The 106,510-nt window shown below is 70.0% G+C and carries 99 protein-coding genes, 4 tRNA genes and 1 pseudogene; 53 read left to right on the forward strand and 51 right to left on the reverse strand.

All coding sequences use genetic code 11. The annotated features are described in order from the left end of the window. Nucleotides 1–378 precede the first annotated feature (378 nt). The 3 genes from ACWDVB_RS25065 to ACWDVB_RS25075 all read right to left on the reverse strand — a co-directional run bounded on the left by ACWDVB_RS25065 (nt 379) and on the right by ACWDVB_RS25075 (nt 2,701). On the reverse strand, nt 379–864 hold the full coding sequence (locus ACWDVB_RS25065) for an NUDIX domain-containing protein (protein ID WP_451517103.1): 486 nt from the start codon (nt 862–864) through the stop codon (nt 379–381). Between the two features lie 19 nt (nt 865–883). Then, nucleotides 884–2,098, reverse strand: a complete 1,215-nt coding sequence (locus ACWDVB_RS25070) for a helix-turn-helix domain-containing protein (RefSeq protein WP_451517102.1) — start codon at nt 2,096–2,098, stop codon at nt 884–886. Between the two features lie 234 nt (nt 2,099–2,332). After that, nucleotides 2,333–2,701: a winged helix-turn-helix domain-containing protein gene (locus tag ACWDVB_RS25075; RefSeq protein ID WP_451517101.1), complete on the reverse strand. Its 369-nt coding sequence runs from the start codon at nt 2,699–2,701 to the stop codon at nt 2,333–2,335. 149 nt (nt 2,702–2,850) lie between these two features. Between ACWDVB_RS25075 and ACWDVB_RS25080 the strand changes: the two genes are divergently transcribed. The 12 genes from ACWDVB_RS25080 (at nt 2,851) to ACWDVB_RS25135 (ending at nt 9,562) form a co-directional block, all read left to right on the forward strand. Beyond that, complete coding sequence (locus ACWDVB_RS25080; RefSeq protein WP_451517100.1) at nt 2,851–3,207, forward strand: SCO3933 family regulatory protein; 357 nt, start codon at nt 2,851–2,853, stop codon at nt 3,205–3,207. Nucleotides 3,208–3,209: 2 nt separating this feature from the next. Continuing rightward, a complete protein-coding gene (locus ACWDVB_RS25085; RefSeq protein WP_451517099.1) occupies nt 3,210–4,547 on the forward strand; it encodes an FtsK/SpoIIIE domain-containing protein in 1,338 nt (445 codons plus the stop codon). A gap of 82 nt (nt 4,548–4,629) precedes the next feature. Further along, complete coding sequence (locus tag ACWDVB_RS25090) at nt 4,630–4,827, forward strand: hypothetical protein (RefSeq protein WP_451517098.1); 198 nt, start codon at nt 4,630–4,632, stop codon at nt 4,825–4,827. A gap of 2 nt (nt 4,828–4,829) precedes the next feature. Continuing rightward, a complete protein-coding gene (locus ACWDVB_RS25095; RefSeq protein WP_451517097.1) occupies nt 4,830–5,009 on the forward strand; it encodes a hypothetical protein in 180 nt (59 codons plus the stop codon). A gap of 75 nt (nt 5,010–5,084) precedes the next feature. Next, nucleotides 5,085–5,717, forward strand: a complete 633-nt coding sequence (locus tag ACWDVB_RS25100; protein WP_451517096.1) for a DUF2637 domain-containing protein — start codon at nt 5,085–5,087, stop codon at nt 5,715–5,717. A 19-nt stretch (nt 5,718–5,736) separates the two neighbouring features. After that, the gene (locus ACWDVB_RS25105) at nt 5,737–5,928 is read left to right on the forward strand and encodes a mobile element transfer protein (protein WP_451517095.1); all 192 of its coding nucleotides are present in this window, start codon (nt 5,737–5,739) and stop codon (nt 5,926–5,928) included. A 19-nt stretch (nt 5,929–5,947) separates the two neighbouring features. Continuing rightward, nucleotides 5,948–6,109, forward strand: coding sequence for a hypothetical protein (locus ACWDVB_RS25110; protein WP_451517094.1), 162 nt, complete (start codon nt 5,948–5,950; stop codon nt 6,107–6,109). 14 nt (nt 6,110–6,123) lie between these two features. Then, nucleotides 6,124–6,462, forward strand: a complete 339-nt coding sequence (locus ACWDVB_RS25115) for a SpdD-like protein (RefSeq protein WP_451517093.1) — start codon at nt 6,124–6,126, stop codon at nt 6,460–6,462. 91 nt (nt 6,463–6,553) lie between these two features. After that, complete coding sequence (locus tag ACWDVB_RS25120) at nt 6,554–6,748, forward strand: hypothetical protein (protein ID WP_451517092.1); 195 nt, start codon at nt 6,554–6,556, stop codon at nt 6,746–6,748. Then, a complete protein-coding gene (gene repSA / locus ACWDVB_RS25125; RefSeq protein ID WP_451517091.1) occupies nt 6,745–8,136 on the forward strand; it encodes a replication initiator protein RepSA in 1,392 nt (463 codons plus the stop codon). The genes ACWDVB_RS25120 and repSA overlap by 4 nt, the downstream gene beginning before the upstream one ends. Further along, complete coding sequence (locus ACWDVB_RS25130; RefSeq protein ID WP_451517090.1) at nt 8,133–8,339, forward strand: helix-turn-helix domain-containing protein; 207 nt, start codon at nt 8,133–8,135, stop codon at nt 8,337–8,339. Before repSA ends, ACWDVB_RS25130 begins: the two co-directional genes overlap by 4 nt. Continuing rightward, the gene (locus ACWDVB_RS25135; protein WP_451517089.1) at nt 8,336–9,562 is read left to right on the forward strand and encodes a site-specific integrase; all 1,227 of its coding nucleotides are present in this window, start codon (nt 8,336–8,338) and stop codon (nt 9,560–9,562) included. Before ACWDVB_RS25130 ends, ACWDVB_RS25135 begins: the two co-directional genes overlap by 4 nt. A gap of 76 nt (nt 9,563–9,638) precedes the next feature. Here the strand turns inward: ACWDVB_RS25135 and ACWDVB_RS25140 are convergent. Continuing rightward, nucleotides 9,639–9,711 (reverse strand) — tRNA-Arg (locus tag ACWDVB_RS25140). Nucleotides 9,712–9,964: 253 nt separating this feature from the next. Then, a tRNA-Ser gene (locus ACWDVB_RS25145) sits at nt 9,965–10,055 on the reverse strand. Nucleotides 10,056–10,296: 241 nt separating this feature from the next. On the opposite strand from ACWDVB_RS25145, the gene ACWDVB_RS25150 reads away from it, so the two are divergent. Both ACWDVB_RS25150 and ACWDVB_RS25155 read left to right on the forward strand, forming a co-directional pair. Further along, nucleotides 10,297–10,752, forward strand: coding sequence for an SSI family serine proteinase inhibitor (locus tag ACWDVB_RS25150; protein ID WP_451517088.1), 456 nt, complete (start codon nt 10,297–10,299; stop codon nt 10,750–10,752). A 217-nt stretch (nt 10,753–10,969) separates the two neighbouring features. Further along, complete coding sequence (locus ACWDVB_RS25155) at nt 10,970–15,808, forward strand: PAS domain-containing protein (protein ID WP_451517087.1); 4,839 nt, start codon at nt 10,970–10,972, stop codon at nt 15,806–15,808. A gap of 55 nt (nt 15,809–15,863) precedes the next feature. Here the strand turns inward: ACWDVB_RS25155 and ACWDVB_RS25160 are convergent, their stop codons facing one another. Beyond that, nucleotides 15,864–16,439 (reverse strand): TetR family transcriptional regulator, encoded by a 576-nt coding sequence (locus ACWDVB_RS25160; RefSeq protein ID WP_451517086.1) that lies wholly within the window; start codon nt 16,437–16,439, stop codon nt 15,864–15,866. 169 nt (nt 16,440–16,608) lie between these two features. Between ACWDVB_RS25160 and ACWDVB_RS25165 the strand changes: the two genes are divergently transcribed. Further along, nucleotides 16,609–17,865, forward strand: coding sequence for an MFS transporter (locus ACWDVB_RS25165; protein ID WP_451517085.1), 1,257 nt, complete (start codon nt 16,609–16,611; stop codon nt 17,863–17,865). Here the strand turns inward: ACWDVB_RS25165 and ACWDVB_RS25170 are convergent. From ACWDVB_RS25170 to ACWDVB_RS25210, 9 genes are all read right to left on the reverse strand, one after another. Continuing rightward, nucleotides 17,852–19,522 (reverse strand): long-chain fatty acid--CoA ligase, encoded by a 1,671-nt coding sequence (locus ACWDVB_RS25170; RefSeq protein WP_451517084.1) that lies wholly within the window; start codon nt 19,520–19,522, stop codon nt 17,852–17,854. The two genes, ACWDVB_RS25165 and ACWDVB_RS25170, sit on opposite strands and share 14 nt — an antisense overlap. Nucleotides 19,523–19,669: 147 nt before the next feature. Beyond that, the gene (locus tag ACWDVB_RS25175) at nt 19,670–20,251 is read right to left on the reverse strand and encodes a SigE family RNA polymerase sigma factor (protein WP_451517083.1); all 582 of its coding nucleotides are present in this window, start codon (nt 20,249–20,251) and stop codon (nt 19,670–19,672) included. A gap of 190 nt (nt 20,252–20,441) precedes the next feature. Beyond that, nucleotides 20,442–21,317, reverse strand: coding sequence for a DUF1906 domain-containing protein (locus tag ACWDVB_RS25180; protein WP_451517082.1), 876 nt, complete (start codon nt 21,315–21,317; stop codon nt 20,442–20,444). A gap of 52 nt (nt 21,318–21,369) precedes the next feature. Beyond that, a complete protein-coding gene (locus ACWDVB_RS25185) occupies nt 21,370–22,536 on the reverse strand; it encodes a lipid-transfer protein (RefSeq protein WP_451517081.1) in 1,167 nt (388 codons plus the stop codon). Then, nucleotides 22,533–22,940 (reverse strand): MaoC family dehydratase, encoded by a 408-nt coding sequence (locus tag ACWDVB_RS25190; protein ID WP_451517080.1) that lies wholly within the window; start codon nt 22,938–22,940, stop codon nt 22,533–22,535. The genes ACWDVB_RS25185 and ACWDVB_RS25190 overlap by 4 nt, the downstream gene beginning before the upstream one ends. Then, complete coding sequence (locus ACWDVB_RS25195) at nt 22,927–24,213, reverse strand: acyl-CoA dehydrogenase family protein (RefSeq protein ID WP_451517079.1); 1,287 nt, start codon at nt 24,211–24,213, stop codon at nt 22,927–22,929. Before ACWDVB_RS25195 ends, ACWDVB_RS25190 begins: the two co-directional genes overlap by 14 nt. Nucleotide 24,214: 1 nt before the next feature. Beyond that, nucleotides 24,215–25,159: a bifunctional MaoC family dehydratase N-terminal/OB-fold nucleic acid binding domain-containing protein gene (locus tag ACWDVB_RS25200; RefSeq protein WP_451517078.1), complete on the reverse strand. Its 945-nt coding sequence runs from the start codon at nt 25,157–25,159 to the stop codon at nt 24,215–24,217. Then, nucleotides 25,156–26,319, reverse strand: coding sequence for an acyl-CoA dehydrogenase family protein (locus tag ACWDVB_RS25205; RefSeq protein WP_451517077.1), 1,164 nt, complete (start codon nt 26,317–26,319; stop codon nt 25,156–25,158). Before ACWDVB_RS25205 ends, ACWDVB_RS25200 begins: the two co-directional genes overlap by 4 nt. A 327-nt stretch (nt 26,320–26,646) precedes the next feature. Continuing rightward, on the reverse strand, nt 26,647–26,958 hold the full coding sequence (locus tag ACWDVB_RS25210; RefSeq protein ID WP_451517076.1) for a hypothetical protein: 312 nt from the start codon (nt 26,956–26,958) through the stop codon (nt 26,647–26,649). 417 nt (nt 26,959–27,375) lie between these two features. On the opposite strand from ACWDVB_RS25210, the gene ACWDVB_RS25215 reads away from it, so the two are divergent. Continuing rightward, nucleotides 27,376–28,332, forward strand: a complete 957-nt coding sequence (locus tag ACWDVB_RS25215; RefSeq protein ID WP_451517075.1) for a bifunctional DNA primase/polymerase — start codon at nt 27,376–27,378, stop codon at nt 28,330–28,332. Between the two features lie 135 nt (nt 28,333–28,467). Here the strand turns inward: ACWDVB_RS25215 and ACWDVB_RS25220 are convergent, their stop codons facing one another. The 3 genes from ACWDVB_RS25220 to ACWDVB_RS25230 form a co-directional block, all read right to left on the reverse strand. After that, complete coding sequence (locus tag ACWDVB_RS25220; protein ID WP_451517074.1) at nt 28,468–28,773, reverse strand: hypothetical protein; 306 nt, start codon at nt 28,771–28,773, stop codon at nt 28,468–28,470. A gap of 532 nt (nt 28,774–29,305) precedes the next feature. Beyond that, nucleotides 29,306–29,390 (reverse strand) — tRNA-Ser (locus ACWDVB_RS25225). 99 nt (nt 29,391–29,489) lie between these two features. Next, nucleotides 29,490–30,926, reverse strand: a complete 1,437-nt coding sequence (locus tag ACWDVB_RS25230) for a S1C family serine protease (RefSeq protein ID WP_451517073.1) — start codon at nt 30,924–30,926, stop codon at nt 29,490–29,492. A gap of 193 nt (nt 30,927–31,119) precedes the next feature. Here ACWDVB_RS25230 and ACWDVB_RS25235 point away from each other — a divergent pair, with 193 nt between their 5' ends. From ACWDVB_RS25235 to ACWDVB_RS25245, 3 genes are all read left to right on the forward strand, one after another. Further along, nucleotides 31,120–31,962, forward strand: coding sequence for a glycerophosphodiester phosphodiesterase (locus ACWDVB_RS25235; protein WP_451517072.1), 843 nt, complete (start codon nt 31,120–31,122; stop codon nt 31,960–31,962). 53 nt (nt 31,963–32,015) lie between these two features. Continuing rightward, nucleotides 32,016–32,633 (forward strand): ATP-binding protein, encoded by a 618-nt coding sequence (locus tag ACWDVB_RS25240; protein ID WP_451517071.1) that lies wholly within the window; start codon nt 32,016–32,018, stop codon nt 32,631–32,633. A 104-nt stretch (nt 32,634–32,737) separates the two neighbouring features. Then, nucleotides 32,738–33,715, forward strand: a complete 978-nt coding sequence (locus ACWDVB_RS25245) for a DUF5926 family protein (RefSeq protein WP_451517070.1) — start codon at nt 32,738–32,740, stop codon at nt 33,713–33,715. Between the two features lie 264 nt (nt 33,716–33,979). Here ACWDVB_RS25245 and ACWDVB_RS25250 read toward each other — a convergent pair whose 3' ends face one another. Continuing rightward, on the reverse strand, nt 33,980–34,522 hold the full coding sequence (locus ACWDVB_RS25250; RefSeq protein WP_451517069.1) for a hypothetical protein: 543 nt from the start codon (nt 34,520–34,522) through the stop codon (nt 33,980–33,982). Between the two features lie 55 nt (nt 34,523–34,577). Then, nucleotides 34,578–35,279, reverse strand: a complete 702-nt coding sequence (locus tag ACWDVB_RS25255; RefSeq protein WP_451517068.1) for a bifunctional DNA primase/polymerase — start codon at nt 35,277–35,279, stop codon at nt 34,578–34,580. 476 nt (nt 35,280–35,755) lie between these two features. On the opposite strand from ACWDVB_RS25255, the gene ACWDVB_RS25260 reads away from it, so the two are divergent. Together ACWDVB_RS25260 and ACWDVB_RS25265 are read left to right on the forward strand one after the other, a co-directional pair. Then, nucleotides 35,756–37,306, forward strand: coding sequence for a PP2C family protein-serine/threonine phosphatase (locus ACWDVB_RS25260; RefSeq protein ID WP_451517067.1), 1,551 nt, complete (start codon nt 35,756–35,758; stop codon nt 37,304–37,306). A gap of 100 nt (nt 37,307–37,406) precedes the next feature. Continuing rightward, nucleotides 37,407–38,891, forward strand: a complete 1,485-nt coding sequence (locus ACWDVB_RS25265; protein ID WP_451517066.1) for an aminopeptidase P family protein — start codon at nt 37,407–37,409, stop codon at nt 38,889–38,891. Between the two features lie 113 nt (nt 38,892–39,004). Here the strand turns inward: ACWDVB_RS25265 and ACWDVB_RS25270 are convergent, their stop codons facing one another. Further along, nucleotides 39,005–39,490, reverse strand: a complete 486-nt coding sequence (locus ACWDVB_RS25270; protein ID WP_451517065.1) for a carboxymuconolactone decarboxylase family protein — start codon at nt 39,488–39,490, stop codon at nt 39,005–39,007. Nucleotides 39,491–39,538: 48 nt separating this feature from the next. Between ACWDVB_RS25270 and pdxR the strand changes: the two genes are divergently transcribed. After that, on the forward strand, nt 39,539–41,065 hold the full coding sequence (gene pdxR / locus ACWDVB_RS25275; RefSeq protein ID WP_451517064.1) for a MocR-like pyridoxine biosynthesis transcription factor PdxR: 1,527 nt from the start codon (nt 39,539–39,541) through the stop codon (nt 41,063–41,065). A 52-nt stretch (nt 41,066–41,117) separates the two neighbouring features. On the opposite strand, the gene ACWDVB_RS25280 is transcribed toward pdxR, so the two are convergent. Beyond that, nucleotides 41,118–41,579, reverse strand: coding sequence for an ATP-binding protein (locus ACWDVB_RS25280; RefSeq protein ID WP_451517063.1), 462 nt, complete (start codon nt 41,577–41,579; stop codon nt 41,118–41,120). Between the two features lie 260 nt (nt 41,580–41,839). Between ACWDVB_RS25280 and ACWDVB_RS25285 the strand changes: the two genes are divergently transcribed. From ACWDVB_RS25285 to ACWDVB_RS25325, 9 genes are all read left to right on the forward strand, one after another. Then, entirely contained in the window at nt 41,840–42,733 is an 894-nt protein-coding gene (locus ACWDVB_RS25285; RefSeq protein ID WP_451517062.1) for a hypothetical protein, read from the forward strand. Nucleotides 42,734–42,925: 192 nt separating this feature from the next. Then, nucleotides 42,926–43,666, forward strand: a complete 741-nt coding sequence (locus ACWDVB_RS25290) for a YcnI family copper-binding membrane protein (RefSeq protein ID WP_451517061.1) — start codon at nt 42,926–42,928, stop codon at nt 43,664–43,666. Between the two features lie 91 nt (nt 43,667–43,757). Beyond that, nucleotides 43,758–44,456 carry an SCO family protein gene (locus tag ACWDVB_RS25295; RefSeq protein WP_451517060.1) on the forward strand — a complete coding sequence of 233 codons (699 nt, stop codon included), beginning with the start codon at nt 43,758–43,760 and terminating at the stop codon, nt 44,454–44,456. 65 nt (nt 44,457–44,521) lie between these two features. Further along, nucleotides 44,522–44,968 carry a copper chaperone PCu(A)C gene (locus ACWDVB_RS25300; protein WP_451517109.1) on the forward strand — a complete coding sequence of 149 codons (447 nt, stop codon included), beginning with the start codon at nt 44,522–44,524 and terminating at the stop codon, nt 44,966–44,968. A gap of 16 nt (nt 44,969–44,984) precedes the next feature. Next, nucleotides 44,985–46,940 (forward strand): copper resistance CopC/CopD family protein, encoded by a 1,956-nt coding sequence (locus tag ACWDVB_RS25305; protein ID WP_451517059.1) that lies wholly within the window; start codon nt 44,985–44,987, stop codon nt 46,938–46,940. Between the two features lie 6 nt (nt 46,941–46,946). Further along, complete coding sequence (efeB, locus tag ACWDVB_RS25310; protein ID WP_451517058.1) at nt 46,947–48,203, forward strand: iron uptake transporter deferrochelatase/peroxidase subunit; 1,257 nt, start codon at nt 46,947–46,949, stop codon at nt 48,201–48,203. A 111-nt stretch (nt 48,204–48,314) separates the two neighbouring features. Beyond that, nucleotides 48,315–49,250 (forward strand): prephenate dehydratase, encoded by a 936-nt coding sequence (gene pheA, locus ACWDVB_RS25315; RefSeq protein ID WP_451517057.1) that lies wholly within the window; start codon nt 48,315–48,317, stop codon nt 49,248–49,250. 636 nt (nt 49,251–49,886) lie between these two features. Further along, the gene (gene serS, locus ACWDVB_RS25320) at nt 49,887–51,176 is read left to right on the forward strand and encodes a serine--tRNA ligase (RefSeq protein ID WP_451517056.1); all 1,290 of its coding nucleotides are present in this window, start codon (nt 49,887–49,889) and stop codon (nt 51,174–51,176) included. Further along, entirely contained in the window at nt 51,173–51,997 is an 825-nt protein-coding gene (locus ACWDVB_RS25325; RefSeq protein WP_451517055.1) for an HAD family hydrolase, read from the forward strand. The genes serS and ACWDVB_RS25325 overlap by 4 nt, the downstream gene beginning before the upstream one ends. A 117-nt stretch (nt 51,998–52,114) precedes the next feature. Here ACWDVB_RS25325 and ACWDVB_RS25330 read toward each other — a convergent pair. The 5 genes from ACWDVB_RS25330 to ACWDVB_RS25350 all read right to left on the reverse strand — a co-directional run bounded on the left by ACWDVB_RS25330 (nt 52,115) and on the right by ACWDVB_RS25350 (nt 56,000). Next, nucleotides 52,115–52,202, reverse strand: a tRNA-Ser gene (locus ACWDVB_RS25330). 262 nt (nt 52,203–52,464) lie between these two features. Then, entirely contained in the window at nt 52,465–53,184 is a 720-nt protein-coding gene (locus ACWDVB_RS25335; protein WP_451517054.1) for an ABC transporter permease, read from the reverse strand. A gap of 11 nt (nt 53,185–53,195) precedes the next feature. Further along, on the reverse strand, nt 53,196–54,107 hold the full coding sequence (locus tag ACWDVB_RS25340) for an ABC transporter ATP-binding protein (protein ID WP_451517053.1): 912 nt from the start codon (nt 54,105–54,107) through the stop codon (nt 53,196–53,198). Next, nucleotides 54,107–54,988: an ABC transporter permease gene (locus ACWDVB_RS25345; protein ID WP_451517052.1), complete on the reverse strand. Its 882-nt coding sequence runs from the start codon at nt 54,986–54,988 to the stop codon at nt 54,107–54,109. Before ACWDVB_RS25345 ends, ACWDVB_RS25340 begins: the two co-directional genes overlap by 1 nt. Then, a complete protein-coding gene (locus ACWDVB_RS25350; protein ID WP_451517108.1) occupies nt 54,978–56,000 on the reverse strand; it encodes an ABC transporter ATP-binding protein in 1,023 nt (340 codons plus the stop codon). Before ACWDVB_RS25350 ends, ACWDVB_RS25345 begins: the two co-directional genes overlap by 11 nt. Nucleotides 56,001–56,261: 261 nt before the next feature. Between ACWDVB_RS25350 and ACWDVB_RS25355 the strand changes: the two genes are divergently transcribed. The 4 genes from ACWDVB_RS25355 (at nt 56,262) to ACWDVB_RS25370 (ending at nt 60,815) form a co-directional block, all read left to right on the forward strand. After that, nucleotides 56,262–57,113, forward strand: coding sequence for a M24 family metallopeptidase (locus tag ACWDVB_RS25355; RefSeq protein ID WP_451517051.1), 852 nt, complete (start codon nt 56,262–56,264; stop codon nt 57,111–57,113). Next, complete coding sequence (locus ACWDVB_RS25360; protein ID WP_451517050.1) at nt 57,110–58,891, forward strand: SDR family oxidoreductase; 1,782 nt, start codon at nt 57,110–57,112, stop codon at nt 58,889–58,891. Before ACWDVB_RS25355 ends, ACWDVB_RS25360 begins: the two co-directional genes overlap by 4 nt. A gap of 80 nt (nt 58,892–58,971) precedes the next feature. Further along, nucleotides 58,972–59,856, forward strand: a complete 885-nt coding sequence (locus tag ACWDVB_RS25365; protein ID WP_451517107.1) for a metal-dependent hydrolase — start codon at nt 58,972–58,974, stop codon at nt 59,854–59,856. A gap of 8 nt (nt 59,857–59,864) precedes the next feature. After that, complete coding sequence (locus ACWDVB_RS25370; protein WP_451517106.1) at nt 59,865–60,815, forward strand: MerR family transcriptional regulator; 951 nt, start codon at nt 59,865–59,867, stop codon at nt 60,813–60,815. 154 nt (nt 60,816–60,969) lie between these two features. On the opposite strand, the gene ACWDVB_RS25375 is transcribed toward ACWDVB_RS25370, so the two are convergent. Continuing rightward, nucleotides 60,970–61,881, reverse strand: coding sequence for an LLM class flavin-dependent oxidoreductase (locus ACWDVB_RS25375; RefSeq protein WP_451517049.1), 912 nt, complete (start codon nt 61,879–61,881; stop codon nt 60,970–60,972). A 177-nt stretch (nt 61,882–62,058) separates the two neighbouring features. Here ACWDVB_RS25375 and ACWDVB_RS25380 point away from each other — a divergent pair, with 177 nt between their 5' ends. Beyond that, complete coding sequence (locus ACWDVB_RS25380; protein WP_451517048.1) at nt 62,059–63,072, forward strand: HAD hydrolase family protein; 1,014 nt, start codon at nt 62,059–62,061, stop codon at nt 63,070–63,072. On the opposite strand, the gene ACWDVB_RS25385 is transcribed toward ACWDVB_RS25380, so the two are convergent. From ACWDVB_RS25385 to hisC, 6 genes are all read right to left on the reverse strand, one after another. Next, entirely contained in the window at nt 63,069–64,130 is a 1,062-nt protein-coding gene (locus ACWDVB_RS25385; protein WP_451517047.1) for a M23 family metallopeptidase, read from the reverse strand. The genes ACWDVB_RS25380 and ACWDVB_RS25385 overlap by 4 nt on opposite strands. Before the next feature lie 113 nt (nt 64,131–64,243). After that, nucleotides 64,244–65,980 (reverse strand): GAF domain-containing sensor histidine kinase, encoded by a 1,737-nt coding sequence (locus tag ACWDVB_RS25390; protein ID WP_451517046.1) that lies wholly within the window; start codon nt 65,978–65,980, stop codon nt 64,244–64,246. A gap of 321 nt (nt 65,981–66,301) precedes the next feature. Next, nucleotides 66,302–69,931: a thiol reductant ABC exporter subunit CydD gene (gene cydD, locus ACWDVB_RS25395; RefSeq protein WP_451517045.1), complete on the reverse strand. Its 3,630-nt coding sequence runs from the start codon at nt 69,929–69,931 to the stop codon at nt 66,302–66,304. 56 nt (nt 69,932–69,987) lie between these two features. Next, the gene (gene cydB / locus ACWDVB_RS25400) at nt 69,988–70,995 is read right to left on the reverse strand and encodes a cytochrome d ubiquinol oxidase subunit II (protein WP_451517044.1); all 1,008 of its coding nucleotides are present in this window, start codon (nt 70,993–70,995) and stop codon (nt 69,988–69,990) included. A gap of 19 nt (nt 70,996–71,014) precedes the next feature. Beyond that, nucleotides 71,015–72,589: a cytochrome ubiquinol oxidase subunit I gene (locus tag ACWDVB_RS25405; protein WP_451517043.1), complete on the reverse strand. Its 1,575-nt coding sequence runs from the start codon at nt 72,587–72,589 to the stop codon at nt 71,015–71,017. A gap of 294 nt (nt 72,590–72,883) precedes the next feature. Next, complete coding sequence (gene hisC, locus ACWDVB_RS25410; protein WP_451517042.1) at nt 72,884–73,963, reverse strand: histidinol-phosphate transaminase; 1,080 nt, start codon at nt 73,961–73,963, stop codon at nt 72,884–72,886. A 430-nt stretch (nt 73,964–74,393) separates the two neighbouring features. Here hisC and ACWDVB_RS25415 point away from each other — a divergent pair, with 430 nt between their 5' ends. The 3 genes from ACWDVB_RS25415 (at nt 74,394) to ACWDVB_RS25425 (ending at nt 77,868) form a co-directional block, all read left to right on the forward strand. After that, on the forward strand, nt 74,394–75,515 hold the full coding sequence (locus ACWDVB_RS25415; RefSeq protein WP_451517041.1) for a LacI family DNA-binding transcriptional regulator: 1,122 nt from the start codon (nt 74,394–74,396) through the stop codon (nt 75,513–75,515). A gap of 229 nt (nt 75,516–75,744) precedes the next feature. Continuing rightward, nucleotides 75,745–76,800, forward strand: a complete 1,056-nt coding sequence (locus ACWDVB_RS25420; protein ID WP_451517040.1) for a metallophosphoesterase — start codon at nt 75,745–75,747, stop codon at nt 76,798–76,800. Nucleotides 76,801–76,980: 180 nt separating this feature from the next. After that, nucleotides 76,981–77,868: a hypothetical protein gene (locus ACWDVB_RS25425; RefSeq protein WP_451517039.1), complete on the forward strand. Its 888-nt coding sequence runs from the start codon at nt 76,981–76,983 to the stop codon at nt 77,866–77,868. 64 nt (nt 77,869–77,932) lie between these two features. Here ACWDVB_RS25425 and thiC read toward each other — a convergent pair whose 3' ends face one another. Then, the gene (gene thiC / locus ACWDVB_RS25430; RefSeq protein WP_451517038.1) at nt 77,933–79,744 is read right to left on the reverse strand and encodes a phosphomethylpyrimidine synthase ThiC; all 1,812 of its coding nucleotides are present in this window, start codon (nt 79,742–79,744) and stop codon (nt 77,933–77,935) included. Nucleotides 79,745–79,963: 219 nt separating this feature from the next. On the opposite strand from thiC, the gene ACWDVB_RS25435 reads away from it, so the two are divergent. Further along, nucleotides 79,964–81,436: a YibE/F family protein gene (locus tag ACWDVB_RS25435; RefSeq protein ID WP_451517037.1), complete on the forward strand. Its 1,473-nt coding sequence runs from the start codon at nt 79,964–79,966 to the stop codon at nt 81,434–81,436. A gap of 113 nt (nt 81,437–81,549) precedes the next feature. Here ACWDVB_RS25435 and ACWDVB_RS25440 read toward each other — a convergent pair whose 3' ends face one another. From ACWDVB_RS25440 to ACWDVB_RS25455, 4 genes are all read right to left on the reverse strand, one after another. Beyond that, entirely contained in the window at nt 81,550–81,987 is a 438-nt protein-coding gene (locus ACWDVB_RS25440; protein WP_451517036.1) for an SsgA family sporulation/cell division regulator, read from the reverse strand. A gap of 103 nt (nt 81,988–82,090) precedes the next feature. After that, nucleotides 82,091–82,816 (reverse strand): IclR family transcriptional regulator, encoded by a 726-nt coding sequence (locus ACWDVB_RS25445; protein ID WP_451517105.1) that lies wholly within the window; start codon nt 82,814–82,816, stop codon nt 82,091–82,093. A gap of 394 nt (nt 82,817–83,210) precedes the next feature. Then, nucleotides 83,211–83,432, reverse strand: a complete 222-nt coding sequence (locus ACWDVB_RS25450) for a DUF5326 family protein (RefSeq protein WP_392140964.1) — start codon at nt 83,430–83,432, stop codon at nt 83,211–83,213. Between the two features lie 234 nt (nt 83,433–83,666). Then, nucleotides 83,667–83,984 (reverse strand): cupin domain-containing protein, encoded by a 318-nt coding sequence (locus ACWDVB_RS25455; protein WP_451517035.1) that lies wholly within the window; start codon nt 83,982–83,984, stop codon nt 83,667–83,669. 96 nt (nt 83,985–84,080) lie between these two features. Here ACWDVB_RS25455 and ACWDVB_RS25460 point away from each other — a divergent pair, with 96 nt between their 5' ends. The 4 genes from ACWDVB_RS25460 (at nt 84,081) to ACWDVB_RS25475 (ending at nt 87,367) form a co-directional block, all read left to right on the forward strand. Continuing rightward, on the forward strand, nt 84,081–84,461 hold the full coding sequence (locus tag ACWDVB_RS25460; RefSeq protein ID WP_451517034.1) for a phage holin family protein: 381 nt from the start codon (nt 84,081–84,083) through the stop codon (nt 84,459–84,461). 5 nt (nt 84,462–84,466) lie between these two features. Next, entirely contained in the window at nt 84,467–85,669 is a 1,203-nt protein-coding gene (locus tag ACWDVB_RS25465; RefSeq protein WP_451517033.1) for a cystathionine gamma-lyase, read from the forward strand. A 250-nt stretch (nt 85,670–85,919) separates the two neighbouring features. After that, the gene (locus tag ACWDVB_RS25470; RefSeq protein ID WP_451517032.1) at nt 85,920–86,825 is read left to right on the forward strand and encodes a LysR family transcriptional regulator; all 906 of its coding nucleotides are present in this window, start codon (nt 85,920–85,922) and stop codon (nt 86,823–86,825) included. A 59-nt stretch (nt 86,826–86,884) separates the two neighbouring features. After that, nucleotides 86,885–87,367, forward strand: a complete 483-nt coding sequence (locus tag ACWDVB_RS25475; protein WP_451517031.1) for an NUDIX domain-containing protein — start codon at nt 86,885–86,887, stop codon at nt 87,365–87,367. Nucleotides 87,368–87,397: 30 nt separating this feature from the next. Here ACWDVB_RS25475 and ACWDVB_RS25480 read toward each other — a convergent pair whose 3' ends face one another. Next, a complete protein-coding gene (locus ACWDVB_RS25480) occupies nt 87,398–89,065 on the reverse strand; it encodes a globin domain-containing protein (protein ID WP_451517030.1) in 1,668 nt (555 codons plus the stop codon). Nucleotides 89,066–89,452: 387 nt separating this feature from the next. Next, nucleotides 89,453–90,085, reverse strand: a complete 633-nt coding sequence (locus ACWDVB_RS25485) for an HAD family hydrolase (protein ID WP_451517029.1) — start codon at nt 90,083–90,085, stop codon at nt 89,453–89,455. A 76-nt stretch (nt 90,086–90,161) separates the two neighbouring features. Here ACWDVB_RS25485 and ACWDVB_RS25490 point away from each other — a divergent pair, with 76 nt between their 5' ends. Both ACWDVB_RS25490 and ACWDVB_RS25495 read left to right on the forward strand, forming a co-directional pair. Continuing rightward, on the forward strand, nt 90,162–90,713 hold the full coding sequence (locus ACWDVB_RS25490; protein WP_451517028.1) for a DUF2269 domain-containing protein: 552 nt from the start codon (nt 90,162–90,164) through the stop codon (nt 90,711–90,713). 5 nt (nt 90,714–90,718) lie between these two features. Beyond that, on the forward strand, nt 90,719–91,588 hold the full coding sequence (locus ACWDVB_RS25495; RefSeq protein ID WP_451517027.1) for a GNAT family N-acetyltransferase: 870 nt from the start codon (nt 90,719–90,721) through the stop codon (nt 91,586–91,588). Between the two features lie 22 nt (nt 91,589–91,610). Here ACWDVB_RS25495 and ACWDVB_RS25500 read toward each other — a convergent pair whose 3' ends face one another. Both ACWDVB_RS25500 and ACWDVB_RS25505 read right to left on the reverse strand, forming a co-directional pair. Then, nucleotides 91,611–92,030: a GlcG/HbpS family heme-binding protein gene (locus ACWDVB_RS25500; protein ID WP_451517026.1), complete on the reverse strand. Its 420-nt coding sequence runs from the start codon at nt 92,028–92,030 to the stop codon at nt 91,611–91,613. 51 nt (nt 92,031–92,081) lie between these two features. Further along, the gene (locus tag ACWDVB_RS25505; protein WP_451517025.1) at nt 92,082–93,296 is read right to left on the reverse strand and encodes an MFS transporter; all 1,215 of its coding nucleotides are present in this window, start codon (nt 93,294–93,296) and stop codon (nt 92,082–92,084) included. Between the two features lie 141 nt (nt 93,297–93,437). Between ACWDVB_RS25505 and ACWDVB_RS25510 the strand changes: the two genes are divergently transcribed. Together ACWDVB_RS25510 and ACWDVB_RS25515 are read left to right on the forward strand one after the other, a co-directional pair. Then, entirely contained in the window at nt 93,438–93,896 is a 459-nt protein-coding gene (locus ACWDVB_RS25510) for a MarR family winged helix-turn-helix transcriptional regulator (protein ID WP_451517024.1), read from the forward strand. A gap of 77 nt (nt 93,897–93,973) precedes the next feature. Then, entirely contained in the window at nt 93,974–94,426 is a 453-nt protein-coding gene (locus ACWDVB_RS25515; RefSeq protein ID WP_451517023.1) for an N-acetyltransferase family protein, read from the forward strand. Between the two features lie 94 nt (nt 94,427–94,520). Here ACWDVB_RS25515 and ACWDVB_RS25520 read toward each other — a convergent pair whose 3' ends face one another. Both ACWDVB_RS25520 and ACWDVB_RS25525 read right to left on the reverse strand, forming a co-directional pair. Beyond that, entirely contained in the window at nt 94,521–95,897 is a 1,377-nt protein-coding gene (locus ACWDVB_RS25520) for a serine hydrolase domain-containing protein (protein WP_451517104.1), read from the reverse strand. Between the two features lie 309 nt (nt 95,898–96,206). Then, a pseudogene (locus tag ACWDVB_RS25525) lies at nt 96,207–96,308 on the reverse strand (MerR family transcriptional regulator); the annotation flags it as partial. A 41-nt stretch (nt 96,309–96,349) separates the two neighbouring features. On the opposite strand from ACWDVB_RS25525, the gene ACWDVB_RS25530 reads away from it, so the two are divergent. Further along, nucleotides 96,350–96,847 (forward strand): hypothetical protein, encoded by a 498-nt coding sequence (locus ACWDVB_RS25530; RefSeq protein ID WP_451611997.1) that lies wholly within the window; start codon nt 96,350–96,352, stop codon nt 96,845–96,847. Nucleotides 96,848–96,946: 99 nt separating this feature from the next. On the opposite strand, the gene ACWDVB_RS25535 is transcribed toward ACWDVB_RS25530, so the two are convergent. Further along, nucleotides 96,947–98,101: a N(5)-(carboxyethyl)ornithine synthase gene (locus tag ACWDVB_RS25535; RefSeq protein ID WP_451517021.1), complete on the reverse strand. Its 1,155-nt coding sequence runs from the start codon at nt 98,099–98,101 to the stop codon at nt 96,947–96,949. 170 nt (nt 98,102–98,271) lie between these two features. Next, nucleotides 98,272–99,747 (reverse strand): replicative DNA helicase, encoded by a 1,476-nt coding sequence (gene dnaB, locus ACWDVB_RS25540; RefSeq protein ID WP_451517020.1) that lies wholly within the window; start codon nt 99,745–99,747, stop codon nt 98,272–98,274. A 460-nt stretch (nt 99,748–100,207) separates the two neighbouring features. Between dnaB and ACWDVB_RS25545 the strand changes: the two genes are divergently transcribed. Beyond that, on the forward strand, nt 100,208–101,545 hold the full coding sequence (locus ACWDVB_RS25545) for an MATE family efflux transporter (protein WP_451517019.1): 1,338 nt from the start codon (nt 100,208–100,210) through the stop codon (nt 101,543–101,545). 121 nt (nt 101,546–101,666) lie between these two features. Here the strand turns inward: ACWDVB_RS25545 and rplI are convergent, their stop codons facing one another. The 4 genes from rplI to rpsF form a co-directional block, all read right to left on the reverse strand. Further along, nucleotides 101,667–102,113, reverse strand: a complete 447-nt coding sequence (gene rplI, locus ACWDVB_RS25550; protein ID WP_451517018.1) for a 50S ribosomal protein L9 — start codon at nt 102,111–102,113, stop codon at nt 101,667–101,669. Nucleotides 102,114–102,131: 18 nt separating this feature from the next. Continuing rightward, entirely contained in the window at nt 102,132–102,368 is a 237-nt protein-coding gene (gene rpsR / locus ACWDVB_RS25555; RefSeq protein ID WP_003949403.1) for a 30S ribosomal protein S18, read from the reverse strand. Between the two features lie 73 nt (nt 102,369–102,441). After that, nucleotides 102,442–103,047 (reverse strand): single-stranded DNA-binding protein, encoded by a 606-nt coding sequence (locus tag ACWDVB_RS25560; protein WP_451517017.1) that lies wholly within the window; start codon nt 103,045–103,047, stop codon nt 102,442–102,444. A gap of 78 nt (nt 103,048–103,125) precedes the next feature. Further along, the gene (gene rpsF / locus ACWDVB_RS25565; RefSeq protein WP_016644628.1) at nt 103,126–103,416 is read right to left on the reverse strand and encodes a 30S ribosomal protein S6; all 291 of its coding nucleotides are present in this window, start codon (nt 103,414–103,416) and stop codon (nt 103,126–103,128) included. A gap of 266 nt (nt 103,417–103,682) precedes the next feature. Here rpsF and ACWDVB_RS25570 point away from each other — a divergent pair, with 266 nt between their 5' ends. From ACWDVB_RS25570 to ACWDVB_RS25580, 3 genes are all read left to right on the forward strand, one after another. Beyond that, nucleotides 103,683–104,000 (forward strand): hypothetical protein, encoded by a 318-nt coding sequence (locus tag ACWDVB_RS25570; protein ID WP_451517016.1) that lies wholly within the window; start codon nt 103,683–103,685, stop codon nt 103,998–104,000. Nucleotides 104,001–104,147: 147 nt separating this feature from the next. Further along, nucleotides 104,148–105,269 (forward strand): lipid II:glycine glycyltransferase FemX, encoded by a 1,122-nt coding sequence (locus ACWDVB_RS25575; protein ID WP_451517015.1) that lies wholly within the window; start codon nt 104,148–104,150, stop codon nt 105,267–105,269. 66 nt (nt 105,270–105,335) lie between these two features. Beyond that, nucleotides 105,336–106,367, forward strand: a complete 1,032-nt coding sequence (locus ACWDVB_RS25580) for an alanine racemase (RefSeq protein WP_451517014.1) — start codon at nt 105,336–105,338, stop codon at nt 106,365–106,367. Nucleotides 106,368–106,510 lie beyond the last annotated feature (143 nt).

The raw sequence follows: 106,510 nt of genomic DNA on the forward strand, positions 1-106,510 counted from the left end.
GGCGCCCCCGCGGGCGGGGGTCCTTTCGGGGCGGGGGGGGGGGGGGGGGGCGCCCCCCCCCCCCCCCCGCCGCGCTGTGTGCGGCCCTCGGTCCTTGGGTTGATCCCCTTCGGGGGCGGCTCGGGTCTGGTGGCCTTGATGGGGTGTGTGTGCCGTGCGTGCGCTTGTGGTCCTACGGCTTTTGAGGTCTTCCCCCTCCAAGGCCGGATCGCGGCGGCGGTACGCGGCGGGCTCACCCGCGTCACCAAAGGCCGAAGCCCCGGGCAGGGGATGGGTGGCGCTCGCGGCTGACACGAGCGGCCGCGAGCGCAGCGAGCCTTGATGAAGTAGGGAAAGTTCTACCGCGCGGCGTCTCAGGGCTATGGCTCTCGGGTAGGACTACGCGCTCACGCCCTTGGGCTGCTGTCCATGTTCGAGGTAGATCGGTGCGGCCCCTGATCGGGCTTCAATGGCTGCCAAGATCCGTCGGCCTAGCCTCGGGATCGTCCGTTCCTTGATCTCTCGGGGCGATAGGAACTCAAGCCCTTTGATCTCCTCCACCTGCAAGGCCACTCCTGCAAGACTCTCCGGCGGTAGCTGACCGCCATCGAAGAGGTACAGGACCTTGTCCCCCTCGGTTTCGCTGGGCGCCCAATCGACGGCTAGCAAACGCCCCAGAGAAGTAGTGATCCCTAGCTCTTCTCGCACCTCTCGGACGGCTGCTTGAAGGGGTGACTCACCCGTCTCGACGTACCCGCCGGGGATGTCCCAGTAGTCCTTGTACGTGGGCTCAACCATGAGGACTCGCCCCGCGGCATCAAAGAAGAGCGCACCCGCGGCCATTCGCGGATGCGCCATCTTCGCTTCGTGTTCGTTCAAGGCCATGTAGCCGAGCGTACCTATGTCAGACGACATGGAGCCGGTTGGCCAGCTCTGCCATGGGGCGGCTCGGTCGACCGCGCTGGTTCCGCACCCAGGTGAGCACAAGCTCTCGCGCAAGGTAGTGGTTCCGCACCTGCTCCGGCGCCCACCCCTCCGCTTCGAGAATCTTTGACAGGGCGTCGTCGACCCGGTTGTGTGCGCTGAGGGCGCGGGCTACTTCGAGGTTGTGCCGCGTTCGTCGCTCGGTCGGCAAAGCACTCGTATCGATCTGCGGCCCAAGGTCGACGGCGACTTGCATGTCTCCGAGTTCCGCCGACGTAGCCACACGGTGAATCGCGACGTTGGTCGGCCCGAATGCCGTCCATACGTGGTTGGCGTCGCGTCCGAGTTGCTGCGCCGCTCGGTCGGCCTCGGCAAGAAACTCACGGGTCTTGGCCCGATCTTCCGCGCGGGCTGCTGCCATCGATCCGGCAAGAAAAAGTGTTCCGTAGATCGACAGGAACTCGGGGCCAGCATCGTTGAGCCCCGGCCGGAGGTAGTCGGATGCATCGCCGACAAGCTGCACTGCGGCGTCGAACCGACCGTTGGACAGTAGGCAGTGCGCCACTGATCGGAAGAGCGATCCCGTTACGACCCCGTTGCCTGACTGCTGCGCCGCAGCCAGGCCCCTATCCGCCGCGATCCATGCAAGGTCCGTTTCGCCAACCTTGGTCAGCACCATTGCAGCGCCCTGGTAGGTCATTGCCATCAACTCGTGTGCCCGCTCACGGTCTTGGCCCTCGTACGCCTGGGCAGCAATCAGCACATCGGCAAGCAGGAGTGGCAGACGGCGAGTCGCGAATCCGTACCGCGAATCCTGGTAGGCGTCCCACACTTCTGCCACGTTGGCCCGTAGCTCGTCGAGCGGAGTCGGTTCTCCTTCTGTCACCACTCCCAAGAGCGGCGTGAGCTGCCGATAGTTCATTAGCGCGGATCGCAGCGCGGGGACGGTTCGAGTTCCGCTGTCCGTCGTCCAGTCCATGAGAGTGGGTTCGGCGAGCAAGTCACCAAGGGTCACGTCTAGCGCGTCGGCTAGTGACTTGATGACCGACAGCCGGTCCAACTCCAGCCGGTTGTTCTCGGCCTTGCTCAGCCAGTCGACCGTACGGCCGACGAGTCCGGCCAGAACTTCTTGGGAGATGCCACGGCGGCGGCGGTACCAAGCGACTCGTTCGCCGATCGTCAGGTTCGTCGTCATTCCTCGCATGGCAAGAGCGTCTCCCCATCTCCTCACGGGACCCCGGAGAGTTTTTCCGGGGTGGTGTTTCGCTCCGGTCCTAGCGTTGCTGACTACCCGAGGGGCTGTCAGCTCGAACGTGCGACGAGGGGGACACGATGGCACTGACCCCGCAGGAACAGATGGAACTGATCAAGCAGATTAAGGGCCTTGGCGACGAGGTGGCCGCGCTGACGTGCCGCGCTGACGCGGTAATCACTTCGCTTGCGTCTGCTGCTTCACGAGATCTTCGAGCTGCTCCATCCGCTCGGCGAGACGGCGCACATCCCGGCGAACCTCCGACAGGTACTCGGTGATCTGCTCGAACTCCGGGCTTCGCTTTGTCTCGCCACCCTCACCGGGCATCGCGGCAAAACTGCCTTTGCCCTGATGAGAGATCGCGTATCCGTCCTCACGCAGACGAGAGATCGCCTGCCGGGCAACGGTGCGCGAGACGCTGTGACGAGTCATCAGCTCGGACTCTGAGGGCAGCTTGTCCCCCGGGGTCAGTTCCCCGTCTCGAATTTTGCCCTTGAACTCGTCGGCGATCTGCAAGTACGCCGCACGTCCGGTGAACTCGGTCATAGCCCCTCTCCACGGTTGTTGTACCAAGTGCAGCACATCGCACCGACACGAGTCGAGACCAACCACTTGACACACCAAGTAGGACAGGTGCATCCTCGATACAGGTTGACGTACCAAGTACGTCAAGTAGCTCAAATCTAGGAGGACTCATGCGTCAGATTCCCGTCGACACGTCCGCCGCCACTGTGATGGTGGCCAAGCCTCCGCAGCCCAAAGTCAAAGACCGCCGTACCGGTGAGGTCGCCACCGACGCCGACACGGGCGCGACACTGATGACCGTTGAGGTCATGTTCTCCGTCAACGACGACGTCGAGCTTCTGTCCGTCACCGTTCCCGAGCCGGGCGTCACTGGTGAGCTGGTGATGGGCACGCTCGTCGCGCTGACCGGGCTGACTGCCCGCCCGTGGGAAAACGACTTCGGCAACGGCAAGCGGCACGGCATCTCCTTCCGCGCGGTCGCGGTTACCTCGCTGGCCGCGGGTGTCTCGAAGCCGAAGGCTGCCTGATCATGTGGTGGCTGTTCGCTTCCGTGCTGCTGGTCGTCGCTGCCGCGGGTCTTCTGCGGTGGCGGCGCCCCGCCTGGTACTGGATGAGCTTCGGGATCGTCTTCACGGTGGTGCGTATCCGGCTGCGATACGCGGATGTGATGGAGGCCTGTCACCTGACGATGCCTGCGTCCCGGTTCCGGCTGGCCATGGCGCGGATGTTCAAGCGGGAGGTTCCCCGTCAGAGGGTGCCGCGGCTGCTGTGGCTGCGTCCGACCCGTACAGGGGTGAAACTGCGGATCGGGATGTGGCCGGGGCAGGATGCGTTCGAGTTCTCGGCCGCTGCCGACCGGTTACGGCACTCCTTCGCGGTCCATCAGGTCATCTCGCGGGAGATCAAGCCGGGCGTCATCGAACTCACACTGACCGGCTTCGATGTCCTCAAGCACGTGCACATGCCGATCAAGACGGACCGCGCCCTGTTGAAGATCCCGGTGGCGCTGGTCGAGGACGGCTCGGTGCACTACCGCGACTACCGCGAGACGCCGCACTCGGTGACCGCTGGCGCTACGCAGTCGGGCAAGTCTGTCTTCCAGCGCACCGTGATCAAAGAACTCGCCTCGCAGCCGGTGGCCCTGGTCGGTATCGACTGCAAGAAGATCGAGCTGGGCCCGTTCGCGCGCCGCTTCTCCGCGCTGGCCGACAACCGCGACGACGCCGCCGATCTCCTTCAAGCGCTCGTGGGGCGGATGGAGAACATCTACGAACTCATCCGCTGTGAGCAGCGGATCAGCGCCGATACTCCGGATGCGGAGATCGCCGCGAACATCTGGGACCTCCCCGAAACCCTGCGCCCGGTCCCCGTCGTGATCACTATCGACGAGATCGCCGAACTCGCCATGAGTACCAAGCGCAATGATCCGCGACGGGACCGGATCATCACTGCTCTGGTCCGCCTGGCACAGCTCGGCCGCGCGGCGGGCATGTTCCTCGACATCTACGGGCAGCGCTTCGGTTCCGAACTCGGTGACGGCATCACCATGCTCCGCGCTCAGCTCACGGGCCGGATCGTGCACCGGGTCAACGACGAGTCGACCGCCAAGATGACGTTCGGGGACATTTCCCCGCATGCGGTGTTCGCCGCCACGCAGATTCCCAACACGCGCCGTGGCATGGCCATCGTCGGCTACTCCACCGGTGAGTGGAACCGCATCCGCACCCCGCACACCTCGATGCGCGCGGCCGTGTCTGCATGCAACAAGTACGCGCATCTCACCCCGGATCTTCCGGAACTGGACCGCTTCCGGCCGCTCGTTGACGCCGATCTCAAGGTGCCCGCAGCCGTCGTAGAAGCTGCCTGATCTCTTCCCGCTCCACCGGTCGGCGTGACCGCCTCGCGCCATGTCCCTATCCCGCCCATGCCCAGAGCTGAAGGAGCGAGCCATGTGTGAGCACACGGAGGACCTCCGCCGCACGCTGGCGCTACTCACCGCCCTGATCCGCTACGTGCATCGTCCCGGCGCTGATGAGGAGTTCCGGGCGGTGGTCGGCCCCGCTTTGGCGGCTTCGCTGCCCCCCGGTCTCCTGCCGCCCGGCTATGACCCCACGGAGGGCCCCCACTACCCCGACCAGGAGTGGTGACCGTGGCTGCCAAGAGGACCACCGCCCGTAAGCCGATACCGCCCAAGTGCCCGGACTGCAAGGGCAAGGGCGAGATCACCGAAACCGTCCGCGTCGGCGCCCGCAAGGGACGCGCGACCGCCGATCAACAGGCCGCCCTGTGCCTCACGTGCTGGGGCAGCGGCGAAGCCCCCACCAACTGATCACCGCCGGGACGGGGCGGCCGGACACGCATCCCCGCCCCGTCCCGGCTCCAATCCCGCGAAGGAGGTGAAGACATGGCCCGCTCGATCCGCCCGGATGCCGTACTGATCCAAGCCGTGATTGCTGGTGCGCTGTCCTTCGCCCACCTGCACGACCTGGCAGCCGCGGCCGGACAGACCGGCTGGAAGGCATGGGCCTACCCCATCTCCGTGGATCTGCTCCTGGTGGCCGCGTGGCGACGTCTGCGCCATGACGGCTCATCCCGCCTCGCCTGGTGCTGGTTTTTGATCGCCCTGGTTGCCTCGCTGGGCGCCAACGTCGCCACCGCCGGATTCCTCGACCTGGGACACCCGCCCGCCTGGCTGCGCTTCACGGTCGCCGGATGGCCTGCGCTCGCATTCCTTGGCGGCACGTTCCTCGCGCACTCGCCGCCTGCTGCTGAGGACCGGGTGCCGGTTCCGCCTGTACCCCAACCCGACCCCGCCCCGGAGCCGGAACCTGTCCCGGCCCCCGCTGCCGAGAAGGCCCCGATCCTGCCCGCCATCGCCCCTGCGCCGCCGGTCCCGGCCGCGCTGGTCGACCACGCCCGCAAGGTCGCCGACGACCACCAGATCCGTACCGGCACCCGGATCGACACCGACACCCTGCGTGCCCGCCTCGGCGTCCCGGCTCCCATGGCCGACGCCATCGCCGCCCAACTCACCTGACCTGAAAGGAGCACCACTCATGGGCCTCTACCGGATCTTCCGCGAACTGCGCCGCGTCGGCAACGTCACCGTCGGCACCGCGCACGGCAAGCGCGGCCACATCGCCTACGTCGCCGCCTGCGCCACCGAGGACTGCGGCTGGTCGGCCGAATACGAGAACTCCGCCGCCGCCATGGTCGCTGCCCAGGGCCACCGCTGCCGCGTCCGCTGACCCCAAAGGAGACAGCCTCATGTCTGTTCCGCTGTGGTTCTTCATCGCCTGCCTGGGCCTGGTCGGCATCAAGCTCGTCCGCCCGCCCTGGTGGCTCGTGATCGTCCTGCTGCTGGGCGGCTACCTCCTGGCCGACAGCCTCCTTGCCCCCGCCATCGACACCGCCACCACCACCAAGTGAAAGGAGACCAGCCCATGTTCGAGCCCCGCATCCCGATCAACCCGACCCCGACCGGCGAGATCATCCCGGTCATCACCACCGCGGCACTGCCCGACCACCGACACGCCCCCACCGCGTGCTTCTGCCGCAACCAGACCCCCGCCCCGGACCCGGTCGCGGTGTCCTCCCGCCCGACCGTGCAGATCACCCCCGGCAGCGCCCTCGCCCTCGTCGGCGCCGGTACCGCGGTCGTCCTGGTCGTCGGCGCGGTGCTGGTCTCCCTGCTCCTGGCGGTCGCCATCACCGCCGCCTCGCTCGCCGTGTGCGCCCTGGTGATCCGCTCCCTGCTCACCCCCGACCGCAAGAGCCGCTGACACGGCCCCCGGGCGGCCTCGATACCGCCAAGCATCCGCCGCCCGGGAGCCGTGCCCCTACCCGATCTCGCAACCGGAAGGAACCTCCATCATGACCGACCGCACCCGCCCCGCGCCGCGGATCTGCCCGGCCTGCGACGGCTTCGCCACCGTCGCCATCACCTGTGGTGGACGTGACCGGCACGGCCACCTGCACACGGTCACCGCCCACTGCACGGCGTGCCGCGGCACCGGCACCGCTCGCATCCGCCCCGTCCGCGTCCTGGACCGGGAGGCCGCGGCATGACCGCCACCACCGCCCTGGAGAAACTAGACCCGATCACCCTTGGCGATCTGCTGAGGGTGGCTTCGGCCGAAGACTTCGACCGCTGGCAAGACCAGATCCGCCGCACCGGCGGCTGCTCCGACCCGATCCACCTCACCGGCTGGACGCTGGCCAAGGACAAGACGACCGGCGAAACCCTGCACCACTACTCCACCGACGCAGAGCCCGGCGGGCGGCTCCGTCTCGCCTGCGGCAACCGCCGTGCCTCCCGCTGTCCCTCCTGCGCCTTCACCTACGCCGGGGACACCTACCACCTCATCCGAGCCGGACTCGCCGGAGACGACCGCCGCGACATCCCCGCCACCGTCCGCGACCACCCCCGCGTCTTCGCCACCCTCACCGCCCCCTCCTTCGGCCCCGTCCACAACCGGCCCGACCGCGGCACCTGCCGCTGCGGCACCCGCCACCCCACCGACGACCCCGCCCTCGGCACTGCCCTGGACCCGGCCACCTACGACTACACGGGCGCGGTCCTCTTCAACAACCATGCGGGCAACCTGTGGATGCGCTTCACCACGCGCCTGCGCCGTGAGATCGCTGCCCGGGCCGGACTCACCCAACGCGACCTGAAGGAGTGCGCTCGCCTCTCCTACGGCAAGGTCGCAGAGTTCCAAAAACGCGGCGCTATCCACTTCCATGCCGTGATCCGCCTCGACGGACCCGACGGACCCGACACCCCACCCCCGTCATGGGCCAGCGTCGCCCTGCTCACCGACGCCATCCATGCCGCCGCCACACACCCGTACACCTCAATCTCCGTGCCCGCCGCCGACGACCAACCCGCGCGCACCTTCCGATGGGGCCGACAACTCGACGTACGCCCGGTCAAGGCCTTCGGGAACGGCTCCGACATCACGGAGCAGGCCGTGGCCTCCTACGTCGCCAAGTACGCCACCAAAGCCGCGGAGAACACCGGCACCCTGGACCGCCGCATCGGCGAACTCGCCGAACTCGACCACCACGGCGTCCCGGACCATGCCCGCCGCCTGATCGAAGCGTGCAGGCTGCTTGATCCCCTCTACCCGGACCGCCGCCTCTGGGCCTGGGCCCACATGCTCGGCTTCCGCGGCCACTTCTCCTCAAAGTCCCGCCGCTACTCCACCACCCTGGGCGAACTCCGACAGGCACGCGCCGACTACCGCGCCACCCAAGAACGCCAAGCCCTCGGCCTCGACGACCGCGAACCGGACACCGTCCTCGTCCTCGCCGACTGGCAGTACGCCGGACACGGCCACACCCCCGGCGAATCCGCCCTCGCCGCCACCATCGCCCGGGATCTCCAGCACAACCGCGACACCGCACGCGAAGCACTGCACGACCAACGCGCCTCGGAAGGAGCCGCAGCATGACCACGGCAGTAATACAGCGGAAGTGGCACACCACGGCAGAGGTCGCCAAGATGCTCGGCTACGGCCTCTCCAAGACGAAGATGCTTGTGTTGACCGGCGAGATCCGTTCCATCAAGGACGGCCGCAACCGCCGCATCCTCCCCCGCTACGTAGACGAATACGTCGAACGCCGTGCCCGCGAGGCCGAAGGAGTGATGGCATGAGCGGCAAGCGCGGCAACGGTGAGGGTTCGATCTATCCGTACAAGAACGGCTTCGCCGCCTACGTCTGGGTGACCAAGCCTGATGGCAAGCGGGCCCGGAAGTACGCATACGGCAAGACACGCGAAGAGGTTCATGAGAAGTGGTTGAACCTCCACGCGGAAGCCAAGAGGGGGCCTGTCTCCACTCGGCACCGCACCGTGTCCGCCTTCCTGACCTACTGGCTCGACTCGATCGTTAAGCCGAACCTCGCCCCGCTCTCCTACGTCTCGTACGAGGGCTGCGTACGCCTCTACATCGCTCCCTACCTTGGGGCGAAGCGACTGGACCGGTTGACCGTCCGGGACGTGCGGGAGTGGCTGACCAAGCTGGCCACCGTCTGTCAGTGCTGCGCTCAGGGCAAGGACGCTAAGCGGGCCCCGGCTCGCCGTAAGTGCTGCGCGGTCGGGGAGTGCTGCGAGGCCTACCCGTCCCGTCGGGTTATCCAGGCTTCCCGCGACGCCCTGAGGGCGGCCCTGACGCACGCGGTATCCGAGGAAGAGATCAGTAAGAACGTCGCCTCCCTGGTGAAGGTGCCCAAGCCGCGCCGCCGCCGCATCAAGCCGTGGTCCGTCGCGGAAGCCGGTCAGTTCCTCACCGACGCTGCGGCACGGGATGATCACTTGTTCGCCGCATGGATGCTGGTGCTCTGCCTCGGCCTGCGCCGCGGTGAGGTCTTGGGCCTGACATGGAAGTCCGTCGACTTCGAGAACGGTGAGCTGTACGTCGACCACCAAATCCAGCGCGCCGGGCGCCAGATCCTGCACCGTGAGACCAAGACGGAGGACTCGGACGACTTCCTGCCCCTGCCCGCGCTGTGCCTGAAGGCTCTCCGGATGCGCCGCGCCCAGCAGGAAGGGGACCGCCGCGCCGCTGGCGACGCTTGGCAGGACGGTCACGGCCTGATCTTCACGACGAAGTACGGCACCCCGATCGAACCGGGCAACATGACCCGGATGTTCGCGCTCCGGGCTCGCCGCGCCGGTCTGCGTGTGATCCCGCTGCGGAACACCCGGCACACATGCAGCTCGCTCCTGGTCGCCCTGAAGGTGCACCCGAAGGTGGCGCAACGCATCCTTCGGCACTCACAGATCGCTATGACGATGGAGGTCTACGCGGAGGCGAGCGAGGAAGAGGTGCGCTCGGCACTCGATCAACTGTCCGGCGCGATGGACGGCAGCGGTTAACGCGGTTGCGGTACTTCGCTGCTGTATGGGTAACGCAAGAGGCCCCCGGATGATCTCCGGGGGCCTCTTACCTGTGTGCACTCGGCAGGATTCGAACCTGCAACCTTCTGATCCGTAGTCAGATGCTCTATCCGTTAAGCTACGAGTGCTTGTGCCTTGCGCTTCTGGGGTTTTTTCTGCCCCGTCGGCGTTGCGAGAACAACATTACATGACCTGCGCCGTGAGGCGAAATCCGTTTCCCATACCTGCTCTGAGCTGGGCAAACGCGCTCCGGACCGCCGGTCGGCCGACCTCAACCCCGGGCCTGACCCAGGTCTGATCCAGACCTGACCCCGCCCCCTGGCCGCCCCCAGAACGACCGAAGCCCCGGTCGAGGACGACCAGGGCTTCGGGCTCACAGCGCGGAGGCGGAGGGATTTGAACCCTCGATGGGCTTGAAGGCCCAAACCGCATTAGCAGTGCGGCGCCATAGACCGGACTAGGCGACGCCTCCAGCTTTCACACCCTGCGCGAGCGCGGGGGTGCGTGCAGATGATGACACAGCCGGGCGGCGTGCCACCAATCGCGTCCTCCACGGTACTAGTCCCGCGGCCCCCAGAGCAAAGCGTTGCCCCGCCCCCGCAACGTCACGCCGCGGACAGCGTTAAAGGCTGTGGATCCACCCGTGGGTCCGCCCCGTATGGGTCCCCCCATACCGCCGCTATCGCCGCTACCGCCGATCCCGTGGAGCCCACATGCTGCGCCGCCTCATCCTCACCGCCGCCGCCTCCGCCGCCGCGCTCTCCGCCGCGCCCCTCACCGCGCACGCTGACACGCACACCGTCCCGCCAGCCGTCACGCCGGCCGTCACGCCCGCCGAAGCCCCGACCGACCGGCTCACGATCACCGTGACCGACTCGGGAGGCGACGGCGAGGGAACGTACGAACTGAGGTGCCACCCCACGGGCGGCACGCACCCGGCCGCGAAGGCCGCGTGCGCGCGCCTCGACGAGGTGACGGTCTACGGGACCGACCCCTTCGCTCCCGTGCCGGCCGGCGCGATGTGCACGCGGCAGTACGGCGGTCCCGCCACCGCGCACATCAAGGGGACCTGGCAGGGACGGCCCGTCGACGCGACGTACACCCGCGGCGACGGCTGCGAGATCTCGCGCTGGGACCGCCTCGCTCCGGTGCTTCCCCGCACCTCGTGATGACCGGTGGGGCCGCCGTCTCCTATGCGGTGGCCTCCACCCGCCCGTGACCAGGCGGTACTGAAAACTCACATCTTCTGCGTGCGACCTCCCTCTCATCCGGCGTCGCGCGGGTAACCACTCCCCGTAGACTCCCTCCCGTGACACGCCACGGGCCGAGGGGCAAGATGGTCTGAGCGAGTCGGCAAGCAGCGGTAACCAGGGAGGAAGCGTCGTCGTGAGCAGCAGGCCATCCCGAGGCGCTGCTCGCCTCGCAGCCATACTCGACGCGCTCCCGGACGCGCTGGTGCTGGTCAACGCCAACGGCACCGTCGTGAACGCCAACGCGATCGCGCTGGAGGCGTTCGAGACACCGGGCACCGCACTGGTCGGGCGTGGTCTGCTCGATCTCCTGCCGGAGTTCGACTCCCGGCTCATTCCCGGGTCCATGCGGCGCCCGGACACCATCGACGAGCGCGGGCGGACCAAACCCACGCGCATGACCGCGCGGCGCACGGACGGCACCGAGTTCCCCGTCGAGGTCACCAGCTCCCCGCTGGAGGACGGCAGGCACGCGTACGACAACCACGGCTACACCGGCGACGAACTGCTGATGCTCGTCGTACGGGACCTTTCGGGCACCGTGGACACCGAGGCCGAACTCGCGCGCTCCCAGCGGCAGACCGAGATGATCCTGCGGGCCGCGGCCGAGGGCGTCGTCGGTACGGACACCGACGGACGGGTCGTACTCGTCAACCCGGCCGCCGCGCAGATACTGGGCTTCCGGGCGAGCGACCTCGGCGGGCAGGAACTGCACCCGCTGGTCCTCCACTCGCGCGCCGACGGCGAACCCTTCCCCTACGAAGAGTCGCCGCTCGCCGACACACTCCGCTCCGGGCGCAAGCACCGGGTGCGCGGCCAGGTCCTGTGGTCCAAGAGTGGCGCCAAGGTGCCGGTCGACCTGACGACGTCACCGGTGCGTGACGGGGACCAATTGGTCGGCGCGGTGATGACGTTCACCGACCGCAGGCCCTACGACGAGCTGGCCGAGAAGCACGAGGCCGCCCTCGCGCGGCACGCGGAGGAGCTCCGCGCCGTCGCCGAGCAGCGCGCCGAGGAGATCAAGGCCGCCGAGGAGCAGCGCGCCGAGGAACTAGCCGCCGAACAGGAGCGGTACGCGGCACTCGCCGAGCGCGAGAAGGACCGCTTCGAAGAGCTGGCCGAGCGCGAGAAGGCGCGTTACGACGCGCTGGCGACGCGGCACGAGCAGCTGCTCGCCGTCCTCGGCTCGTCCCTGCGCGGGCCCCTCGACGAGTTGCGCCGCGAGCTGGCCGCGCTCGCCGCGGACGACGCGGGCCAGTTGTGGCCCGAGGCCAACCAGGTCCTTCACCACCTGTCCGCCGGGTACGCCCGGATGACGACGCTCGTCGACAACGTCCTCGGCTTCCAGCGGCTCGACGCGGGCGACGAACAGCTGTCCCTCACGACGGTCCCGCTCGACGCGGTCGTCGCCACGGGCGTGGAGGGCGCGGTCGAGCTGATCGGGCCCGGGCGGGCCCAGTTCGCGGTGCACGCGCCGCCGATCGAGGTCGTGGTCGACGCGGAGCGGCTCGCCACGGCGGTGGCTCATCTCGTCGCGGACGTGGCGGGGATCGACGCGACGGGCAACACGCGCGCGGGCGCCGGCGCCGGTGTCGGCGCGGCGGGGGGTTACGTCGACTCGACCATCGTGGTGGCCGCGGCACAGCGCGGCGAGGTCATCCGCATCGAGGTGCGCGGGCCCTACGCCGGCGGGGACCCGGTGCACGAACCGATCGTGCGGGGCATCGTGCGGGCGCATGGAGGTGTGCTCCAGACGCATGAGGTGCCGGGCATGAGCGGCAGTGCGTACGTTCTTGAAGTACCGATCGGGGCGGGCTCTATCGGGGCAGGCTCTACGGAGAGCCGCGGTCCGGGAGCGGGCTCTACGGAGAGGGCCGTTTCGCGGGCGGCCGCGGCCCCCGCTGCGGGTGGTTCCGTCATGGTGCCCGAGCAGGCGTCGGCCACCATGGGCGGCGGACGTCGACGGGCTCGGCGTCCCTCTGTGGACTCCTTCCTGGAGAGCGGTGTTCCGGGGGCCACGGACTCCTCCGGTGGTACGGAGACCGGGGCGCCCCCCGCGCCGACCGGCACGGGACGACGCAGGGGACGGCGCGCTACGGAGGCGACGGCGGCTACGGAGGCGACGGCGGCTGCTGCTGCGGCTCCCGGCAGCGTGGACACCCTGGACACCTTGGGTGGTGGCTCCAAGGCGGAGGCGGGCTCTTCGGAGACGGTCGGTGGCGCTCCCGGGGTCACCTCGGGTGGCGCTTCGGGCGGTACCGGGCGGCGGCGCGGGCGGCCGAGTGCCGCCGAGGGCGCCGTGGTGACGGCGGCCGAACACGCGGCCGGGTCCGCAGCGTTGGGCCAGACGGTGCCCCCGCAGGGCGTACCGGTGCCCGCGGACGGGACGGGGCGTCGCGCACGGCGGGCCGGTGAGCAGCACGCGCTGCCCGCGCTGGCTTCGGGGCCGTCGGAGACGTCCGGCGCCATGCCGGGCACGGAGCTCGCCACGGGGGGCACTGAACTCGCTGCGGTGGAGGCCGCCCATGGCGACGCCGCACGGCCCACGGGACGGCGAGCGCGACGCGCGCTGGCCGCGGCCAAGGAGCGAGCCGCCGCCGAAGAGGCGAACAGCGGACGCGTCTTCGCGCTGCCCCCGGCCATGGCCGACCGCGGCACGCCTGGCGGCACGCCGGACCAGGAGACCGCTGCCCCGGAAGCCGAGAGCACAGTGGGCCATGCCGTGGTGAATCAGCGTGCGGTGGCCGTGGACCGGGGTGTTGTGGACCGGGGCATTGTGAACAGGGGCGTCGCGGGGACGGGAGCTGCGGGGCAGGGTGTCGTCAGCCCCGGTGGCGCGGGCCAGGGAGCCGCAGGCCAAGGAGGTGGGGGCAGTCATGCCGTCGCCGGGCCGGGCACTGCCGGTCAAGGTGTCGTCAGCCCAGGTGGCGTGGGCCAAACGAGCGTAGAACAGACGGGCGTAGACCAGACAGGCGTAAACCAGACAGGCGTAAACCAGACAGGCGTAAACCAGACGGGCGTACGCCAGGGGACCGCAAGCCAGGCCGGTGTCGGCCGGCGCGTCGCCGGGCCGGGCGCTGCCGGGCAGGGCGTTGTCAGCCCGGGTGGCCTCGGCCGGACGGGCGTAGATCAAGAGGCCGCAGGCCAAGGCCCGGCCGGACATGCCGTGGTGAACCAGGGTGCTGTACGCCAGGGCTCCGTCAACGCGGGCACCCCCGGAGGGACGTACCCGGCCGCTCAGGGTGACACCGGGCAGCACGCCACGGCCCCGCACAGCTCGGCCACGCACGGCACGGCCCCGCACAACGCGGGCGAGGACCACACTCCGCCGCAGCCGCACCCCGCTCAGGCTCCGACAGGCCGCCGCCGCTCCCGCCGACCGGTCACCGCCAACCCGGCGGCTCCGGAGAGCCCCGCGGCTACCTCGACTGGCCCGGCGGCCCCGCAGACCCCCGGCGTCCCGCAGACTCCGGCTGGCCCGGCAGTGCCAGGCCGAGGAACACCCGCCCAAGGGACCCCGGCCGCACCTCGCGCCCAACAGAGCCGCCAGTCCGCCGAGCCCGGACCACTGCCTGGGCCACTGCCCGCGCCGCAGCCCTGGCCCGACGGCACCACGCCGGCCGGCGGCACTCCCGCACAGGGCGTTCCGACGCCCCCCGGGGGCTCCGCGCTCCCGCCCGAGCGCGCCGCGCAGGCACGGGCGCGAGCGGCCCAGCCGCTGCCCGCGGAGGCCGCAGCCGGCGACCCCAACTCGACGCAGGGACGCGCGTTCAGCGTGCGTACGCTCGGGCAGGGCGTACCGTTCGGCCAGCAGCTCACCGAGCAGCAGAAGCAGCAGCAGCAAGTCCAGTCGTCCCCACAGCGCTCACAGCCTCCCCAGGCCCCGCTGCCGCCCCAGGCCTCGACGGGCCCGATGCCGCAGGACGGCGCCCCCGAGCCACAGCAGGCCCAGGCCGCCGCCCCGCAGTCGCAGACCCTCGGCGGCTCCGGGCGTCGGCGCAGGCTGGCCACGCCTCCCCAGCCCGCGGGCGACGAACGTCCCGAGAACTCGGCGCGCCCGCACCCGCAGTCCCAAGCACACCCCCAGTCCCGTCTCGGGTCCGCGTCCGCGTCCACGACCGAGGGCGCCGGACGTTCGTACGCAATAGGCGCACCGGACAAGAACGCGGACGAGGGCCCGGAGCCGTTGGACGGCCCCGGTGGCGCCGTCGAGGTCGCGAACCGGCCCCAGCCCCAGCCGATGGACGACGAGCTGCCGCCCGAGCCGCTGGACAACCCGCGCCGCCTCCTGGTGTGGCCCGCGCCCGACGTCACCACCCAGCAGGCGCTCAGCGACCGCGGCTACCGTCCGGTGATCGTGCACTCGCGCGAGGAGGTCGACGCCCAGATCGCGGCGTTCCCTGCGGCCCTCTTCGTGGACCCGCTGACCGGACCGATCACGCGCACGGCGCTGCAGTCGCTGCGGCAGGCCGCCGTGGCCGCCGAGGTGCCCGTGCTGGTGACGGCGGGCCTCGGCCAGGCGACACGCGAGGCGGCGTACGGCGCCGATCCCGCCGTACTCCTGAAGGCCCTCGCGCCCCGCGACAGCGAGCAGCATCCGCCACGCGTCCTGCTCATCGAGGAGCACGAGGAGATCGCGCTCGCCCTGACCGCGACGCTGGAACGGCGCGGCATGCAGGTCGCGCGGGCCGCGAGCGACGCGGACGCGGTGACGCTGGCGGCGCAGATGCGGCCGAACCTCGTGGTGATGGACCTGCTCCAGGTGCGCCGCCGCAGGGCCGGAATCGTCGACTGGCTGCGCGCGAACGGGCAGTTGAACCGCACCCCGTTGGTCGTCTACACCGCCGCCGTCGACGAGACGGAACTGCCGCGCCTCGCGGCCGGCGAGACGGTCCTGTTCCTCGCGGAGCGCTCCACGAGCACCGACGTGCAGAGCCGCATCGTGGACCTGCTGGCGAAGATCGGTACCAGCTAAGAAGATCGGTACCAACTCATAGGTGCACCGATACGTGCTGTGAGCCGGGCGTACGTCAGGCGGTGAGGCGGCGGACCGCCGCCTTGACGGAGGCGCGCAGCCGTTCCCTGTCGTCGTCCTCGTCACCGACGAGGATCCGCCGCATCTGCGGCACCGCCGTGGACCAGCCGGCCAGCGCGACCACCATGAAGAGCAGATGGGGCGCGGGGATCTCGTCGCTGATCACGCCCCGGGCCTGCGCGTCGGCGAGCACGGCGACCTTGCGCTCGTAGTGATCGTGGCGCTCCCGCTCGTCGGGAAGCTCCTCCGTGCCGTACTCGATGCCTTCCCAGAACAGCAGGCGCAGCAGTTCGGGGTGGGCGGTGTGGTAGTCCATCAGCCGGTCCATCCAGGCGTCCATGTCGTCCGCGTCGACGGGGTTGGAGACGGCCATCTCCAACATGCGTTTCTCCAGGACCTGGGTGAACAGCTCTGCCTTGTTGCCGAAATAGGCGTAGATGAGCTGCTTGTTGGCCTTCGCCTCGCTCGCGATGCGGTCGATGCGGGCGCCCGCGATGCCGTACCGGGCGAACTCGGCGACCGCCGCCTCAAAAATCCGCGCCTTGGTGGCCTCGGGGTCTCTCACTGCCATGGGCACAGGGTAGGAGAACCCGTTCGGGTAACCAACCGGTTGGTTGCTTGACAGGGCGGCCGTACCGAGCGCAGACTTTTTCCAACCAACCAGTTGGTTGTCAATTTCTCACCGCTGCTCGAAGGCCCAAAGGTCAAAGGTCAAACGTCACGAAGGAGATCCACACCTCATGCCCACAGCCAGTCCGCCCCCAAGGGTCTCTACGGCCCCAGTCACCCGGCAGCCGACCCCGCTCCCCGTCCCGCAGGGCCTCTTCCTCGTCCTCATCGCCACCTGCACGGCCGTGACGGCCGCCAATATCTATATCGCCGCGCCCCTTCTCCCGCTGATAGCCCGCGACTTCGGGTCGACACCGTCGGCCATCGCGTGGATCGCCTCGGTCGCCCAGTTCGGATACGCCGCCGGGCTGCTGTTCTTCGCCCCGCTCGGGGACAGCGTGAACCGCCGCAGGCTCGTCGCGGTGCTCTCCCTCGTCACCGCGGGGGCGCTCGCCCTGGGCGCGGCGGCCTCGGGGGTCACCGCGCTCGCCGCCGCCGTCCTGGTGGCGTCCGCCGCGACGGTCGTGCCACAGCTGCTCGTGCCGCTGGTCGCCGAGCGGGCGCCCGCGCACCGGCGGGCCAGCCATGTCGCGGCCCTCATCGCCGGGCTCTTCACGGGCATCGTCGCGGCCCGCGTGCTGGGCGGTCTCGTCGGCCAGGCCTTCGGATGGCGTTACGTCTTCGTGGGCGCCGCCGCGCTCACGGTGCTGCTCGGCCTCGCCTCGGCGGCCGTACTGCCCGCCGAGAGCCGCCGCAGGTCAGGGCCGCTCTTCGCGGGCCTCGCCCAACTGCCCGGCGTGGTGCGCGGCTCCGCCGAGCTGCGCCGCGCGTGCATACGCCAGGGCGGGATGTACGGCGCGTGGAGCGCGCTGTGGACCTCGTTGGCGCTGCTCCTCACCGGCCAGGGCGGCGACGGTTATGGGATGACGACCGCGACGGCGGGGCTGTTCGGGCTCTTCGGCCTCGCGGCGAGCCTGGTCGCGCCGCTCGCGGGCGGCCTCGTGGACCGCTTCGGCGCGGCGAAGGTCGTGGCGTACGGATATGCCCTCGCGGCGGTGTCGGTGCCCCTGTTCTGGCTGGGCGAGGGGGCGCTCTGGGCCCTGTGCGCGGCGGCGGTCGCCGTCCACATGGCGCTGGTCGCCAACCACATCGCCAACCAGACCCTGGCGCTGACGACCACTTCCACCCCGGCGGTCGCCAACACCGCCTATGTGGTGGCCGGTTTCGCGGGCGGAGCGCTGGCCTCGGCTCTCGCGGGCAGCGCGTTCACGCACTGGGGCTGGACGGGCGTGTGCGCGGTCGCCGCACTGTGGCTGGCGCTCGGGTGGGCGACGACCGCGATACCGGGCCGTGAGGGCCGCGGGGCCCGGGGCGTCAGAGCTGAGTGACGTCCAGTTCCCCGTCGGCGTACTGCCGGCGCAGGACCTTCTTGTCGAACTTGCCGACGCTGGTCTTCGGGACCGCCGGGATGACCGCCCATCGCTCGGGGAGCTGCCATTTGGCGATGCTGTCCGCGAGGAAGGCGCGCAGGGCCGCGTAGTCGACGGTCGCGTTCTCCTTCAGCACGACCGTGGCGAGCGGGCGTTCGCCCCACTTCTCGTCGGGCACGGCCACGACGGCGGCCTCGGCGACATCGGGGTGGGACATCAGGGCGTTCTCCAGCTCGACCGACGAGATCCACTCGCCGCCCGACTTGATGACGTCCTTGGCCCGGTCGGTGAGGGTCAGGAAGCCGTCGGGGCTGATCACACCGACGTCTCCGGTCTTCAGCCAGCCGTCCTCGCTGAACTTGTCCTCGGGCCTGAGCAGCTCACCGCCCGCGCCGCCGTAGTAGGCGCCCGCGATCCAGGGGCCGCGCACCTCCAGCTCACCTGCCGACTCGCCGTCGCAGGGCAGGTGTTCGCCACCGGGGCCGACCAGGCGGGCCTCGACAGCGGCGGGGAAGCGGCCCTGCGTGAGCCGGTAGCGGAACTCCTCGTCCGTGCCGATCGCGTGGGCCGGCGGATGGGCGACCGTGCCGAGCGGGGAGGTCTCCGTCATGCCCCAGGCGTGACAGACCCGCATGCCGAGGCGGTCGAACGCCTCCATCAGCGACGGCGGACAGGCCGCGCCGCCGATGGTGACCTGCGTGAGCGAGCCGACGTCACGCGGTTTCGCGGTGAGCTCGGCGAGCAGGCCCTGCCAGATGGTGGGGACGGCGGCCGCGTGGGTGGGCCGCTCCGCCTCGATCATCTCGGCGAGCGGCGCGGGCTGCAGAAAACGGTCCGGCATCAGCATGTTCACGCCGGTCATGAGGGTGGCGTGCGGCAGCCCCCACGCGTTCACGTGAAACTGCGGGACGACCACCAGGGTGGTGTCCGCGTCGGTCAGCCCCATCGACTGGGCCATGTTGACCTGCATGGAGTGGAGGTAGATGGAGCGGTGGGAGTAGACGACGCCCTTGGGGTCGCCGGTGGTGCCGGAGGTGTAGCACATGGCGGCCGCGGCGCGCTCGTCCAGCTCGGGCCAGTCGTAGACCGTGGGCTTGCCGGCGAGCAGCTCCTCGTACTCGTGCACGCGCACCTGCGCGCCTGCCAGGAGTGAGCGGTCGCCGGGGCCCGAGACGACGATGTGCTCGACGGTCGTCATCTGGGGGAGCAGTGGCGCGAGCAGGCCGAGGACGGAGCCGTTGACGATGATGACGCGGTCGGCGGCGTGGTTGACGATCCACGTCAGCTGGTCGGCGGGCAGCCGCAGATTGAGGGTGTGGAGGATGGCGCCCATGCAGGGCACCGCGTAGTAGGCCTCGACATGTTCCGCGTTGTTCCACATGAACGTGGCGACCCGCTCGTCGTCCGTGACGCCGAGGTCCTCGCGCAGGGCGTGGGCGAGCTGGGCCACGCGCTCACCGATCTCGCGGTAGCTGCGGCGCTGCGGGGCGCCCTCTCCGGTCCAGGTGATGACCTGCGAGGTCCCGTGCACGGTCGAGCCGTGCCGGAGGATGCGGGTGACGGTCAGCGGTACGTCCTGCATCGTGCTCAGCACGGCGTCCTCCTGGGGCGACATCGCCTACGCGGCAGTATTCGCCTACGCGGCAGTAAGGGTTGCGGCTGATTCTGCGCGCATACCGCTTGGTATGTCACTACTCCAGGGGATGATCGATCATCGGCTGCGCAGAGGTGGTCGCCACGGCGCCCCGGTCTCCGCGCGTGCTCAGCGGACCGGCGTGAGCTCCGGGTCCTCGCGCAGCTTGCCGAGCGCGCGCGACACCGCGCTCTTCACCGTCCCGATCGAGACTCCGAGCACCTCGGCGGTCTGGGCCTCGCTGAGGTCCTCGTAATACCTCAGGACGACCATCGCCCGCTGCCGGTCCGGCAGCTTCATGATCGCGCGCCACATCGCGTCGCGGAGCACCTGCTGCTCGGCCGGGTCCCCGACCGGCGTCACCTCGGGCTCCGGCAGCTCGTCGCACGCGAACTCGTCGACCTTGCGCTTGCGCCACTGCGACGTACGCGTGTTCAGCAGGGCGCGGCGCACATAGCCGTCGAGCGCGCGATGGTCCTCGATCCGGTCCCACGCGACATACGTCTTGGTCAGCGCGGTCTGCAGCAGGTCCTCGGCATCGCTCGGATTCGCGGTCAGCGAGCGGGCGGTGCGCAGCAGTACGGGCTGGCGTGCCCGTACGTAGGACGCGAACGACGGGTACGCGAAGGGACCGGTGGCCCTCGTCGGGCCCGTGCCCCGCGTCGCGGCCTTCGATGCGCTGGTGCACACGGACACCATGGATGCGGTCATGGCTCCACGCTAGAAGCACCCCCTACTTCGCGGATCGGCCCCAAGTCCCGAAGCGGTGTCCGCCTCAGGTTGTACGAGTGGTGCCGGCTCCACCTCCTACAGGTGGAGGAGGTGGAGCACACCCCTGAGGGTTCACCCCTGAGAGCACCGCGGACACACGGGCACAACGGGCACCGGCAGGCGGTGCCGTCTAGCGGATGCGCGCCACGGGAGCGTGCATCAGATTGCGGTCGATCAGCATCGTGCGCCCGGCGTGCCGCTCCCTCACATTCCCCGCGTACTGGTGGATGCGCCGCCCCGGGTTCCAGGCGTTCCGGCGCAGCGAGGGCTCGCGGTACAGGTGCGGCCGGGTGTTCCAGCGCGCGAACCACATCACCGACGGCAGATCCCGCACGCCCGCCCGCCGCGACAGCTCCATGTGCCGTACTCCGGAGCCGGCGCTGCTGTAGAAGCCGGGGATGTAACCGAGCCTGCGCACCTCACGGTCCCAGGACCGTACGAACGAGAGCGTGGTGCGGGCGCACGCTTTCTGCCGGTAGGAGTACGCCTCCATGTCCAGGTAGAGCGGGCTGCCCCTGCGGATGCTGACGGCCTTGGCGCTGCGGACCGCGTCGCGTGCCTCCCGCTTCCCCTGGCTCCAGGGATGCCGTCCGATACGTACTCCCTTCTTGTGCTTGGCGATGACACAGGGCGACTGCGAACCCACGTACAGCGGAAGCACCCGCCACCCCATCCGGTCCACCGCGCGTGTCCAGCCTCGGTTCAGGTTCGGCTGGCGCTTGCACGCCCGGCCGCGCCCTCCGTAGTAGACGCCGACGGCGCCGTACGGGGAGTACTGCCAGCGCCGCATGGTGTCGAGGGACGGGGCGATGCAGGTGTCGAAGGCCCGCCCCCGGTAGGTCGGTGCCTTGGCCAGCAGTTCGGCGGATTCCGTGGTGTCGGGCCCGGCGGCGTCCGCGCGCGCGTCGGCGGGGGCCGCTTTGGCGCTTGGCGGGGACGCGGTCAGATCGAGGGTCAGGACCGCCAGCGCGAGGACAAGTCCAATGATCAGTTTTTGGAGACGCATACGGCGAGTGAACGGCCCCGCGCTTCATCCGAGCCGGGGACACGCGCCGCGTTCAGCCGTCCGACCCCAGAATCAGCCCCGATGTGGGGACTCCCGTGCCCGCGGTGACCAGCGTGCGCGCGGCGCCTGGTATCTGGTTCACGGACGTGCCTCGTATCTGTCGGACGGCTTCCGCCACGCCGTTCATCCCGTGCAGATACGCCTCCCCGAGCTGGCCGCCGTGCGTGTTCAGCGGCAGCCGCTCCTCGGCGACGTACCCCGAGGCCTCCCCCGGCGCGCAGAACCCGAACTCCTCCAGCTGCATCAGCACGAACGGCGTGAAGTGGTCATAGAGGATGCCGACGTCGATATCGGCCGGGGCCAGCCCCGACGTGCGCCACAGCTGTCGGGCCACGACGCTCATCTCGGGCAGGCCACTCAGATCGTCACGGTAGAAGCTGGTCATCTGCTCCTGCGCCCGGCCCGCTCCCTGGGCCGCCGCCGTGATCACGGCAGGAGGGTGCGGGAGATCGCGGGCCCGCTCCACGCTCGTGACGACGATCGCCTGGCCGCCGTCCGTCTCCTGGCAGCAGTCGAGCAGCCGCAGGGGCTCGACGATCCAGCGTGACGCGGCGTGCTCCGCGAGCGTGATCGGCTTGCCGTGGAAGTACGCGGCGGGGTTGGTGGCCGCGTACTTCCGGTCCGTCACGGCCACATGGCCGAAGACGTCCGGCGTCAGCCCGTACGTATGGAGGTAGCGCTGGGCCGCCATCGCCACCCAGGAGGCGGGGGTCAGCAGTCCGAACGGCAGGGCCCAGCCGAGCGCCGCGCCCTCGGCGGACAGTTCACGCTGCTGCACCCCTGAGCCGAATCTTCGCCCCGATCGTTCGTTGAACGCGCGGTAGCAGACGACGACTTCGGCCACTCCGGTCGCCACCGCGAGCGCCGCCTGCTGCACGGTGGCGCAGGCCGCTCCGCCGCCGTAGTGGACGCGGGAGAAGAAGGACAGCTCTCCTATACCGGCCGCCTGGGCGACCGTGATCTCCGGGTTGGTGTCCATGGTGAAGGTGACCATGCCGTCGACGTCGGCGGGGGAGAGCCCGGCATCGTCGAGCGCCGCCCGCACCGCCTCCACGGCCAGCTTGAGTTCGCTGCGCCCGGAGTCCTTGGAGAACTCCGTCGCCCCGATACCGACGATCGCGGCCTGGCCTCCGAGACCGTCGCGCGTACGGACACTCATGCGGCGCCTCCTGCGGGAAGGGTCACGGTCACTGTGCCGGTGACGTGCTTGCCGATGCCGTTGGCCCCGACGACCTTGACGGTGGCCGTCTCGCCTTCGGGAGCGGTGTCGACCTTTTCGACCGTGCCCGTCAGCACCATCGTGTCCCCGGGGTAGTTGGGCGCGCCGAGCCGTATCGCCACCTTGCGCAGGATGGCCGTGGGGCCGAAGTGGTCCGTGATGTACCGGCCGACCAGGCCGTTGGTCGTCAGGATGTTCATGAAGATGTCGGGGGAGCCCTTGGCCCGGGCCAGCTCCGCGTCGTGGTGCACGTCCTGGTAGTCGCGGGACGCGATGGCACCGGCGACGATCAGGGTGCGGGTGATCGGCACCTCCAGCGACGGCAGCGCCTCACCTGTCCTCATACCGGCTCCCCCTTCGTACGCTGTCCGACTCTCCGACTCTCCGACTCCCCGACTCCTCGATTCGCGACCTCCCGGCCTCCGGACTCCCCGACTCCCGGCTCCCGACTCCCGGACTCCCCAGCTCTCCTGCCTCCTGCGCCGCCAATGCCGCTTGCTCCGCCTCTGTGGCCAGCAATTCCCCCAGTTCCTCCAGGACTTCGCTCCCGCACCCCAAGTACGCGTCCAACTGCCGCCCCCACAGAAAATGCCGGTGCACGGGATGGTCGAGGTCGGCGCCCATGCCGCCGTGCAGATGCTGGCCCGCGTGCACGACGCGCTTGCCCGCCTCCGACGCCCACCAGGCCGCGGTCAGCGCGTGCGTGCCGTACGGGAGGCCCGTGTCGCGGCGCCAGGCCGCCTCGTAGGCCGTGACCCGTATCGTCTCGGTGTCCATGTGGGCGTCGGCGGCCCGGAGTTGGACGGCCTGCTTGGCGGCGAGCGGACGGCCGAACTGCTCCCGTTCGTTCGTGTGGGCCACGGCGCGGGCCAGCGACCCCGCGCACACCCCGGCCTGCAACCCGGCGAAGGCCGTCCGCGCGCTCGCCCGCACGTCCTCGTACGCCTCCGCCCCGCCGATCCGCTCCCCGGGTGTCCGGTCGAGGACCAACCGCCCCGCCGACCAGGGCGCGGTCAACTCGACGGGCTCCACGCGCGCGCCCGCCACCGGCACCATCCACAGGCTGCGGTCGGCCGCGGCCACCAGCACATGTGTGGCGTCCCTCACCCACGGCACCCACGGCACAACGCCCCGGAGCACACCGCCGGACTCCCCAGCGAGCTCCTTGCCAAGTGCTCGTCCCTGCTCCCCAACGAAGACCCCTCTAAGCACTCCTCCGTGCTCCGCGCCGGGCTCCCCGGACGTGGCCACCTCCACACCGCTCCGCGCCGGAAAGGCCCCCGTGACCACCGCCGTGCCCTGCCGCAGAGCGGGCAGCAGCCGGCCCCGCTGCTCCTCCGTGCCGTGCGCGGCCACCGCGAGGAGGCCATAGACACAGCTCACCGCGAACGGCACCTGCGCCGTCGTCCGGCCCTGCTCCTCCAGAAGGAGAACGAGCCCCAGCAGCCCGATGTCCTCCACCGCGCCCGGCAGTCCCGCCGCGCACAGCGCCTTCCACAGCTCGGTGTCGGAACCGGTCCCGACCGCCGCGAGCCGCTCCGGTGTGGCCAGATCACCGAAGATCTCCCTGGCCAGGTCCCGTGCGGCCGCCTGCTCCTCCGTGGGCGTGAAGTCCATGTCAGTCCCCGCCCCCCGCGCCGTCGGCCAGAGCGCGGAACATCGGGAGCTCCAACTCCTCGTCCACCCGCTGGTATTCGAGCCGCACCGGCAACCCGATCCGCACCTTGTCGTACGGCACCCCGATGACATTGCTGACGATCCGCACGCCCTCCGCCAACTCCACGAGCCCCACGGCGTAAGGGGGATCGAAAGCCGGGAAGGGCGGGTGGTGCATCACCACGTACGAATAGACCGTGCCCTCGCCGCTCGCCTCGACCGTGTCCCACTCGGGCGAACCACAGGCGTTGCAGCCGGGCAACCACGGAAAGCGCAGCTCGCCGCAGCCGCCGCAGCGCTGGATCAGCAGGCGGTGCGCGGCGACACCCTCCCAGAAGCCCGCGTTGTCGCGGTTGATCACCGGGCGGGGGCGCTTGCCCTTCGGCTTCCGCCTTGTCGGCGCGTACTTCAGGATGCGGAAGCGGTGCGTCCCCGCGAGCTCGCCACCTGACCTGATGTCCATCCGCGTGGTGACGAAGTGGCCCGTGCCCAGCTTGGTCGTCTTGCGCTCCGACACCGACTCGATCACCGCGTCGAAGGTGATCTCGTCACCGGGACGCAACGCCCGTACGTACTCCTGCTCGCAGTCGGTGGCGACCACCGAGGTGTACCCCGCGCCGTCGAGCAGCGCCCACAGTTCGTCGTACGCGTCGGAACGTCCCTCGTGCCCAGAGAGGCCGCCCATCGTCCACGCCTGCAGCATCGTGGGAGGCGCTATCGGGTCCGCGCCCCCGTAAACGGGGTTGGTGTCGCCCATCACCTCGCACCAGTGCCTGATCATCGGTTCGTTGACCGGGTCCTTGCCGAGGCCGGCCTCCACCGCGGCCTTGCCCTCGAACGCCTTCAACTCCTCGTACGCCACCTTCTCGCACGCGCTGCCCTGCGGAGTGCCTACCGTGCCGCTCACCGACGCCCCCTCCGCATACCGAGCCGCATCGTCGCGACGATCTCCCGCTGCACCTCGCTCACCCCGCCCCCGAATGTGTTGATCTGCGCGGCCCTGTTCATCCGCTCCAGCTCACCGTCCCCGATCCCGCCCGGCGAGCCCGCCCGCACAAGCCCCGGCTCGCCCGCGATCTCCTGACACATTCGGTACACCTCGACGGCCGATTCGGTTCCCACGAACTTCACGCCGCTCGCGTCGCCGGGCGTCAGCCGGCCCGCCCCCACATCCCCCACCAAACGCCAGTTGAGCAGGCGCGTTGCCGCGAGGCGGGCATGCGCCTCGGCCAGTCTCGACCGGACCCACGGCGCGTCAATCCGGCGCTCACCCGTCACCGGATCGGGTGTACGCGCGAGAGTCAGCGCCGCCGCGTAGAAGTCCTCGGCCTGCATACCGATGGCGGCGAGCGCCACCCGCTCGTGGTTGAGCTGGTTGGTGATGAGGCCCCAGCCGCCGTTCTCCTCACCGACGAGGTTCGCGGCGGGCACCCGGATTCCGTCGTAGTAGGTCGCCGTCGTCGTCAGGCCGCCCACGGTGGCGATCGGCGTCCAGGAGAAACCGGACGCGTCGGTCGGCACGAGGATGATCGAGATGCCCTGGTGCTTGGGTGCCTCGGGGTCGGTGCGGCAGGCCAGCCAGATCCAGTCGGCGTTCTGCGCGTTCGAGGTGAAGACCTTCTGGCCGTCGATCAGCCAGCCGTCCTCCTCCCGCACGGCCCTGGTCCGCAGCGAGGCCAGGTCCGTGCCCGCCGACGGCTCGCTGTAACCGATGGCGAAGACGAGCTCGCCGCTGAGGATGCGCGGCAGGAAGGCGGCCTTCTGCTCCTGAGTGCCGTACTTCATGAGCGTCGGCCCGACGGTGTTCAGGGTGACCATCGATACGGGTGCGCCCGCGCGGTACGCCTCGTCGAAGAACACGAACTGCTCGTCGGCGCCGCGCCCTTGCCCGCCGTACTCGACGGGCCAGCCGAGCCCGAGCATGCCGTCCGCGCCGATGCGCCGCAGCAGGCCGCGCAGCCCCGCCGGGTCTGCACTGTCGGGCGGGCCGTCGGGCATCACGTCCCGGAAGTAGGCGCGCAGTTCGCCACGGAGTCTTCGCTGGCGTTCGGTGGGGGCGAGGTGCACGGTGGCGGCCTCTCCATCTCGTACCGGCAAGGGGTTCTGACCGTCGGAAAACCTCGACGACTCCGACCGCTCAAACAGCTCCGACCGCTCCGGCACTCCGACAGCTCCGAGCGCGCTGCGGACGCTACGAATGCTGCAGGCATCGGCTCGCGCATCTGACTGTCCGTCAGCAAACGCGCTCATGTCAATAGAGCGCACCCGCGCCCTGCCACCGGACACACCTGTGCGGCGACACCGAAGCGCCGCCGCACAGGTCCCGGCACACCCCTCATCTCGAACCCCGAGGAGCCGTCCCGAGCGGCTCCAGGGGTTGTCGCCTCAGTCGCCTCACCAGAGCTTCGTGAAGTTCACCGTGATGTTGTCGTTCGACTGACTGATCGCCGCGAACCCCGGACCGTTCACCTGGACAGTGTTGTTCTGGTTCGAGGCGCCGTCACCGACGGCCTGCTGCTGCGTGGTGGTCGAGTTGCCGTGGTTGTCGCCACCGACGCCGCTGCCATCCACGGTCGCCACACCCGCGTTCGATTCATCGTTCGCGAAAGCGCCGTTGTCGGCCATCGCCGTACCCGAGAAGAGCACGGCCGTCAGAGGCAGGGCGGCTGCGGCAGCGATGACGCGAGCGGTACGGATGCTTGCCATGTCTATTCCTCCAGAACAGGAGATACGCGCCGGCGGTGAGCCGGGAGCACCAAGAGAAAAAGCGGCTGGTCCAAGGGAGTCGGCTGACCACCTCGGAGTGCTGCACGACGTCGCGGCATCAGGGTCGCCCAGCGAATCCCCGGCGAACCACCCTGGAAGCCCCAATTCCCTCGCAAGCGTGAGGACATGACGATAAACATGCTTCCTACCTCGAACCCCGGCTCGGCACCGCGTCGGCCGCCCGCACGCCACACGCCGCCCGAGCCGGACCCAGGCGCCCCCTGAGGAGAAGCGTTCCTCCAGAAGTCGTCGGCATCCTTAAGAAGTGGGCGCTCCCCGCTGCGACCCTCACCGTCCGAGCCGTTCCAGGCCCGCACCCCCCTTCCCTTCTTCGAACATACGTACGAAACTAAAGCCATGGCCACCATCGACCGCCATGCCACTACCCTCGCGCTCGCCCACGCCCTGTCCGCCGCCGAGCGCGGCCTCGCGGTGATCCCGCTCTCCCGTACCAAACTCCCGGCCCTTCGCTCGCCCCACCACGAAGCCGCCCACCACGAAGCCACCCATCAGGAGGCCGCCCACCACGAAGCCACCCACCGGGCAGCTCCCTGCCACGAAGCCACCCACCAGGCAGCCCCCTGCCACGGCGAGTGCGGCCGCCCGGGCCACGGCGTGTACGACGCGACGACCGACCCGCGGCGCATCCGCGAGCTCTTCGCTGCTGCCCCCTGGGCCACCGGTTACGGCATCGCCTGCGGGCTGCCTCCGCACTACCTGATCGGCGTCGACCTCGACACGAAATCCGGCGCGGACGCCCCCGCGGCCCTCCGGGAACTGGCGCTGCGCCACCTCTTCACGATCCCCGAGACCGTCGTCGTGACCACGCCGAGCGGTGGCCGCCACATCTGGCTGGCGGGACCGCCCGACACCGTGGTCCCCAACTCGGCGGGCCGGCTCGCCCCCGGCATCGACATCCGCGGCGCGGGCGGCTACCTCGTCGGCCCTGGCTCCCGTACCGAACACGGCGTCTACAGCACCGTGCCCGGCACCGCCCAGCTACCGCCCGCACCCTGCCCGCCCGAGCTGCTGCGCCTGCTGACACCACCGCCCCGCGCGCACCACCCGACGGCGCCCCCGCGGACCGGTGCGGCGGCGGCCCAGCAAGGCCAGGGGCTCGTACAGTTCGTCCTCGCGGCGCACGAGGGGCAGCGCAACACCCGCCTCTTCTGGGCCGCCTGCCGCGCCTACGAGAACGGCATCGGCGAGTCCCTCACCCCGCAGCTCACGGACGCCGCTCTCCGCGTCGGCCTCACACACCACGAGGCCCACTCGACGATCGCCTCTGCGGCACGTCTGACAGGGCGCGGGTAAGGGGCGCCCGCAATTGCCGACGCCCCTTACAGACAAGCGGTGAGTGCGGGATGTGCCGACCTGCACGAGCGCACCTGTGCACCTGTGCACGAGCCCACCTGTGCACCTGTGCACCGACACCGCAGGACCGCAGGACTACGGCTTACCTGCCGTTTCCCTGTCCGAGGACTCGCCGCGCCCCACCCTGTGGATCAGGGGAACGAGAACGGCGACCACGCCGGCGGCGGTCCCGATCGGGGCCGCGAGACGCGGGAAGGCCAGCACCAGGGCCACGACCCCGAACCCGACCGCGACAACACCACCGATCAGCAGCCCCCGCCGCCGCGGCAGCACGGCGGCACGGACGCGCGGGACGAGTGGGACGAGCGGGACGGGTTCCGCACTACAGGGCTGACAGGACTTCCTGAAGTGCGCGCTTTCAGCGTTAGTGGGTACCGTCATGACTGACCTCTCTGAAGTGGGGTCAGGGCGGCTCCCGTGCCAGCGGGGGCCGCCTTTTTGCGACCACGCCACCCGTCAGCGGCAATAGTGACAGCGCGTGAGCCCGTCGCCAATCTGCTTATCGACAGGGCTTGTGGATAACCCGCCTATCACTGTGTGAAACTAGCGGAAAACTGTGTACGACTCGGTGGACAAGGCAGTGCGAGGGCCCACAAGGTAATCCACAGAAGCCGTCTGAGCTGGCGTTTCGCTGTCCCCAGACTGTGGATCAGAAGTTTTTTCCGATGCAGGGCGATATCACTGCCAGTGAGCGCGGAAGGCTTGATTCCGTTCTTATTCTATACGCGTAGACAGAGAAAATAAGGGTGCCCATAGTGTCGGACGCAGATAATCACCCTTTCGGTCCCCCGCCCATCGCCCATGCGCGGCCTCACGAACGGAAAGGGCGCGAACCCCGACGGGGTTCGCGCCCTTTGACCTGCCACTTCTCTGGCGTGCTACTTCTCTGGCCTGCCACTTGTCCGGCCTGCTGCGGTGGGTGTGGGATTTGAACCCACGGTGACTCGCGCCACGACGGTTTTCAAGACCGTTCCCTTAGGCCGCTCGGGCAACCCACCCCGCGCCGGTCACCGGAGACCCGGGACGGCGCGGGGACAAGACTAGCGGGTTGGTCCGCCGTCGGAGCAGCGGCTCAGCAGCCCAACGGCTCCAGCGGCTCAGCTGTCGCCCTTGCGCTGGCCCAGCGTCACGTCGACCGTGTGCTCCTTGCCGCCGCGCTCGTAGGTGATCTTGACCGTGTCGCCCGGCTTGTGGGTCCAGATCTGGCCGATCAGGGTCGGGCCGCTGTCGATCACCGTGTCGTCCAGCTTCTTGATGACGTCACCGGGCTTGAGGCCCGCCTTGTCCGCCGGGCCGTTCGGGGTGACCGCCTGGGAGCCGTTCGCGCCCTCCTGGGAGATCGTGGCGCCGTCCGAGGCGTCCTGCCGCAGCGAGACCGAGGCCCCGATCACGGGGTAGACCGGCTGGCCGGTCTTGATCAGCTGCTGGGCGACGTTCTTCGCCTGGTTCACCGGGATCGCGAAGCCCAGGCCGATGGAGCCCGACTGGCCGGAGCCGCCGAGGCCACCGCTGTCGGCGGGCTTGATCGCGGAGTTGATGCCGATGACAGCGCCGCGCCCGTCCAGGAGCGGGCCGCCGGAGTTGCCGGGGTTGATGGAGGCGTCGGTCTGCAGGGCGCTCATGTACGAGCTCTTGCCGCTCTGCCCGCCGTCGCTGGAGGTCACCGGGCGGTTCTTGGCGCTGATGATGCCCGTGGTGACGGTGTTCGAGAGGCCGAAGGGGGCGCCGATCGCGATCGTCGAGTCGCCGACGGCCACGCGGTCGGAGTTGCCGAGGGGGAGCGGCTTCAGGTCTCCCGGGGTGTTCTTGAGCTTCACGACCGCCACGTCGTACCCCTCGGCGCGGCCGATGACCTCGGCGGCGTACTTCTTGCCGTTGGAGAACGTCGCCTGGAGCTTTCCGCCCTCGGCGGCCGAGGCCACCACGTGGTTGTTGGTGAGGATGTGGCCCTGCTTGTCGTAGACGAAGCCGGTGCCCGTGCCGCCCTCGCCGCTGCCGCTCTGCGCCTCGATGGTGACGACGCTCGGCAGCGCGTCGTTCGCGATCTTGGCCACCGAGCCCGGCTCGCGCTTCAGGTCGGCGGGCGTGTCCGCGGCGGAGACCGTGGTCGAACCGGTGTCGTTGTCGTCCCGCTCGGCCGCCCAGTAACCGACGCCGCCGCCGACGCCGCCCGCGATCAGGGCGGCCGCGAGCACCCCGGCGACCAGGCCGCCGCGCCGACGGCCGGGCTTCGGCTCCTGCGGCTGGTACGAGGCGCCCCAGCCGTAACCAGAGCCGGAGCCGTCACCGGAGGCGTACGACGGCACAGCGGGCGGCGGCGGAGGCGGCCACGCACCACCACCGGCCGGACCTGCGGGACCCGCAGCACCGGCAGGGCTCGCAGGGCCCCCAGGACCTCCAGGACCGGCCGCAGCACCAGCCCCCTCAGGAACACCCGCACCAGGAGAGCCGGCGGAAACAGCGGGAGCGTCCACCGGCACAGGAGGTGCGGACGGGGCCTGAGGTACCGCGTTGCCCTCGTTCTCGGTGTTCACAGCTCTTCTCCTCGGTCCATGCTGTCGTGGCTGGCGTTCTCGGTCACGGCCTTGCTGTGCCAACTGTGCATGTGTCTGCGGTCAGCTTTTCCCATGGGCCGTCAGGGCACCATAAGCCGAGCCTGTGTGTCCGGCCCCCGGGACGCGACCCTCCGGCGAGCCGACGGGTACCCCGTGATGGCACCATGACGCGGTGACCCTCGCACGACAGCACCAGATCCAGGTCGTCGCCCACCGCGGAGCCTCCGAGGACGCCCCCGAGCACACGCTGGCCGCCTACAAGAAGGCGGTCGAGGACGGGGCCGACGCCCTTGAATGCGATGTGCGGCTCACCGCGGACGGCCACCTCGTCTGCGTCCACGACCGCCGCGTCAACCGCACATCGAACGGCCGCGGAGCCGTCTCGGCCCTCGAACTGGCCGACCTGGCCGCCCTCGACTTCGGCTCCTGGAAGCGGCACCACGACGAGGCCGAGGAGGGTGAGGGCCCGGACTGGGAGGGCTCCGCGGGCGCGGACACCTCCGTACTGACCCTGGAGCGGCTCCTTGAGCTCGTGGCCGAAAGCAATGCCTCGGGGCGCCGGGTGCGGCTGGCCATCGAGACCAAGCACCCCACGCGCTGGGCGGGGCAGGTGGAGGAGCGCCTGCTGATGCTCCTCAAGCGCTTCGGCCTCGACGCGCCGCCCTCCGAGGCGCTCTCGCCCGTGCGTGTCATGAGCTTCTCGGCGCGTTCCCTGCTCCGCGTACGGGCCGCGTCCCCGACGCTGCCGACCGTCTATCTGATGCAGTTCGTCTCGCCCCGCCACCGGGACGGGCGTCTTCCCGCGGGCGTCCGCATCGCGGGCCCAGCGCTGCGGATCGTGCGCAATCACCCCGGCTACGTGGCCAAACTGAAGCGCGCGGGCCATCAGGTGCACGTCTGGACCGTGAACGAGCCCGAGGACGTCGAGCTCTGTGCCGAGCTCGGTGTCGACGCGATCATCACCAACCGCCCCAAGCAGGTTCTGACCCAACTGGATCGGCTGGGGCTCCGATAACTCCCGTTACAGGGAGTGCACCGGCGCGTTCGGTACGTATTCGATCGTTACGAGTGCGTCACCGGAGGGCGATTGGCCGGTTTCCGGTCCAGTCCATTGGGGCATCCACACCGTGGCGTGGGGCAAAGGAGGTCTCGGGGGTGGCGTTGGTGGTGGCACGGGAGGTGCCCACGTCGTCGAGCATGGCCGTACCCCATGGCCCTGCGGGCGTGGGGGAAGCAAGACACCGGATGCGTGATCAACTGCGTATCGGCGGAGTGTCCGAATCGGTCATCGACGATGCCGTACTGATCCTGTCGGAACTGCTCAGCAATGCCTGCCGGCACGGCAGGCCGCTGGGCCGCGGGATGGTCGGCGACGGTGACGTGCGGGCGGCATGGCACGTCGACAAGACAGGACGGCTGACGGTCGAGGTGACGGACGGCGGCGGCCCGACCCGCCCGGTTCCGGCCACGCCCTCGGTCACGGCGCACGGCGGCCGGGGGCTCAACATCATCTCGGCGCTCGCCGACACGTGGGGCGTACGCGACGACGTGCACGGCGAGGTCACGGTCTGGGTCGTCGTCCAAGCGGGGCACCGCCACGAGGATTTCGCTACGCGCGTCGCCGCCCCGTCGGCGGCCGCGCTCACCGACCTCGCCTTCGCGGACCCTTTTGACGACATGGACTGAGCCGCGGCCGGGCCCCGAGCGAATCCCGGCGGGCTCCGTACCAACGGCTAGGCTCCCGCCCGTACGCAAGTGAGCAAGAGAGCCGCAGCCGGGAGACACCCAAGATGGCCAAGAAGCGCCCCCAGACCAAGGGCAAGCAGCAGCAGCCGCTCAAGGGCGGAGCCAGTGAGAGCTATCCGGCCGTCGGCGCCCGCGAACCCTGCCCCTGCGGTTCGGGCCGCCGCTACAAGGCCTGTCACGGCCGGGCCGCCGCGCACGCGGTGGCCGAGCTGGTGCAGCGCCCCTTCGAGGGGCTGCCGGGCGAGTGCGACTGGGTCGCGCTGCGCGAGCTGGTGCCCGCCGCCACCGTCGAGCTGACGCTCAAGGACGGCCTCCCCGAGGGCGTCCCCTCGGTCACCCTGGCCACCGTGCTGCCGATGGCGTGGCCCGCGCTGCGCCGCGACGACGGCGCGGTCCTGCTCGGGCTGCAGAACGACACCTCGTCCGGCGACATCAGCCGCGACCTGGCCGACACGCTGCTGCGCGCCCTGAAGGCCGAGCCGGGCACGCCGGTGCAGGGCCGCCGCGCTCCCGCGGACGGGCCGCGGCTGCAGGATCTGCTCGCCGCCGAGGCACCGTTCGAGCCGGCGGTGCACGCCGGGTTCGAGTTCTGGGTGCCGGACCCGGAGAACGCGACGCCGGAGGTCACCGCCTCCCTGGAGCGGGCGAACGACGCCGCCATCCCGACCGTGAAGCTCACCGGTGTGGACGCCGCCTACTGGTGCGAGACGCCGGAGAAGAACCACCTGCGCTGGGTCATGCCGCACCCCGAGGAGCAGCTCCTCGACGCGCTGGCCCGGCTGCACGCGGCCGGCACGTCGAGCCTCGGTGAGGGCACCCGGCTCGTGGGCTCCTTCCGTGCGCACGGTGTCATCGTGCCGGTGTGGGACCTGCCGAGCGGCGTCGGCGCCGACGACATCGAGAAGCCGGCCGCCGAGTTCGCCGAGCGGCTGGCGGTGGCGCTCGCCTCGGACGCCCCGCTGACCTCGGACGAGCGCCGGGCGCGCGGTGGTCTCACCAACCGCCAGGTCACGCTCAGCTGACGCGTCGAGCCGGGGCGAGCCGACGCGGTCGGGTCGCGCTCAGCCGACGTGATCGGGTCACGCGGGGCTGACCCACCAGTCAGTCGGTGAGGAATGCGTGACTCCTGTCACAACTCCCCGTCGTCGCAGGTAAATCCCTGTCCGGATAACTGAGATCGAATTTGCCAGGAGCCGATCTCTTGTTACCGTTCAGATAGCCCGGTTGCTGGTGCATCCCCCGTCGCCAGCAACCGGGCCCTTCCATGTCCGGGTTCGGTTCAGCGCTCAACTGCCGCGAGGCGGCATGGAGTTGCTTCCCGAGCGCAGCAGCAGCGCGCCCGACTCCCCCGCCGCGTACTCCGCCACCGCCGAGTACGCCGCCGCCTCGCCCACCGACCGCTCGCGCGGCGTCTCGCATGCTCCCGGCTCGTCCTCCGCACCCACCTCGCAGTGCGTCTGTACGGTGCGCGCGTCCGGTCCCATGACGGTCAGTACGGCGGTCAGGTCGTCGCCCGTGGCGTTGCGGTAGTAGGTGCGGGCCCACGTGTCGTGGCCCCGTGTGAGGACACAGGTCTGGGCCTCAAGGCCGTCGGGGGTGGAGACTTCGGGCCCGCATCGGGCGGCGGTGCTCGCACCGGGGCCGTCGGGCGGCGAAGGTTCCGGATTCTTCGCCGCTGGGTCGGGGGCGGTGTGCGAAGGGGCGGTCGAGGGGCCGGGCAGGGGCGACTTCGCGTCACCGTCGCCGACCGGCCCGGCGGACGCGCCGGCGAGCGGCAGGAGAACCATGACGGCCACGACGCCCAGGAGCGCGATCAGGCGGGGTTGCATGGGCCGAACATAACGACAGTTGGCGCGCGGCCGGTCCGCCGCGCGCCCATTTCCCCTACAACTCGGGTGCGCTCACACCCGTACGAGTGAGGGCGTCGACGACCGCGTCCACGACGGCCTCGACGTCGGGCACCCAGGGGGCGGCCGAGCCGGGCAGCGGGGCGCGCTCCCAGCGGACCGGCCCCCGGTCCGTGTCGTGGCCCGTGTCGTGGCTCGTCCCGGAGGGGGGCAGCGCGAGATAGCCGCCCTCTCCGTGGAAGCGCAGTGAGCCGGGGACGTAGTCCTTGGCGTAGAGCAGCTCTCCCAACTGGGCCATGGAGTAGGGCGCGACGAGCAGATAGAGGCGGTTCCCGGTGGCGACCACCGGGCCGAGCCTGATGCCCGCCTCGTCGAGCGCGGCCAGCGCGCGCACGCCCGCGTCGACGGGGAGGCTGACGGCGCACGGGGCGCGGCCTCCGGTGGCGAGCACGATGGGGGCGCCCGGGCGGTTGGTCCACCACCAGCGCACCATGCGCTCGTCGGTGGTCGCGGCGAGCAGCCCGGGGTCGAGGGGGTGCGCGCCGGGCACCACGCAGTCGGGGTCGGGGCAGGAGCACCGGCTGCCGTCGCGCCGGTCGAGGCCGACTCCCGGCAGTACGGGCCACCGCCATGCGGTCGCGAAGGTCAGGGCCGCACCGATCTGTCCGGTACTCCGGCCGGGCTTTCTTCCCATTCGCCAGGACAGGAGCCTGCGTCGCCTTCCGAGGATCTCGCGCATGAGCGCTCGTTCCTTTCCGTTGCACGCCGGCGTTTGACGCCGGGGAGACTGCGGGCCACATCACAACATGTGTGGATCACTACACCCATGTGTGGATCACTTCGCTGTACGTACGAGCTGGCACATCCGACCCCAGCCTGCGGCATGGGGAACCACTCTGAACCGAGCGTTGACGTGGCGTGGGGTGGCGGCGCCTGGCGTTTGCCGTCCCGCGATATTGCTTGCCGCCTCCCCCACGGGAGGATGGGGCACGGTCGTCGTGAGTTAAGACGCCCGGGTCCTCCGCGAGGTTCCGGGCGGGCCCCAACTGCCCCTGGTCATCACTGAGTACGTACCCAGCCCGACCGCTGCAACGCTCTACCGAACAACGTCAGTCGACCGCAATATGCTCTAACCCGTCGCGGTTTTCGGCCAAGTTTTCAAGATCGATAAGACTGCTCGGAAAGCACACGGACACCAGGAATCCCGGCTGGACAATGCTGGACATCCCCTCACCAGGGCGTGTACATCTGGAGGCATTGCTAGCGGCGCAGAATGACATGGGGGTTTGCGATGCTATTGAGCATTACGCACCGGCCGGAAAGCCGTCAGCCATGAACGCCCCGCACCTTCCGAAAGTGGCCGGAATCGATTCCACTGTTCCGCCACCGGCCCACACTGTCGCGCCCACCGCGCCTGCCACGCCCACCACGCCCGCACCGGCGGGTTCCCCCGTCCCCGGCACACCCGGCACCGGCACCCCCGGCGCCATGATCCAGGACCGCCTCGCGGGCTGGGTCTCCGACCTCACCACGCTGCACGAACTCACCGAGCGGCTGACCCGCACCCAGACCCTCGACGAGGCCCTGCGCGAGCTTCTGCGGGCCGGTGCCGCCCTCGTCGGCGCCCGGCGCGGCCTCGCCGTCCTGGAGCCCGCCGACGGGCTCGGCCCCGACAGCACGACCGGCCTGGGACTCACCCGCGCCGAGCTGGGGCACATCGAGACGGTGCCGCGCGGCGCGACGTCGCACGGCCAGATCCTGGACGCGCCGACGGCCTGCCTCCCCGGCGCCGGGAGCGAGATCGTCCGCCCCGACCTGCTCGCCGACGACGGCCTCGACCCGCGCCACCGCGAGGTCGCCGTCCGCATCGGTTACGCCGCGAGCTACGCCCTGCCCCTGGCCACCGAGGCGGCGGGCCGGATCGGCGCCGCGGTCTGGCTGTACGACGAGCCCGCCGAGCCGGCCGAGCGCAGACGCCACCTCGCCGGGCTCTACGCGGGCTACGCCACCGAGCATGTGGCGCGGCTGCTCGAACTGGACCGCGCCCGCACCACCACCGCGACCCTGCGCGAGGAGCTCATGCCCTCACGGCTGCCGCGGGTCGCCGGGGTGCAGCTCGCCGCACGGCACCGCACCGGGCCGCGCGGCGGCGGCGACTGGCACGACGCGCTGCCGCTGCCGGACGCGGCGCTCGGGCTCGCGGTCGGGTCGGTCACCGGGTCGGGCCCCAGCGCCGTGGCGGCGATGGGGCGGCTGCGGGCCTCCTTGCGGGCGTACGCCGTGATGGAGGGCGAGGACCCCGTCGCCGTACTCTCCGATCTGGAGCTGCTGCTGCGGCTCACCGAACCCGCGCGGTCCGCCACGGCCCTCTTCGCGTACTGCGAGCCCGCCCTGCGCAAGGTCGTGCTCGCCGGTGCGGGGCACAGCCCGCCGCTGATCATCGGGGAGCGGCGCACGGAGTACGTGGAGACCTCCCTGTCCGCGCCGCTCGGCATGCTCGCCTGCTGGGAGGCGCCGAGCGTGGAGATCTCCCCGGAGCCCGGAGAAACGGTGCTTCTTTATACGGACGGCCTGCTGCACCGCACCGGAGACGCGATGGACCGGGCGTTCGCGCGCCTGCACGCGGCGGCGGCGAGCGTGCCCAAGGCCATCAAGGACGACCCCGGGGCGATCGCCGACCACGTACTGCGGACCGTGCTTCCGGACGGGCTCGACACGGTGGACAGCGAAGAAGACGTGGTGCTGCTGGCGGCCCGCTTCGAGTGAGACGGCAGGCACACGCGGTAAGTGGTCTTACGGCCCTGTGCCCCCTTCCGTACGCCCGTACGATGGAGGGTGGCCCAGTGTCGTACATAGGAGGCAGACCGTGTCGGACGCTCTCAACCCGGCGGAACCCAATGCTGCTACCGCAGCGGGCCCGGAAGAGACCGAAGAAGAGCCGATCGAGCAGCGTAAGAACGGCCTGTACCCGGGCGTTTCCGATGAGCTCGCCGAGAACATGAAGTCCGGCTGGGCCGACACCGAGCTGCACGACCTGCAGCCGATCGCGCAGGCCGGGAACACCGCGGCCCGCCGCGCCGCGCTCTCCGCCCGCTTCCCCGGCGAGCGCCTGGTGATCCCCGCGGGCAATCTCAAGACCCGCTCGAACGACACCGAGTACGCGTTCCGTGCCTCCGTGGAGTACGCGTACCTCACGGGCAACCAGACCGAGGACGGCGTCCTCGTCCTGGAGCCGACCGCTGACGGGCACCAGGCCACCATCTACCTCCTGCCGCGCTCCAACCGCGAGAACGGCGAGTTCTGGCTCGACGGCCAGGGCGAGCTCTGGGTCGGCCGCCGCCACTCCCTCGTCGAGGCCGAACAGCTGTACGGCATCCCCGCCTCCGACGTACGCGAGCTGTGCGGGGCGCTGCGCGAGGCGACCGGGCCCGTCCGTGTCGTGCGCGGCTACGACGCCGGTGTCGAGGCCGCGCTGACCGACAAGGTCACCGCCGAGCGCGACGAGGAGCTGCGCGTCTTCCTCTCCGAGGCCCGCCTGGTCAAGGACGAGTTCGAGATCGGCGAGCTCCAGAAGGCCTGCGACTCGACGGCGCGCGGCTTCGAGGACGTCGTGAAGGTCCTCGACAAGGCCGAGGCGACGAGCGAGCGCTACATCGAGGGCACGTTCTTCCTGCGCGCCCGCGTCGACGGCAACGACATCGGCTACGGCTCCATCTGCGCCGCGGGCCCGCACGCCACCACCCTGCACTGGGTGCGCAACGACGGCGCCGTGCGCTCCGGAGAGCTGCTCCTGCTCGACGCGGGCGTGGAGACGCACACGTACTACACCGCGGACGTCACCCGCACGCTGCCGATCAACGGCCGCTTCAACGAGTTGCAGAAGAAGATCTACGACGCGGTGTACGAGGCTCAGGAGGCCGGCATCGCGGCCGTGAAGCCGGGCGCCAAGTACCGCGACTTCCACGACGCCGCGCAGCGCGTGCTCGCCGAGAAGCTGGTGGAGTGGGGCCTCGTCGACGGCCCCGTCGAGCGCGTCCTGGAGCTGGGTCTCCAGCGCCGCTGGACGCTGCACGGCACCGGTCACATGCTCGGCATGGACGTCCACGACTGCGCCGCCGCGCGCCGCGAGTCGTACGTGGACGGCACGCTGGAGCCGGGCATGTGCCTGACCGTCGAGCCGGGCCTGTACTTCCAGGCGGACGACCTGACCGTGCCGGAGGAGTACCGCGGCATCGGCGTCCGGATCGAGGACGACATCCTCGTGACGGAGGACGGCAACAGGAACCTCTCGGACTCGCTGCCGCGGCGTTCGGACGAGGTCGAGGCGTGGATGACGGGGCTCAAGGGCTGAGGTTCCGGTTCCGGTTTCACTTTTGGTTCCGGTTTCGGTTTCGCTTTTGGTGGGTGGCCGGGTGCCGCGGGTTTCCGCGGGGCCCGGCCATCGGCCGCTCTGTGGGCCACTCGTCAGTGGGCCGCCCGCTCGTCCTCGCCCGCGATCTTGCTGGTGCTCAGGGCGATGCGGTTCCAGGTGTTGATGGTGAAGATCAGGGCCAGGACGCGGGCCAGCTCCGCCTCGTCGAAGTGCTCGGCGGCGCGGGCGTAGACGTCGTCGGGGACGCCTCCCTGGGAGACCAGCGTGACCGCCTCGGTCAGGGCGAGGGCCGCCTGCTCCTTCTCCGTGAAGAAGTTCCTGGCCTCGCGCCATACGCCGATCATGTGCAGCCGCGCCTCGTCCTCGCCGGCCTTGCGGGCGTCGGAGGTGTGCATGTGGAGGCAGTAGGCGCAGCCGTTGAGGAGCGAGGCGCGGATCTGGACCAGTTCGACCAGGGCCGGGTCCAGGCCGTCGCGGGCGGCGGCGTCGAAGCCGATGAGGGCCTTGAAGGCCTTGGGGGCGGCCTTGGCGAAGTTGAGGCGCGGGGTCTGCGAGGGGGGCTCCGTGGTGTTCGTCATGGCTGCGAATCTAGGCGTGGGAAACGACCTCCGTTAAGGTGCATTCCCATGCCTGAGTCATGGGTCAATTCGGCGGAGCGCATCGGCAGTGACCTGCATCTGGAGTTGTCCGGTCAGGGCAGCCGCCGTGCCGTCCTCATCCGTGCGCTGCGGGACGCGGTGCGCGAGGGCCGACTCGCTCCGGGCACCCGGCTGCCGCCCTACCGCTCACTCGCCGCCGACCTCGGCCTCGCCCGCAACACGGTCGCCGACGCCTACGCCGAGCTGGTCGCCGAGGGGTGGCTGACGGCCCGGCAGGGCTCGGGGACGCGGGTCGCCGAGCGGGCGGCGCCGCCCAAGCGTCCGCGCACGCCGAAGCCCGCTCCCGCGCGGCCCGCCGCCCCCGCGTACAACCTCCGCCAGGGCCAGCCGGACCCCGGCTCCTTCCCCCGCACGGCCTGGCTCGCGGCCGCCCGGCGCGCCGTCAACGCCGCGCCGGGTGACGCCTTCGGGCCCGGGGACCCGCGCGGCCGCGTCGAGCTGCGGCGGGCGCTCGGTGACTATCTGACGCGCGCCCGCGGGGTGCGTGTCGACCCCGAGCGGATCATCGTGTGCTCCGGCTTCGCGCACGCGCTGCGGCTGCTGTTCGCGGGCTCCGCCGGCGCGGGCGGCGCCGTGCTGCGCGGCCCCTTCGCCGTGGAGTCGTACGGGCTCGGCTTCCACCGCCAGGTCCTGGAGGGTTCGGGCGTACGGACGGTCCCACTGGGGTTGGACGAACAGGGCGCCCGAGTCGAGGAGTTGACCGAGGGGCCACGCGCGCGTGGCGTGCTGCTCACACCCGCGCACCAGTTCCCGACGGGCGGTCCGCTGCACCCCACCCGGCGCGCCGCCGTCATCGACTGGGCCCGCACCAGCGGCGGCCTGATCCTGGAGGACGACTACGACGGGGAGTTCCGCTACGACCGCGAACCCGTCGGCGCCCTCCAGGGCCTCGATCCCGAACGGGTCGTCTACCTGGGCTCGGTCAGCAAGAGCCTGTCCCCCGCGGTGCGCCTGGGCTGGATGGTGCTGCCGGAACAGCTCGTCGACGGCGTGCTCGCGGCGAAGGGGGAGCGGGAGGCGTGGGCGAGCGTCCTCGACCAGCTCACGCTCGCCGACTTCATCGCCTCCGGGCAGTACGACCGCCACATCCGCCGGATGCGCCAGCGCTACCGGCGCCGCCGTGACCGGCTCGTCGCCGCCCTCGCCGAACACGCCCCGGACATCACGGCCACCGGCATCGCGGCGGGACTGCACGCGGTGCTGCGGCTGCCGCCGGGGACGGAGGCCTCCGTGACCAAGGCGGCGGCCTGGCAGGGGGTGGCGCTGGACGGCCTCGCGGAGTTCCGCCATCCGCGGGCCACGATGCGGGGCGTGGACGGCCTCGTGGTCGGGTACTCCACGCCTACGGAGCATGCGTACGGGGTGGCGGTGGAGGCGCTGCTGCGGGCGTTGCCGCCGGGTGATGCTGATGCGGGGTCTGGTTCTGTGTCTGGGCTTGGGCTTGGGCTTGCGCTTGGGCCCGGGTCTGGCCCTGGGCCTGGCCTGGACGCCTAGCGGTGGCGGTGGCGGTGGCGGTGGCGGTGGCGGTGGCGGTGGCGTGAGCGGATCATGCCGTCATGAGCGGCGCGCCCTCCCGCCACTTGAGCATCTTGTCGAAGCTGATCACCGCTCCGCCCCTGCCCGGCTCGTTGCCCAGGTGGACGTGGTCGGCGAGTTCTCTGATGAGGCACAGGCCCCGGCCGTCCTCGTCCGTCTCCGCGGCGGGCGGCCGGGGCGTCGGACAGCCGCGTGACGCCCCTGGGAAGCCCGGCCCCGAGTCGGCCACCTCGATGCGGCACTTCTCACCGTCCAGATAGGCCGTCACCCGGTACGCTCCGGCCGGGCCGCCGGGGGCGGTCGCGCCGCCGTGCTCGACGGCGTTGGCACAGGCTTCGCTGAGGGCGATCGACAGGTCGTAGGAGACGTCGGGATCCACGCCCGCCGTCTCCATCGTGCCGATCAGGAGGCGGCGGGCGAGCGGAACGCTCGCAGCTTCGCGCCGCAAATGGAGAGACCACCAGATGCTCATGCTCCAGCCTCCTGGCCGCGGCTCGACATACCGATACGTATTGCCGCAAGGGCGCGTGGATAAGCGCTCGGTGGACGTGATGCCGCCCATACGGCGGACGCGCGTACCGCGGTGGCTCGTGTAGGACGACGGGGCGGGCACGACATCCTTCACGCCTCCCTCGCCCCCTTGAGGGGACACAGCCGTGCCCATCGGCTGGAACGGGACCTTCCGGACCTGCCGTGTGCGTTGGGCAAGTGCAGTGCGATGATGGCCCCGCCATGTCTGCCCCCCACCCGCGCCAGCCGCGTGACGGAGTCGATCTCCGGCTGCTCAGGGCCGCGATGTTCGCCGCGGTCTGCGTCGTGCTGTCCGCCGGGGGCCATGTGCTCGCTTCCTGCGTCGCCGTCCCGCTGTGGACGCTCGGCGCGGGCTTCCTCGCCGTCCTCGCGGTCGCGCTGCCGCTCGCGGGGCGGGCGCGTTCGCTGCCCGGCATCGCGGCGCTCCTCGCGGTGGGCCAGCTCGGGCTGCACGCCCTGTTCGGCCTCGGCCAGCACGGTACGGCGGCCGCCGTCGCTCCGGTGAACGGCGACGCCTCCCTGGTGGAGCGTGCCGCACGCCTGGTCTGCGGGGCGGGCGCCGCGACGATCACTCCCGCGCAGGCCCACCGGATCCTCACGACGGCCGGGCTCGGGCCGGGCGGGGGCGCGGATCACTCGGCCGCGCACCACCACGGTCAGTCCGCCGCGGCGTCGGCGGACTCCGCACTGGACTCCATGGGCTCCATGGACTGGACAGGCTCTATGGGCTCGACGGGTTCCATGGGCGCCATGGCGCTCCTGCCGTCCCTGCCCATGCTCGTCGCCCACCTCCTCGCGGCCGTCGCCGCGGGATGGCTGCTGCGCCGCGGCGACCTCGCGCTGCTCCGGCTCGTCCGGCTCGCGCAGGGGGCGCACGGGGTCGCCGAAGGGGCGCTCGTACGTTCCTTGCGCTCGGCCCTCACTCTCGTACGCGCCCTGAGGGCCGGTCTGCCCGGAGCGCCCGAGACGACGGGGCCGCCTGCTCCGCGCACCGCGCTGCTCGTGCCGCCGAAGCCGCGCACGGTCGCCCTGGAAGACGCGGTGATCCGGCGGGGCCCACCGGCCGGCGCCCGCGATGTCGAACTCGCTGCCTGACGCGACGCACTCCACCCAGCGGTACGGATACGTACTGCACTGAGCGGTACGGAGGGGTCGCGCGGCACGCACGCGCGCGTGGCCGTCAGCTCGGCCGCGCGCATCCCCTCGTACGTACTGAGCACCGCGCAGCACCGCGCAGCACCGCGCATGCGCACCGCTCATCACTGCCAAAAGTGGAGTGTTTCCGTCATGAAGATGTCCCGTATCGCCGCCGTCGGCACCATCGGCACCGTCGCCGCCTCCGCCGTCCTCGTCCTCTCCGCGCCCGCCTTCGCGCACGTCAGCGTCTCGCCGGAGGGCGAGGCCGCCAAGGGCGGGTACGCGACGGTCAACTTCAAGGTGCCGAACGAGATGGACGACGCCGCGACCAACAAGGTCGAGGTCTCCTTCCCCGGCGACCACCCGCTCGCCTCGGTGATGACGCAGCCCGTCCCGGGCTGGACCGCCAAGGTCACCAAGGACAAGCTCGACAAGCCGCTCGAGATCCACGGCAAGAAGATCGACGAGGCCGTCACCAAGGTGACCTGGACCGCCGACGGCAAGGGCATCCAGCCCGGCACCTTCCAGAAGTTCCCGGTCTCCATGGGGCAGCTGCCCGAGGACGCCGACGAACTCGTCTTCAAGGCGATCCAGACGTACGACAACAAGGAAGTCGTCCGCTGGATCGAGCCGCAGCAGAAGGGCCAGGAGGAGCCGGAGCACCCCGCGCCCACGCTCCAGCTGACCGCCGCGTCCGACGACCACCACGGCGGCGGCGCGTCCGACGACGACAAGTCGGACGACAAGGCCGAGAGCGCCTCCTCGGACTCCTCCGACAGCAGCGACAGCAGTGACACCACCGCCCGCGTCCTCGGCGTCGTCGGCATCGTCGTGGGCGCCGCGGGCGTCGCGTTCGGCGTCGTCGCCTCGCGGCGCCGCGCCACCAGCTGAGCCGTCGGCCCAGCCATCCTTCGGGGTGCGCCGACGCGGCGAACGCCTGCCCCGGTGCACCCCGGCCCCCTCACATCTGGGACATTTTCGTATGCGCACGAAGAGCATGAAGAGCTCGAAGAGCACCAACTCGAAGAGCACCAAGAAGAAGCTTGCCGCCGCCGCCCTGCTGGCCGCGGCCGCACTCACGCTGACCGCCTGCGGCGGCGGGGGCGACGCCAGGACGCCGGTCGCCGACGTCTCCACCGAGGCCGACTCGGGCAAGGTGGCGACGGTCCTCGACAAGGAGTTCGAGAAGCCGGACCTCGTCCTGACCGACACCCGTGGCAAGAAGTACGACCTGCGCGAGGAGACCAAGGGCGAGCCGACGCTGCTCTACTTCGGCTACACGCACTGCCCCGACGTCTGCCCGCTGACGATGAACAACATCGCGGTCGCCAAGAAGGCGCTGCCCAAGGCCGACCAGGACAAGCTGAAGGTCGTCTTCGTCACCACCGACCCCAAGCGCGACACCCCGGCCGAGCTGGGCAAGTGGCTCAAGGGCGTGGACACCGACTTCGTCGGCCTGACCGGCGACTTCGCGACCATCCAGGCCGGCGCCCGCCAGGTCGGCATCAGCATCGTGCCGCCCAAGAAGGACAAGAACGGCAAGATCGTCTCGATGCACGGCACGAAGGTCATCACCTTCTCGCCGAAGACCGACGGCGGATACGTCCTGTACGGCGAGGACGCCACCGCCGCCGACTACACCAGGGACCTCCCCAAGCTCATCAAGGGAGAGACCCCGTGAACGCCCGCACCACCGCCCGCCGCACCACCGCCCGCCGCCGTTCTCTCGTCGGCGGAGCCATAGCGATGGCCGCGGCGCTCACCCTGGCGGGCTGCAACGACGACTCGGGGTCCGGTACCAAGGACTCCGCGAAGAAGCCCGAACTCAAGGTCGCCGGGGCGTACATCCCGGAGCCGACCATGGACGACATGGCGGCCGGCTTCCTCACGCTCGCGAACAAGGGCGGAGCCGACAAGTTCACCTCCGCCACCAGCGACATCGCGGGCGCCGTCACGCTGCACAGCACCAAGGGCGGCGTGATGAAGGAGCAGAAGTCCTTCGACGTGCCCGCGGGTGGCGAGCTCGAACTCGCCAGCGGCGGCAACCACCTGATGTTCGAAAAGCTCACGCGCAAGCCGAAGCGGGGCGAGAAGGTCACCCTGACGCTGCGCTTCCGGAAGTCGGACCCGATCACGATCGAGGTGCCGGTCAAGGAAGCGACGTACAGCCCCAAGCAGCACTCGTCGCACTGAGGGACGGATCGGACCGTTGACGCAGACCATCGCTCCCCGCCTCTGGCGGCTTCTTCTCGTGCTCGTCGCCGCGACCGGCGCCTTCCTCGCCGGCGCCGCGCCGGCCTCCGCGCACGCCGCGCTGACCGGCAGCGACCCGAAGCAGGGAGCGGTGGTCGACAAGGCCCCCGCCCAGGTGAAGCTCACCTTCTCGGAGAAGGTCGCCATGTCGGACGGCTCGGTACGGGTGCTCGACCCGTCCGGCAAGCGCGCCGACACCAACAAGACGACTGACCTGGGCGCCAACACGTACGGCGTGAAGCTGCGCCCCGGCCTGCCCGACGGCACCTTCACCGTCGCCTACCAAGTCGTCTCCGCGGACAGCCACCCGGTCGCCGGCGCCTTCACCTTCTCCATCGGCGCGCCCTCCGACACCAAGGCCGTCCTGCCCGACCAGGAGGCGGGCGGCGGCCTCGTCGGCGTGCTCTACGACATCGCGCGCTACCTCTCCTACGCCGGGTTCATCGTGGTCGTCGGCGGCGCCGCGTTCGTGCTCGGCTGCTGGCCGCGCGGCGCGGGCGTGCGGGCCGTACAGCGGCTCGTGACGTACGGCTGGGTCACGCTCACCGGCTCCACGCTCGCCCTGCTCCTGCTCCGCGCCCCCTACACCGGCTCGGGGAAGCTCGCCGACGTCTTCGACATGGGCAAGCTCGGCGACGTACTCAACACCAAGACGGGCGCGGCCCTGGTCTCCCGGCTGCTGCTGCTCGCCGCCGCCGCGCTGTTCATCGCGGTGCTCTTCGGGGCGTACGAGAAGCGTGACGACCCCAAGGAGAAGAAGGACCTCACCTTCGGCCTCGCGATCGGCGGCACGGTCGTCGCCATCGGCATCGCGGCGACCTGGGCGATGGCGGAGCACGCATCGACCGGCGTCCAGGCGGGCATCGCGATGCCCGTCGACGTGCTGCACCTGCTGGCCGTCGCCGCCTGGCTGGGCGGGCTCGCGGCGCTCGTCGTCGCGCTGTACCGCACCTCTTCAGTAGAAGCCGTGGCCGTACGGCGCTTCTCGCGCGTGGCGTTCATCAGTGTCGTCGTGCTGGCCGCGACCGGGCTCTACCAGTCGTGGCGGCAGGTCGGCTCGTGGTCGGCGCTGACCGGTACGTCGTACGGGCAGCTGCTCCTCGTCAAGATCGGCCTGGTCGTCGTCCTCGTGGGCGTCGCCTCCATCTCGCGGCGCTGGACCGGACGCATCGCCTCCGAGGGCAGCGGTGCCGCGCCGGAGACCGCGGCCGCCGTGGTCGTCGAACAGCGCACGCAGAAGGAGTCGACGAAAACAAAGAACTTGCTCAAGCCCGCGAGCAAGTCCGCGAAGAAACCGGTCACGGTGCCCGCCCCCGCCGCCGGCGACGCGGACGACTCCGAGCGCTCCGCCCAGCTCGCGCGCCAGCGTGCCGCCGTGGCCACCGCGCGCGAGAAGCGCATCCGCGACGCCGACCCGCACCGCTCCGGACTGCGCCGCTCGGTGCTCACCGAGGCGGGCGTCGCCGTCGTGCTGCTCGCCGTCACGACGGTCCTGACGACCACCGAGCCCGGCCGCACCGAGGAGGAGGCCGCCAAGGCCACCTCCGCGGCGGCGGCCGCACAGCGCTCGGGCCCGCTCACCCTCAAGGTGCCCTTCGACACGGGCGACGAGGACGGCAAGGGCACCGTGCGCCTCGAACTGGACCCGGGCCGTACCGGCAGCAACGACCTGCACGTGTACGTGAAACGGCCCAACGGCAGCGCCTTCGACATCCCCGAGGTGAAGGTCTCCTTCACTCTCAAGTCGAAGGACGTGGGCCCGCTGCCCGTCACCCCCGACCACATCGCCACCGGACACTGGAGTGCGAGCGGGGTGCAGATTCCCATGGCGGGCAACTGGAAGATCGCGGTGACGGTGCGGACCTCCGACATCGACCAGGTGACCGTGAACAAGAACGCGCAGATCGGCTGAGCCAGCATGACGGACAACGGGATTTCCAGGCGGCGGCTGCTCGGCACCGCCGGCGCGACCGGCCTCGCGCTCGGTGCGGCGGGCGGCGCGGTCGGGTACGCCGCGGCGCCCTCGTCCGGCGCCTCCGACGCGCCCGGCGTGTCCGGCTCGTCGAAGGCCGCCCTGGCGTCTCTCGGCACGGACGAGGTGATGTTTCACGGGAAACATCAGTCCGGCATCACCACGCCCATGCAGTCCCGCGGCCATCTGATCGCCTTCGACCTGGCGGCGGGCGCGGGCCGCAAGGAGGCGGCGGCCCTGCTGCGCCGCTGGTCGGCGACGGCCGAGCGGCTGATGGCGGGCGAGCCGGTCGGCGGTGACGACACGGCGGTCGCGCGGGACGCGGGCCCCTCCTCGCTCTCCGTCACCTTCGGCTTCGGCGCCTCCTTCTTCTCCCGGGCAGGCCTGGAGAAGCAGCGCCCGGCAGCGCTGGACCCGCTGCCCGACTTCTCCTCGGACCATCTCGACAAGGCGCGCAGCAACGGCGATCTGTGGGTGCAGATCGGCGCGAACGACCCGCTCGTCGCCTTCCACGCGCTCCGCGCGCTCCAGAAGGAGGCGGCGGGGGCCGCGCGCGTGCGCTGGCAGATGAACGGCTTCAACCGGTCGCCGGGCGCCACCGCGCAGCCGATGACGACCCGGAATCTGATGGGCCAGATCGACGGCACGAACAACCCGAAGCCGTCGGAGAAGGACTTCGACGAGCGGATCTTCGTACCCGCCGACGGCGACCCGGCGTGGATGGCGGGCGGTTCCTACGCCGTCGTACGCCGTATCCGGATGCTCCTCGACGACTGGGAGAAGCTCGGTGTGAAGGCACAGGAGGCGGTGATCGGGCGGCACAAGTCGGACGGTTCGCCGCTGACCGGTGGCACGGAGACGACCGAGCCGCAGCTGGAGAAGACGGGCCAGGACGGCAAGGTCGTCATCCCCCTCAACGCGCATGCCCGCATCACGCGGCCCGACCAGAACGGCGGCGCCGCGATGCTGCGCCGGCCGTTCTCGTACCACGACGGCTTCGACGCGCACGGCGAGCCGGACGCGGGGCTGCTCTTCGTCTGCTGGCAGGCGGACCCGATGCGCGGCTTCGTGCCGGTGCAGCGCAAGCTCGACCGGGGCGACGCCCTGTCGGAGTTCATCCGGCACGAGGCGAGCGGGCTCTACGCGGTGCCGGGCGGGGCGGCGAAGGGCGAGTACGTGGGGCAGCCGCTGCTGGAGGCGTAGCCGGGCCGCCCCGGGCGCGTGGGGGAGCGTGAGCCCCGGGTACGGGTGAGGCGGGTGCCGCTCCATGAGACGCGTGAGACGCGCCACGCCGGGCCCCATTAGGGTGACCGTATGTCGGCGACGCGCTACACCTATCTCGGCCCCGAAGGCACCTTCACCGAGGCCGCCCTCCGTACGCTGCCCGAAGCGGCCGCCCGGGAACTCGTCCCGATGGTGTCCGTCCCGGCCACGCTGGACGCGGTCCGCAACGGCCAGGCGGCGGCCGCGCTCGTGCCGATCGAGAACTCGGTCGAGGGCGGCGTCACGACCACGGTCGACGAGCTCGCCAAGGGTGAGCCCCTGATGATCTACCGCGAGGTCGTCCTGCCGATCGCCTTCGCGCTGCTCGTGCGCCCCGGCACGGAGTTCAAGGACATCAAGACGGTGACCGGCCACCCCGTGGCCCAGCCCCAGGTGCGCAACTGGCTGGCCGCCCACCTCCCGGACGCCCTGTGGGAGTCGGCGGCCTCGAACGCCGACGGCGCGCGGCTCGTCCAGGAGGGCCGTTTCGACGCGGCCTTCGCGGGGGAGTTCGCGGCGGCCACGTACGGCCTGGAACCGCTGGTCAGCGAGATCCACGACGCGGCCAACGCCGCGACCCGCTTCGTCCTGGTCGGCCGTCCTGCCCGCCCGGCGGCGCCGACCGGCGCCGACCGGACCTCCGTCGTCATCTGGCTGGGCGACGACCACCCCGGCGCCCTGCTCGAACTGCTCCAGGAGTTCGCCGTACGTGGCGTCAACCTGATGCGCATCGAGTCGCGCCCGACCGGCCAGGGCATCGGCAACTACTGCTTCTCGGTGGACGCCGAGGGACACATCACGGACCGCCGGGTCGGCGAGGCCCTGATGGGGCTCAAGCGGATCTGCCCGCAGGTGCGCTTCCTCGGCTCGTATCCGCGGGCCGGGGTGTCCCCGGCGGATGTGCGGGTGCTGCGGCCCGGCACGTCGGACGGCGAGTTCGCGGCGGCCTCGGACTGGCTGACGCGCTGCCAGGACGGCCGTTTCTAGCCACTGATGGCCTTGAGGCGCTCGGGGAGACGCTCCGGGCGCCATTCCTACCTGCAGATTTACGTTGCCCACAGAAGTTATCCACAGGCTCGCATCTCGACCTGGGGACAAGTCGACAACGAAGTGCGACATGGTCGACAAATCTGCCCACAGCTCTCATCTCCGTCCACGGCCCCTCACGTCACCCCTCGTCCACTCTTTTCCATTGATCAACTCTTTAGAGGGAACCATTTCCACTCGAAAGTGGAGGCGGGGCCGGTTTGGGAAACGAATCGTTCGTCACGCTTGTGGCTTTCGGAACGACCACTTCCGGCATCCACAGATCTTTCGCACACCCTGTGGATAACTCTTCGGAGGTCGCCATTCCTGTGGACAACCGGAGTGGGCAGAGGCCCCAAGTCCCGCTCGCGGCAAGGAGTTCACGTCAAGGCGGCGAGTGCGCTCTGCCCCATTTCGGGGAGGGCGCCCCATTTATTGACCGGGTGCCCGCGTGGACCCGAAGGGGCCTTTTCGGCCGGGCCGATCGCGTTTGATCTCCGTTTCGATCTCCGCGAATTCATTCCGGCAAAACGGGCATAACGTACACAATGGAATATCGAGTCGTGGGCCGGAACCGCACAACGGTAGCCTTGAGGGGTGATTGACCTTCGCCTGCTCCGTGAGGACCCCGACCGTGTTCGCGCCTCCCAGCGCGCCCGTGGAGAGGACGTCGCGCTCGTCGACGCCCTGCTCTCCGCCGACGAGCGGCGCAGGTCGTCCGGCGTCCGCTTCGATGAGCTGCGCTCCGAGCAGAAGGCGCTCGGCAAGCTGATCCCGAAGGCCTCGCCCGAGGAGAAGCAGGAGCTCCTGAAGAAGGCGGGCGAGCTCTCCGCCGCCGTCAAGGCGGCCGACGCCGCGCAGGACGAGGCCGACGACGAGGCCAAGCGGCTCCTGCGGCAGCTGGGCAACATCGTCCACCCGGACGTCCCGGTCGGCGGCGAGGAGGACTTCGTCGTCCTCGACACGATCGGCACCCCGCGCGACTTCGCGGCCGAGGGCTTCGAGCCGAAGGACCACCTGGAGCTCGGCGAGGCGCTCGGCGCCATCGACGTCGAGCGCGGCGCGAAGGTCTCCGGATCGCGCTTCTACTACCTCACCGGTGTCGGCGCCCTCCTTGAGCTCGCCCTGGTCAACGCGGCGATCGCGCAGGCGACGGAGGCCGGGTTCATCCCGATGCTGACGCCGTCGCTGGTCCGCCCGCGCGCCATGGAGGGCACGGGCTTCCTCGGCCAGGCCGCGGAGAACGTGTACCACCTGGAGAAGGACGACTACTACCTGGTCGGCACCTCCGAGGTCGCGCTCGCGGCGTACCACATGGACGAGATCATCGACGCCGACAAGCTGCCCCTGCGGTACGCGGGCTTCTCGCCCTGCTACCGCCGCGAGGCCGGCACATACGGCAAGGACACCCGCGGCATCTTCCGCGTGCACCAGTTCGACAAGGTCGAGATGTTCTCGTACGTCGACCCGGCCGACGCCGAGAACGAGCACAAGCGCCTCCTGGAGTGGGAGAAGCAGTGGCTGACCGGCCTCGGCCTGCCCTTCCAGGTGATCGACGTGGCCACCGGTGACCTCGGTGCCTCGGCCTCGCGCAAGTTCGACTGCGAGGCGTGGATCCCCACCCAGGGCAAGTACCGCGAGCTGACGTCCGCGTCGAACTGCGACGGCTTCCAGGCCCGCCGCCTGTCCGTGCGCATGCGCGACAGCCGTGACGGCAAGAAGGTCCTCCAGCCGCTCGCGACGCTGAACGGCACGCTGTGCGCCGTGCCCCGCACGATCGTGGCGATCCTGGAGAACCACCAGCAGGCCGACGGCTCCGTGGTGGTGCCCGAGGTGCTGCGTCCCTACCTCGGGGGACGAGAGATTCTGGAGCCCATCGCCAAGTGAGCCACCCAGCTCAGGCCACGCCGTCCTTCCCTTACAAGCTGGTCGCCACCGACCTCGACGGGACGCTGCTGCGGCCCGACGACACGGTTTCGGAACGTACGCGCGAGGCGCTCACCGCGGCCACCGCGGCGGGCGCCGCGCACATCGTCGTCACCGGCAGGGCCGTGCCGTGGACCCGGCACATCCTCGACGACCTCGGCTATAACGGCATAGCGGTGTGCGGGCAGGGCGCGCAGGTCTACCACGCGGGGGAGCACCGGCTGCTCACCTCGGTGACGCTCGACCGGCAGCTCGCCGGTCTGGCCCTGGCGAAGATCGAGGCGGAGATCGGCCCGCTCGCCCTGGCGGCGAGCCGTGACGGCATCGACGGCGAGATCCTGGTCGGCCCGGGGTACGCCGTCCAGGGCGGCCCGCTGCCGAGCATCCCCTTCACGGACGTCACCGATCTGTGGGCCGCCCCGCTGAACAAGGTGTACATCCAGCATCCCGGCCTCGGCGACGACGCGCTGACGGACGTGGCGCGGCAGGTGGCGGGCGATCTGGTCGGCGTGACCATGGCGGGCGAGGGCGTCGTCGAACTCCTCCCGCTCGGTCTCTCCAAGGCCACGGGCCTCTCCCTCGCGGCCCGCCGCCTGGGTGCGAAGGCCATGGACACGATCGCCTTCGGCGACATGCCCAACGACATCCCGATGTTCGGCTGGGCGGCCCACGGCGTGGCCATGGCCAACGCGCACGAGGAGCTGAAGGCGGTCGCGGACGAGGTGACGACGTCGAACGAGGCGGACGGCATCGCGGTGGTGCTTGAGCGACTGCTGGGCTGATGAGGACGGCGATCTCCGGCCCGTCCGGCGTCTGAGCACGGACTCGGCGAAGCCTGCGACAGACGCTTGCCCCAGTGCCGGGCGTCGATACCCGCTCAAGCTCGGTGCGACGTCTCGCGGAGGATGCGCGGATCGAACGCGCGCGGGGCTTTCGGCCCCGACGACGGCTTAGCAAGCCGCTGCCTTACCACTCGGCCAATCCTCCGGGTGGGCGGCCCGCGCAGCGATGTGTACTGCGCGCTCGAAGCGGCCGCCCCGGGCAATCCCCCGCGGGTGGGGCCGTACGGAGTGAGTAACTACTCCGGAGCCTGCCGCGGACTGCCCTGTCGGGAACTCGACGGGCTACTGACGGACACGTCGGCTCCTCTCCCGGAAGGTGAGCGCCGGTTACCGGCGCGGTGACAGCAACTACTTTGCCCGCGCCGGGTGTTCACCGCCACCGAATAAAACTCTGCCCGGGTGCGTCCCTACTCCTCCCCGGCCAGCTTCAGCGACCGCAGCTTCTGTCCCGCGTACCAGGTGGTGGCCACCGTGACGGCGACCAGCAGGCACGTCGCCGTGGGAAGGCCGACGTCGGAGGTGATCAGATCGCCGTCGCCGACCTTCTGGGCCACGGCGAGGGACCACTGCTGGACGCTGAGCGTGCGCGCGCCCAGGACCAGCGACCCGAAGAGGGCCTCCCACACCAGGGCGTAGACGAGCCCGAAGACCACGGCGTGCCGGGTGATCGTGCCGAGGAACAGGAAGATCGCGGCGTATGTGATGGAGGCGACCAGTGCGGCGATCGTGTACGCCACGGCGATCTGCTGGCCGTTGCCGTTGAGGATCATCCCCGCGATGAAGGTGGGTATCGCGGAGAAGGCCATGGTCACGGCGATGGCGACGATCAGCTTGGTGAAGATGATGGTGGGCCGCTTGACCGGCTTGGAGAGGAGGTAGACGACGGAGCCGTCGTCGATCTCCGGGCCGATGGCGCCCGTGCCCGCGATGACACCGATGATCGGCACCATCGTGGCGAGCGCGAAGCCTCCCAGGACGTCGACGGCCACTTGGTCGTCGGCGCCACTGAATCCGCGTACCGCACCGGAGATGACGATCAGCAGGACGGGCAGGGTGAAGAGGATGAGCGCCCGGCGGCGGCCGAGCAGGGCCCGGTAGGTGAGCCGGGCCACAGTGGGGTCGTACACAATGGCTCCCTTCAGGCCGCGACGAGGTAGGAGAAGACCGACTCGAGGGACTCGTCCGAGGGCGAGACCGTCAGGAGCCGGATGCCGTGCTCACGGGCGACGCGGGGCAGCAGCGTCGTGAACCGGCCGAAGTCGACCGCCTGAATGCGCAACGCGCCCTCCTTGAGGTCGACTTCGATGCCGGCCGTCGAGGGGTCGGCGATCAGCGCGGCGGCCAGGGCGCGGTCGTCGCTGGAACGGATCAGATAGCGGTGGGGCCGGTCGGTCATCAGGCGTCGGATTTTGCGGAAGTCACCGCTCGCCGCGTGCCGTCCGGCGACGATCACCTCGATGTGCGAGGCCAGTTGCTCGACCTCTTCGAGGATGTGCGAGGAGAACAGAACCGTGCGGCCCTGTTCACCCATGTTCCTCAGGAGGTCCATCAGCTGCATGCGCTGGCGCGGGTCCATGCCGTTGAAGGGCTCGTCGAGCAGCAGTACGGACGGGTCGTGGACCAGGGCGGAGGCCATCTTCACGCGCTGGCGCATGCCCTTGCTGTACGTGGAGATCTTCCGGTCCTGCGCGTACTCCATCTGCACCGTCGCGAGCGCCTGCTTGGCGGCCCGCTCGTCCAGACCGTGCAACTCGGCGTTGGCGACGACGAATTCCTGGCCGGTGAGGAAGTCGTACATCGCCTCGCGCTCGGGGACGATGCCGATGTCCTTGTAGATCTGTTCGTTGCGCCAGATCGGCTTGCCGTCGAGTGTGACGCTGCCCGTGGAGGGGGCGAGGAATCCGCCCATCATGTTGATGAGAGTCGACTTGCCCGCGCCGTTCGGACCGAGGAGCCCCGTGACTCCCGGGCCGATGTTCATGGTGATGTCGTTGACCGCCACCACGTTGCCGAACCAGCGGGACGTGTGGTCGATGGTGATCGTGGGCATCAGAGGCCGACCTTTCGGTAGCGGCGCATCATCGCGCCGTAGCAGCCGGCGATGAGGCCGAGGACGACGAGTACGTAGACGACGCCCATGCCGGACGAGGGTCCTTCCCCGCCGGGGAAGGCGGAGGTCGCGCCGAGGAAGGCGGTCTGCACGCCGTCGATGAGCGTGATCGGTGAGAAGAGGCCCAGCCAGGCGATGGCTCCGGTGCTGCCCTGTTCGTAGGCGATCGCCTGGACCGTGGACACCGCGCCGTAGGTGATGGTCAGGACGGCGATGACGGCGGCGATGCCGAAGCCCCGGCGGGGTGTGATCGCCGAGATGACCAGCGCGATGCCGGCGAAGAGGAGGGACAGCAGCGCCACGGAGACCAGGCCCTGGCCGAAGCCCTTCGTCTGGTCCGCGAAGTCGAGCTTGGCGAGCAACGCCCCTACGTAGAGGACGAGGAGCGGCGCGGCCGTGAGGACGAAGAGGGCCGAGGCCATCGCGGTGAACTTCGCGAGGACGTAGTCACCGCGCTCGATGGGCCGCGAGAAGTAGAGCGGCACGGTCTTGAAGCGCAGGTCGCGGGAGACGGTCTGCGGGGCCTGGGCGGCCAGGAAGAGGCTGATGACGGCCTGCAGGAGGATCGCGTATCGCGTGTAGTCGACGGGGAGGTCCTTGACCTTGGTGGCCACGGCGACCGCCACCATGATCGCGGCGGGTACGCACATGACCGCGAAGAGGATCATCGGCAGGACCTTGGACTTGGCCGAGCGTCCGAGGCCGTACGCGCCGCGCAGGCTCTGGGAGAAGAGCGAGCGGCGGGCGTAGGCACGGCCCAGGCGGGCGCCGTCGTAGTTCCTGTAGCCGATGTTGTGGATCTGGGTGGACTCAGTGCTCATCGCGTCCGCCTCCTGTCTGCTGTGCGGCGACCGCGGTGGCCGTCCCGGCGGCCGCGTGCTCGGGGACGGGCTCCTGCCGTGCGTCGTCGTGGTCCTTGAAGACCTCCGCGATGTGGTGCCTGCGCTGTTCCATCCGGACCAGGCCGATGCCCAGGTCGGCGACGAGGTCCCGCACGAGGTCGTACGTCTCCTCGCCCTCGGCGGTGAGCAGGATCGTGTGGCCCGCGCCGGGCAGCTCGCCGCCGGCCTCCGTACCTATGCCGTGCCCGCGCAGCGCGTCGCGCAGCGCCCGGGTGCCGTCCGGGTGTGCGTCGGAGTCGGTGACCTCGACGGCCAGGGTCGTGGTGGTCTGCGTGAAGTCGGTGGTGGAACTGGACCGCAGCAGCTTGCCGCCGTCGATGACGACGACGTGGTCGCAGGTGCGCTCCAGCTCGCCCAGCAGGTGCGAGGTGACGAGGACCGAGATGCCGAAGTCGGTGTGGACTCGGCGGATCAGGCCGAGCATCTCGTCGCGCCCGACCGGGTCGAGGCCGTTCGTCGGCTCGTCCAGGAAGACCAGTTGCGGGTCGTGGACGAGGGCTTGGGCGAGCTTGACGCGCTGCTTCATGCCCGTCGAATAGCCGCCGATGGGGCGGTAGCGCTCCTCGTAGAGCCCGACGTGCCGCAGGGTGTCCGCCGTGCGCTCACGGGCCGCGGTGGGCGGGAGCCCGGACATGCGCGCCATGTGGACGACGAACTCGGTGGCCGAGACGTCGGGTGGCAGGCAGTCGTGCTCGGGCATGTACCCGACGCGCTCGCGGATCTGGCCGCCGCTGGTGGCGACGTCGAGGCCGAGCACGGCGGCGCGGCCCTCCGTAGCGGGGGACAGACCCAGCAGAATCTTGATCAGTGTGGACTTGCCGGCTCCATTGGACCCGACGAGTCCGGTCACACCGGGCCCGATATCCATGGAGAGCCGGTCAAGCGCGGTCACCCTCGGGAACCGCTTGCTCAGGCTTTCGGTCGCGATCACAGTCACGTTTCGACGGTAGTGGCGCAGACCACACGAGTCGTCAGACCACGGGCTTGCCCTGCTCTCACTCTGGAGTATTACGGGCCCGTAGGGGTCCCCCGGAAGTCGACCCCTCGGGGATCTTCCGGACCTGTCCCCCAGGCTCGGGCAGAACTATTGACGCAGCCGCCGAGCATTGTCACATTCATCAGTGTCAAGTTACGGCCGCGTACGGCGACGAGCCGGACACGGGCATGGACCGGACTCGGGACGGACGGTGGCATGGCCTCAGCAGGTACAGACGGACTCTCCGCGGAACTGCGGGGGTTCAGGGAAGTGCAGACCCTCGCGTATGAATGCGCGGAGGCGGTCGCGGCTCAGCTCAGGCCGGGTGTGACGGAGCGCGAGGCCGCGCGGATGCAGCGCGAGTGGCTGCGGGAGCGGGGTGTGCGGGACTGGTTCCACCTGCCCTTCGCCTGGTTCGGCGACCGCACGGCGTTCGCCGACTTCCGTATACCGCTGCAGTTCTTCCCCACCAACCGCGAGCTGGAGCCGGGGATGCCCTTCATCCTCGACATGGCTCCGGTCCACAAGGGCTTCACGGCCGACATCGGCTACTCAGGCTGTCTGGGCCTCAACCCCGTGCACGACAAGCTGCTGGCCGATCTCGAGGCGCACCGCGAGCTGATCCTGCGCGAGGTGCGCGAGCGCCGCCCGCTGCGCGAGATATACGAGGACGTGGACCGGCTCATGGTCCGCCAGGGCTACGCCAACCGCCATCGGGCGTATCCCTTCGGCGTCATCGCGCACAAGGTCGGCCGGGTCAAGGAGCGCCGTCTGTCACCGCACCTCTTCGGGTTCGGCACACAGTCGCTCAAGGGCCTGGCGAGCGACGCGCTCCACGGTCACCGGGACGGCTGGTCACCGCTGTGGTCCCCGTACAAGTTCTCCGACCACCCGCCGCAGAACGGGCTCTGGGCGGTCGAGCCGCACCTCGGGTTCAGGGGTACGGGCGCGAAGTTCGAGGAGCTCCTGGTCGTCACCGACTCCAGGGATCCCGAACAGAGCGCGTTCTGGCTGGACGACGATCTGCCGCATGTGCGGCGCTGGGCTGAGGAGAGGGCCGCCGCATGACGACCGGAGCAGTCGCCGAGAAGATGAAGGACGCGCGCGAGCGCCGGGTGCGTACGGGCGGGGTGGAGCTGTGCGTCGCCGAGCTGGGCGACCCGGAGCGCCCGACGGTCCTGCTCGTGCACGGCTATCCCGACTCCAAGGAGGTGTGGACCGAGGTCGCCGAGCGTCTCGCGGACCGCTTCCACGTCGTGCTGTACGACGTGCGGGGACACGGCGGGTCGACGGCCCCGCAGCCACTGCGCGGCGGCTTCACCCTGGAGAAGCTGACCGACGACTTCATGGCGGTCATCGACGCGGTGAGCCCGGACAGGCCGGTGCATGTGGTGGGGCACGACTGGGGCTCGGTGCAGTCCTGGGAGTTCGTGACGGTCAAGCGGACCGAGGGGCGGATCGCGTCCTTCACCTCGATGTCGGGTCCGTCGCTCGACCATTTCGGGCACTGGATAAAGAAGCGTATGTCCCGGCCCACCCCGCGCAGGATCGGCCAGTTGCTCGGCCAGGGCGCCAAGTCCTGGTACGTGTACATGCTGCATACCCCCGTCCTCCCGGAGCTCGCCTGGCGCGGTCCGCTCGGCAAGCGCTGGCCGAAGATCCTCCAGCGCGTGGAGAAGGTCCCCGCGGGGGACTACCCGACACCGTCGCTGCCCCAGGACGCGGCGCATGGAGCCTGGCTCTACCGCGACAACGTCCGCGCGAGGCTGCGCAGGCCCCGCGCCGACGCGTACGCGCACGCGCCCGTGCAGCTCATCACGCCCTCAGGTGACATCTTCCTGTCCGAGCGGCTCTACGACGAGCTGGAGCAGTGGGCGCCGGGCCTGGTCCGCCGCACGCTGCCGGCCAAGCACTGGGTGCCGCGCACGCGGCCCGACCAACTGGCGGCGTGGATCGGTGACTTCGTGACGGCCCACGAGGACGGCCTGCCCGCCAAGGTCAGCACGGCCACGGGGAAGTACGCCGACCGGTTCGGCGGGCGGCTGGTCCTGGTCACCGGCGCGGGCAGCGGCATCGGGCGGGCCATCGCCTTCGCGTTCGCCGAGGCGGGGGCGCGTGTGGTGGCCGTCGACCGGGACGCGGAGAGCACTGCCCGCACGGCGGAGCTGTCCCGCCTCATAGGCGCCCCCGAGGCGTGGGGGGAGACGGTCGACGTCTCGGACGAGCAGGCCATGGAGAAGCTCGCCGAGAAGGTCGCCAGGGAGTACGGCGTTGTGGACGTCCTGGTGAACAACGCGGGCATCGGCCTCTCCGGCTCCTTCCTCGACACCAGCGCCGAGGACTGGAAGAAGGTCCTGGACGTCAATCTGTGGGGTGTCATCCACGGATGCCGTCTCTTCGGCAGGCAGATGGCCGAGCGCGGCCAGGGCGGCCATATCGTCAACACCGCGTCGGCGGCGGCGTTCCAGCCCTCCAAGGTGCTGCCCGCCTACAGCACCTCCAAGGCCGCGGTCCTCATGCTCAGCGAGTGCCTGCGCGCGGAGCTGGCGGGCCAGGACATCGGGGTCTCCGCGATATGCCCGGGTTTCGTGAACACGAACATCACGTCGACGTCCCGTTTCGTCGGTGTGGACGCCGACGAGGAGAAGCGCCGCCAGAAGCGCACCTCCCGGCTCTACGGCCTGCGCAACTATCCGCCGGAGAAGGTCGCCGACGCGGTGCTGCGCGCCGTCGTCAGGAATCAGGCGGTCGTCCCGGTCACCCCCGAGGCCCGCGGCGCCCACCTCATGTCCCGCTTCACCCCCAAGGTCCTGCGCGCCATAGCCCGATTGGAGCCGCCGCTGTGAGCGAGGAGAGGAACCCCGACACGAACGCCGCGGAGCACAGAGCGGCAGCGGAAGAGCAGGCGCCAGAGGCGCATTACGCGATCGTTCCGCGCCGGGTCTCGTTCGACTGGGACGAGACGCCACTGCACTGGATACCGGACGAGCCGACCGCCACGCACGTCATCAACGTCCTGCATCTGCTTCTCCCCGCGGGGGAGCGGTGGTTCGTGAAGGTCTTCAAGGAAGGCCTGCCGCTCGTCACCGATCCCGTGCTGCTCAGGGACGTCAAGGGGTTCATGGGGCAGGAGGCCACGCACAGCGTGCAGCATGCGCATGTGCTCGACCACCTGGCGGCGCAGCGGCTCGACACCGCCGCGTTCACCAAGTACGTCGACTTGCTCTTCGAGAGACTCCTCGGGGAGAGACCCCCGTTGGGGGCGCCGGTGCCGACCCAGGAGTGGTTGCGCTTCCGCCTGTCGATCGTCGCCGCGATCGAGCAGTTCACGGCGGTCCTGGGGAACTGGGTCCTGCACGCCGATGGTCTAGACCGCGCCGGTGCGGACGAGGTCATGCTCGACCTGCTGCGCTGGCATGGTGCGGAGGAGGTCGAACACCGCTCGGTCGCCTTCGACATGTACCAGCACTGCGGCGGCAAGGGCCTGCCCCGGTACGCCCGCCGGATCGCCGGCATGACGGTGACGGCGCCCGTGATGCTGTACCTGTGGATATGGGGCACGGCCTATCTGATCCGCCACGACCCTCAACTGGCGGGCCGCTTCCGGTACTCACTGGCCGAGCACAACAGGGCGGTCGCGAAGGGACTGCTGCCCATCTGGCGGGAGATCGGCACGGCGATACCCCGCTATCTGCGGCGGTCGTACCATCCCTCGCAGGAGGGCTCGCTGCGCAAGGCCGTCGAGTATCTGGCACAGTCGCCCGCGGCACGGGCGGCGGCGGGTGCGGTGGGCCGGGCGGCCATCGCCTAGTACGAGGCATCACGGAGGACGTCAGCGTGGAGTACCGCATCGAGGACCTGGCGCACCACAGCGGTGCGACGGTGCGCACGATCCGTGCCTATCAGGACCGCGGGCTGCTCCCCCGCCCGGAGCGGCGTGGCCGGTCCAATGTGTATGGGGAGGCGCATCTGGCACGGCTGCGGCAGATCGCCGACCTGCTCGACCGCGGCTACACCCTGGCTTCCATCAAGGAGCTCCTGGAGGCCTGGGACGCCGGCCGGGGCCTCGGCGGGGTGCTCGGCCTGGCGGTGGAGGTCGATGGTCCCTGGACGGACGAGAAGGCCGACCGGATCACCCGCGCGGAGCTCGACGAGGCATTCGGTGGTGTACCGGACGAGGCGGCGGTGGCCGACGCGATCGCCCTCGGTGTGCTCGAACCGATGCCGGGGCGCGAGGACGAATTCCTGGTGCCGAGCCCGCAAGAGCTGGCCGTGGCGGTGGAGTTGCACGCAGCTGGGGTTCCGCTATCGGCGATATCGGGTCATTTGCGGGAGTTGAGGGGGCAGGTCGAGCACATAGCTTCCCGTTTCCTGGAATTCACCACGGAGCACGTCTTCGGCCGTTATCTCGGCAATCATCCGCCGACCGAGGCGGACGCGGCCGAGGCCGCCTCTCTCGTACGTCGGCTCAGGCCGCTCGCGCAGCAGTCGGTCGATGCCGAACTGGCGCGGGCGATGCGGTTGTTCGCGACCAGGCACCTTCGTCGGCACTTGGACCCGGAGCAGACACCGCGGAGCGCGGATGAGCCACAAAGTGTGGTGCTGCCCGCATCCACAATGAGTGCTGTTCGGGAGCTGGTTGGCGACGCGAACGCGGCGGCGTTTATCGCTGCCGCCACCGAACGCGAGGTACGGGCGAGAACTTTGGACGCACTTGCCGCAACCCGGCGCCAAACAGCAGAAGTTGCCCAAATGCCGCATGGCGCCTAGGGGTTGTCCACAGAATCGCCAACCAGCCTGTGGATAACAGGACTTGTCTGTGGATCAAACATGTAACCCTAAATTCGTCGATGAAAAGTCGGTGGACGAAAGTCGAGTGGGCGGAGAACGGGCCGTTCCGGGACGAGCGTGGTCCAGTCCTCGGTCAGCGGAGCTGCGAGAGCGCTTCGGTCGCGATCTTCTCGAAGACGCCTTGGTCGGTGGCGAAGTCCGAGTCCGGGATGGGGGCGTGGATGACGATCTCAGTGAAGCCGAGATCCGCGTGCTTGCCCGCGAAATCCACGAAGGCGTCGACGGACTCCAGCGGCTGATTGCGGTCCGGAGTGAAGCCGGTCAGCAGGATCTTGTCCAGCTCGGCGACGTCCCGGCCGACGTCCGCGCACGCCTTGCCCAGTTTCTCGACCTGGCCCCGGATCGCCTCGCGTGACTCCTCGGGCGTGCCCGACCCGAAGAGCTTCGGGTCGCCCGTCGTCACCCACGCCTGCCCGTGCCGGGCCGCGAGCCGCAGACCGCGCGGGCCGGTCGCGGCCACCGCGAAGGGCAGCCTCGGCCGCTGCACACATCCGGGGATGTCACGCGCCTCGGTCGCCGAGTAGAAGGCCCCCTCGTACGTCACCGAGTCCTCGGTCAGCAGCCGGTCGAGCAGCGGTACGAACTCGCCGAACCGGTCGGCGCGCTCGCGCGGCGTCCAGGGCTCCTGGTCCGCCTTGAGGAGCGTCGTGGCGTCGAAGCCGCTGCCGCCGGCACCGATGCCGAGCGTGATCCGCCCGCCGGATATGTCGTCGAGCGATATGAGTTCCTTGGCGAGCGTCACCGGGTGGCGGAAGTTGGGCGACGTCACCAGCGTGCCCAGACGCAGCCGGTCGGTGGCGGCCGCGGCCGCGGTCAGCGTGGGCACCGCGCCGAACCACGGGCCGTCACGGAAGGAGCGCCAGGCCAGGTGGTCGTACGTGTACGCGGTGTGGAAGCCCAGCTCCTCGGCGCGCAGCCACTGGTCGCGGCCGCCTTCGTGCCAGCGGCGTACGGGAAGGATCACGGTGCTCAGGCGCAGGCTCATGTCGCAGAGCTTACGGCGACGCGCTGGGGCCCCGACCGGCGCTTACGTCACAGAGGTAGCCAGCTGCCACAGGGCTTTCGCGCGCCCCGGCCGGATCCACTCGGAGAGCACTCACCGAGCACTCAGATGTGCGCCCCCGCGCACGGCCGTGCGGGCATATGCGGGACAATCGACGGCGTGACCTCAGCTACCCCTGGGCCCCAGACCCCGGCCGCCACCGCCCCGGCCGCCACCGCCCCGTCGGGGCCCCGGCCGCGGCCCCGGTTGATCGCCACGGATCTGGACGGCACGCTGCTGCGCGACGACAAGTCGGTCTCCGACCGCACGGTCGCCGCCCTCGCCGCCGCCGAGGAGGCCGGGATCGAGGTCTTCTTCGTGACCGGCCGCCCGGCCCGCTGGATGGACGTCGTCAGCGCCCACGTCCACGGCCACGGCCTCGCCATCTGCGGCAACGGCGCGGCGGTGGTCGACCTGCACGGCGGCCCCGGCACGCACCGCTTCGTCAAAGTCCGCGAGTTCGAGCGGGCGAAGGCCCTCGACGTCGTCCGCAGGCTGCGCGCCGCGTCACCGGGCACGTCGTTCGCGGTCGAGCGGACCGGGGGACTGCACCACGAGGAGACGTATCCGCCGCTCCACATGGAGCCCGCCGAGAGCGTCGCGCCCGCCGAGAAGCTCCTGGCCGAGAAACCCGGGAGTCCCGAGGAACCCGGAAGCCCCGAGAGCCCCGGGAGCCTTGAGAGCCCCGGTGAACCCGACAGTCCCGGTGACCCCGAGAACACTGCCGCCGCCGAACAGCCCGTCCTGAAGATCCTCGCCTTCCACCCCGAACTCCAGCCCGACGACTTCCTGGTGCTGGCCCGCGCGGCCATCGGCGACCGGGCGACGGTCACCCGCTCCAGCCCCAGCGCGCTCCTGGAGATCAGCGGCCCCGGCGTCTCCAAGGCCAGCACGCTGGAGCTGTGCTGCGCCGAGCGCGGCATCGCCCCCGAGGAAGTCGTCGCCTTCGGAGACATGCCGAACGACATCGAGATGCTGACCTGGGCAGGTACGTCGTACGCGATGGGCAACGCCCACCCGGACGTCATCGCCGCCGCCTCCGGACGCACGGTCGCCAACAACGACGACGGCGTCGCGGTCGTGATCGAACGGATTCTGGCGGAACGGACGCCACGACCGGCCGAGCACGGCTAAAGCTTGACGCCCCTCTCGGCCAGCCACTTCCGCGGGTCGACCCCCGATCCGAGATACGGCGTGAGCCGCGTCTCGAAGTGCAGATGCGGCCCCGTCGAGTTGCCGGTCGTGCCGGCCTGTCCGACCCACTGGCCGGTGCGCACCTTGTCCCCCTGCTCGACGGTGACGGCCGCGAGATGCGCGTACTGCGTGTAGTACCCGCCGCGATGCCGCACCACGACCTCGATGCCGAAGGCCCCACCGCACGAGACGCTGTGCACGCGGCCCGCGCCGACCGACCGCACGGGTGTCCCGATGTCGACCGCGAAGTCCTGCCCGGTGTGCCGACGCGCCCAGCGCTCGCCGGTGCTGTCGAAGCCCGCGGAGAGTTCATACGTCTTCACAGGCGTGACCCACGCGCGCGTGGAGGCCCTTTTCGGCTGGCGCAGGCGTACGGCACCCCGGCACTTCCCCGCGGCGACCGCCCGGTCGGCCTCGCCCTGCAGGATCCACCGCGCCGACTCCAGCTTCCGTTCGATGCCGCGCTTCAGCTCGGCCAGGCGTGCGGTGTGCCGGTCCAGGCCCTGCCTGGCCCGGTCCGCCACGCGCTTGGCGGCCACGAGCCGGTCCCCGGCCCGCTGCGTCTTGACGATGGTGCTGTTGACGGCCAGGTCGGCCCGCCACAGGGCCTGCCGGCCGCGCATCAGCGCGTCGGGGCTTTCGGCCAGGAGCAGCTGCGCGGTGTAGGGCAGGCCGCCACCGGTGCGGTACTGGGCCCTGGCCATCCGGCCCAGGTCCTCGTGCAGCACCGCGACGTGGTGCCGCTCCTCGAAGAGTAGTCGGTCCAGTTCCCGGACCTTCTCCTTCTGGAGGCGCACCGCCCGACGGCCCTCTTCGTAGCGGGCGGTCGCGAGCGAGGCCTCTTCGTAGAGACGCGCCACATCGGCGCTCGCGCTCGGCCCCTCGGAGGCCGCGGCGGGAGGCGTGAGCCCGAGCAGCGCGCACAGCAGTACCGACACGCTGAAGAGCGGCGCGCACAGGCGCGGGCGCGGACGCGGACGACGGTGGCTCAGGTGCATGCCACGGATCGTTGCCCGGCGCGACGGCACGCTTCCTGCGGGACTCCTGCACTCGGGGGGCGCGGTGCCCCGTACGGCTCAGCCGCGTACCTCCGAACAGGGCTGCCGGTGTGTCAGTAAGGCGCCTGCCACACCACCGTCGTGCCGCCACCGTCCTCGCCGATCCCGGGCCCGTACCAACTGTCGCCGCCCAGTGACTCGGCCCGCCTCTTGAGGTTCTTCAGGCCACTGCGCCGACCGCCCTCCGGGATGCCCACGCCGTCGTCGGCGACCGTCAGGCGTACGCCCTGCCGCCCGTCGGGAAGCGGCACCGTCGAGTCGACGACGACGTCGATGCGGGCGGCGTGCGCGTGCCTGAAGGCGTTGGACAGGGCCTCCCGCAGGGCCGCGATGAGGTTCTTTCCGGTCAGCTCGCCCACCACGGTGTCGACGGGCCCCACGAAGCGGTGCGTGGGCTTGAAGCCGAGCGGGACGGCGGCCATGTTGATCTCCCGGAGCACGCGCGTGCGCAACCCCGACGGTGCCTCGGCCGGGCCCTGCTGGAGCGCGAAGATCGCCGTGCGGATCTCCTGGATCGTCACGTCCAGCTCGTCGACGGCCCTGCCGACACCGACCTGCACCTCCGGCACGACGGACCTGCGCTGGGCGCTCTCCAGCATCATCCCGGTGGCGAAGAGGCGCTGGATGACGAGGTCGTGCAGGTCCCTGGCGATCCGGTCGCGGTCCTCGTACACCGCGAGCCGCTCGCGGTCCCGCTGCGCGTCGGCCATCATCAGCGCGAGCGCGGCCTGCGAGGCGAACTGGGCGGCGAGCGTCCGCTCCGCCTCGCTGAAAGGACGTGCCCCACGCGCGCGTGGCGTCACGAGCGTCCCGAGGACCCTGCCGTCGCTGTGCAGCGGCAGCATCATGACGGGGCCGTAGCGGTGGGCGAGGTGGGTCACGGCGCGGGGGTCGGTGGCCGCGTCGTCGATGAACACGGCCTCCCCTGCGAGGAGTCGCACGATGATGCGGCTCTCCGGAGGGATGACCAGACCGAGCGCCCCGGTGGGCTCGTCCGAGGAGACGGCGACGATCTCCATGCCGCCCTCCTCGTCGGGCAGCAGCACCATCCCGGCGGCCGAGTCCGCGAGGCGCCTGGCCTGCTCGGCGACGACGGCGAGGGCGTCCTCCGCGTCGCTGCCGGAGAGCAGCGCCGTGGTGACCGCCACGGAGCCGTCGATCCAGCGCTCGCGCTGCTTGGCGGCTTCGTAGAGGCGAGCGTTGCCGATGGCGATGCCGGCCTCCGTGGCGAGGACGCGCACCATGTGCACGTCGTAGTCGTTGAAGTCGGCCCCGTCCCGCTTCTCGGTCAGATAGAGGTTGCCGAAGATCTCGCCCTGGACGCGGATGGGGACGCCCAGGAAGGACCGCATCGGCGGATGGTGGGCCGGGAACCCGCAGGAGCGCGGATCGACGGAGAGATCGGCGAGGCGCAGCGTCCTGGGCTGGTGGATGAGGGCGCCGAGCAGCCCCTTGTGGCCGTCGGGCAGCCGCCCGATCCGCTCGGCGGTCTCCGCGTCCATGCCGTGGTAGACGAACTCGGAGAGCCCTTTGCCGTCCTCGGCGACGACGCCGATCGCGGCGTAGTGGGCGTCGGCCAGTTCGGCGGCGGTCTCGCAGATGCGGTCCAGGGTGGTGTGGAGTTCGAGCCCGGTGCCGACCGACCGCATGGCTTCGAGCAGCTGCGGCACCCGCGACGCCAGCTCGGGCGAGAGCCCCTGGAGACTGCGGGTCGCCCGCGCCGCCGAGTCCGCCGGGTCCGGAGTGCCGTCGGGGAGCGGGGAGTCGGCGGAAGCCGAGGGTGCTGGCATGCCTTTGAGCCTAGTAAGTCCTATTTACTGGGGAAAGTCGAAACCTCCGCGACGGCCGACGCGACTGGCGTACGACACCGTCCACCAGGCCCGGCCCAAGGACGACGCGGCAGCGGCGCTCCCCAACAGCCTCAGCCCAAGGACGACGAGGCAGACGCACGGCGCTCCCCACCGGCCTCAGCCCACAGTCGACACGGCAGACACACGGTCCTCCCCACCGGCCTCAGCCCAAGGACGACACGGCAGCCGCACGGCGCTCCCCACCGGCCCCAACCCACAGTCGACACGGCAGACGCACGGCGCCGGCGCCGTCCACCAGCCTCAGCCCACGGTCAGCAGATCCGCCGCCCGCTCCGCCTCCAGCATCCGCCGCAGCGGTCCGTCCACCGCGGCGAGTTCCTCGTACGTACCGCGCTGCGCCACCCGGCCCGCGTCGAGGACGATCACCTCGTCGACCGCGTCGAGTCCGGCGAGCCGGTGCGTGATGAGCAGCGTCGTACGTCCCTCCGTGGCGGCCAGGAGGTCGGCGGTGAGGGCGTCGGCGGTCGGCAGGTCGAGATGCTCGGCGGGCTCGTCGAGGACCAGGACGGGGAAGTCCGCGAGCAGCGCGCGGGCCAGCGCGAGACGCTGTCGCTGCCCTCCGGAGAGCCGCGCTCCGTGCTCGCCGACGAGCGTGTCGAGCCCGGCGGGCAGCGAGTCGGCCCAGCCGTCGAGGCGCGCCCGCTCCAGGGCACCGTGCAACTCCTCCTCGGTGGCGTCCTTCTTGGCGAGCAGCAGGTTCTCGCGGACCGAGCTGTCGAAGATGTGCGCGTCCTGGGCGCACAGCCCGACCATGCCGCGCACGGCGTCGCCATCCAGCGTGGCCGCGTCCGTGCCACCGAGCGTGTACGTCCCTTCGTACGCCCCCACGAAACGCAGCAGCACCTGCGCGAGCGTCGTCTTGCCGGAACCGGAGGCGCCGACCACGGCGATCCGCCGCCCCCGCTCCAGCGTCAGGTCGACACCGGCGAGCGCGTCACCGGCCTGCCCTTCGTGGCGCGCGCGCAGCCCCTCGACGCGCAGCGGGAAGGGTGACCGCGGCGCCCGGGCGGGCACGGACGGCTCCGGCATCGGCTCGGCCGCGTCGAGGACTTCGTAGACGCGCTCCGCGCTCTTCCTGACCCGCTGGCGGTACTGCACGGCGAGCGGCAGCCCCAGCACCGCCTCGAAGGCGGCGAGCGGCGTGAGCACCACCACGGCGAGGGCGATCCCGCTGAGCCGCCCGTCCTGCACCGCCTGCACCCCGACGAGCGCGGCGGCGGCCACGGTGAGCCCGGTGGCGAGCGCGCCGAGCCCGTTGCCGAGCGCCGTGGCGGTGGCCCCTCGTGAGGTGATCCGCGTCAGCTCGGCGTCGGCCTCCCCCGCCTTGGCCGTACGACGCTTCAGCGCGCCTGCGACGGTCAACTCGGCGGTGCCGGTGAGCAGATCGGCCACGCGCGTGGCGAGCGCCCCGCGCGCGGGAGCCAGCTTCCGCTCCGCACGGCGGGCCACGGCACCGCTCAGCAGCGGCACCCCGACGCCCGCGGCGAGCAGCCCGGCGGCGAGCACCGCGCCCGCCTCGGGCAGCAGCCAGGCGGTGAAGCCGACGGCTCCCACGCTCACCACGGCCGCGGCGGAGGCGGGCAGCAGCCAACGCAGCCAGTAGTCCTGGAGGGCGTCGACGTCGGCGACCAGGCGGGAGAGGAGGTCACCGCGGCGGGTCGTACGCAGGCCCGCCGGGGCGAGCCGCTCCAGGCGCCGGTAGACGGCGACGCGGGTGTCGGCGAGCATCCGCAGCACGGCGTCGTGCGAGACGAGGCGCTCGGCGTAGCGGAAGACGGCGCGGCCGATGCCGAAGGCGCGGGTCGCCGTCACGGCGATCATCAGGTACATCACCGGAGGCTGCTCGGAAGCCCGGGATATCAGCCACCCGGACGTGGCCATGAGCCCCACGGCGCTGCCGAGCGCGAGGCCGCCGAGCAGCAGCGCGAGCCCGAGCTGCCCTCGCCGGGCCCGCGCGGCGTCCCGTACGCGGGCCAGCACCCGGCTCTGCGGACGGGACTTCTCCCACCCGCCCGTCTGTCCGCTCGGCGCCGCCGGGTCAAGGGAGGATCCATCGAACCCGGCGTCAAGAGAGGGTCCATCGAACCCTGTGTCACCGGAGCGTCCACCAAACCCCGTGTCACCGAAGCGTCCACCAAACCCCGTGTCACCGAAGCGTCCACCAAATCCCGCATCACCCGCCGCAGCCCCGCCGCCCGACCGGCGCTGTGCGGGGAACCTCCCCGCCTCGGAGGGGCGGCGGACGGCCTCAAGCCGCACCACCCGATCCGCCACAGCCAACAACGCGGGCCGATGCACCACCAACAGCACCGTCCGCCCGACGGCCAGCCGCCGGACCGCCTCCACGACGCCCGCCTCGGTCCCCCCGTCGAGCGCCGCCGTCGGCTCGTCGAGGAGCACCACGGGCCGGTCCGCGAGGAACGCCCGCGCCAGCGCGAGCCGTTGCCGCTGTCCGGCGGAGAGCCCGGCCCCGTCCTCCCCGAGCGGGGTCTCGGCCCCGGCGGGCAGCGCGTCCACGAACTCCAGGGCCCCCGCGTCCCGAAGGGCCTCCCGCAGCTGCGCCTCGGACGCGTCGGGCCGCGCGAGCCGTACGTTCTCCGCGATGGTCCCGGCGAAGAGGTGCGGCCGCTGCGGCACCCACGCGATCCGCTCGCGCCACCGCTCGGGGGAGACCTCCGCGAGGTCGACACCCCCGACGCGCACCCGCCCCTCGGTGGGCCGTACGAACCCGAGCACCACGTTCAGGAGGGTCGACTTGCCCACCCCGCTGGGCCCGACGAGCGCCACGGTCTCCCCGGGCGCCACCTCGAAGGCCGCCCCGGAGACCGCGTCCGAACTCCGCCCCGGGTAGCGGACGGTCACGCCCTCCACGCTCAGCACACCCGAGGGCGCCGCGCCCGTGCCGGTGGCCGGCACCGGGGTCTCCAGCACTTCGAAGATCTCCTCGGCGGCGGCAAGACCCTCCGCCGCCGCGTGGTACTGCGCTCCGACCTGGCGCAGCGGCAGATAGGCCTCGGGCGCGAGGACGAGGATGACGAGACCGACGTACAGGTCCATCTCGCCGTGAACGAGCCGCATGCCGATGGTCACCGCGACCAGCGCGACCGAGATCGTGGCGAGCAGCTCCAGGGCGAAGGAGGACAGGAAGGCGATGCGCAGCGTCCGCATGGTCGCCTGCCGGTACTCACCGGTGATCTTCCGTATCGACTCGGCCTGCGCCTTGGCGCGGCCGAACACCTTCAGGGTGGGCAGACCCGCCACGACGTCGAGGAAGTGCCCCGAGAGCCGTGAGAGCAGCCGCCACTGACGGTCCATGCGGTTCTGCGTCGCCCAGCCGATCAGGATCATGAAGATCGGGATCAGCGGCAGCGTGACGACGATGATCGCCGCCGAGACCCAGTCCTCGGTGACGATGCGGGCGAGCACCGCCACCGGCACCACCACTGCGAGCCCCAGCTGCGGCAGATAGCGCGAGAAGTAGTCGTCCAGCGCGTCCACGCCCCGCGTCGCGAGCGCGACCAGGGAGCCGGTCCGCCGGCCGCTGAGCCACCCCGGCCCGAGCTGCCCCGCCCGCTCCAGGAGCCGCCCCCGCAGCTCGGACTTGACCGCCGCGCTCGCCCGGTGCGCGGCCAGCTCAGTCAGCCAGGAGACCAGCCCCCGGCCCGCCGCGACCAGGGCGAGCAGCAGCAGCGGCGTACCCAGGTCGGCAGCGGAGAGGCCCTTCTGGAAGGCGCCCACCACGATCTCGGCGATGAGCATCGCCTGACCGATGACCAGACCGGCCCCGACCAGCCCCAGGGCCACGACCGCGACAAGGAAGAAGCGCGTGGCACGGGCATACCGAAGCAGGCGCGGGTCGATTGGTTTCACGTGAAACACACCTTCCGGGAAACCACGGGGAGGCTCAATGGAGGCACAACGGAGGCTCAATGGGCGGGGTCGGGCGCGATGTGCTGCGTACCGATCCGCTTGCGGAACACCCAGTACGTCCACGCCTGGTAGAGCATCACCACAGGGGCCGCGATGACCGCGCACCAGGTCATGATCTTCAGGGTGTACGGGCTGGACGAGGCATTGGTGACCGTGAGGCTCCACTCGTCGTTCAGCGACGACGGCATGACGTTCGGGAAGAGCGTCAGGAAGAGCATGGCGACGGCCGCCGCGATCGTGATGCCCGACAGCGCGAACGACCAGCCCTCGCGTCCGGCCTTGATCGCCACGATGGCACCGACCAGCGCGAGGACCGCCACGACCATGGCGACCAGGCTCTTGCCGTCACCCTTGTCCGCCTGGGTCCACACGAGGAACCCGAGCGCCAGCACGGCGGTGACGAGCCCGAGGCCGAGGGCCAGCTTCCGCGCGCGCACCCGGATGTCGCCCACCGTCTTCAGCGAGGCGAACACCGCCCCGTGGAAGGTGAACAGCGTCAGCGTGACGAGGCCGCCGAGGATCGCGTACGGGTTGAGCAGGTCCCCGAAGGAACCCACGTACTCCTTGTGCGCGTCGATCTTGACGCCGCGCGTGATGTTCGCGAAAGCCACGCCCCACATCACCGCCGGGATCAGCGAGGTCCAGAAGATCGCGTGCTCCCAGTTGGTCTGCCACCGCTCCTCGGGCCGCTTGGCGCGGTACTCGAAGGCGACACCGCGCACGATCAGGCAGATCAGGATGAGCAGCAGCGGCAGATAGAAGCCGGAGAAGAGCGTCGCGTACCACTCGGGGAAGGCGGCGAAGGTCGCGCCGCCCGCCGTGAGCAGCCATACCTCGTTGCCGTCCCAGACGGGGCCGATGGTGTTGATGAGGACCCGCTTCTCGACCCGGTTCCGGGCGAGCAGCTTGGTGAGGACGCCCACTCCGAAGTCGAAGCCCTCCAGGAAGAAGTAGCCGATCCACAGAACGGCGATCAGTACGAACCAGATGTCGTGAAGTTCCATGTCCTGAGCGCTCCTTCCTTCAGTACGAGAAGGCCATGGGCCGGTCGGCATCGGAGTCGGAGTCGGTGTCGGAGTCCGAGCCCTTGCCGGAACCCGGACCCGGACCCGGACCCGGACCCGGACCGCCGATCTTGGTGGGCGGGTTGAGATCCGCCTCGGTCAGCTCGGGCGGCCCCTGCCTGACGTACTTGAGCAGAAGCTTCACCTCGATCACGGCGAGGACCGCGTAGATGAGCGTGAACCCGATCAGCGAGGTGAGCACCTCGCCCTGCGAGACGCCGGGCGAGACCGCGTCCCTGGTGCGCAGCACTCCGTAGACCACCCAGGGCTGACGCCCCGTCTCGGTGAAGATCCAGCCCCAGGCGGTGCCGATGAGGGGGAAGATCAGCGTCCACTGCGAGAGCCGCCACCACCATGCGCCGAGCTTCGGCGCCAGCTCCCTGTTCTTGGTGATCATGAGCTTGGGCACGTCATCGGCGCCGGTGCGGTGCTCCGGAGCGAGCCAGAACTTCTTCCGCGTCAGCCACAGGCCCGCCGTGCACAGGGCCATCGAGACGCCACCGAAGCCGATCATCCAGCGGTACGACCAGTAGGCGGTGGGGATGTTGGGCCGGTAGTCGCCGGGCCCGAACTTCTCCCGCGCCTCCTTGTTGAGGTCGTTGATGCCGGGGATCTCGGCGCTGAAGTTGTTCTTGGCGAGGAAGGACAGGACTCCGGGGACCTCGATGGCGACCTTGTTGTGGCCCTCGGAGACATCGCCGTACGCGAAGATCGAGAACGGCGCGGGCTTCTCGCTGTCCCACAGCGCCTCGGCGGCCGACATCTTCATCGGCTGCTGCTCGTACATGACCTTGCCGAGGGTGTCGGCACTGACCACGGTGAGCAGGGTGCCGACGAAGGCGGTGACCAGGCCGAGCCGCATCGACATGCGCATGGTGCGGATGTGCCGCTTCTTGCGCAGGTGGAAGATGGCGATGCCGGTCATGAAGGCGCCGCCGACCAGGATGGCCGCCGAGATGACGTGGAAGAAGTTGACGAGCGCCGTCTCCTGGAAGAGCACCTTCGCGAAGTCGGTGAGCTCCGCGCGCTTGGTGCCGTCCCGCTCCACGATCTTGTAGCCGACCGGGTGCTGCATAAATGCGTTCGCGGCGATGATGAAGTACGCCGACAGGACGGTGCCGATGGAGACGATCCAGATCGTCGCGCAGTGCAGCTTCTTCGGCAGCTTGTCCCAGCCGAAGATCCACAGGCCGATGAAGGTCGACTCGAAGAAGAAGGCGATCAGGGCCTCGAAGGCCAGCGGCGCCCCGAAGACGTCACCGACGAAGCGCGAGTAGTCGGACCAGTTCATGCCGAACTGGAACTCCTGGACGATGCCGGTGACGACACCCATCGCGATGTTGATCAGGAACAGCTTTCCCCAGAACTTGGTCGCTCTGAGGTAGTGCTCCTTGCCCGTCCGCACCCACGCCGTCTCAAGGATCGCCGTCAGGGCGGCCAGAGAGATCGTCAGGGGGACGAACAGGAAGTGGTAGACGGTCGTGATGCCGAACTGCCATCGCGCCAGAGTCTCCGGCGCCAGAGCCAGGTCCACTGCGTCTCTCCTTACTCGCCGTGGTCATCGCGGCGTTTTGCCCCTGCTTGCCCCGCTGATCTCCGGAGGAACCGGGGCACGCTTGTGAACGCGTTCACATTCACAAGCATTATGTCGTACAGGCTGTCGGCCCCCGAACGGGGGGTCCCCTTTCATGAAGGAAACGCGGGAAGGCCCCGGAGACGCGCCTCCGGGGCCTTCGACACCGCTAACGGCTGACGGCTGACCGCTGGCCGTTGACCGCTGGCCCCGCTGACCGCTGGCCGCTGACCGCTGACCGCTGACCGCTGACCGCTAAAGCTCCTTGCGGAACGCCTCCGCCGCCGCCAGGAAGACATCATTGGCCTCGGTCTCCCCGATCGTGGCCCGCATCCCCTCGCCCGCGAACGGCCGGACGACCACGCCGGCCCGCTCGCACGCCGCCGCGAAGTCGGTCGCACGGTCGCCGAGCCGCAGCCACACGAAGTTCGCCTGCGTCTCGGGCACCGTCCAGCCCTGCCCGCGCAGCGCCTCGACCACCCGCGTGCGCTCGGCGACCAGCGAGCCGACGCGGCCCATCAGCTCGTCCTCGGCCCGCAGCGAAGCCACCGCGGCGTCCTGCGCGAGCTGGCTCACACCGAAGGGCACCGCCGTCTTGCGCAGCGCGGCGGCCACCGGCTCGTGGGCGACCGCGAAGCCGACACGCAGCCCGGCGAGGCCGTACGCCTTGGAGAACGTACGCAGGACGCAGACGTTCGGGCGCTCGCGGTAGATCTCGATGCCGTCCGGGACCTCGGGGTCACGGATGAACTCGCGGTACGCCTCGTCGAGCACGACCAGGACGTCGCTCGGCACGCGGTCGAGGAAGCGCTCCAGCTCGGCCCTGCGCACGGCGGTGCCGGTGGGGTTGTTGGGGTTGCAGACAAAGATGAGGCGGGTGCGGTCGGTGATGGCGTCGGCCATCGCGTCAAGGTCGTGGACCTCGCCCTCCGTCAGCGGAACCCGCACCGACGTCGCACCGCTGACCTGCGTGATGATCGGGTACGCCTCGAAGGACCGCCACGCGTAGATCACCTCGTCGCCCGGGCCCGACGTGGCCTGCACAAGCTGCTGGGCGACGCCGACCGAGCCGGTCCCGGTGGCGATGTGCGAGACGGGCACCCCGAAGCGGTCCGCCAGCTCGCTCATCAGGACCGTGCACGCCATGTCGGGGTAGCGGTTGAATGACCCGGCCGCGGCGAGCGCGCTCTCCATGACGCCGGGGAGCGGCGGGTAGGGGTTCTCGTTGGAGGACAGCTTGTAGGCCACCGGTCCGTCGGCCGCGGCGGGCTTGCCCGGCTTGTAGGTGGGGATACCCTCCAGCTCGGCGCGCAGCCTCGGGCTCGTCTCGCTCACCGCAGTCCTCCTCGTACCAGTGCCAGAACAGTTCGAATACTGCTCACCTTATGAGGATTGGGCTCCGCTGCGAATGGCCTCCGGGGATCCGCGTACGAAGGATCGGGCCGTTCGCCCCGGAATCCTCGTACGAAGGACCCGACCGCCGCCCGGTGGAGCCGCCCGCGGAGGGGGAGCGCCCGTTCTCCGCCGTGCGCCGGTGGCTCGCTCCGTGGCGCGCGTCACCCGTGAAGGTGAGTTGAGACCTCTTCGAGACCTCGCACATTTGGCAGGCCCGTACCCGACGATCAGCGGCAGCTAACGCCAAGACCCCCAAGCACCCTGGTTTTCCAAGGTCATTGGCGCACGACGGCCATGCAGAAACGTGCCTGTCAACGAGTGAATATGCGTCCGCGCTACCCACCCCGATGAGCCCTACTATCGGCTCGCCATGACAGCAGCAGGGAAGCACCAGGTGAGCCGAGCGGAGACCGCCCGCCGGGGCAACCGGCAGAGCAGAGCGGGCATCAGAGACGTCGCAGCCGCCGCCGGTGTCTCCATCACGACGGTCTCCGACGCCCTCAACGGCAAGGGACGGCTGCCCGACGCCACCCGACGCCACGTCCGAGAAGTCGCCGAGCGGCTGGGCTATCGCCCGTCCGCGGCGGCCCGAACCCTCCGTACCGGCAAGTCCGGCCTCATCGGCCTGACCGTGACGACGTACGGGGATGAACCTTTCACCTTCACCGAGTTCGCCTACTTCGCGGAGATGGCCAGAGCCGCCACCTCCGCCGCCCTCGCCCGGGGCTACGCCCTGGTGATCCTCCCCGCCACCTCGCGCCGCAGCCCGGTCGACGTGTGGTCCAACGTCGCGCTCGACGGCACCGTAGTCGTCGACCCCTCCGACCACGACCCGGTCGTGAGCGAGCTGGTCAGACAGGGCCTCCCGGTGGTCTCCGACGGCCGCCCGGCGGGCTCGCTGCCCGTCACCGCCTGGGTCGACAACGACCACGAGGCCGCGGTCCTGGAGATCCTCGACCACCTCGCGGCCGCCGGCGCCCGCCGCATCGGCCTGCTCACCGGCACCACCACCGACACCTACACCCATCTGTCCACGACCGCGTATCTGCGCTGGTGCGAGCGGATCGGCCAGGACCCGGTCTACGAGTCCTATCCGGCGCACGACCCGTGCGCGGGCGCCGTCGCCGCCGACCGGCTGCTCGCCAGGCCCGACCGCCCCGACGCCGTCTACGGCCTCTTCGACCCCAACGGCACCGACCTGCTCGCCGCCGCCCGGCGGTACGGCCTGCGCGTCCCCGACGACCTGCTGCTCGTCTGCTGCAGCGAGTCCACGGTGTACGCGACCACGGAACCGCCCATCACCACGCTCTCCCTCAAGCCGCGCCGCATCGGCACGGCCGTCGTACAGCTCCTCATCGACGCCATCGAGGGCCTCGATTCGGGCCGGCCCGTCGAGCAGGTAATACCGACCGAACTGATCGTGCGCACCTCGTCCGAGCGACGTCCGCCGCGCACGACGGTCAGCCCGCCACGCTCATCGGGTACCGGCTGATCCCGGCGATCTCGGGCAGAGGTGCCCCAACAGTCCGCCACCAGCGGGGAAACCTCTGCCCAATTCGGGAGAAAACCTCAGTGAACCGGTGCATGGGACCGATTCACCACCCCTGGTGCACCACACAGCGGGAGCCGCATTCCTATGATGGGCGGACGACACCGCGGGCCGCTGCGACCAGGCAGTCCGTTCTCGGTGCAGATGCGGCGCGATGGTGGTGGAGGGGTCGATGACTCAGGGGGCCGGTCAGGGACCCGATGTGCGGACGGCGACACTGCGCGACTTCCGCGTACCCGCGTACGTCCATGAGACGACCGGCCCCGCCGAGGTGAGCCCTCCGGCTCCCGGCGAACCGCCGGTCGACGGCTACACCCCCACCCAGCGCGACCTGCCCGTCATCAACCGCGGCGACACGGTCCAGGTGCAGGTCATGCCGGAGCCGCCGCAGCCGCGGGGGGGCGACGAGCACGGCCCGCTGTTCGTCGTCGGGGACGTCCACGGCTATCTGGACGAGCTGTTCGCGGCCCTCCAGGAGCAGGGCCTCCTGGACGCCGAGGGCAACTGGTCCGCGGGCAACGCGCGCCTGTGGTTCCTCGGCGACTTCACCGACCGCGGGCCCGACGGCATCGGTGTCATCGACCTCGTGATGCGCCTGTCCGCGGAGGCCGCGGCCGCCGGCGGCTACTGCAAGGCGCTCATGGGCAACCACGAGCTGCTCCTGCTCGGCGCCAAGCGCTTCGGCGACACCCCCGTCAACTCCGGCGCGGGCACCGCCACCTTCCAGGCCGCCTGGCTGCTCAACGGCGGCCAGAAGACCGACATGGAGCGCCTGGAGGACCACCATCTGCAGTGGATGGCCCGTCTGGACGCGATGGAGGAGGCCGACGGCCATCTCCTCGTGCACTCCGACACGACCGCCTATCTGGATTACGGCGACTCGATCGAGGCAGTGAACGACACCATCCGCGAGACCCTCACGCGCAACGACGCCGACGAGTGCTGGGACCTCTTCCGAAAGTTCACCAAGCGCTTCGCCTTCCGCGACGAGTCGGGCCCCTCGGCCGTACGGGAACTTCTGGACATGTACGGCGGCACGCGCATCGTCCACGGCCACAGCCCCATCCCCTACCTCCTCGGTGACGTCGGATCCGAGGACGAGTCGGACGGCGGCGGACCGGTCATCGAGGGTCCGCATGTCTACGCCGACGGCCTGGCCATCGCGATGGACGGCGGAGTGACCATGGCCGGAAAGCTACTGGTCCAGCAACTCCCCCTGGGTATCTGAGCGTTCTCTGGGCAGGCGCCCCTTTACAGGATCACGCTGGCCAGGGGGGCGAATTCTGGAAACCCCCTGTCAACGCGTGCCGTCACGGCTCTACCATCGGCTTATCCGTAGCAGGCTCCCCTCCGTTTCTGCCCGACGGCTCGTAGCCATGCGAGCCTTAGCCCTACGGAGCATCGGGGGATGCACATGAACAGCGCTCCACATCTGCTCAATGAGGACCGCCCCGAGTACGAGCGGATCCTCGACGAGGCGCTGCGCACCGCACCTGACCGTCCTGAACTCGCCGCAGTGGGCCAGCGGCTCAATCCCGAACAACTGCGCACCATGGCCCTGAACGCCACAGCACTGATCACGGCCGCCGCGGCGGCCGAGTACGCGCACTACGTGAAGGTTCGCGAGGAGTTGCGCGAACCTCGACCGTCCTCCACCTCGATTCGCGAAGGGAGCGGACAGAGCGCCGCGGAGTCCGGCTCCGGCGGCGTAGGTCTCGCCACGACGATGGGCGAGGTCGCCGAACCGGCGGCGGCAGCGGGAGCCGGGGCGGTCGCCGTCGTGGCGGTCCTCGCCCCCGTCCTCGCGGGTACGGCCGCCGCGATCTTCCTGCTCGTCGGCTACATCCTGAAGATGCTCAACCCCGAGCCCGCCTTCGCGGACACCCTGCTCACCGCGGGATGGCTGTTCGGCGCGCTCACCGCCGGGGGCATCCTGGTCGCCGCGGTCGGTCTCCTCCTGACGGCCCTGCGCAACGGCTCCACGTCCCTCCCGGCCGGGCTGCACGGCGAGCGGCACGAGGAGGTGTCCCGTGCCAGGGAAGCCTGGGGCCGGGCGCTCCTTGAGCGGGGCGTCGTGCCGTTCCTGCGGGAAGCCCTGATGGACCCGGGCGCGGCCCCCGCGGCCCGCAAGCGGTCGCACGGGCCCGGAGTCGGCGGTCGTATGCCGCAACTCGGCTACCACCGGCCGGGCTTCAGCAGCCCGGACGGCGGCCCCGCCGCGGGGTCACGGCCGAGCTACTCCAGCCCGGACTTCTCCAGCCCGGACTTCGGCGGGCCCGAGCACAAGCCGGAGTAGGCCCGGGTGTCCGCAGAGCTGTCGCGACACTCGACACTCTGCGGACACGCCGTTCTCGTGCCGCTCAGTCGGCGATCGGTAGATAGACCCGGTTGCCCGCCGCGGCGAACTCCTTGGACTTCTGCTCCATGCCCGCTTCGATGTCGTTCTGCTCCAGGTCACCGCCGTGCCGGCGGCGGATGTCCTGGGAGATCTTCATCGAGCAGAACTTCGGGCCGCACATCGAGCAGAAGTGCGCCGTCTTCGCGGGCTCGGCGGGCAGCGTCTCGTCGTGGTACTCCCGCGCCGTGACCGGGTCGAGGGCCAGGTTGAACTGGTCCTCCCAGCGGAACTCGAAGCGCGCGTCCGAGAGCGCGTCGTCCCAGACCTGCGCGCCGGGGTGCCCCTTGGCGAGGTCCGCCGCGTGCGCCGCGATCTTGTACGTGATGACGCCGGTCTTCACGTCGTCGCGGTTGGGCAGGCCCAGGTGCTCCTTGGGCGTGACGTAGCAGAGCATGGCCGTGCCCCACCAGCCGATCATCGCGGCGCCGATGCCGGAGGTGATGTGGTCGTATGCGGGCGCGATGTCGGTGGTCAGCGGGCCGAGCGTGTAGAACGGCGCCTCCTCGCAGATCTCCTGCTGGAGGTCGATGTTCTCCTTGATCTTGTGCATCGGGACGTGACCGGGACCCTCGATCATCGTCTGTACGTTGTGACGCTTGGCGATCGTGTTGAGTTCCCCGAGGGTGCGCAACTCCGCGAACTGCGCCTCGTCGTTGGCGTCCGCGATCGAGCCGGGCCGCAGGCCGTCGCCGAGCGAGTACGTCACGTCGTACGCGGCGAGGATCTCGCAGAGCTCCTCGAAGTGCTCGTAGAGGAAGCTCTCCTTGTGGTGCGCCAGACACCAGGCGGCCATGATCGAACCGCCGCGCGAGACGATGCCGGTCTTGCGGCGCGCGGTGAGCGGCACATACGGAAGGCGCACGCCCGCGTGCACCGTCATGTAGTCCACGCCCTGCTCGGCCTGCTCGATGACCGTGTCCTTGTAGATCTCCCAGGACAGCTCCTCGGCCTTACCGTCGACCTTCTCCAGGGCCTGGTAGAGCGGCACGGTGCCGATCGGGACGGGGGAGTTGCGCAGGACCCACTCACGGGTGGTGTGGATGTTCCGGCCGGTGGAGAGGTCCATGACCGTGTCGGCGCCCCACTGGGTCGCCCAGGTCATCTTGTCGACCTCCTCCTCGATGGAGGAAGTCACCGCGGAGTTGCCGATGTTGGCGTTCACCTTCACCAGGAACTTCTTACCGATGATCATCGGCTCGATCTCCGGGTGGTTGACGTTGGCGGGGATGACGGCGCGGCCCGCCGCGACTTCCGCCCGCACGATCTCGGGGTCCATGTTCTCGCGGATCCCGATGAACTCCATCTCGGGCGTGATCTCGCCGCGCCGGGCGTACGCGAGCTGCGTCACCGCCTGGCCCGTGCGGCCTCGGCGCGGCTGGCGGGGACGGCCGGGGAAGACCGCGTCGAGGTTCTTGAGCCCGCCGCGGGGCGAGGTGTGCTTGATGCCGTCGTCCTCGGGACGGAGCGGACGGCCCACGTACTCCTCGGTGTCGCCGCGGGCGATGATCCAGTTCTCCCGCAGCGGCGCCAGGCCGCGGCGGACGTCGGTCTCGGCCGACGGGTCGGTGTACGGGCCGGAGGTGTCGTACAGGGTGACGGCCTTGCCGTTGGTGAGGTGCACCTGGCGGACCGGCACGCGCAGGTCGGGGCGGGAGCCCTCGACGTACGCCTTGTGCCAGCCGATGGACTTCCCGGCCTCGTCGCGCTGGTTCCAGACCTGGTCGTGGCCCTGGTTCTGCGTCGAGGCAGGCGTGCGTGCGTCCGCTGTGGTCATGAGACCTACTCCCTACGCCGGCATTACCCGGTAACAGGTTCGGCGGTCGACGCAGCGAATTCCGTACGGTTCATGCACGAATCGTGCCATTTCGTACGGAGGTCAGCGCCCTCTCAGCCCGGTGCTCCGAGCTCCCGCGATTGCAAAGGTGGCTCCACGCTAGCGTCATGTCGGCCACGCTGAACAGAGGGCCCCCTCCGTTCTTGCGATGATCGGTCCGTGACCACCACACCCCCGCCCCCGCCTCCGCCCTCCCAACCGCCCCTCTCCGGCCCCCCTCCGGACGGACACGGACATGGACACGGACATGGACACGGAGACGGGCCAGGCCACGGCCACGACCCCGGACAGGAGCAGGGGCAGGGGCAGCCGCAGGCGCAGGGGCATGGGCACTCGCACAGCCACGGCCCGGCCGCGCCCGTCTCCCAGCATCTGCGCAAGGTCATCGCCGCGGTGCTGATTCCCTTCGCCACCGCGGTCGTCGTGGGGCTCATGGTGCTCTGGCCGGGTGGTACGCCCTCGCACGAGCGGACCGGCGTCGGGTTCGACCGGCAGACGCAGTCGGCGAAGGTCACGGAGGTCCAGGAGCTGCCCTGCAAGGACCTGAACCCCTCGCAGCCCCCGCCGAACGGCGACACCTCCACCGCCGAGGGCCAGTCCGCCCAGTCCCGCGCGGCCGGCACCTGCAAGAAGGCGCTGATCGAGGTGTCCACCGGCAAGGACAAGGGCCGCACGTTCACCGAGATCATCCAGCCGGACTCGCCCCGGCAACTGCGCAAGGGCCAAGAGGTGGTGGTCGCCTACGAGCCCAAGGCGCCCGAGGGGCTCCAGTACTCGGTCACCGATGTGAACCGCAAGATGCCCATGGCCCTGCTCGCCGGCATCTTCGCCCTCGCCGTCGTCGTGGTGGGCCGCCTGCGCGGCGTGATGGCCCTGGTCGCCCTCGCCATCAGCTTCCTGGTCCTCACCTTCTTCATCCTGCCGGCGATCCTGCAGGGCTCGAACCCGCTGGTCGTGGCGGTGATCGGGGCGAGCGCCATCATGCTGGTCGCGCTCTATCTCTGCCACGGACTCACGGCCCGTACGTCGGTCGCGGTGCTCGGCACTCTCATCTCCCTCCTCCTGATCGGCCTGCTCGGCTCGCTCTTCATCGGCTGGGCCGCGCTGACCGGCAACACGGATGACAACACCGGCCTCATCCACGGCCTGTATCCGTCCATCGACATGAGCGGTCTGCTGCTCGCGGGCGTCATCATCGGCTCGCTCGGCGTCCTCGACGACGTGACGGTCACCCAGACCTCGGCGGTCTGGGAACTGCACCAGGCCAACCCGACCATGGGCTGGCGCGGCCTCTACCGCGCGGGCATCCGCATCGGCCGCGACCACATCGCCTCGGTCGTCAACACCCTCGTCCTCGCCTACGCGGGCGCCGCGCTCCCGCTGCTGCTGCTCTTCTCGATCGCGCAGTCCAGCGTGGGCACGGTCGCCAACAGCGAGTTGGTCGCCGAGGAGATCGTGCGCACCCTGATCGGGTCGATCGGCCTGGTCGCCTCGGTGCCGGTGACGACCGCGCTGGCCGCCCTGGTCGTCTCCGCCGACCGTTCCTCCGGCGTAGGCGCCCCGGCCCCGGCCACCGGCACTCCCGCCCCTCGCTCCTCCCGCGGTGGTAAGGGGCGCCGACGCAAGGCCTGATCCCGGAATGCGCCCGCAGCGACCCCCGGAGTGAGCCCGTAATGGCCCTGGAGTGGCCCCCACGCGGCCAAATGCACCAATCTGCCATTGCTGTCGGCCTGTTGCCCGTCTGGTCAGCCCGCGTTCTGCCCCTCCGCCAGGATCCGGTCGAGCGCCTCGTCGAGATACGTGTCGAAGTCGGCGAGCGCCCGCTCCTGCCCCAGCGGCACCAACTTGTCCGTACGGTCCAGGAACGCGAGCAGCGGCGGAATGCCCACGCGGAACAGCGCCCGCTCCACACCGACCTGAAGCCTGATCAGAACCTCGTCGACCAGCTCCTGATCGGTGGGCTCGATGTGCACATCCCCGACCCCACACGGTCCGACCACCCCGTCGACCAGCAATTGCCTTCCGAAAGCCCAGGTCACCGGCTCATCACCAGGCAGATGGAAGGTCAGCCGCACGGCATAGGGATCATCGGTCTCATAGCGCAACTCCACCGGGATACGAAACGACAGCTCCTCAGAAACAAGGAAGCTCATCATGACCTCTGCCTGAACCGACTCGTCCATCGCGCCCTACCCCGTCACTTAGCACCCAAATGGCCAGGAACCAACTCCCTGACGCTCAAGGCATCTTGCTTAACGTGCGCATCAGATCACAAGGAGTGAGTTTTCAGATGGTGATAGAGAAGGCGAGTGTCCCTAGTAGCTTTCCGACCTCATGCTGCAATCTCTCCGCCGCGGGCAGCAACCGGTCGGCCTGACAGGCGGGTACGGAAAGGGCGAGAGTCGCCGCGGTGTCCCCTGCCAAGATCGGAATCGCGGCGCAGACCGTCCCGAGCGCGTACTCCTGACGCTCCGTGACGGGCCGCATCCGCTCCATCGCGTCGAGCCGACGCAGAAACGTGCGATCGTCACGGACCGAGTAACGCGTGATCGACTGAACCGGATAGCGGTCGAGGTGGTCCCGTCGGGCGGCATCGCCGAGTTGGGACAGCAGGCACTGGCCGATGGCGTGGGCGTGGCCCGTCTCGCGGAAATCCGCCCACTCCTCGACGGCGGGATTACCCGGGGTGTCGGAGACCGCCATGACTTCGATCTCGCCCTCGCGATAGACGGCGAAGTACACCGGCATTCCGACGGCATCACGGCAGTGCGCCAGGGCTTCGTCGATCGTGCCGCGCCGATTCTGCTGCACCCCGCTGCTGCTGAGCCGCTCCACCGCCTCGCCGAGCAGGAACACGCCCCTCTCACGGCGCAGATAGCCCTCGTGGGTCAGTGTGCGGAGCAGGTGGTACGCGGTGGGCAGCGCCAGCCTCGCCTCACGGGCCAACTGCTTGGCGGGTGCCCCGCCCTGGTGCGAGGCGGCGGCTTCCAGTAACCGCATCGCCCGCTGCACGGACCCGATGAGGGTCGGCGTGACGGTCGCGGTGCTCGGTGGCTTGACGGTCGCGGTGCTCGATGGCGTGGTGGCCGCGGTGCTCGATGGCGTGGCGTCGCCCGACGGGGCGGCATCGGCTGGTGGGGTGGGGGTGTCTACCGGTGAGGTGGAGGCGTCTACCGCGGCCAAGGTTCACTCCCGAAGCGCGTGGGGGCCACCCGTGCCCGGAAGAACACGGGAGGGCAGTGCGCCCGTACGCGGGGAACGACCCCGCGTCGGTTTTCGGACTCTAACCCTTGGCCACCGCTCTACGGCCACCTGCCGGGAAACTTCCCCCTGCCGAGGGAACCGTTTCGAAAAGTCACCACTCGGCAGTAACCGATCCGCGCTCACCAGTCAGCGTCGCCAATGATCACCAATCGGTGCGGGACGAGGACGAGCCGGATATGAACTTCCGTACGACATAGATGAGTCCACCGACCAAGGCAACGAATAGCAACGCCTTGAAGAGCAGGCCGACGACGAAACCGACAACAGTCGCTATCACGCCGCCGAACACGACCAAGGCGATGACGGGCACGGCCACCCACTTCACCCACCACGGCATTCCCGCAAAGATCTCCTTCGCTGCCATCGTCCTTACCTCTCTCCGCGCACTTCACATCGGTGCGGGTTCCTGAATGTCCGCAGGCTCCCGGCTTCTTGCATTCGATGCTATGGCGCCGAAGGGCTCTGTGGGGGCCACGCAGCCCTTGTCCTCCCCTGATCCGACCCTTAGGGAACCCCGAGGTCGCAGCCCTGATCCCGTCAGACTCCAGGGGGAGAACTCCAGGCGGTGATCAGGCCGCCCCGGCGGAGAAGAGGCAGATCAGGCCTCGGGCGGGGAGAAGACGACCAGGACCCGCAGGTCCTCGCTGATGTGGTGGAACTTGTGGGCCACGCCCGCCGGCACATAGACGACGCTGCCGCGCGCGACCTGCGTGGTCTCCATGCCGACCGTGATCGAGGCGCGGCCGCTGACGACCATGTACACCTCGTCCTGCCCGTGGGGCTGCTGCGGATCGGACTGCCCGGCGTTAAGCGCGTAGAGCCCGACCGACATGTTCCGCTCCCGCAGAAACTGCAGATACGCGCCGTCGTTCGCCGCGCGCTCGGCCTCCAGCTCGTCCAGTCGGAATGCCTTCATCGCCCTCGTACGCCCCTCGCTGATGCTCGCCGCGCGGATTTCCGCCGGTGCTCGTGACCTGACCGCTCCCGGTCCACGTCTGCCACGATCAGACACATGAAGAATTTCGTAGTCAAGACGATCGCCAACGCGGCAGCCCTGGCCGTCGCCGTGTGGCTTCTCGACAAGATCACCCTGACCGGCGACAGCACCGGCAAGAAGGTCGGCACCCTGGTCGTCGTCGCCCTGCTCTTCGGACTGGTGAACTTCCTGGTCAAGCCGGTGGTGAAGGTCCTCACCCTCCCGCTGTTCATCCTGACCCTCGGCCTGATCACTCTTGTGGTCAACGCCCTGATGCTGCTGCTCACCTCGTGGCTGGCCGACAAGCTCGACGTCAGCTTCCATGTGGAGGGCTTCTGGACCGCCGTCCTGGGCGGCTTGATCATCTCCATCGTGTCCTGGGCCATGAACGTGGCACTCCCGGACGACGAGGACTGAGCGGCATGACGGACTCCGCAGCCATAGACGGCGACAGGAAAGACGGGATCGGCGGCCCGGCTGGCTCGAACACTGACCCTGCGGGCATCGGCGACGGCACGCGGGCCGTGCGGGCCGGGCTGCCCGAGCCGGTGAAGCACGAACCCCCCCTTCCTGGCCCGGTGTTCGCCGCGCACTTCCACCTGCCCGGCGACCCCACGGGCGGTTACGCCTACGCCCGCGACGAGAATCCGACCTGGACCCACCTGGAGCGCGCCATCGGCGAGCTGGAGGCGCCGGGTGCCGGTGAGGACGTCGAGACGCTCGTCTTCGCCTCCGGCATGGCCGCGATCTCGGCGGTGCTCTTCTCACAGCTGCGCGCCGGGGACGCGGTGGTTCTGCCGGACGACGGCTATCAGGCGCTGCCCCTGGTCCGCGAGCAGCTCACGGCGTACGGCATCGAGGTGCGCACCGCCCCGACCGGCGGTGACGCCCAGCTCGACGTCCTGGACGGCGCCAAGCTGCTGTGGATCGAGACGCCGTCCAACCCCGGTCTCGACGTGTGCGACGTGCGTCGCCTCGCCGATGCGGCACGCGCGCGTGGCGCCCTGGTAGCGGTCGACAACACCCTGGCCACGCCGCTCGGCCAGCGCCCCCTTGAGCTGGGTGCCGATTTCGCGGTGGCCAGCGGCACGAAGATGCTCACCGGTCACGGCGACATCCTCCTGGGGTACGTCGCCTGCCGCGACGCCGGGCTGACCGCGTCCGTGCGGCGCTGGCGCAAGATCGTCGGAGCTGTCCCGGGACCGATGGAGGCCTGGCTCGCGCACCGCTCGCTCGCCACGCTCCAGCTGCGTGCCGACCGGCAGAACGCGACCGCCCTGGCCCTCGCCGAGGCCCTGCGCGACCGTCCCGAGGTCTCGGGGCTGCGCTACCCCGGGCTTCCCGACGACCCCTCGTACAAGATCGCCTCGCGGCAGATGCGGCGCTTCGGGTGCGTCGTTTCCTTCACGCTGCCCACCCGCGCGCGTGCCGAGCGTTTCCTGGAGGCGCTGCGTCTCGTCGACGACGCGACGAGCTTCGGCGGTGTGCGGTCCACGGCCGAGCGGCGTCGGCGCTGGGGCGGCGATGATGTCCCGGAGGGCTTCATCCGCTTCTCCGCGGGCGCCGAGGACCCCGATGACCTGGTGGCGGACGTGCTTCGCGCACTGGACGAATCGGCCGGGTGAACGCTGCCGACAGTCTTGGCCGTCGCACCGACGACACCGCCCGTAGCCCGGAACGCCATCCTGGCTACGCACAACGAACGGTCCGAGCCTCCCCCCTCGTGGCTCGGACCGTTCCGGCCCCACGCGCGCAGAACCGCGCGGACAAGGCTAGTTGACTGTGTGTCAGTGTCCAATCACAGTAGCGACAGAGACCTATCGACATATTTATAGTTGGGCGCGCCCTGAGGTCACGAAGGGAAGGGACGTCGTCATGGACCTGGCCCTGTTGCGCACCTTCGTGACGGTGCACCGGGCCGGTTCCTTCACCCGTGCCGCGGCGCTGCTCGGCCTCTCACAGCCCGCCGTCACGTCCCAGATCCGCACCCTGGAGCGGCAGCTCGGCCGCCCTCTCTTCCTGCGCCAAGCCCGTGGTGTGACGCCCACGACCATCGGCGACGAACTCGCCCACAAGGCCGCTCCGCATCTGGACGCCCTCGTGGAGATAGCCGAGACCGGGCTCGACGACGACTCGCCGGTGCGCACCCTCCACCTCGCGGGACCACCCGAGTTCACCGCGGAACGCGCCCTGCCCGCGCTCACCGCCCTGACCGGCCGGGACGGCCACAGTTACGCCCTGCGCACCTCGTTCGGCACCGCCGACGAAGTCCTGGAGGGGCTCGCGGCCGGGCACCACGAGCTGGCCATCACCACGGCCCGGCCGCGCGGCGCGCTGCTCACCGCCACACCCCTCTGCGACGAGGAGCACGTCCTGGTCGCGGGGGAGCGCTGGGCAGCCCGCATCGGCAACGGCGGACTTCGCCGGAGGGGAGCGCTGCCGCTGGAGGACCTGCCGGTGGTCGAGGTGCACGAGACGCTGCCGTTTGTCTCCCGCTACTGGGCTGCCGTCTTCGACGCCAGGCCCGCCGCCTCCGGTGCCGTCATCGTGCCGGACCTGCGCGCGGTCCTCGCGTGCGCGGCCTCGGGCGCCGGCCTCGCCGTGCTGCCCCGCTATCTTTGCGCCGACGCGTTGAAGCGCGGCGACATCGTGGCTCTGCTGGAGCCCGCGGTGCCCCCTCTGCGCACGTACTTCTTGGTGGTGCGCACCGGCACGCTCGCCATGCCCCACATCGCGCGGGCGCACGAATGGCTCCTGCGGGCCGCCGTCGACTGGGCTTGATGGCCGTCCCCACCGGTCCGCGATGTTTCACGTGGAACAGTCCGGGCCACATACCCCCCATGACCGTCCGACCCGTGGTCAAGCGCACCGCACGCGCCGTCCTGCTGGACGGAGACGACCTGATCCTGATCAAGCGGACCAAGCCCGGCGTCGATCCGTACTGGATCACTCCCGGCGGCGGCGTGGAACCGGAGGACGACACCGTCGTCGACGCGCTCCACCGCGAGGTGCACGAGGAACTCGGCGCCAAGATCGTCGATGTGGTGCCCTGCTTCGTCGACACCGTGGAGCACGTCGGCGAGGACGGCGGCGCGACCGGAGTGAAGGTGCAGCACTTCTTCGTCTGCCGCCTGGAGTCCATGGACGCCGGCCTGCGGCACGGCCCCGAGGTCGAGGAGCCGTGCGGCGAGTACGAGATCGTGCACGTGCCTTTCACCCGGGTCGGCATCGCCTCGGTCCATCTCGTACCGCTGTCGCTGCGGCACTACCTGGACGGCAACATCGAGGGCGTCCGCGCGATGCACGCGCCCGACCTGGGCTAGCCGTCCCTGGGTCTGCCGCCTCGACCCGGGTCAGGCCCTCGCCGCCGCCATCAGTTCCTCGACGGAATCGTGGCGGATCCGGCCCTCCGGGATGCCGACGTCCCGCAGGGCGTCCCGGCCGCTGCGGATCATGCCGGGCGGCCCTGAGAGATAGGCGTCGTACTCGTTCCAGGGGCCGTACTCGCGCACGGCGTCCGGCAGTTGGGCCTGCTGGTCCACGATCGGGCGGACGGCGAGCCACGGGTGGGTCTGCTGCAGCCGCAGCATGGTGTCGATGTCGTACAGGTCGTGATCGGTGCGGGCGCCATAGAACACCTCGACCGGGCGCCGCTTGCCGTGCTCGGCGACGTCCTCGACCAGGGCCTTGATGGGAGCGATGCCCGTGCCGCCGCCCAGGCACAGAAGGCCGCTGTCGGTGGTGTGGTCGACGGTCATCGAGCCTGCGGGCGGGCCGAGTCGCAGCACGTCGCCGGGGCGGGCGTGGTGCACCAGGGCGTTGGAGACCCAGCCGGCCGGGACGGCCTTGACGTGGAAGGAGAGGAGCCCGTCGGATCGGGGCGCCGACGCGAAGGAGTAGTGCCGCCAGATCCGCGGCCACCAAGGGGTCTCCAGGCTGGTGTACTGCCCGGCGAGGAAGGGGTAGGGCTGGTCCGGCCGGACCGTGACCACGGCTATGTCCGGGGTCCTGAGGTCGTGCGAGACGACCTCCGCGAACCACCAGGCCGGGGCGCGCACTTCGTCTTCCGCGGCCGCGTCGATCATGATCTGGGAGATCGCCGTGTACGTACGGACCCAGGCGGCCTCTGTCTCCTCGTCCCAGATCGCGCTCGCGTAGCGGCTCAGCGAGCCGATCAGGCACTCGCCGACGGCCGGGTAGTGCTCGGGCCGAGTGCCGTACTTGCGGTGCCCGCGGCCGAGGTTCTTCAGATACGAGACGAGCACGTCGGTGTGGTCCATGTGCTCGGCCGCCGTCAGCAGCGCCTTGAGGAGACGGTCGCGCTGGGTGTCCATCGCCGCGGGGAACAGGGCGCGCAGGTCGGGGTGACGGGTGAAGAGCAGCGCGTAGAAGTACGAGGTGACCTTGTCGGCGACGGGGCCGATTTCGGCCATCGTGCGCTGTACCAGGGCGGCGTCGGGGGACGCCGGTTCGGACGGCTTCGTGAGCTTTGACGACTGGACGAGGGCTTCGGCCTCCGGCTCGGCCGCCTCCGGGCGCAGCGGCTCGGCGTCAGTGGACGGGTCCGGCGACTGCTCGGCGTCAGTGGACGCGTTCGGCGTCTGCTCGGAGGGAGTGGACGCGTTCAGCTTCTGCGCGGACGGAACGGGTATGTCCGGCTTCTGCTCGGACGGAACGGGTATGTCCGGCTTCCGCGCGGACGGAACGGACTGATCCCGCCTCCGCTCAAAGGGGGCGGCGGCGAGGCTCCGGTCGGCGGCGTCAATAGCCTCGGCAGTCGCGGCGGCACCGGCGGCCGATATTCGCTCGTCCACCGGCTCGACGGTGGGCGCGACGCCCTCGGGCCTGCCCAGGGGACGTATGGGAGCCGGCCGACGCCCCTCGGCGGCGTCCGGCCCGTCGGTGCCGGACTGCTGCGGCTGTCCGTCCTCCGCTCTCTTCGGCGGCCTGCGCGGGGTGAACCAGCCGCCTCCGTCGCCGGAGGGTCCGTCGTCCGCCGACGTGGTGGTCGGAGCGTCCATGCTGTGCCTCGCCTCGAACATCTCTCGGTCGGTTATGCACTTCCTGCCGGAAGCCGCCTGCCTTCCCCGTTCTGCCTCGATGGCCGATCCAGCCACATTGAACCCGGCCACCCGGACCCTACGGACAAGTAGGTCGAGAATGTGACATTGGCCGCAGTCACCTCACCGCAGCATCCCATTCACCGCCGCCGCGTCGGTCGCATAACGAGAAGTACCGGCTCTGGATCTCCCTGCACCGTTAGGCTTCGTTGACCTGCGCGCGTGCCCCCCGAGGTGCGAGGAAGAGCACTGGGCACGAACCGGAGTCGACCATACCGGCAGCCGCCCGACATACAAGTGCCTTCCCTTCCGCGGGAATTCGACGCGTGCGCCTTCCCATTGCCGCGATCAGCGGACGTGCCGCACCAATTCGTACGCCTTGCGCAGGTCCCGCCCGACATAGGAGTGTGTGGCCAGGCTCACCAGCCGTGGATCCGCATTGACCGCGACGGAAACCGGCACGGCGCCGAACAGCTCCAGGTCGGAGAGCGAGTCGCCGTACGCGACGCAATCGCTCCGAGTCACCCCGAACTCTTCACAGAGGCGGTTCGCGATCTCCACCTTGGCGGCCGCATTGAGAATGCCCGTCGGTTCGATGGGCTCGGTGAACGGCACAGCGGGAAAACGCGACCCGTACGCGGCGTGTGCGCCCCACCCGATGAGCCGCTCCACGAAGAAGGACGGCGAGAGCGACACCACCGCGCAGTAGTCGCCGCCCTCCCTGATCTCCGCCCAGGTGTCCTGGATGCCGGACAGCCAGGGCGCCCCCTCGAAGGCGGCCGTCACCTGTGTCTCCGTGAGCTCCGCCCACAGGGCGTGCACGCGCACCGCGTACTGCGGTGAAGCGATGCGCCCGGCGACGAAGTCCCGCTCCAGCGCGGCGATCTCCGCGTCCAGGCCGAGCTGCCGCGATATCTCCACGGGCGCCGCCGTGCCGTGCAGCAGCGTCCCGTCCAGGTCGAAGAGGTGGAGGCGTGCCATGTACGCCGAGGCTAGTACCCGCGGTTACTCCCGCTGTAAGACGCCCCGGCCCGTCCCGGTTGGCACCGTGTTTCACGTGAAACTTAGCCGCCCCGTTCGTCGGGCCACCCTGGTCGTCCACGTCATCGGCGCAGCCTGCTGGCTCGGGCTCACGCTCGGGTTGGTGGCTCTCGCCCTCACCGCGATCACGACGGGATCCACCGCCGCCGTGGAGGCCGCCGTCCGCTCGATGAAGGTCTTCGCGGACTGGCTGGTGCTCCCCCTCGCGCTGCTCACCCTGCTGAGCGGTCTCCTGCTGTCCCTGGGCACGCAGTGGGGCCTCGCCAGGCACCGCTGGGTCTATACGAAGTTCTGGCTGACCCTGGCCACCACCACCGCGTCGACCTTCGCGCTGCGTCCCGGCGTCGACGACTCGGTCGCCACCGTGGCCGCCGGGGGCCCCATCACCGACTCGGTCGGCCTGATCGCCGGTCCCCTTGTCTCGCTCAGCGCCTACCTGTTCATGACGGTCCTGTCGGTGCTCAAACCCTGGGGGCTCACCCGCCGGGGCCAGAGGGCACGTGGCGAAAAGCAACGTGCTTCTGCCCACAAACGGGTGGACGCCGAGGACGTACGTCGGACAGCCTGACCCGAGTGTCGACACCTTCCCTCTCCGCACTGCCCATCCGCCGACTCACCCCCCGCGATCTGACGTCCTGCGCCGATCTGTCCGAGGACCGGGGCTGGCCTCGTGAAGAACACAAGTGGGGCCTCCTGCTGTCGGCCGGAACGGGCTACGGCATCGATGACCCCGACGGCGACGGCCTCATCGGCGCCTACGTAGTGACCCGGTACGGCCCGCAGGAGCGCCCCGACCTCGCGGCGATCGGCATGGTCCTGGTCGCCGAGCGATATGCCCGCCAGGGCATCGGCCGCCACCTGATGCGGTACGCCGTCGAGGAGGCGGCCACCGTCCCGGTGACTCTCCACGCGACGCCGAACGGCCGCCCCCTCTACGAACAGCTCGGCTTCAAGACGATCGGCCGCGCCGAAATGGTCCGCGGACACTTCAGCCCTTCGGGTCCGCTCCCCGACATCGCCACACGTCCGGCCACCGCGGAGGATCTGACCTCCATCGTCCGGCTCGACACCGAGGTCTTCGGCCACGACCGGACCCATGTGATCGCCCGGCTCCCCGCCTTCACCGACCAGCTCCGGGTCGTGGAGGCCGACGGCGAGATCGTCGGATACGCGGGCGCCTGGCCGAACATGGAGACGCACGTCGTCGGCCCGCTCATCGCCCCCGACACGGACACCGCGAAGGCTCTCATCGCCTCGCTCGGCGCTCACACCGACCGCCCGCTGCGCACCGACATCGACGTGCGGCACGAAGAGCTCCTGGCGTGGGTGAAGGACAGCGGCCTGGAACCCATCGCCTTCAACGCGGTGATGGCCTACGGCACGACGGAGCTGCCCGGCGACTGGACCCGCCGCTTCGCACCGCTGACGGTGGCGGCCGGCTGACACGTCGTGCGGAATACCTGAGTTACGCGAGGGTCGCCACGGCCGCCGTCGCGAAGCCATGGTCCTGCTCGGGCACACCGCCGCCGACGCCGATCGCGCCGATCAGACGGCCGTCGCGGTGGACCGGCACCCCGCCCGCGATGAAGAGCAGCGGCCGGTCGAGGGCGGTGGGCAGGGTGTGGAAGAGGCCGCCGGGCAGGACCGCGTCGACCAGGTCGGCGGTCGGGGCGTTCAGCTGAAGGGCGGTGTACGCCTTGCGGGTGCTGGTCTCGCCGGAGATCAGCACGGCCCGGTCGTCGCGCCGGAAGGCGAGGAGGTGGCCGCCCGCGTCGAGGACGGTGACGCTGACCGTGACATCGGCCGCGTCGGCGGCGCGGCGGGCCGCGGTGACGAGCGCTTCGGCGTCCTCGATGGTCAGCGGTGCGACGGCGGTGGTGCTCATGAGGTGCTTTCTCCTTGGGGGGTGGTGCTGAGGGGCGTGCGTGTGGGGACGTCAGTGGTGAGCGGGCGTGGCGCGCTCGGCGGGGGCCTTGCCGGTCACGACGAGGCTCGGGGCCGCCTTGGCGGAGCGGCGCTCCAGCCCGGCCGAGACGACGGCCAGGACGAGGGCGGATCCGGCGAGGGCGGCGCCCACCCAGTTCGGCGCGGTGTAGCCGAGCCCCGCGGCGATGACGATGCCGCCGAGCCAGGCCGCGAGGGCGTTGCCGAGGTTGAAGGCGCCGATGTTGACGGCCGAGGCGAGGGTGGGAGCGCCTGAGGCCTGGTCGAGTACGCGCTTCTGCAGCGGCGGCACCGTCGCGAATCCGAGGGCGCCGATCAGTGTGATGGTCACGGCCGCCGCGATCTTGTTGTGCGCGGTGAGCGTGAAGAGGGCGAGCACGACGGCCAGGGCGCCCAGCGAGATGTAGAGCAGCGGCATCAGCGCGCGGTCGGCGAACTTTCCGCCGATCAGGTTGCCGGCGACCATGCCGAGGCCGAAGAGGACGAGCAGCCAGGTCACGGAGGAGTCCCCGTAACCGGCGACGTCCGTCATCATTGGCGCCAGGTAGGTGACAGCGGCGAAGACCCCGCCGAAGCCGAGGACGGTCATCGCCATGGCCAGCAGTACCTGGACGTTGCGGAAGGCGGCCAGTTCGTGGCGGAGCCGCACGCCTTCGGGTTTCGGCAGGTCCGGGACGAGCCTGGCGATGCCCGCGAGACCGATGACGCCGAGCGCCGCGACGAGCGCGAAGGTCATCCGCCAGCCGAGCGTCTGCCCGACGAAGGTGCCGAGCGGCACGCCGACCACGTTGGCCACGGTCAGGCCCGTGAACATCATGGCGATCGCACCGGCCTTCTTCTCAGGGGCGACCAGTTCGGCCGCGACGACCGAGCCGATGCCGAAGAAGGCGCCGTGGGCGAGCGAGGCGACGACACGGCCCGCCAGCATCACGCCGAAGACAGGGGCGACGGCGGAGATCAGATTGCCGACGATGAACAGGCCCATCAGCAGCATCAGCATCCGCTTGCGCGAGATCTTGGTGCCGAGGACGGTCATCAGCGGGGCTCCGAGGACGACGCCCAGGGCGTAGCCGGTCACGAGGAAGCCGGCCGTGGGGATGGAGACGCCGAAGTCACCCGCGACCTCGGGGAGCAGCCCCATGATCACAAACTCGGTGGTTCCGATTCCAAAGGCCCCGATCGCGAGGGCCAGTAGCGCGAGAGGCATGGATCTACCTTCCAGACGGTTGCAGGTGCGCTTAACGTGCGTCCACAATAATTGCAGGCGCTGATTAATTGCAAGCGCTGGCTATTGCGTACGTGGACTATCCTGAGTCGTAGCCACTCCGGAATGGAGGAAGTAGGAGCCATGACAGCCACGGACCCCGCACTCACCGCCCTTGCCCAGGGCTGGTGCGCGCTCTCCCTGCTCCACGGGCAGATCGAGACCCACATCGAGCGCGCCCTCCAGGCCAAGCACGGGTTGAGCGTCCGCGAGTACTCCCTGCTCGACGTCCTCAGCCGCCAGCACGACGGCGAGGGCGGCCATCTGCAGATGAAGCAGGTCGCGGATGCCGTGGTCCTGAGCCAGAGCGCCACCACCCGCCTGGTCACCCGCCTGGAGGACCGCGGGCTGCTCTCCCGCTACCTGTGCCCCACCGACCGCCGCGGCATCTACACGGACGTGAGCGAGGCCGGTACCGCGCTCCTCGACGAGGCGCGCCCCACCAATGACGCGGCCCTGCGTGAGGCCCTCGACGAGGCCGCGAAGAATCCGCAGCTCGCCCCGCTGGTCAAGGCCGTCGAGACGCTCGGCGTGCCCGCGTAGGGAGTGCCGGGATCCGTCGACGGGGAAAGCGCGACGAGCGCCCGCTTTCGCAGTGTCGGCCCGCATAGGCTGCGGCCATGGGAGATCTTGAGATACGTCCGGCCGTCGCCGACGATCTGCCCGCCATCGTGGGCATGCTCGCCGACGACCCGCTGGGCGCCACACGTGAGTCGCCGGACGACCTCACCCCGTACGTCAGCGCCTTCCAGCGTCTGGCCGACGACCCGAACCAGCACCTCGTCGTCGCCGTGCGCGAGGGGCGCGTGGTCGGCACGCTCCAGCTCACGATCGTGCCGGGGCTCTCACGGAAGGGCTCCACGCGGTCGATCATCGAGGGCGTACGGGTGCACGCCGATGAGCGTGGCAGTGGACTCGGCACGCGGTTCATCGAGTGGGCCGTCGAGGAATCCCGCCGCCATGACTGCCAGTTGGTGCAGCTGACCTCCGACGCCACGCGCACCGACGCCCACCGCTTCTACGAGCGGCTCGGGTTCACGGCGTCGCATGTGGGGTTCAAGCTCCGGCTTTGAACGCTTTCGGGGTAGGGGCGAAGGAGGGCATGTTTCACGTGAAACATGCCCTCGCTTCCCACCGCCCCTGATCACCGCCCGCTCACCACCGCCCCTAGAAGCCGCGCCACCCCTGCGGGTCCACGCCACCAGGAACCGGCGCTCCCTCGTCGTACGGCTTACGCGTGAAGACGAACGACCCCAGGTCGAGATGGCTCACCGAGCCGTCCTCCCGCCGTACCGGCCACAGCAGCTCCCCCGCGTAGTAGCCGTCGAGCCCCGTCCATGTGCCGTCGCCGTTGGACCGGAACCGCGCCTGGCGGCCCGCGCCGGACAGCGGGCCGAGCTCGACCCCGCCGCCGGCCACCAGCCGGAGCGCGAGCACTTGGGTGCCCCAGTACCAAGGACCGGCCAACTCCAAGACCGCATCGTCGACTTCGGGGAGAGGCCGCCACGGCTCAGGGATGCGCGGCTCGGCCTCGGCCACGATCTTCACCAGGTCGGCGGCCAGCGTCGCCACCAACGGCCCCGAAGTGCAGTTGGCGAGCGCGACGGCGGCCACTCCCTCCCGCTCACTCACCCACAGACCGGCCAGGAAGCCCGGGAGCGACCCCGTGTGCCCCGCCAGGCCGATCCCCTCCCACCGCATCAGATCCAATCCCAGGCCGTACGCCCTGTCCCAGCTCTCCGCCTGGGAAGGAGCCGAGGGGGTCCGCATCTCCCGTACCGACTCCGCGCCGAGGACCCGCTCGTCGCCCTTGGCGAGGAAGCAGGCAAAGCGCGCCAAGTCCGCCGTCGTGGACCACAGCTGGCCCGCCGGAGCCATCAGCCCCAAGTCCTCGACAGGCTCCGGCATCATCACGTCCGCCCAGGGATGCACGGCCCACCCGCCCGCGTGCGGAGCCTGGGGCTGCGCACTCGTCCGACTCAGCCCCAGCGGCTCCAGCACCTCGGCCCGCAGCACGTCCTCCCACGGGGCGCCCCGCAACGCCTCCACCAACGAACCGAGCAACGTATAGCCGGGATTGGAGTAGTGGAAGCGACGGCCGACGGGATGCCTGAAGGGCTGCTCACCGAGGACGTCGGTGAGCTCCGGGCGCGTCGAACCGGGGGTACGCTCCCACCACTCACCCGGCGTCTCGGCCGCCAACCCGCCGGTGTGCGAGAGGAGTTCCACGACCGTGGTCTCTCCCGCGCCGGTTCCCGGCAGATGCTTCTCCAGCGGGTCCCCCAAGTCCAGCAGACCCTCGTCCCGCAACCGCATCACCAGGACAGCGGTGAAGGTCTTGGTGATCGAGCCGATGCGGTACTGGACGTTCTCGTCCGGCGCGTGCCCGTCCACCATGCTGCGGCCGCCGCTCCACACCAACTCGCCGTCCCGGGCCACCGAGGCCACCAGCGAGGGAGCCCGGCCCTCCGCCTGAGCGGTGGCGATGCGGTGCAGCAGGGCTCGGCGGGTGGCGGGGAGCAGTTCTCCGTGGGGTGTCGTCATGGGACCAGTTGACCTGGGAGGAGCGCGCGCGTCGAGCGAATTCGTACGTCCGTCAGCGCGTCGGTGTCGGCGCCCAGAGCCCGGCCGCCGTCCCGTCGCGCAGGTGCCGCTCGTAGGTGACGACCTGCCGTGAATGACTTCGAGGCAGGCGTTCAGGTCGTCGATCTTCGCGCGTACGTCACGCTCGTGCTCTTGGAGCAGCGCGAGGCGGTCCCGCTCGTTGCCGGGGCCGGAGCGTATGAGCGCGGCGAACTTCTTGATCGTGGCGATCGGCATGCCCGAGTTCCGCAGGCGTCGGCAGAGCAGGAGCCAGTCCACGTCCGCCTGCTCGTAGACCCGTCGACCGCCACTGGAACGCGGGATCTCGCGCAGGAAGAGCTCCTCGCGCTCGAAGAACCGCAGCGCATGCACCCCACCACCTGCGCCCGGCCTTCGATCCCGGCGGCACCCGCGTGGTGGCCGTCGCCTCCTCCGGGCACTTCCTGTCCGGCATCCGCTGGGACGACGTCCACTTCCGTACCGGCTACGACCGGTGGCTGGCCTACGCCCAGTCCAAGACCGCCAACGCCCTCTTCGCCCTGCACCTCGACCGCCTGGGCGCGGACCACGGCCTGCACGCCTTCGCCGTGCACCCCGGCAGCATCCTCACGCCCCTGCAACGCCACATCCCCCGCGAGGAGTGGCTCACCCAGGGCTGGGTGAGCCGGGACGGCACACCGGCCACCGGCTTCAAAACGCCGGAACAAGGCGCGGCGACAGCCATCTGGGCGGCGACCTCGCCCCTGCTGGACGGACACGGAGGCGCGTACTGCCAGGAATGCGACATCGCCGAACCGGCCGCCACCGACGACATGTTCGTAGGCGGCGTGAAGCCCTGGGTGAGGGACCCGGACGCGGCGTACAGGCTCTGGGACCTGTCCTGCGAACTCACCGCGCTCAGCGCGCTGTGAGCGGAGTCCGGTCGGTCCGAGCCACGGCTGAGGGAAGGCCGGGGCGTCCGGTCGACGGCGTACCCGGTGCGGGTATGCCGTCGACCGGGCGGTGTCGGCTCAGAGCACCGCGTGCGGGTACTTTTCGGCGCGGTGCTGGAAGGCCAGGACCGCGGGATTCTGGACGGTGCCGCCGCGGATCTCGATCGCTCGGCTGATCGTGCGGTCACCGTCCCAGCCGGTCGGCCCTTCGAGGACCGACCTCAGGAACGGGATCAGCGCCTCGCTGTTCTCCCAGGTGGCCGAGTCCCACAGGTAGGAGGGGCTGTGGTCCACGGCGTAGTAGTGGACGTGGTCGCCGACGGTGAACATCGGCTCGTTGAAGGTGGTGGGCCGAGCCCAGGCGAAGCCCATGCCCTCGTCGCAGGAGACGTCGATGACGAGGGTGCCGGGCGCGAGCTTCGGCAGGTCCTCCTCTATCAGGAACATCAGCGGCGCCGCGGTGTCCTGGAGCACGCAGTTGACGATGATGTCGTGCCCGGCGAGGAACTCGGCCAGCGGCTCCGGTCCGTCCTCGGTGAGCGCCATGCTGCGCCGCGGGTCGAGGGTGTCGTCGGCCACGTCGTGGTCGAATTGCACGATCCGTGCCGAGTGGATCGGCGAGCTGACGGCGGTGGTGCCGCGGGCGGTCAGCACGTCCACGTCGTGCACGCCCAGCGCGCTGAGCGCGGTTACCGCGCCGCGTGCGGTGGCACCGAAGCCCATCACCACCGCACGCCGCCGACGCCCGTAGTCACCGGTCGCCCCGGTCAGCTGCATGGCATGCAGCACCGACGAGTAGCCGGCCAGCTCGTTGTTCTTGTGGAAAACGTGCAGGCTGAAGCCGCCCTCCCGGGTCCAGTGGTTCATCGCCTCGAAGGCGATCACTGTGAGCCTGCGGTCGATGGCGGCCTGCGTGACTTTCTCGTCCTGCACGCAGTGCGGCCACCCCCACAGCACCTGTCCGTCCCGCAGCTCCGCCAGGTCCTCGTGCAACGGTTTGGCCAGCAGGATGACGTCACACTCGGCGATCAGCTCCTCGCGTGAGCGGAAACCGGCGACCCACGGTGCAAGCTGACGGTCCGGGACACCGAAGTGCTCTCCGTAACCGGTCTGCAGATAGATGCTGGACCGAAGGTCGGCGTCGACGCGTTCGAAGTGTGCTGGGTGGATCGGCAGACGGTGCTCGTTCTCTTTGCGGGTCTGCGACATGATTCCGAGCTTGAGCTGCTGCAAAGTACCCCTTTGATTACCACCTGTCTAACACACCCCGGGGCGAGGGGACTTGGTCGGCGGTGTCCGGCCGCCGGTCGGCGACGGTGGCGCAGACGGCAGCCCGGACCGGCGTCAGGGCCGTCGTCGATGAGAAAGTGACCCGCGAAACGCGGACCTGCAACCTCGCGGGATCAGGTCTGCGCCATGTCCACGAAGCGCGAGTAGTGGCCCTGGAAGGCGACTGTGATCGTCGCCGTCGGGCCGTTACGGTGCTTGCCCACGATGATGTCCGCCTCGCCCGCACGGGGCGACTCCTTCTCGTACGCGTCCTCGCGGTGCAGCAGGATCACCATGTCCGCGTCCTGCTCGATCGAACCGGATTCACGCAGGTCGGAGACCATGGGCTTCTTGTCCGTACGCTGCTCGGGGCCACGGTTCAGCTGCGAGAGCGCGATCACCGGCAGTTCCAGCTCCTTGGCCAGGAGCTTCAGGTTTCGCGACATGTCCGAGACTTCCTGCTGCCGGCTCTCGGACCGCTTGGAACCACCGGACTGCATCAGCTGCAGATAGTCGATGACGACGAGCTTCAGGTCATTGCGCTGCTTCAGCCGACGGCACTTGGCCCGGATCTCCATCATCGACAGGTTCGGGGAGTCGTCGATGTAGAGCGGGGCGGCCGAGACATCCGGCATGCGGCGGGCCAGCCGGGTCCAGTCCTCGTCGGTCATCGTGCCGGACCGCATGTGGTGCAACGCCACGCGCGCCTCGGCGGAGAGCAGACGCATCGCGATTTCGTTGCGCCCCATTTCGAGCGAGAAGATCACACTCGGCATGTTGTGCTTGATCGAACAGGTCCGCGCGAAGTCCAGCGCCAGCGTGGACTTACCCATGGCGGGACGGGCCGCGATGATGATCATCTGACCCGGGTGCAGACCGTTGGTGAGCTGGTCGAGGTCGGTGAAGCCGGTCGGCACACCGGTCATCTCCCCCGATCGCGAGCCGATCGCCTCGATCTCGTCGAGGGCACCCTCCATGATGTCGCCGAGCGGCAGGTAGTCCTCGGTGGTGCGCTGCTCGGTGACCGCGTAGATCTCGGCCTGGGCACTGTTGACGATCTCGTCGACGTCGCCGTCGGCCGCGTATCCCATCTGGGTGATGCGCGTGCCGGCCTCGACGAGGCGGCGCAGCACCGCGCGCTCGTGGACGATTTCCGCGTAGTACTCGGCGTTCGCCGCGGTCGGGACCGTCTGGACCAGCGTGTGCAGATACGATGCGCCGCCGACCTTGGTGATCTCACCGCGCTTGGTCAGCTCGGCCGCGACGGTGATCGGGTCGGCCGGCTCGCCCTTCGCGTAGAGGTCGAGGATCGAGGCGTAGATCGTCTCGTGCGCGGGCCGGTAGAAGTCGTGGCCCTTGAGCACCTCGACGACGTCGGCGATGGCGTCCTTGGAGAGCAGCATGCCGCCGAGCACCGACTGCTCCGCGTCGAGGTCCTGCGGGGGTACGCGTTCGAAGGACGAGCCTCCGCCGTCCCAGCCGCTCTCGCGTCCGCGCTCGTGCTGCTCGTCGCGGCCACGGCCTCCGTCGCGGCGCTGACGGGAGACGGGCAGACGGTCACTGGGACCGCTGTCGGCCCAGGGGTCGTCCAAAGGCTCGGAAATACTCACCGGGCCACCTCCTCCCGTCCGCCGCGCGGACCTCGCCGTGCCCCTCTTTCCTACGGCACGACACTGACAAATACGGGGGCCCAACTCCGGTTCTGACGCGTCGGTTTTGCAGGGTTTCCGAGGTCGTACGACGAGGCGGGCGCCGGACCACGGTAGGCCCGCGGGCACCTTCAGCCAATCTGGTTATCCACAGGCGGTGTGGATGACGGCCCCGATGCTGTGGAGAACTCCGTAAAACCTGTGCACGGCCCGGTGGACAGCCCTGTGAACAAGCCCTCAGACACTCCGGAGCACGGCATCTGACCTGCGGCTTTCCCGTCCACCGGCTGTGCAGAAGAAAAACTTTTCCCAGCAGACCAAGATCACGACAAACGGCGCGCCACGGAACGTCCTCCCAGCAGCGAAGTAAGGGTCTCAATGAGCTTGCAACTCTTACCTGTGGAAGATTAGATTGGTGCCCATGACACAGGCTTCCGCCGCGCCCAAGGGCGACCGACGACGACACGACCGAGAGATCATCGCGCTCGCCGTCCCCGCCTTCGGCGCGCTGGTCGCCGAGCCCCTCTTCGTGCTCGCCGACAGCGCCATCGTCGGCCACCTCGGCACCGCGCAACTGGCCGGTCTCGGCGTCGCCTCCGGCCTCCTCACCACCGCGGTGAGCGTCTTCGTCTTCCTCGCCTACGCCACCACCGCCGCGGTCGCCCGCCGGGTGGGCGCCGACGATCTCCCCGCCGCCATCCGCCAGGGCATGGACGGCATCTGGCTCGCCCTGCTCCTGGGCGCCGCCGTCATCGCCGTCGTCCTGCCCACCGCACCCGCGCTCGTCGATGTCTTCGGCCCCTCGGATGCCGCGGCCGGGTATGCGATCACGTATCTGCGCATCTCCTCGCTCGGCATCCCCGCCATGCTCGTCGTACTCGCCGCGACCGGCGTACTACGGGGCCTCCAGAACACGAGGACCCCGCTCTACGTCGCGATCGGCGGCTTCGTCGCCAACGGCATCCTCAATGTCGTCCTGGTCTACGGCGCCGACCTGGGCATCGCCGGTTCCGCGTGGGGCACGGTCATCGCCCAATGCGGCATGGCCACGGTGTACCTCTACGTCGTCGTACGTGACGCCAGGCGCCACGGCGCCTCGCTCCGCCCCGATGCCGCCGGGATCCGGGCCTGCGCCCAGGCGGGAGCACCGCTCCTGGTCCGCACACTCTCGCTGCGGGCCATCCTGCTGATCGCGACTGCCGTGGCAGCACGCCTCGGGGACGCCGAGGTGGCCGCCCACCAGATCGTTCTCTCCCTGTGGAATTTTCTGGCCTTCGCCCTGGACGCCATCGCCATCGCCGGGCAAGCGATCATCGCCCGCTACCTCGGCGCCGACGATCCGGTCGGCGCCCGCGCCGTCTGCCGACGCATGGTGCAGTGGGGCATCGCCTCGGGAGTCGCCCTGGGCCTGCTGGTCGTACTCGCCCGGCCGCTGTTCATCCCGCTCTTCACCAGTGACGCCTCCGTCCAGGACACGGCGCTGCCGGCTCTCATGGTCGTCGCTCTCGCCCAGCCGATCTGCGGCATCGTCTACGTCCTCGACGGTGTCCTGATGGGCGCGGGCGACGGACCCTATCTCGCTTGGGCGATGCTGATCACGCTCGTGGCCTTCGCGCCGGTCGCGCTGCTCGTACCGGCCTTCGGTGGCGGCCTGACCGCCCTGTGGGGGGCGATGACGCTGATGATGCTGGTGCGGATGCTGACCCTGTGGCTGCGCTCCCGCTCCGGCCGCTGGATCGTCACGGGCGCCACGCGCTGAGCATCGCCCACTGTTTCACGTGAAACCACGCCGACTTCACAAGGAACTCGACGGGCTCTACGAGAAAAGGGGCCGCACCCATGGGTGCGGCCCCTTCACTCAGTCCAGCCAAGCGCAGTGCTTAGGCAGAGACGACCTCGACGTTGACCTTCGCGGCAACCTCGGGGTGCAGACGCACGGACGTCGCGTGGGCGCCCAGGGTCTTGATCGGCGAGCCCAGCTCGACGCGGCGCTTGTCGATCTTCGGACCACCGGCAGCCTCGATCGCCGAAGCGACGTCGGCCGGGGTGACGGAACCGAAGAGACGACCGGCGTCGCCGGAGCGGACAGCCAGACGGACCTTGACGCCCTCGAGCCGGGCCTTGATCTCGTTGGCCTGCTCGATGGTCGCGATCTCGTGGATCTTACGCGCGCGACGGATCTGCGCGACGTCCTTCTCGCCACCCTTGGTCCAGCGGATCGCGAAGTTCCGCGGGATCAGGTAGTTGCGGGCGTAGCCGTCCTTGACGTCTACGACCTCGCCGGCGGCACCGAGGCCGGAGACCTCGTGGGTGAGGATGATCTTCATTATTCGGTCACCCTTCCCTTATCGCGCGGTGGACGTGTAGGGCAGCAGCGCCATCTCACGGCTGTTCTTCACGGCCGTGGCGACGTCACGCTGGTGCTGCGTGCAGTTGCCGGTCACGCGGCGGGCACGGATCTTGCCGCGGTCGGAAATGAACTTCCGCAGCATGTTCGTGTCCTTGTAGTCCACGTACGTGACCTTGTCCTTGCAGAAAGCGCAGACCTTCTTCTTAGGCTTGCGCACAGGCGGCTTCGCCATGGTGTTTCTCCTGTGTGATCAAGAAGTGGGGGTACGACCCACCTTCGGCCCGAAGGCCTGAAAGCCTGAAGGCTTAGAAGGGGGGCTCGTCCGAGTAGCCGCCACCGGAGCCGCCGGAGCTTCCGCCCCAGCCGCCACCGCCGCCGCCCTGCTGCTGGCCGCCGCCGCCAGCCGGCGCACCGGTCGCCCAGGGGTCGTCGGCGGGAGCACCGCCGCCGCCCTGCGGCTGACCGCCACCGGAGCCACCGCTCCAGTTGCCGCCACCCTGCTGGCCGCCGCCGCCACCGCCGCCGTAACCGCCCTGGCCACCGCGACCGGTGGTCTTGGTGACCTTGGCCGTGGCGTTCTTCAGGCTGGCGCCGACTTCCTCGACGTCCAGCTCGTAGACCGTGCGCTTGATGCCCTCACGGTCCTCGTAGGACCGCTGCTTCAGCCGGCCCTGCACGATGACGCGCATGCCTCGCTGAAGCGACTCCGCGACGTTCTCCGCCGCCTGACGCCAGACCGAGCAGGTCAGGAACAGGCCTTCGCCGTCCTTCCACTCATTGGTCTGCTTGTCAAAGATGCGGGGGGTGGACGCGACACGGAACTTCGCGACCGCCGCACCGGAGGGGGTGAAGCGCAGCTCGGGGTCGTCGACAAGATTGCCGACGACCGTGATGACGGTCTCGCCTGCCATGGGGGAACCTCTCGGCGGGTTTGCTGCTGGCTGCTTGTTGCTGCTACTCGATTCCCGGATGCTGCTGAGCTAGAAAGCTCAGTGCATCTCGGGACGGAGGACCTTGGTCCGGAGGACCGACTCGTTCAGGTTCATCTGTCGGTCGAGCTCCTTGACGACCGCAGGCTCGGCCTGCAGGTCGATGACCGAGTAGATGCCCTCGGGCTTCTTCTTGATCTCGTAGGACAGACGACGACGGCCCCAGGTGTCGACCTTCTCGACCTTTCCGTTGCCCTCACGGACGACGGAGAGGAAGTTCTCGATCAGCGGGGAGACAGCGCGCTCCTCGAGATCGGGGTCGAGGATGACCATCACTTCGTAGTGACGCATGTGGAACCCACCTCCTTTGGACTCAGCGGCCACGGTCGTTCCGTGGCAGGAGGGTCGTGATGCGTACGCAACGGTATCGGCCGCCACTGACAATCGGCTCCCGTGAGCGGGAGCTCTTGCCGCGGCCTGGGCAGACACCGGTGCAGACGGTACAGACTACCCGCACCAAGGCTTCCGGTTGAAATCCGGCGGCGGACGGGCAGAATCTGTACACATCGGGTGTCTATGGCGCTACGATGCGCCGCTTTCCGCAGGAGGTGCCTCACATGGCACAGACAATGCGACGGAACACCGCTACCTCCCTCTTCGCGACGGACGGCAAGTCCCATCCGCTCCAGGACACGCTGGTCGGCGTGACGCTGGTGCTGGGGGCGATCGCCTTCGTCACGGCGATGTTCCACAACCTGCATCTGCTCAGCTCGTGGACGGGTCTGGTCGGGATCGCCACGGGCGCGTACGGCCAGTTCATCTCGGCGACGACCCGCGAGCGCTTCGGCCTGGTCCTGGGCCTCGGCGCCTCGGCGATCGGGTTCTTCCTGGGCATGGCACACGGCGGACTCTTCGGCGGAGTCGTCGGGGGCTGACCACCTCGCGGAACCCCGGTCCCGGGTGGGGCCGGGGGCCTTGGTTCCGTACGGCCAGACGGGGCGCTCCCAGGGCGCAGTAGGCTTCGGCGCGAGAGCCGGAGCCCCTGAACCCATGGGGACACACCAGCCCGAGGAGCGCCCCGAATGAGTCTGACCCTGAGGACCATCAGCCGCGAGCAGCATCTGGCGTATATCCAGACACTGCCGTCGGCGAGTCATTGCCAGGTCCCGGCATGGGCTGACGTGAAGAGCGAATGGCGTTCGGAGAGCCTGGGCTGGTTCGATGACAGGACCGGTCAGCTGGTCGGTGCGGGCCTGGTGCTCTACCGTCAGCTGCCCAAGCTGAAGCGGTACCTCGCGTACCTCCCCGAGGGCCCGGTCATCAACTGGTACGCCCCGAACCTCGACGAGTGGCTGCAGCCGATGCTGGCGCACCTCAAGCAGCAGGGCGCCTTCTCCGTGAAGATGGGTCCGCCGGTCGTGATCCGCCGCTGGGACGCTCCGGCGATCAAGGCCGGCATCCAGAACCCGGACGTGAAGCGGCTGCGGGACACCGAGGCGACGTTCATCGAGCCGCGCGCCTTCGAGGTCTCCGACCGGCTGCGCCGCATGGGCTGGCAGCAGGGCGAGGACGGCGGTGCCGGTTTCGGTGACGTACAGCCCCGCTTCGTCTTCCAGGTGCCGCTGGCCAACCGCTCTCTGGACGAGGTCCAGAAGGGCTTCAACCAGCTGTGGCGGCGCAACATCAAGAAGGCCGAGAAGGCCGGCGTCGAGGTCGTCCAGGGCGGCTACCAGGACCTCGCCGAGTGGCAGCGCCTCTACGAGATCACGGCCGTCCGTGACAAGTTCCGCCCGCGGCCGCTCGGCTACTTCCAGCAGATGTGGCAGGCCCTCAACTCCGAGGACCCCAACCGCATGCGGCTGTACTTCGCGCGGCACAACGGGGTGAATCTGTCGGCCGCCACGATGCTCGTCGTCGGCGGGCACGTCTGGTACTCCTACGGCGCCTCGGACAACATCGGGCGTGAGGTCAGGCCCTCGAACGCGATGCAGTGGCGGATGCTCCGCGACGCGTACGCCATGGGGGCAACGGTCTATGACCTGCGCGGTATCTCCGACTCCCTGGACGAGACGGACCACCTCTTCGGTCTGATCCAGTTCAAGGTGGGCACCGGTGGCGAGGCCGCCGAGTACATCGGCGAGTGGGACTTCCCGCTCAACAAGCTCCTGCACAAGGCGCTCGACATCTACATGTCGCGCCGCTGATCCCGCACAATTTCGTTCCACAACTCTGATACACCGCAGACACGAGAAAGGTTCCGGGATCCAGCCATGGCGCTCACGCTCTATGTCGACACCGCGCGCTGGCGGGCACATCACAAGCACGTGCTGGAGCAGTTCCCGGGCATCGTCCCGGTCTGCAAGGGCAACGGTTACGGCTTCGGTCATGAGCGCCTGTCCGAGGAAGCCACGCGCTTCGGCTCCGACATCCTCGCCGTGGGCACCACCTACGAAGCGGCCCGCATCAAGGACTGGTTCAGCGGTGACCTGCTGGTCCTGACCCCGTTCCGGCGGGGTGAGGAGCCGGTGCCGCTGCCCGACCGCGTCATTCGCTCCGTGTCGTCGATCGACGGCGTGCACGGCCTGGTGGGCGCCCGCGTCGTCATCGAGGTCATGTCCTCGATGAAACGCCACGGCGTCAGCGAGCAGGAGCTCCCGCAGCTGCACGCCGCCATCGAGGACGTACGCCTCGAAGGCTTCGCGCTCCATCTGCCGCTGGACCGCGCCGACGGCTCGGACGCCGTCGAGGAGGTCATCGGCTGGATGGACCGCCTGCGCGCGGCCCGCCTCCCGCTGCACACGATGTTCGTCAGCCACCTCAAGGCCGGTGAACTCGCCCGTCTTCAGCAGCAGTTCCCGCAGACCCGTTTCCGGGCGCGCATCGGCACGAACCTCTGGCTGGGCGACCACGAGGCCACCGAGTACCGCGGGGCCGTCCTGGACGTCACCGCCGTCGCCAAGGGTGACCGCTTCGGCTACCGCCAGCAGAAGGTCGCGTCCGACGGCTGGCTGGTCGTGGTGGCGGGCGGCACCTCGCACGGCGTCGGCCTGGAGGCCCCGAAGGCGCTGCACGGCATGATGCCGCGCGCCAAGGGCGTGGCCCGCGCGGGCCTCGCGACCGTCAACCGCAACCTCTCGCCGTTCGTCTGGGCGGGCAAGCAGCGCTGGTTCGCGGAGCCGCCGCACATGCAGGTCTCCATCCTCTTCGTGCCCTCCGACGCGCCGGAGCCCAAGGTCGGCGAGGAACTGGTGGCCCATCTGCGGCACACCACCACGCAGTTCGACCGGATCGTGGAGCGCTGAGCCACCGCCGAACCGCCACGCACCAGGCCGGAGGGGCCGGACACGACATGCGTCGATGGGCAGCCCGAAGCTGAGCTGGTCGGCCCCGGCCTGCTCCCAGCGCTTGCACTGCTGGAAGACCTCGTCCGGGTCGCCGCAGATCA

The organism is Streptomyces sp. NPDC003379, assembly GCF_053589195.1.

Coding starts and splice junctions, on each gene's coding strand:
- ACWDVB_RS25065 (WP_451517103.1), bottom strand. CDS start 864: ATGGCCTTGAACGAACACGAAGCGAAGATGGCGCATCCGCGAATGGCC.
- ACWDVB_RS25075 (WP_451517101.1), bottom strand. CDS start 2,701: ATGACCGAGTTCACCGGACGTGCGGCGTACTTGCAGATCGCCGACGAG.
- ACWDVB_RS25170 (WP_451517084.1), bottom strand. CDS start 19,522: ATGTCGCCCCAGGAGGACGCCGTGCTGAGCACGATGCAGGACGTACCG.
- ACWDVB_RS25080 (WP_451517100.1), top strand. CDS start 2,851: ATGCGTCAGATTCCCGTCGACACGTCCGCCGCCACTGTGATGGTGGCC.
- ACWDVB_RS25070 (WP_451517102.1), bottom strand. CDS start 2,098: ATGACGACGAACCTGACGATCGGCGAACGAGTCGCTTGGTACCGCCGC.
- ACWDVB_RS25150 (WP_451517088.1), top strand. CDS start 10,297: ATGCTGCGCCGCCTCATCCTCACCGCCGCCGCCTCCGCCGCCGCGCTC.
- ACWDVB_RS25520 (WP_451517104.1), bottom strand. CDS start 95,897: ATGACGACACCCCACGGAGAACTGCTCCCCGCCACCCGCCGAGCCCTG.
- ACWDVB_RS25120 (WP_451517092.1), top strand. CDS start 6,554: ATGACCGACCGCACCCGCCCCGCGCCGCGGATCTGCCCGGCCTGCGAC.
- ACWDVB_RS25135 (WP_451517089.1), top strand. CDS start 8,336: ATGAGCGGCAAGCGCGGCAACGGTGAGGGTTCGATCTATCCGTACAAG.
- ACWDVB_RS25415 (WP_451517041.1), top strand. CDS start 74,394: ATGACAGCAGCAGGGAAGCACCAGGTGAGCCGAGCGGAGACCGCCCGC.
- ACWDVB_RS25290 (WP_451517061.1), top strand. CDS start 42,926: ATGAAGATGTCCCGTATCGCCGCCGTCGGCACCATCGGCACCGTCGCC.
- ACWDVB_RS25270 (WP_451517065.1), bottom strand. CDS start 39,490: ATGACGAACACCACGGAGCCCCCCTCGCAGACCCCGCGCCTCAACTTC.
- ACWDVB_RS25220 (WP_451517074.1), bottom strand. CDS start 28,773: ATGACGGTACCCACTAACGCTGAAAGCGCGCACTTCAGGAAGTCCTGT.
- ACWDVB_RS25300 (WP_451517109.1), top strand. CDS start 44,522: ATGGCCGCGGCGCTCACCCTGGCGGGCTGCAACGACGACTCGGGGTCC.
- ACWDVB_RS25580 (WP_451517014.1), top strand. CDS start 105,336: ATGGCGCTCACGCTCTATGTCGACACCGCGCGCTGGCGGGCACATCAC.
- ACWDVB_RS25375 (WP_451517049.1), bottom strand. CDS start 61,881: ATGAGCCTGCGCCTGAGCACCGTGATCCTTCCCGTACGCCGCTGGCAC.
- efeB (WP_451517058.1), top strand. CDS start 46,947: ATGACGGACAACGGGATTTCCAGGCGGCGGCTGCTCGGCACCGCCGGC.
- ACWDVB_RS25505 (WP_451517025.1), bottom strand. CDS start 93,296: ATGCCTCTCGCGCTACTGGCCCTCGCGATCGGGGCCTTTGGAATCGGA.
- ACWDVB_RS25440 (WP_451517036.1), bottom strand. CDS start 81,987: ATGGACGAGTCGGTTCAGGCAGAGGTCATGATGAGCTTCCTTGTTTCT.
- ACWDVB_RS25475 (WP_451517031.1), top strand. CDS start 86,885: ATGACCGTCCGACCCGTGGTCAAGCGCACCGCACGCGCCGTCCTGCTG.
- ACWDVB_RS25085 (WP_451517099.1), top strand. CDS start 3,210: ATGTGGTGGCTGTTCGCTTCCGTGCTGCTGGTCGTCGCTGCCGCGGGT.
- ACWDVB_RS25480 (WP_451517030.1), bottom strand. CDS start 89,065: ATGGACGCTCCGACCACCACGTCGGCGGACGACGGACCCTCCGGCGAC.
- ACWDVB_RS25250 (WP_451517069.1), bottom strand. CDS start 34,522: ATGCAACCCCGCCTGATCGCGCTCCTGGGCGTCGTGGCCGTCATGGTT.
- ACWDVB_RS25130 (WP_451517090.1), top strand. CDS start 8,133: ATGACCACGGCAGTAATACAGCGGAAGTGGCACACCACGGCAGAGGTC.
- ACWDVB_RS25295 (WP_451517060.1), top strand. CDS start 43,758: ATGCGCACGAAGAGCATGAAGAGCTCGAAGAGCACCAACTCGAAGAGC.
- ACWDVB_RS25385 (WP_451517047.1), bottom strand. CDS start 64,130: ATGCACCTGAGCCACCGTCGTCCGCGTCCGCGCCCGCGCCTGTGCGCG.
- ACWDVB_RS25110 (WP_451517094.1), top strand. CDS start 5,948: ATGTCTGTTCCGCTGTGGTTCTTCATCGCCTGCCTGGGCCTGGTCGGC.
- ACWDVB_RS25515 (WP_451517023.1), top strand. CDS start 93,974: ATGGGAGATCTTGAGATACGTCCGGCCGTCGCCGACGATCTGCCCGCC.
- pheA (WP_451517057.1), top strand. CDS start 48,315: ATGTCGGCGACGCGCTACACCTATCTCGGCCCCGAAGGCACCTTCACC.
- ACWDVB_RS25510 (WP_451517024.1), top strand. CDS start 93,438: ATGACAGCCACGGACCCCGCACTCACCGCCCTTGCCCAGGGCTGGTGC.
- ACWDVB_RS25390 (WP_451517046.1), bottom strand. CDS start 65,980: ATGCCAGCACCCTCGGCTTCCGCCGACTCCCCGCTCCCCGACGGCACT.
- repSA (WP_451517091.1), top strand. CDS start 6,745: ATGACCGCCACCACCGCCCTGGAGAAACTAGACCCGATCACCCTTGGC.
- ACWDVB_RS25355 (WP_451517051.1), top strand. CDS start 56,262: ATGGCCTCAGCAGGTACAGACGGACTCTCCGCGGAACTGCGGGGGTTC.
- ACWDVB_RS25560 (WP_451517017.1), bottom strand. CDS start 103,047: ATGGCAGGCGAGACCGTCATCACGGTCGTCGGCAATCTTGTCGACGAC.
- ACWDVB_RS25545 (WP_451517019.1), top strand. CDS start 100,208: ATGACACAGGCTTCCGCCGCGCCCAAGGGCGACCGACGACGACACGAC.
- ACWDVB_RS25160 (WP_451517086.1), bottom strand. CDS start 16,439: ATGGCAGTGAGAGACCCCGAGGCCACCAAGGCGCGGATTTTTGAGGCG.
- ACWDVB_RS25215 (WP_451517075.1), top strand. CDS start 27,376: ATGGCCACCATCGACCGCCATGCCACTACCCTCGCGCTCGCCCACGCC.
- ACWDVB_RS25500 (WP_451517026.1), bottom strand. CDS start 92,030: ATGAGCACCACCGCCGTCGCACCGCTGACCATCGAGGACGCCGAAGCG.
- ACWDVB_RS25360 (WP_451517050.1), top strand. CDS start 57,110: ATGACGACCGGAGCAGTCGCCGAGAAGATGAAGGACGCGCGCGAGCGC.
- ACWDVB_RS25340 (WP_451517053.1), bottom strand. CDS start 54,107: ATGCCCACGATCACCATCGACCACACGTCCCGCTGGTTCGGCAACGTG.
- ACWDVB_RS25570 (WP_451517016.1), top strand. CDS start 103,683: ATGGCACAGACAATGCGACGGAACACCGCTACCTCCCTCTTCGCGACG.
- rplI (WP_451517018.1), bottom strand. CDS start 102,113: ATGAAGATCATCCTCACCCACGAGGTCTCCGGCCTCGGTGCCGCCGGC.
- ACWDVB_RS25460 (WP_451517034.1), top strand. CDS start 84,081: ATGAAGAATTTCGTAGTCAAGACGATCGCCAACGCGGCAGCCCTGGCC.
- ACWDVB_RS25420 (WP_451517040.1), top strand. CDS start 75,745: ATGACTCAGGGGGCCGGTCAGGGACCCGATGTGCGGACGGCGACACTG.
- ACWDVB_RS25280 (WP_451517063.1), bottom strand. CDS start 41,579: ATGAGCATCTGGTGGTCTCTCCATTTGCGGCGCGAAGCTGCGAGCGTT.
- ACWDVB_RS25285 (WP_451517062.1), top strand. CDS start 41,840: ATGTCTGCCCCCCACCCGCGCCAGCCGCGTGACGGAGTCGATCTCCGG.
- thiC (WP_451517038.1), bottom strand. CDS start 79,744: ATGACCACAGCGGACGCACGCACGCCTGCCTCGACGCAGAACCAGGGC.
- ACWDVB_RS25165 (WP_451517085.1), top strand. CDS start 16,609: ATGCCCACAGCCAGTCCGCCCCCAAGGGTCTCTACGGCCCCAGTCACC.
- ACWDVB_RS25100 (WP_451517096.1), top strand. CDS start 5,085: ATGGCCCGCTCGATCCGCCCGGATGCCGTACTGATCCAAGCCGTGATT.
- ACWDVB_RS25260 (WP_451517067.1), top strand. CDS start 35,756: ATGCTGGACATCCCCTCACCAGGGCGTGTACATCTGGAGGCATTGCTA.
- rpsF (WP_016644628.1), bottom strand. CDS start 103,416: ATGCGTCACTACGAAGTGATGGTCATCCTCGACCCCGATCTCGAGGAG.
- rpsR (WP_003949403.1), bottom strand. CDS start 102,368: ATGGCGAAGCCGCCTGTGCGCAAGCCTAAGAAGAAGGTCTGCGCTTTC.
- ACWDVB_RS25455 (WP_451517035.1), bottom strand. CDS start 83,984: ATGAAGGCATTCCGACTGGACGAGCTGGAGGCCGAGCGCGCGGCGAAC.
- ACWDVB_RS25485 (WP_451517029.1), bottom strand. CDS start 90,085: ATGGCACGCCTCCACCTCTTCGACCTGGACGGGACGCTGCTGCACGGC.
- ACWDVB_RS25190 (WP_451517080.1), bottom strand. CDS start 22,940: ATGAGGACAGGTGAGGCGCTGCCGTCGCTGGAGGTGCCGATCACCCGC.
- ACWDVB_RS25345 (WP_451517052.1), bottom strand. CDS start 54,988: ATGAGCACTGAGTCCACCCAGATCCACAACATCGGCTACAGGAACTAC.
- ACWDVB_RS25185 (WP_451517081.1), bottom strand. CDS start 22,536: ATGAGTGTCCGTACGCGCGACGGTCTCGGAGGCCAGGCCGCGATCGTC.
- ACWDVB_RS25450 (WP_392140964.1), bottom strand. CDS start 83,432: ATGGCAGCGAAGGAGATCTTTGCGGGAATGCCGTGGTGGGTGAAGTGG.
- ACWDVB_RS25245 (WP_451517070.1), top strand. CDS start 32,738: ATGGCCAAGAAGCGCCCCCAGACCAAGGGCAAGCAGCAGCAGCCGCTC.
- ACWDVB_RS25210 (WP_451517076.1), bottom strand. CDS start 26,958: ATGGCAAGCATCCGTACCGCTCGCGTCATCGCTGCCGCAGCCGCCCTG.
- ACWDVB_RS25255 (WP_451517068.1), bottom strand. CDS start 35,279: ATGCGCGAGATCCTCGGAAGGCGACGCAGGCTCCTGTCCTGGCGAATG.
- ACWDVB_RS25180 (WP_451517082.1), bottom strand. CDS start 21,317: ATGCGTCTCCAAAAACTGATCATTGGACTTGTCCTCGCGCTGGCGGTC.
- ACWDVB_RS25465 (WP_451517033.1), top strand. CDS start 84,467: ATGACGGACTCCGCAGCCATAGACGGCGACAGGAAAGACGGGATCGGC.
- ACWDVB_RS25175 (WP_451517083.1), bottom strand. CDS start 20,251: ATGACCGCATCCATGGTGTCCGTGTGCACCAGCGCATCGAAGGCCGCG.
- ACWDVB_RS25115 (WP_451517093.1), top strand. CDS start 6,124: ATGTTCGAGCCCCGCATCCCGATCAACCCGACCCCGACCGGCGAGATC.
- cydB (WP_451517044.1), bottom strand. CDS start 70,995: ATGGAACTTCACGACATCTGGTTCGTACTGATCGCCGTTCTGTGGATC.
- ACWDVB_RS25090 (WP_451517098.1), top strand. CDS start 4,630: ATGTGTGAGCACACGGAGGACCTCCGCCGCACGCTGGCGCTACTCACC.
- ACWDVB_RS25575 (WP_451517015.1), top strand. CDS start 104,148: ATGAGTCTGACCCTGAGGACCATCAGCCGCGAGCAGCATCTGGCGTAT.
- ACWDVB_RS25425 (WP_451517039.1), top strand. CDS start 76,981: ATGCACATGAACAGCGCTCCACATCTGCTCAATGAGGACCGCCCCGAG.
- ACWDVB_RS25105 (WP_451517095.1), top strand. CDS start 5,737: ATGGGCCTCTACCGGATCTTCCGCGAACTGCGCCGCGTCGGCAACGTC.
- ACWDVB_RS25195 (WP_451517079.1), bottom strand. CDS start 24,213: ATGGACTTCACGCCCACGGAGGAGCAGGCGGCCGCACGGGACCTGGCC.
- pdxR (WP_451517064.1), top strand. CDS start 39,539: ATGCCTGAGTCATGGGTCAATTCGGCGGAGCGCATCGGCAGTGACCTG.
- ACWDVB_RS25470 (WP_451517032.1), top strand. CDS start 85,920: ATGGACCTGGCCCTGTTGCGCACCTTCGTGACGGTGCACCGGGCCGGT.